Origin of the sequence: Paenibacillus sp., from assembly GCF_031177825.1 — a bacterium.
In the GTDB taxonomy this organism is placed as follows: Bacteria; Bacillota; Bacilli; order Paenibacillales; family YIM-B00363; genus Paenibacillus_AE.
In genome coordinates this window covers 115,343-230,685 of the sequence record NZ_JAPSKE010000004.1, presented here as the reverse complement: position 1 = coordinate 230,685, position 115,343 = coordinate 115,343, and the positions used below count along the sequence as shown (strand labels likewise).

The 115,343-nt window shown below is 55.1% G+C and carries 104 protein-coding genes, 2 pseudogenes and 1 riboswitch (2 of these 107 running past the window's edge); of the genes and pseudogenes, 93 read left to right on the top strand and 13 right to left on the bottom strand.

Annotation, left to right across the window (positions count from 1 at the left end; all coding sequences use genetic code 11):
- Both RIN49_RS06805 and RIN49_RS06800 read right to left on the bottom strand, forming a co-directional pair.
- Positions 1-503: the start of a hypothetical protein gene (locus tag RIN49_RS06805; protein ID WP_309119405.1), read on the bottom strand. It extends 640 nt beyond the left edge of the window; only the first 503 of its 1,143 coding nucleotides appear in the window; its start codon is at positions 501-503; the stop codon falls past the left edge of the window.
- Positions 460-1,029 (bottom strand): sigma-70 family RNA polymerase sigma factor, encoded by a 570-nt coding sequence (locus tag RIN49_RS06800; RefSeq protein ID WP_309119404.1) that lies wholly within the window; start codon positions 1,027-1,029, stop codon positions 460-462. Before RIN49_RS06800 ends, RIN49_RS06805 begins: the two co-directional genes overlap by 44 nt.
- Positions 1,030-1,556: 527 nt before the next feature.
- Here RIN49_RS06800 and RIN49_RS06795 point away from each other — a divergent pair.
- A complete protein-coding gene (locus RIN49_RS06795) occupies positions 1,557-3,002 on the top strand; it encodes a MutS-related protein (protein ID WP_309119403.1) in 1,446 nt (481 codons plus the stop codon).
- 152 nt (positions 3,003-3,154) lie between these two features.
- Positions 3,155-4,492 (top strand): MutS-related protein, encoded by a 1,338-nt coding sequence (locus RIN49_RS06790; protein ID WP_309119402.1) that lies wholly within the window; start codon positions 3,155-3,157, stop codon positions 4,490-4,492.
- Positions 4,493-4,549: 57 nt separating this feature from the next.
- On the opposite strand, the gene RIN49_RS06785 is transcribed toward RIN49_RS06790, so the two are convergent.
- Positions 4,550-5,473 (bottom strand): TauD/TfdA dioxygenase family protein, encoded by a 924-nt coding sequence (locus RIN49_RS06785; RefSeq protein ID WP_309119401.1) that lies wholly within the window; start codon positions 5,471-5,473, stop codon positions 4,550-4,552.
- 377 nt (positions 5,474-5,850) lie between these two features.
- Here RIN49_RS06785 and RIN49_RS06780 point away from each other — a divergent pair, with 377 nt between their 5' ends.
- From RIN49_RS06780 to RIN49_RS06640, 29 genes are all read left to right on the top strand, one after another.
- A complete protein-coding gene (locus RIN49_RS06780; protein WP_309119400.1) occupies positions 5,851-7,452 on the top strand; it encodes an arylsulfatase in 1,602 nt (533 codons plus the stop codon).
- Between the two features lie 24 nt (positions 7,453-7,476).
- Positions 7,477-8,772, top strand: a complete 1,296-nt coding sequence (locus tag RIN49_RS06775; RefSeq protein ID WP_309119399.1) for an ABC transporter substrate-binding protein — start codon at positions 7,477-7,479, stop codon at positions 8,770-8,772.
- Positions 8,773-8,806: 34 nt separating this feature from the next.
- Entirely contained in the window at positions 8,807-9,733 is a 927-nt protein-coding gene (locus tag RIN49_RS06770) for a carbohydrate ABC transporter permease (RefSeq protein WP_309119398.1), read from the top strand.
- On the top strand, positions 9,726-10,589 hold the full coding sequence (locus RIN49_RS06765; protein ID WP_309119397.1) for a carbohydrate ABC transporter permease: 864 nt from the start codon (positions 9,726-9,728) through the stop codon (positions 10,587-10,589). The genes RIN49_RS06770 and RIN49_RS06765 overlap by 8 nt, the downstream gene beginning before the upstream one ends.
- 361 nt (positions 10,590-10,950) lie before the next feature.
- A complete protein-coding gene (locus RIN49_RS06760) occupies positions 10,951-11,799 on the top strand; it encodes an MBL fold metallo-hydrolase (protein WP_309119396.1) in 849 nt (282 codons plus the stop codon).
- Positions 11,796-12,419 (top strand): bis(5'-nucleosyl)-tetraphosphatase (symmetrical) YqeK, encoded by a 624-nt coding sequence (gene yqeK / locus RIN49_RS06755; protein ID WP_309119395.1) that lies wholly within the window; start codon positions 11,796-11,798, stop codon positions 12,417-12,419. The genes RIN49_RS06760 and yqeK overlap by 4 nt, the downstream gene beginning before the upstream one ends.
- A 157-nt stretch (positions 12,420-12,576) precedes the next feature.
- Positions 12,577-13,806 (top strand): N-acetylglucosamine-6-phosphate deacetylase, encoded by a 1,230-nt coding sequence (nagA, locus tag RIN49_RS06750; RefSeq protein WP_309119394.1) that lies wholly within the window; start codon positions 12,577-12,579, stop codon positions 13,804-13,806.
- A 122-nt stretch (positions 13,807-13,928) separates the two neighbouring features.
- Positions 13,929-14,762 carry a sugar phosphate isomerase/epimerase family protein gene (locus RIN49_RS06745; RefSeq protein ID WP_309119393.1) on the top strand — a complete coding sequence of 278 codons (834 nt, stop codon included), beginning with the start codon at positions 13,929-13,931 and terminating at the stop codon, positions 14,760-14,762.
- 39 nt (positions 14,763-14,801) lie between these two features.
- A complete protein-coding gene (locus RIN49_RS06740) occupies positions 14,802-15,773 on the top strand; it encodes a Gfo/Idh/MocA family protein (RefSeq protein WP_309119392.1) in 972 nt (323 codons plus the stop codon).
- Positions 15,774-15,792: 19 nt separating this feature from the next.
- The gene (locus tag RIN49_RS06735) at positions 15,793-16,644 is read left to right on the top strand and encodes a sugar phosphate isomerase/epimerase family protein (RefSeq protein ID WP_309119391.1); all 852 of its coding nucleotides are present in this window, start codon (positions 15,793-15,795) and stop codon (positions 16,642-16,644) included.
- A 15-nt stretch (positions 16,645-16,659) separates the two neighbouring features.
- The gene (locus RIN49_RS06730; RefSeq protein ID WP_309119390.1) at positions 16,660-17,664 is read left to right on the top strand and encodes a Gfo/Idh/MocA family protein; all 1,005 of its coding nucleotides are present in this window, start codon (positions 16,660-16,662) and stop codon (positions 17,662-17,664) included.
- Positions 17,661-18,644 carry a Gfo/Idh/MocA family protein gene (locus tag RIN49_RS06725; protein ID WP_309119389.1) on the top strand — a complete coding sequence of 328 codons (984 nt, stop codon included), beginning with the start codon at positions 17,661-17,663 and terminating at the stop codon, positions 18,642-18,644. Before RIN49_RS06730 ends, RIN49_RS06725 begins: the two co-directional genes overlap by 4 nt.
- A 40-nt stretch (positions 18,645-18,684) precedes the next feature.
- Positions 18,685-19,956, top strand: a complete 1,272-nt coding sequence (locus tag RIN49_RS06720) for an ABC transporter substrate-binding protein (protein ID WP_309119388.1) — start codon at positions 18,685-18,687, stop codon at positions 19,954-19,956.
- 71 nt (positions 19,957-20,027) lie between these two features.
- Entirely contained in the window at positions 20,028-20,927 is a 900-nt protein-coding gene (locus tag RIN49_RS06715; protein ID WP_309119387.1) for a carbohydrate ABC transporter permease, read from the top strand.
- Positions 20,928-20,944: 17 nt separating this feature from the next.
- Positions 20,945-21,772, top strand: coding sequence for a carbohydrate ABC transporter permease (locus RIN49_RS06710; protein WP_309119386.1), 828 nt, complete (start codon positions 20,945-20,947; stop codon positions 21,770-21,772).
- A gap of 84 nt (positions 21,773-21,856) precedes the next feature.
- Complete coding sequence (locus RIN49_RS06705) at positions 21,857-22,708, top strand: MurR/RpiR family transcriptional regulator (protein ID WP_309119385.1); 852 nt, start codon at positions 21,857-21,859, stop codon at positions 22,706-22,708.
- Positions 22,709-22,762: 54 nt separating this feature from the next.
- Positions 22,763-24,004 (top strand): Gfo/Idh/MocA family protein, encoded by a 1,242-nt coding sequence (locus RIN49_RS06700; protein WP_309119384.1) that lies wholly within the window; start codon positions 22,763-22,765, stop codon positions 24,002-24,004.
- A gap of 51 nt (positions 24,005-24,055) precedes the next feature.
- Positions 24,056-25,918, top strand: coding sequence for a sensor histidine kinase (locus tag RIN49_RS06695; protein ID WP_309119383.1), 1,863 nt, complete (start codon positions 24,056-24,058; stop codon positions 25,916-25,918).
- The gene (locus tag RIN49_RS06690; RefSeq protein WP_309119382.1) at positions 25,915-27,516 is read left to right on the top strand and encodes a response regulator transcription factor; all 1,602 of its coding nucleotides are present in this window, start codon (positions 25,915-25,917) and stop codon (positions 27,514-27,516) included. Before RIN49_RS06695 ends, RIN49_RS06690 begins: the two co-directional genes overlap by 4 nt.
- Before the next feature lie 152 nt (positions 27,517-27,668).
- A complete protein-coding gene (locus RIN49_RS06685; RefSeq protein ID WP_309119381.1) occupies positions 27,669-30,617 on the top strand; it encodes a DUF5107 domain-containing protein in 2,949 nt (982 codons plus the stop codon).
- Positions 30,618-30,829: 212 nt separating this feature from the next.
- The gene (locus RIN49_RS06680) at positions 30,830-31,780 is read left to right on the top strand and encodes an ABC transporter permease (RefSeq protein WP_309119380.1); all 951 of its coding nucleotides are present in this window, start codon (positions 30,830-30,832) and stop codon (positions 31,778-31,780) included.
- A gap of 21 nt (positions 31,781-31,801) precedes the next feature.
- Positions 31,802-32,689: a carbohydrate ABC transporter permease gene (locus tag RIN49_RS06675; protein ID WP_309119379.1), complete on the top strand. Its 888-nt coding sequence runs from the start codon at positions 31,802-31,804 to the stop codon at positions 32,687-32,689.
- A gap of 63 nt (positions 32,690-32,752) precedes the next feature.
- A complete protein-coding gene (locus tag RIN49_RS06670; RefSeq protein ID WP_309119378.1) occupies positions 32,753-34,369 on the top strand; it encodes an extracellular solute-binding protein in 1,617 nt (538 codons plus the stop codon).
- A 99-nt stretch (positions 34,370-34,468) separates the two neighbouring features.
- Positions 34,469-34,921 (top strand): hypothetical protein, encoded by a 453-nt coding sequence (locus RIN49_RS06665; RefSeq protein ID WP_309119377.1) that lies wholly within the window; start codon positions 34,469-34,471, stop codon positions 34,919-34,921.
- Positions 34,922-34,934: 13 nt separating this feature from the next.
- Entirely contained in the window at positions 34,935-36,752 is a 1,818-nt protein-coding gene (locus RIN49_RS06660) for a hypothetical protein (RefSeq protein WP_309119376.1), read from the top strand.
- Positions 36,753-36,846: 94 nt separating this feature from the next.
- The gene (locus tag RIN49_RS06655; RefSeq protein WP_309119375.1) at positions 36,847-38,274 is read left to right on the top strand and encodes an MFS transporter; all 1,428 of its coding nucleotides are present in this window, start codon (positions 36,847-36,849) and stop codon (positions 38,272-38,274) included.
- Between the two features lie 24 nt (positions 38,275-38,298).
- Complete coding sequence (locus RIN49_RS06650; protein ID WP_309119374.1) at positions 38,299-39,324, top strand: alpha/beta hydrolase family protein; 1,026 nt, start codon at positions 38,299-38,301, stop codon at positions 39,322-39,324.
- Positions 39,325-39,355: 31 nt separating this feature from the next.
- The gene (locus RIN49_RS06645; RefSeq protein ID WP_309119373.1) at positions 39,356-39,517 is read left to right on the top strand and encodes a hypothetical protein; all 162 of its coding nucleotides are present in this window, start codon (positions 39,356-39,358) and stop codon (positions 39,515-39,517) included.
- A 116-nt stretch (positions 39,518-39,633) separates the two neighbouring features.
- Positions 39,634-40,281: a metal-dependent hydrolase gene (locus RIN49_RS06640; RefSeq protein ID WP_309119372.1), complete on the top strand. Its 648-nt coding sequence runs from the start codon at positions 39,634-39,636 to the stop codon at positions 40,279-40,281.
- A gap of 69 nt (positions 40,282-40,350) precedes the next feature.
- Here the strand turns inward: RIN49_RS06640 and pyk are convergent, their stop codons facing one another.
- Positions 40,351-41,496, bottom strand: a complete 1,146-nt coding sequence (gene pyk / locus RIN49_RS06635; RefSeq protein ID WP_375295220.1) for a pyruvate kinase — start codon at positions 41,494-41,496, stop codon at positions 40,351-40,353.
- 38 nt (positions 41,497-41,534) lie between these two features.
- Here pyk and RIN49_RS06630 point away from each other — a divergent pair, with 38 nt between their 5' ends.
- From RIN49_RS06630 to RIN49_RS06620, 3 genes are all read left to right on the top strand, one after another.
- Entirely contained in the window at positions 41,535-41,675 is a 141-nt protein-coding gene (locus RIN49_RS06630) for a helix-turn-helix domain-containing protein (RefSeq protein ID WP_375295215.1), read from the top strand.
- Positions 41,676-41,756: 81 nt separating this feature from the next.
- The gene (locus tag RIN49_RS06625) at positions 41,757-42,044 is read left to right on the top strand and encodes a hypothetical protein (protein WP_309119371.1); all 288 of its coding nucleotides are present in this window, start codon (positions 41,757-41,759) and stop codon (positions 42,042-42,044) included.
- An 88-nt stretch (positions 42,045-42,132) separates the two neighbouring features.
- Positions 42,133-42,244: riboswitch (purine riboswitch) on the top strand.
- A 131-nt stretch (positions 42,245-42,375) separates the two neighbouring features.
- Entirely contained in the window at positions 42,376-43,329 is a 954-nt protein-coding gene (locus RIN49_RS06620) for an EamA family transporter (protein WP_309119370.1), read from the top strand.
- Here RIN49_RS06620 and RIN49_RS06615 read toward each other — a convergent pair.
- The gene (locus RIN49_RS06615) at positions 43,309-44,175 is read right to left on the bottom strand and encodes a DUF2935 domain-containing protein (RefSeq protein WP_309119369.1); all 867 of its coding nucleotides are present in this window, start codon (positions 44,173-44,175) and stop codon (positions 43,309-43,311) included. The two genes, RIN49_RS06620 and RIN49_RS06615, sit on opposite strands and share 21 nt — an antisense overlap.
- A 134-nt stretch (positions 44,176-44,309) precedes the next feature.
- On the opposite strand from RIN49_RS06615, the gene RIN49_RS06610 reads away from it, so the two are divergent.
- On the top strand, positions 44,310-44,522 hold the full coding sequence (locus RIN49_RS06610; RefSeq protein ID WP_309119368.1) for a YdcF family protein: 213 nt from the start codon (positions 44,310-44,312) through the stop codon (positions 44,520-44,522).
- Between the two features lie 205 nt (positions 44,523-44,727).
- Positions 44,728-45,258, top strand: a complete 531-nt coding sequence (locus RIN49_RS06605) for a P-loop nucleotide/nucleoside kinase family protein (RefSeq protein WP_309119367.1) — start codon at positions 44,728-44,730, stop codon at positions 45,256-45,258.
- Positions 45,259-45,296: 38 nt separating this feature from the next.
- Here the strand turns inward: RIN49_RS06605 and RIN49_RS06600 are convergent, their stop codons facing one another.
- Positions 45,297-45,944, bottom strand: a complete 648-nt coding sequence (locus RIN49_RS06600) for a TetR/AcrR family transcriptional regulator (protein WP_309119366.1) — start codon at positions 45,942-45,944, stop codon at positions 45,297-45,299.
- Positions 45,945-46,143: 199 nt separating this feature from the next.
- Between RIN49_RS06600 and cntA the strand changes: the two genes are divergently transcribed.
- The 14 genes from cntA to RIN49_RS06530 all read left to right on the top strand — a co-directional run bounded on the left by cntA (position 46,144) and on the right by RIN49_RS06530 (position 58,649).
- Positions 46,144-47,751 carry a staphylopine-dependent metal ABC transporter substrate-binding lipoprotein gene (gene cntA / locus RIN49_RS06595; protein ID WP_309119365.1) on the top strand — a complete coding sequence of 536 codons (1,608 nt, stop codon included), beginning with the start codon at positions 46,144-46,146 and terminating at the stop codon, positions 47,749-47,751.
- A 57-nt stretch (positions 47,752-47,808) separates the two neighbouring features.
- A complete protein-coding gene (opp1B, locus tag RIN49_RS06590) occupies positions 47,809-48,741 on the top strand; it encodes a nickel/cobalt ABC transporter permease (protein WP_309119364.1) in 933 nt (310 codons plus the stop codon).
- Positions 48,742-49,635 (top strand): staphylopine uptake ABC transporter permease subunit CntC, encoded by an 894-nt coding sequence (gene cntC / locus RIN49_RS06585; RefSeq protein WP_309119363.1) that lies wholly within the window; start codon positions 48,742-48,744, stop codon positions 49,633-49,635.
- Positions 49,636-49,642: 7 nt separating this feature from the next.
- Positions 49,643-50,446, top strand: coding sequence for a staphylopine uptake ABC transporter ATP-binding protein CntD (gene cntD, locus RIN49_RS06580; protein WP_309119362.1), 804 nt, complete (start codon positions 49,643-49,645; stop codon positions 50,444-50,446).
- A gap of 3 nt (positions 50,447-50,449) precedes the next feature.
- Positions 50,450-51,199 (top strand): ABC transporter ATP-binding protein, encoded by a 750-nt coding sequence (locus RIN49_RS06575; RefSeq protein ID WP_309119361.1) that lies wholly within the window; start codon positions 50,450-50,452, stop codon positions 51,197-51,199.
- 17 nt (positions 51,200-51,216) lie between these two features.
- Positions 51,217-52,380 (top strand): staphylopine family metallophore export MFS transporter CntE, encoded by a 1,164-nt coding sequence (gene cntE / locus RIN49_RS06570; RefSeq protein WP_309119360.1) that lies wholly within the window; start codon positions 51,217-51,219, stop codon positions 52,378-52,380.
- A 159-nt stretch (positions 52,381-52,539) separates the two neighbouring features.
- Positions 52,540-53,613: a phosphotransferase gene (locus tag RIN49_RS06565; RefSeq protein ID WP_309119359.1), complete on the top strand. Its 1,074-nt coding sequence runs from the start codon at positions 52,540-52,542 to the stop codon at positions 53,611-53,613.
- A gap of 66 nt (positions 53,614-53,679) precedes the next feature.
- Positions 53,680-53,958, top strand: a complete 279-nt coding sequence (locus RIN49_RS06560) for an ArsR/SmtB family transcription factor (RefSeq protein ID WP_309119358.1) — start codon at positions 53,680-53,682, stop codon at positions 53,956-53,958.
- A 74-nt stretch (positions 53,959-54,032) separates the two neighbouring features.
- The gene (locus RIN49_RS06555; protein ID WP_309119357.1) at positions 54,033-54,416 is read left to right on the top strand and encodes a VOC family protein; all 384 of its coding nucleotides are present in this window, start codon (positions 54,033-54,035) and stop codon (positions 54,414-54,416) included.
- A gap of 50 nt (positions 54,417-54,466) precedes the next feature.
- Positions 54,467-54,715, top strand: a complete 249-nt coding sequence (locus RIN49_RS06550) for an HIT family protein (protein ID WP_309119356.1) — start codon at positions 54,467-54,469, stop codon at positions 54,713-54,715.
- 546 nt (positions 54,716-55,261) lie between these two features.
- Positions 55,262-55,642 (top strand): BlaI/MecI/CopY family transcriptional regulator, encoded by a 381-nt coding sequence (locus tag RIN49_RS06545; protein WP_375295219.1) that lies wholly within the window; start codon positions 55,262-55,264, stop codon positions 55,640-55,642.
- Complete coding sequence (locus RIN49_RS06540; RefSeq protein ID WP_309119354.1) at positions 55,639-57,012, top strand: M56 family metallopeptidase; 1,374 nt, start codon at positions 55,639-55,641, stop codon at positions 57,010-57,012. Before RIN49_RS06545 ends, RIN49_RS06540 begins: the two co-directional genes overlap by 4 nt.
- 60 nt (positions 57,013-57,072) lie before the next feature.
- Complete coding sequence (locus tag RIN49_RS06535) at positions 57,073-58,068, top strand: hypothetical protein (protein WP_309119353.1); 996 nt, start codon at positions 57,073-57,075, stop codon at positions 58,066-58,068.
- Positions 58,069-58,145: 77 nt separating this feature from the next.
- A complete protein-coding gene (locus RIN49_RS06530) occupies positions 58,146-58,649 on the top strand; it encodes a DinB family protein (protein ID WP_309119352.1) in 504 nt (167 codons plus the stop codon).
- 58 nt (positions 58,650-58,707) lie between these two features.
- Here the strand turns inward: RIN49_RS06530 and RIN49_RS06525 are convergent, their stop codons facing one another.
- From RIN49_RS06525 to RIN49_RS06515, 3 genes are all read right to left on the bottom strand, one after another.
- Positions 58,708-59,517 carry an alpha/beta fold hydrolase gene (locus RIN49_RS06525; RefSeq protein WP_309119351.1) on the bottom strand — a complete coding sequence of 270 codons (810 nt, stop codon included), beginning with the start codon at positions 59,515-59,517 and terminating at the stop codon, positions 58,708-58,710.
- Between the two features lie 142 nt (positions 59,518-59,659).
- Positions 59,660-60,367, bottom strand: a complete 708-nt coding sequence (locus RIN49_RS06520) for a hypothetical protein (protein ID WP_309119350.1) — start codon at positions 60,365-60,367, stop codon at positions 59,660-59,662.
- 96 nt (positions 60,368-60,463) lie between these two features.
- Complete coding sequence (locus RIN49_RS06515) at positions 60,464-60,811, bottom strand: hypothetical protein (protein WP_309119349.1); 348 nt, start codon at positions 60,809-60,811, stop codon at positions 60,464-60,466.
- A 380-nt stretch (positions 60,812-61,191) separates the two neighbouring features.
- On the opposite strand from RIN49_RS06515, the gene RIN49_RS06510 reads away from it, so the two are divergent.
- The 9 genes from RIN49_RS06510 to RIN49_RS06470 all read left to right on the top strand — a co-directional run bounded on the left by RIN49_RS06510 (position 61,192) and on the right by RIN49_RS06470 (position 74,941).
- Complete coding sequence (locus RIN49_RS06510) at positions 61,192-62,367, top strand: ABC transporter substrate-binding protein (RefSeq protein ID WP_309119348.1); 1,176 nt, start codon at positions 61,192-61,194, stop codon at positions 62,365-62,367.
- Between the two features lie 84 nt (positions 62,368-62,451).
- The gene (locus RIN49_RS06505) at positions 62,452-63,072 is read left to right on the top strand and encodes a helix-turn-helix transcriptional regulator (protein WP_309119533.1); all 621 of its coding nucleotides are present in this window, start codon (positions 62,452-62,454) and stop codon (positions 63,070-63,072) included.
- 77 nt (positions 63,073-63,149) lie between these two features.
- On the top strand, positions 63,150-63,422 hold the full coding sequence (locus tag RIN49_RS06500; protein WP_309119532.1) for a YolD-like family protein: 273 nt from the start codon (positions 63,150-63,152) through the stop codon (positions 63,420-63,422).
- Positions 63,423-63,650: 228 nt separating this feature from the next.
- Complete coding sequence (locus RIN49_RS06495) at positions 63,651-65,831, top strand: helix-turn-helix domain-containing protein (protein WP_309119347.1); 2,181 nt, start codon at positions 63,651-63,653, stop codon at positions 65,829-65,831.
- 212 nt (positions 65,832-66,043) lie between these two features.
- Complete coding sequence (locus RIN49_RS06490) at positions 66,044-66,949, top strand: ABC transporter permease (RefSeq protein ID WP_309119346.1); 906 nt, start codon at positions 66,044-66,046, stop codon at positions 66,947-66,949.
- Between the two features lie 10 nt (positions 66,950-66,959).
- On the top strand, positions 66,960-67,841 hold the full coding sequence (locus RIN49_RS06485) for a carbohydrate ABC transporter permease (RefSeq protein WP_309119345.1): 882 nt from the start codon (positions 66,960-66,962) through the stop codon (positions 67,839-67,841).
- Between the two features lie 21 nt (positions 67,842-67,862).
- Positions 67,863-69,470 (top strand): extracellular solute-binding protein, encoded by a 1,608-nt coding sequence (locus RIN49_RS06480; RefSeq protein WP_309119344.1) that lies wholly within the window; start codon positions 67,863-67,865, stop codon positions 69,468-69,470.
- A gap of 49 nt (positions 69,471-69,519) precedes the next feature.
- Complete coding sequence (locus RIN49_RS06475; RefSeq protein ID WP_309119343.1) at positions 69,520-74,211, top strand: CBM96 family carbohydrate-binding protein; 4,692 nt, start codon at positions 69,520-69,522, stop codon at positions 74,209-74,211.
- Between the two features lie 268 nt (positions 74,212-74,479).
- The gene (locus RIN49_RS06470; protein WP_309119342.1) at positions 74,480-74,941 is read left to right on the top strand and encodes a hypothetical protein; all 462 of its coding nucleotides are present in this window, start codon (positions 74,480-74,482) and stop codon (positions 74,939-74,941) included.
- Positions 74,942-75,199: 258 nt separating this feature from the next.
- On the opposite strand, the gene RIN49_RS06465 is transcribed toward RIN49_RS06470, so the two are convergent.
- Positions 75,200-76,180 carry an SLAC1 family transporter gene (locus RIN49_RS06465; RefSeq protein WP_309119341.1) on the bottom strand — a complete coding sequence of 327 codons (981 nt, stop codon included), beginning with the start codon at positions 76,178-76,180 and terminating at the stop codon, positions 75,200-75,202.
- Between the two features lie 139 nt (positions 76,181-76,319).
- On the opposite strand from RIN49_RS06465, the gene RIN49_RS06460 reads away from it, so the two are divergent.
- The 11 genes from RIN49_RS06460 to RIN49_RS06410 all read left to right on the top strand — a co-directional run bounded on the left by RIN49_RS06460 (position 76,320) and on the right by RIN49_RS06410 (position 87,151).
- Positions 76,320-77,231: a LysR family transcriptional regulator gene (locus tag RIN49_RS06460; RefSeq protein ID WP_309119340.1), complete on the top strand. Its 912-nt coding sequence runs from the start codon at positions 76,320-76,322 to the stop codon at positions 77,229-77,231.
- Between the two features lie 106 nt (positions 77,232-77,337).
- On the top strand, positions 77,338-78,147 hold the full coding sequence (locus RIN49_RS06455) for a class I SAM-dependent methyltransferase (protein ID WP_309119339.1): 810 nt from the start codon (positions 77,338-77,340) through the stop codon (positions 78,145-78,147).
- Between the two features lie 582 nt (positions 78,148-78,729).
- On the top strand, positions 78,730-78,879 hold the full coding sequence (rpmG, locus tag RIN49_RS06450) for a 50S ribosomal protein L33 (protein WP_309119338.1): 150 nt from the start codon (positions 78,730-78,732) through the stop codon (positions 78,877-78,879).
- Between the two features lie 85 nt (positions 78,880-78,964).
- Positions 78,965-79,438 (top strand): hypothetical protein, encoded by a 474-nt coding sequence (locus tag RIN49_RS06445; protein ID WP_309119337.1) that lies wholly within the window; start codon positions 78,965-78,967, stop codon positions 79,436-79,438.
- Positions 79,439-79,855: 417 nt separating this feature from the next.
- On the top strand, positions 79,856-81,007 hold the full coding sequence (locus RIN49_RS06440) for an enolase C-terminal domain-like protein (protein WP_309119336.1): 1,152 nt from the start codon (positions 79,856-79,858) through the stop codon (positions 81,005-81,007).
- Positions 81,008-81,180: 173 nt separating this feature from the next.
- Complete coding sequence (locus RIN49_RS06435) at positions 81,181-81,765, top strand: TetR/AcrR family transcriptional regulator (RefSeq protein WP_309119335.1); 585 nt, start codon at positions 81,181-81,183, stop codon at positions 81,763-81,765.
- A gap of 63 nt (positions 81,766-81,828) precedes the next feature.
- Positions 81,829-83,217: an MFS transporter gene (locus RIN49_RS06430; RefSeq protein WP_309119334.1), complete on the top strand. Its 1,389-nt coding sequence runs from the start codon at positions 81,829-81,831 to the stop codon at positions 83,215-83,217.
- 7 nt (positions 83,218-83,224) lie between these two features.
- A complete protein-coding gene (locus tag RIN49_RS06425) occupies positions 83,225-83,545 on the top strand; it encodes a luciferase domain-containing protein (protein WP_309119333.1) in 321 nt (106 codons plus the stop codon).
- Between the two features lie 219 nt (positions 83,546-83,764).
- Positions 83,765-85,525, top strand: coding sequence for a DUF5050 domain-containing protein (locus RIN49_RS06420; protein WP_309119332.1), 1,761 nt, complete (start codon positions 83,765-83,767; stop codon positions 85,523-85,525).
- 300 nt (positions 85,526-85,825) lie between these two features.
- Positions 85,826-86,335, top strand: coding sequence for a CBO0543 family protein (locus RIN49_RS06415; RefSeq protein ID WP_309119331.1), 510 nt, complete (start codon positions 85,826-85,828; stop codon positions 86,333-86,335).
- Positions 86,336-86,929: 594 nt separating this feature from the next.
- Positions 86,930-87,151 (top strand): hypothetical protein, encoded by a 222-nt coding sequence (locus tag RIN49_RS06410; RefSeq protein ID WP_309119330.1) that lies wholly within the window; start codon positions 86,930-86,932, stop codon positions 87,149-87,151.
- Positions 87,152-87,557: 406 nt separating this feature from the next.
- On the opposite strand, the gene RIN49_RS06405 is transcribed toward RIN49_RS06410, so the two are convergent.
- Together RIN49_RS06405 and RIN49_RS06400 are read right to left on the bottom strand one after the other, a co-directional pair.
- Positions 87,558-88,982: an MBOAT family O-acyltransferase gene (locus RIN49_RS06405; protein WP_309119329.1), complete on the bottom strand. Its 1,425-nt coding sequence runs from the start codon at positions 88,980-88,982 to the stop codon at positions 87,558-87,560.
- A gap of 2 nt (positions 88,983-88,984) precedes the next feature.
- Positions 88,985-90,061 (bottom strand): SGNH/GDSL hydrolase family protein, encoded by a 1,077-nt coding sequence (locus RIN49_RS06400; RefSeq protein ID WP_309119328.1) that lies wholly within the window; start codon positions 90,059-90,061, stop codon positions 88,985-88,987.
- A 237-nt stretch (positions 90,062-90,298) separates the two neighbouring features.
- Between RIN49_RS06400 and RIN49_RS06395 the strand changes: the two genes are divergently transcribed.
- From RIN49_RS06395 to RIN49_RS06340, 12 genes and pseudogenes are all read left to right on the top strand, one after another.
- Complete coding sequence (locus RIN49_RS06395) at positions 90,299-91,177, top strand: YwqG family protein (RefSeq protein WP_309119327.1); 879 nt, start codon at positions 90,299-90,301, stop codon at positions 91,175-91,177.
- Positions 91,178-91,305: 128 nt separating this feature from the next.
- Positions 91,306-91,737, top strand: a complete 432-nt coding sequence (locus tag RIN49_RS06390) for an SRPBCC family protein (protein ID WP_309119326.1) — start codon at positions 91,306-91,308, stop codon at positions 91,735-91,737.
- 304 nt (positions 91,738-92,041) lie between these two features.
- A pseudogene (locus RIN49_RS06385) lies at positions 92,042-92,578 on the top strand (RCC1 domain-containing protein); the annotation flags it as partial.
- A 132-nt stretch (positions 92,579-92,710) separates the two neighbouring features.
- A complete protein-coding gene (locus tag RIN49_RS06380) occupies positions 92,711-94,294 on the top strand; it encodes a leucine-rich repeat domain-containing protein (protein WP_309119324.1) in 1,584 nt (527 codons plus the stop codon).
- A 154-nt stretch (positions 94,295-94,448) separates the two neighbouring features.
- Positions 94,449-96,089 carry an RNA polymerase sigma factor gene (locus RIN49_RS06375; RefSeq protein ID WP_309119323.1) on the top strand — a complete coding sequence of 547 codons (1,641 nt, stop codon included), beginning with the start codon at positions 94,449-94,451 and terminating at the stop codon, positions 96,087-96,089.
- A gap of 19 nt (positions 96,090-96,108) precedes the next feature.
- A complete protein-coding gene (locus tag RIN49_RS06370; RefSeq protein ID WP_309119322.1) occupies positions 96,109-97,119 on the top strand; it encodes a hypothetical protein in 1,011 nt (336 codons plus the stop codon).
- Complete coding sequence (locus RIN49_RS06365) at positions 97,116-98,204, top strand: hypothetical protein (protein ID WP_309119321.1); 1,089 nt, start codon at positions 97,116-97,118, stop codon at positions 98,202-98,204. The genes RIN49_RS06370 and RIN49_RS06365 overlap by 4 nt, the downstream gene beginning before the upstream one ends.
- Complete coding sequence (locus RIN49_RS06360) at positions 98,194-98,712, top strand: GrpB family protein (RefSeq protein WP_309119320.1); 519 nt, start codon at positions 98,194-98,196, stop codon at positions 98,710-98,712. The genes RIN49_RS06365 and RIN49_RS06360 overlap by 11 nt, the downstream gene beginning before the upstream one ends.
- Positions 98,713-98,849: 137 nt before the next feature.
- Positions 98,850-99,395 (top strand): GNAT family N-acetyltransferase, encoded by a 546-nt coding sequence (locus tag RIN49_RS06355; protein WP_309119319.1) that lies wholly within the window; start codon positions 98,850-98,852, stop codon positions 99,393-99,395.
- Positions 99,396-99,519: 124 nt separating this feature from the next.
- A complete protein-coding gene (locus RIN49_RS06350) occupies positions 99,520-100,302 on the top strand; it encodes an excinuclease ABC subunit UvrA (protein ID WP_309119318.1) in 783 nt (260 codons plus the stop codon).
- Positions 100,303-100,378: 76 nt separating this feature from the next.
- Complete coding sequence (locus RIN49_RS06345) at positions 100,379-100,921, top strand: GNAT family N-acetyltransferase (protein ID WP_309119317.1); 543 nt, start codon at positions 100,379-100,381, stop codon at positions 100,919-100,921.
- Between the two features lie 115 nt (positions 100,922-101,036).
- A complete protein-coding gene (locus RIN49_RS06340) occupies positions 101,037-101,495 on the top strand; it encodes an arsenate reductase/protein-tyrosine-phosphatase family protein (RefSeq protein ID WP_309119316.1) in 459 nt (152 codons plus the stop codon).
- A 195-nt stretch (positions 101,496-101,690) separates the two neighbouring features.
- On the opposite strand, the gene RIN49_RS06335 is transcribed toward RIN49_RS06340, so the two are convergent.
- Positions 101,691-103,136, bottom strand: a complete 1,446-nt coding sequence (locus RIN49_RS06335; protein WP_309119315.1) for an MDR family MFS transporter — start codon at positions 103,134-103,136, stop codon at positions 101,691-101,693.
- Between the two features lie 429 nt (positions 103,137-103,565).
- On the opposite strand from RIN49_RS06335, the gene RIN49_RS06330 reads away from it, so the two are divergent.
- From RIN49_RS06330 to RIN49_RS06280, 11 genes and pseudogenes are all read left to right on the top strand, one after another.
- A complete protein-coding gene (locus RIN49_RS06330) occupies positions 103,566-104,081 on the top strand; it encodes a GNAT family N-acetyltransferase (protein WP_309119314.1) in 516 nt (171 codons plus the stop codon).
- 138 nt (positions 104,082-104,219) lie between these two features.
- Positions 104,220-104,753 (top strand): P-loop nucleotide/nucleoside kinase family protein, encoded by a 534-nt coding sequence (locus RIN49_RS06325; protein ID WP_309119313.1) that lies wholly within the window; start codon positions 104,220-104,222, stop codon positions 104,751-104,753.
- Positions 104,754-104,886: 133 nt separating this feature from the next.
- Positions 104,887-105,624: pseudogene (locus RIN49_RS06320) on the top strand (helix-turn-helix transcriptional regulator); the annotation flags it as partial.
- A 75-nt stretch (positions 105,625-105,699) separates the two neighbouring features.
- The gene (locus RIN49_RS06315) at positions 105,700-106,494 is read left to right on the top strand and encodes an SDR family NAD(P)-dependent oxidoreductase (RefSeq protein ID WP_309119312.1); all 795 of its coding nucleotides are present in this window, start codon (positions 105,700-105,702) and stop codon (positions 106,492-106,494) included.
- Between the two features lie 196 nt (positions 106,495-106,690).
- A complete protein-coding gene (locus tag RIN49_RS06310; protein WP_309119311.1) occupies positions 106,691-108,181 on the top strand; it encodes an amidase family protein in 1,491 nt (496 codons plus the stop codon).
- Between the two features lie 283 nt (positions 108,182-108,464).
- Positions 108,465-108,620: a hypothetical protein gene (locus RIN49_RS06305; RefSeq protein ID WP_309119310.1), complete on the top strand. Its 156-nt coding sequence runs from the start codon at positions 108,465-108,467 to the stop codon at positions 108,618-108,620.
- Between the two features lie 330 nt (positions 108,621-108,950).
- The gene (locus RIN49_RS06300) at positions 108,951-109,880 is read left to right on the top strand and encodes an ABC transporter permease (protein ID WP_309119531.1); all 930 of its coding nucleotides are present in this window, start codon (positions 108,951-108,953) and stop codon (positions 109,878-109,880) included.
- Positions 109,881-110,750 (top strand): carbohydrate ABC transporter permease, encoded by an 870-nt coding sequence (locus tag RIN49_RS06295; RefSeq protein ID WP_309119309.1) that lies wholly within the window; start codon positions 109,881-109,883, stop codon positions 110,748-110,750.
- A gap of 65 nt (positions 110,751-110,815) precedes the next feature.
- The gene (locus tag RIN49_RS06290; RefSeq protein WP_309119530.1) at positions 110,816-112,396 is read left to right on the top strand and encodes an extracellular solute-binding protein; all 1,581 of its coding nucleotides are present in this window, start codon (positions 110,816-110,818) and stop codon (positions 112,394-112,396) included.
- Between the two features lie 102 nt (positions 112,397-112,498).
- On the top strand, positions 112,499-113,827 hold the full coding sequence (locus tag RIN49_RS06285; RefSeq protein WP_309119308.1) for a Gfo/Idh/MocA family protein: 1,329 nt from the start codon (positions 112,499-112,501) through the stop codon (positions 113,825-113,827).
- A gap of 2 nt (positions 113,828-113,829) precedes the next feature.
- Positions 113,830-115,343, top strand: partial view of a glycoside hydrolase family 88/105 protein gene (locus RIN49_RS06280; protein WP_309119307.1) — the 5' portion only. 715 nt of this gene lie beyond the right edge of the window; only the first 1,514 of its 2,229 coding nucleotides appear in the window; it begins with the start codon at positions 113,830-113,832; its stop codon lies beyond the right edge, outside the window.

The window sequence follows — 115,343 nt, the reverse complement described above, 5'->3', positions numbered from 1 at the left end:
AAGCTCCGGTCTCCCTCGGGCGAGCCGCTCTCCAGAATGCCCGAGATGGTCGCCATGTCGTCCGCCGAAACCTCGACTCCGACCATGTGCTGAATGCGGAAGGTTTGCATCATGACGGCCAACGCCCGATCCCCCATGGGGGTGGCGAACAAGCCGATCGCCATGACGGCGGCGGCGACTCCGGCGGTCCATCTCCGAAGCCTGCATTTGGCAGGTCTTTCCGTCCGCCAGACGCCGGGCATCCCGTTACCCCATGCCGCGTTGGGAGTCTTCGTCGCCCCGAATGATCCTTTCATCTTCATCTCGTTCGCACCATCCTTCTCGTTATGATCTTGATTCCCATCCAATAGCAACCGTATTGTTTCGTCCGGCTGCAGGCTTGCCTCCGCCTGTTTCCAAAACGCCGGAACCGGCTCCCGGGCCGCCCGCTTCTCGAACCGACGCCAAGCCCGATCCGGATCAAATGCCGGTTCCCCGCCGGTCCGCTTCGTTCCGTCCGCCATCGTGTCGCCTCTCCTCCTGTTCGTATTTCTTCTTCATCCGTTCTTCCGCCCGGGCCAGCAGCGTACCGACAATCTTCGGATCGACCTCCAGCCGGAGGGCGATCTCTTCATAGCTGTACCCTTCCTCCCGGAGCAGGAGGGCTGCCCGATCCCGGTCCGAGAGCTTCCTCAGCACCTTGCGGACGACGTCCTTTTCCCATTCGCGGATGACCTGCGTCTCACCCGAAGGGGCGGCGCCTTCCGACCAGGCGGCCACGCGTGCGCTTTCTTTTTCCAATAACGCCTTGCCCGACGACCGATGTCTCAAATAATCGTACCCTACCCGGGTCAGCACCCGGTGCAGCCAGGCGCCGACGACCTCCAGCCGGTCCGGAGGGCTCCGATAGAGCCGCAGAAATACTTCTTGAGCCAGATCCTCCGCCGCCGCGTAATCGCCGGTCAACGCATGAAGCTTCCGCGCCACCCCGGAGTAATGCTCCCGGAATAATTGTTGGAATAACTCTGGTACCTGTGCGCCTTCCGCCATGTTGCCGCCGCGCCTCCTTTCGCTTATAAGACGGATGCCGAGTCGGTTTTGTAGCAGGCTTATAAATGAAAAACAATTAAAATACATTCCATAGCAATTAAAATATATTGTAAAACAATAAATATTGCTGTAAATCACTTCATTATCCGGAAGGGACCCGACCGGATTGAAAAAGGTAGCAAAAATTGACGACGCACCCTATAGGTGTAAAATACAGATAGGTGATGCCGATGAGCGAGAAACGGAAAAAGACGCCGAACGGAAGCGGTCAAAGTCAAACAACCGCCTCGGGGGGGCCGCGGACGGGGGCTGGCCGGAAGAGGATCGGAGCGACGCGGAAACTATCGTTGACTTTGCCGGCGGCCTGTTGGCAGGAAATCGATCGGCGCTGCGGCGGCGGCGATTATTCCGTATCGGAAATAGTGCGTTCGATCATCGAGGACTCCATGAGGGATGTCGATATTTTATAGGTTTGCCGCAAGGATGATATCGAGGTTGAATCTCTCTGAAGTGGGGCTGTTTGTTATATGGAATACCGGAGTATCCTATTTGCGAACGGGCGGAACACATCCGAAGCCGACGAGCCGTTCATGTCCGACGAAGCGATGTCCGACCTCGGGTTGGATACGATCCTGGATGAAATGCTGCGCGGGCGAGCGGCGGATGCCGAGCTGCGGCGATGGTTCCGCAGCCCGCTGCCGGACAGCGACGCCGTGCGCTACCGAAGCTCGGTCATGGAGGATATCGACGAACGGTTGACCCTGGAGACAGCCGAGAAGTTTGCGCTGCGGTCGAGGCGGATCACGGATTGTCTGACATCCAGCGAAGCAAGCCCAGGGACGGTTCAAAGCTGTAAATGGCGTTTAGACGCCGCGGTCGAGTATTGCAAGGCCGTGTCGGAAATGAAGGAAGCGCTGAGTCGTGCCGGCTTGCGCTCCGACGGTTTAACGCGGTGCTCCGATTGGATTTCGGCTTACGCGACGTCTAAGTCATTCGTCAGGCTGCGCGACGATGCCTTCGGACTTGACCGTACGTTCCGCGACATGAGATACAATTTCATTGCGACGGATGGACTGTTCTACATTTACGCCGGCGACGAAGAGGCGGATTATTGCGCGGAGCTGCGCAACACGTTCGACCGGGACGGGGACTCGGAGGCGTGCCTTCAGGCGATCTCCGGGCTGCAAACGCCGGGGTTGGAAGAGGAAACCCTCCGGCTGTTACGCAGACGATATCCGGCGGCATTCGCAGCGTTAGAGTCGTTCTCTCATACCCATCCGTCGTTCGTCGATCCGACGGCGATGACCTTCGCCAAGGAATTAACATTTTATATCGCATGCCTGCGATATTTCCGCGCGTTCCGGAAGCGCGGTCTATATTATTGCTACCCCGTTATAACGCAAAAGAAGGAATTACGGATCGAAGCGGGCTATGATCTTATGGCCGGGACAGCGAATCGGATGATCGCTAACGGCGTAGATTTGCATGCGGAAGCGGCTGTCGTCGTACCGGCATTTCCGGACGGACCGGACTCCTTCGCCAGAACGGTAGGACAAATTATCGCTTTAAGCGCACTGGGTTGTCCTGTTCCGGCAAGATCGGCCGTCGTTCCGCATATCGATCGGCTGTACACGCATTTCCCCAAAGCCGACCGTCCGGAGATGAACGAGGGGAAGCTGAAGGAGGAACTAACGAGGCTCCATCCCATCGTGGCCGAAGCGGGTCATGGCAGCATGGTCGTCTTGAACGAAACCTTCTCCACGACGTCAACCTACGATGCGACTTCGATGGGAAGGAAGTTGTTGGATCTGTTGACGATCCGAGGCGCGATGTGCTTGTTCGTCACGCATCTGCCCGGTTTCGCCCCGGAAGATCGCGGTGCCGATATCAAGCGGGTAGAAGAGGAAGTCGAGCGGTACGGACTCACGAAGGAACGGCTGATAAGTCGACTAAAGGAGCGCGCGCACGGATGAGGCCATCGCTGCTTTATAGGAATATGAATGCATACCACGAGGCTGGAACGATACCGGGCGATGCGGCCCTTGAGCGAGATTTGCATCTAGAACCTCTACTTCTGGCGATGTCGGATCAAGACAATTTTCTACGGGACGCATGTAAGCGGGTCATGCTTCGAACCGAAGCGGATCTTGAGACGATCCGCTATAGACAACATGTGTTGACGGACGCGCTGCGGCATCCGGAGTTCGTCGAGCGGTTATACAAGGTTTCTTCCGAGGCGTCGGAGAAATCCGCGGAGTACAGAGCCAAGATGAAACCGAATTTCGCCCGGACGATCCCGGTACGCGAGAAGCTCCGAATTGCGGTCGAGTTGTTGCCGACCTTGCTGGACTCGCTTGAGGAGCTGAGGGACGCAGGAGCTCGTCACGCGGAATCGCTTTGTTCGGAAGGTTTTCTCGATTCCTTCGCACGGCTTCGAAGCAGGTATCCCGACGCGTTCTTTCGGGAGGCGAGGGCTCATCTCGCCCGGCTGCGTCAAGCCGGGAGCAGGGGCGGCGTAAGAATCGGAGTGTCGGTCGGAGACGGCTTCCATGGAACCAACGCTGTGCTTAGGAGCTTGGATGCACGGCCGACAACCGTTTTAAGCAATCGGTTGTTCAAGGGCTATGGCCTGTTTAAGCCGGAGAATAGCCTCCGGGATGTGGAGGAGAGCGCTCTCGGCAACGTACTGTTCCTCCTGAAACGGTTCATCGACGACGCGTTAAGCGACTTCGACAGCTTGCGATCCGAGATCGGTTTTTACGTCGGATGCGTACGGCTGCATCGGGCGCTGACTCTTCGGGGATGTCCTATTTCGTTCCCTACAGCCTACAGCGCCGGGGAACGAATGCTTGATTTCCAAGATCTCTATGACCCCGGACTGGCGCTCGGACTCCCGCGACGGCCGATCGGCAATGACGTAACGGGGGGGAGCGCGTGCCTGCTGATCGTGACCGGAGCCAATCAAGGAGGGAAGTCGACGTTCCTAAGGAGTATCGGATTGGCGCAGCTCATGATGCAATGCGGCATGTTCGTTCCGGCATCTCGCTTCGAAGCGAACGTCTGCGACCGCATCGTAACGTACTTCGCCGGATCGGAGTCGCAGTTCGCCGGGGGGACATTAGAGGATGAGCTTCGCGGGTTAAATCGGCTCGTCGAACATTCGACCCCTCATTCGCTCCTCCTGATGAACGAGCCGTTCGCCGCGATCGCGGAACGAGACGGAGCGGCGGTCGGAAGGCATTGGCTTGCCGCGTGCTGCGAGTTGCAATTGAAGGTCGTTCTCGTCAGCCACAATTTCGAGCTGGCGAATTGGGCATTCGAGGAACGATCGCCCCGAGCTCTCTTCTTATCGCCTGAACGGAACGAGGACGGAAGACGAACGTACCGCATGAATTGCTGTCGGCCCGTTCGAAGCAGCTTCGGAGAAGACTTGTTCCGGCGCCTGATCGAGAACGCTTACTAAAGCAGTACGACCAAGGAGGCTGCGCGCAAGCAGCCTCCTTGGTCGTAGGAAGAGACATTACTCGGCTTCGCGTCTCTTATCGAATGTTTTGGTCATGCTCCGGCGTCCGTCCAAGCCGGTTGGGATGTCTCCGTCGATGGTGATCCTGCGGACGACTCGCGATGCGTTGCCGTAGTCGTTGACCGCGTAATGCTGCGTGGCGCGATTATCCCAGATCGCGACGTCCCCGGCTTTCCATCTCCACCGGACGGTGTTTTCGATTTGCGTTACATGCCTCTGCAGGATCGAGAAAATTTGCTGAGAATCGGCGGTGCTGAGACCGACAAAGTGTTTCACGAAATGCCCGAGCAATAAATGTCGTTCCCCCGTTTCGGGATGGATATGGACGACAGGGTGCTCGGTCTCGTATAAAGTCGAAGAAAATACCTCGTTGTGGTGTTTCAGCGCTTCATCTGTGAAATCGCTGCGCTCCGCCGCATAATCATAGGCGTTCGTATGAACGGCCCATAATTGATCCGCAAGTTTCTTCAAGCTCGCCGGAAGGCCTTCGTATGCGGCGGCCGTATTGGCCCAGACGGTATCGCCGCCGGCTTCCGGGAGGACCACTCCGCGTAACACCGAGTATTTCGGGTATGCGGCTAGGAAGGTGACGTCGGTATGCCAGGAGTTCGCCCGGCCGTTCCCATGATCGGAGTTCAGCTCCAAAATATAATCCGAACCATCCCGGACCGGAACGGTCGGATGAGCGGCCGGACGGCCGAGCAGCTTCGCGAAAGCTTCTTGTTCTCGGTCGTCCAGATGATTCTGGTTGCGGAAGAAGACGACCTTGTGCTGTAAGAGCGCTTCATGGATGAGAGACACGGCGTTCGAATCAAGACTTCCCGATAGGGAAATGCCCGATATTTCCGCACCGATCCGGCCGGCGACCGGTTTGACTGCGATCTCGTCGCCGTGCAGCACTTCTTCTCTTGCGATACTCATTTCATTTCCTCCTTGTTCTCATCGATCCTAAGATTTCCGAGCGGGAAACGAACAAAAGCCAGGGCATATCGCCCTGGCTTCCAGATGACTGGTCAGCTTTTTTGCTTTTATTCTTAAATTCCCATCGGTTTAGTCAACATAGTAATTCAATCCGGGAAATGCGTCAAGAAAGAAATAGGCCGGAAATAAAATGCAGAAAATGGATTGACACCAGGGCACGGGGGGGATATATTATAACCTATAAAACCGATTAAAATACTTGTATATAAACCGACTAGAAATCTAGAGGTTTCCCGTTTCCAGGGAAACCTCTATTTTTTTGGTCGCTATTATAAGTACGGTTTTGAAAAAAGTCGACGGTGGAGGATGGATTCAGGATGAGGAAAAGGCCGAACGTTGTACTGATCTTGAACGATGACATGGGTTTCTCGGATATCGGTTGTTACGGCGGAGAAGTCGATACGCCGAACTTGAATAAGCTGGCCGAGAACGGAGTGCGCTTTACCCAATTCTATAATACGGCGCGATGCAGTCCGACGCGAGCCTCCTTGTTGACCGGCTTGCACCCGCATCAAACCGGGATCGGCATTCTGGTGGACGACGACGGACCGGAAGGATACGCCGGCAATTTGAACGAACAATGCGTGACGATCGCGGAGGTGCTGAAGGAACACGATTATCGAACTTATATGAGCGGGAAGTGGCATGTCGCTACGGACATATTTCATGCGAGCGATACATGGCCCAAGCAGCGCGGATTCGACCGCTTCTACGGAATCATTAACGGGGCCGCGGACTATTTCGCTCCGGTAACGCTAACCCGAGACAACGAAAATATTGAACACGAAGCGCTGCAGAACAATGATTTCTATCTAACGGACGCGATCAGCGACGAAGCGGTAACGTTCATTAAGGAGCATGTGCAAGAGCATCCGGATCGGCCCTTTTTCCAATATGTCGCTTATACTGCTCCTCACTGGCCGCTTCACGCCCCGGTAGAGGATATCGCCAAGTACAAAGGACGGTTCGATAAAGGGTGGGATGTCCTCCGAGAGGAACGGCTGCAGCGAATGATCGACTTGGGGATCGTTCGCGAATCTTGGAAGCTGACGGAGCGCGATCCCGGGCAGCCGTCCTGGGAGGAAGCGGAAGAGAAGGAATGGCTGCTGCGCCGGATGGAGGTGTATGCCGCGCAGATCGACCGGATGGATCAAGGCATCGGCCGTATCGTTCGCGCGTTGGAAGAAACGGGCCAACTGGAGGATACCCTGATTCTGTTTCTTGCCGACAACGGCGGATGCGCGGAAGAGCTGGATGCGAAACTCGGGGAACACTTATTCCGCAAGAGAATCGTTAGGGAGAAGACGAAGCATGGCGAGCCTGTGATTTACGGCAATCTGAGCGCCCATGCTCCAGGTTCGGAAAGCACCTACCAGAGTTACGGCGTGGCTTGGGCCAATTTGTCCAACACTCCTTTCCGACTCTATAAGCATTGGGTTCATGAGGGAGGCATCTCCACGCCGCTCATCGCGCATTGGCCGAAGGTCATCCGAGACAAGGGGGGGATCCGACATACGCCGGGCCAATTAACGGACGTTATGGCGACCGTGTTGGAAGCGACGGGAGCCGTTTACCCGGAAACGTACCGCGGCCGAGCCGTTCTTCCGCTCGAAGGATCCAGCTTGGTTCCCGTATTCGGCCAAGACACGTTAGAGGGACCTCCTCTGTTCTGGGAGCATGAAGGCAACGGCGCCGTTCGGATCGGGAAGTGGAAGCTGGTCCGGAATTATCCCGGTCCTTGGGAGCTGTACGACATCGAATCGGATCGAACCGAAACCGAGGATGTGGCCGACCGGCATCCGGACATCGCGAAAGAATTAAGTCAACAATACGAAGCGTGGGCTCGACGCTGCGGCGTCATCCCGAGAGAGAACATCCTTGCGTTATACGAGGCCGCGGCCGATAGAAAAGAGGATTGAATAACGGCATAGGGAGGAAAAGACATGAAGATGAAGAGAACACGGATGTTTCTTATTTTGCTTTCCGCGATGCTTGGAGCCGTCTTATCCGCTTGCTCGGGGAGCGCCGGCTCCGGAGCCGGCTCGAATGCGAGCGAGTCCGTGACTTTGAATTTTTGGTTTCCGGGGGAGGGGAGCGCGAACGAGCAGTATTTCACGGATGCGGCCAAAGCGTTCGAAGCGGAGCACCCCAACATTAAAATCCGAACGACGATCTTGCCGCCGGGCGCGGGAGATATCGATACGAAACTCAATGCCGCCAAGCTCAGCGGGACGTACCCGGACGTATTTTCGGCTTATCTTATTTTCATGGGAACCCGAGGCGCGCTGGACGAATTTCTTCCGTTGGACGATCGGATCGGCGCGTGGGAGGATAAGGACGATATCAGCGAAAGCGCATTGGCGATGGGAAAATACAAAGGAAAAACCGTCGGTCTCGGCTATTTCGCCGCCCCTGAAATCCTGACGTACCGTAAAGACTATTTCCAAGAAGCGGGACTGGATCCCGAGAAGCCGCCGACCGACTGGGAGGAGCTGGCCGCCTATGCGGAACGGTTGACCGTCAGGGACGCGAGCGGCAAGATCGTGCGTGCGGGGCTCGACGTCCCGTTGAACAATGCGAGTTCTTTCTTCGAGCCGTTCATGCGTCAGAACCGGTCGCCGATTATCGACGAGGCGAAGGAGATTCCGGTTTTCGCGGATCAGCCGTCCGTCGAGGCGTTTCGATACTTGGCTGATTTATACAACAAAGTGGCGATTCCTTACAACTATGAAAAGAAGGACACCGCGCCATTCGTCAGCGGGAACGCGGCCATGTCGTTCCTGACGAACTCGGCCATCAGCAACTTGATCAAAAATCACCCGGAGCTGAAGGATCAACTCGGGTACGCCCCCGTCTTGAAACAGAAAGAGAAATACGCTTTTACCGGATACCGGTTGTTTACGATCGGCAAAACAAGCAAGCATCCGGAGGAGGCTTGGAAGTTTATCGAGTTCATGATGTCTAAGGAACAAATGTGGAAGCGATACGAGGCGCTGCAAATTCCGGTCGTCCGCAAGTCGTTGGAGCAGCAATTTATCGAAGATCATCCGGAAATCAATGCCGTCTTGGTGGAATATGTGGAATACGGCAAAGGAAAGCCGATCACGCCGTTCACCTCCACGTATAACAAGTACATTCACCAGGCCTATGAAGAAACGCTTACCGGCGCCAAGCGACCGGAACAAGCGTTGAAGGACGCTCAAGACGGACTCGTCAAAGAGCTGGAAACGATCAAATAAGAGGCAGAAGTTATCAGACGATGGGGGTGGCGTCATGGGGAATATCGCATTGGATCGCACAATAAATCTGAAAGCAGCCGTGAAGAAGCGAAGACGGAAGCTGAACTCGGAACCGGTCGGTTACGCGCTGATCCTGCCGTTTTACTTGTTTTTGGCCGTGTTCGTGCTGTTCCCGATCGCTTACAATCTCTATTTAAGCTTCACCAATTACAACTTGTCCGCAATCGAGTGGGTCGGTTGGAGCAATTACGCGGCGCTGCTACATGATCAGTTCTTCTTCATCTCTATGAAAAACACGCTTGTTTACACGGCGGTTACCTTAACGCTTACCGTCGCGTTGGGGTTGATCTTTGCCGTTCTTCTGAACTACAGACTGTATGGAACCAAGTGGATTCGGCTAAGCTTCTTCTCCCCCCATGTAACCTCCATGGTTGCGGTTTCCATGATATGGATGTGGATTTACGAACCTTCCCATGGGATCGCCAATTCGCTGCTGGAGGCGCTGGGGATCGCTGGGAAGCAGTGGTTATACGACGCGAAGTGGGCGTTGTCCGCCGTTATTTTCACAAGCGTCTGGAAATCCTTAGGGTACAACATTGTCATCTATGTAGCCGGGCTGCAGAGCATTCCGAGGCATCTTTACGAAGCGGCGGCAGTGGACGGTGCAGGCGGGCTCAGACAATTTTTCCATATTACGATCCCCCAGATCAAGCCCATTACTTTCTTCCTGATCGTTACCGGGTTAATCCATAACTTTAATGTTTTCGAACAGATCATGATTATGACCGACGGCGGACCGCTGAATTCGACGACGACCTTGGTGCATCAAATCTATATTCGCGCCTTCCAGCAGTTTCAAATCGGATACGCCGCTTCCTTATCCATGGTGATGCTGCTCGCGATCGGCCTCGTCACGGCAGCGAATTTCCGATTCGGAGGAAGGGGGAGTACGAATGCCTAGGAAACAGTTCATCGTCCCGGTTTCGTTGGCTATGCTGGCGTTATCCGTCGCGATGCTTCTCCCTTTTTTTCTGATGATCCTCACTTCATTGAAAACGATGGATGAAATCTTTTCGCCTCGATTCGTTTGGGTGCCGGAGCGGCTCGATTGGGCCAATTATGCAGAAGCGCTTCAACGCGGGGACTGGGGAACCTATGTATCCAATACGTTATACGTCACGATCGTCACGGTTTTCGTCAGCTTGCTCATTAATTCTTTCGCCGGTTATGCGTTCGCCAAATTGAATTTCAAGGGCAGGGACATCTTATTTCTTCTCTCTCTCATCGGTCTCATGATCCCGCCTCAAGTGACCATGATTCCCGTGTTTTTGGTTCTCAAGCATATCCCGTTGGCCGGGGGGAACGATCTGTGGGGGCAAGGAGGGCTAGGATGGATCGACTCTTACAATGGATTGATCGCCCCTTATGTCGCCGGTTCCTTCGGAGTATTTCTGTTCCGGCAGTTTTTCTTGCAAATTCCGCAAGAGTTGGACGATGCGGCAAAGCTCGACGGTATGGGCAGAGTCAAGGCGTTCTTTCACCTTTATGTTCCCTTGAGCAAACCCGTCTTCGCCACGCTGGTCGCCTTGAAAGCTACGGCTTCCTGGAACGAATATACATGGCCGCTCATTATCACCAATTCGGACGAGATGAAGACCGTGCAGCTTGCGCTCAGCATGTTCCGGGACGAAAATCAAGTGCAATGGGATTTATTGATGGCGAGCACGACGATGCTCGTCATCCCGCTTTTGATTCTTTTCGCGTTTACGCAGAAATATTTTATCGAAGGAATCGTCGCTTCGGGGGTCAAGGGATGAGCGACGCATGGAGTGTGGAGAAGGGGACGAAGCGCGGCTGTTCTTGTTCCGCTTCCAGGTCGTTATTCGCGGCGGCCGGTTGTCCGCGCTGTCCGAGGAGATGTAAACAGGAAGAAGACCGGCCGCGGGCCGGTCTTTTTTCAGTGCGATGTGGTAAAATTACCCTTGTCGGGATCGTGTTAACGCCTAGGGGCCATACATCCCCCGAATCAATGGATGGACGTACTTATCGAATTGGGATAAGTTCTTAAAGGAGTACGAAGATCGCGGTGTAACGGTAGTAATGGAAGCGGTTAATAGGCAATCGTAAGGAAGAGGGAACAAGGTTTAGAAGAATCTCTTGATACAGGGGTGTGCAACGATGATCCAATATACCGACGAGCAGATTACGATATTTCAAAGCGCCTTGTTTCAGACAACCTCTACGGTTATCCATGTAGGCGGAGTCGTCATCATCGTAGATCCGACATGGCTGCCCGGTGAAATCCGAGAGATCCAGGCTCATGTCGAGGCGATTCGGGGAGAGAAAGAATGTTATCTATTGTTCACGCACGGCGATTTCGATCACATTCTCGGTTACAACGCTTTCCCCGGGGCAACGACGATTGGAAGCTTGGAAATGAGAAACCATCCCAAAAAGGAGCATAAGGTCAACCTCATCCATGAATTCGACGCTACCTATTACATTGCTCGGAACTATGAAGTCGAGTTTCCCGATATCGATATTGTCATTGAGCAGGACGCCCAACGGCTTGCGATCGGATCTACGACTTTAACATTTTATAAAGCCCCGGGGCATACATTCGACGGGTTATTCACGGTTGTCGATTCGCTGGGTTTGTTTTTGGCAGGGGATTATTTATCCGACTTCGAACTCCCGTTTATTCATGACAGCGCGTTCGCGTATGAACGAACATTGAACAAAGCAGCGACGATCATGAACGATCATGACGTTAAGATGCTAGTCCCTGGACATGGCCGGTATACCGTTAATCGTTCAGAGATGGCCGGCAGAATAACGATGGCTTCCGATTATTTAACGCGGTTAAGAACAGCGATCATCGATAAAGATGAACCTGCGATTCAACGATTAGAACAGGAATTTGCATTTCTGTCGCCGTCGACTGTAGAAAGTCACAAGGAAAACGTAAGGATGATGCGGAGCGAGCTGGACGCAGTGCAAGATGCCTCGTCGGGTGCTAGAGCATGAGCGGAACTAATGCTTATCAACGGTTTATTGGCGGGATCGAGTTTTCAGGGGATGTAAGAGAAGACGTCCAGGCGCTTTTCGAAGCTCATCATGACCAAGAAACCCTTGATCATACATTACACGTCGCGAACGAAGCCGTTCGAATCGCTCGGCGGTTCGGCGTCGATGAGACGCTCGCTTCGGAAGCGGCGCTACTTCATGACGTTAGCAATGTCGTTCCGATCCAGTGGATGTTGAGTGTCGTCGAAACTCGATCCATCGATATTTTAGAAGAAGAAATCCGTTTCCCGAGAATTATCCATCAGAAGCTTTCGAAGGATATGGCGAAGGAAATCTTTGGGTGTACGAATCTGTCCATACTAAACGCCATTGAGTGCCATACGACCCTAAAGGCAGGGGCAAGTCAATTGGATAAAGTGTTATTTGCCGCCGATAAAGTTTCATGGAATCTACCGGGCGCACATCCATATCAGCAAACGATGAGAAATAAACTAGAGGCTTTCGATCTGGATGGGGCGGTATTGGTTTACTTAAACCATGTCTGGGAACAAAGGGACAAGCTTAAGGTAGTGCACTCATGGCTTATGGAAGCGAGACAGGAATTGCTTAGCGCATTATAAAAGCCCGCTTATGGGCTTTTTTTTATGCCATCGTCGCAGCGGAAAAGGAAAAAAATATCCAAAAATCAATATAAAATATAGAAATAAACATGACATCGTGGTATGATCTACCATAATCTTATTGTCTTCAAACTGTGAGGCCGAGAGGAGAAGTCATATGGCAGACCATTCCGCGTTATGGGTCAACGCCGAAATTTACACGCCGAGTACCCGAATCGTCAACGGAAGAATGCTTGTCGGCCCCGGCGGCCGCATCGAGGCCGTCGGCGGAGCGGAGATTGATGGAAGAGAAGGGACCGAGATTAAGGATGCAGGCGGAAAACGGATCGTGCCGGGATTCGTGGACGTCCATGTACACGGAGGCGGCGGCTTCAACGGGATGGATGGAAAAGCTTCGCTGGCGGGAATGAGCAAGTATCACGCAAGCCGCGGAACGACCTCATTTTTGGCGACGACCGTCGCCGCCGACTGCATGACGACTGTCAGTACGCTGGACCAATGGCGGGAATCCGCCGAGGAGGGCGCTCTCGGCCGAGAGGGCGCGAATATGATCGGGATTCATCTCGAGGGGCCGTTTTTGAATCCGGTGCGGGGCGGCGCACAGAATCCTACATCCTTGCGGAAACCCGACCTGGAAGAGATGGATCGCTACCTGGAGGCCGCGGGCCGTTGGATTCGGATGGTCACGATTGCGCCGGAGCTGGAGGGGGCGGAACGGGTGATCCGCCGTCTGGCGCAGCGAAATGTAACCGTATCCGCGGGACATACCGATGCGACGTACGAACAGATGCAGGAAGCGGCGAGACTCGGAGTCACGCACGTCACGCATCATTTCAACGGTATGAGTCCCTTGAAATCAAGAGAGCCCGGCGTCACCGGAGCCGGGCTGCGGATGCCCGAGCTGACGATCGAGCTGATCGCGGACGGATATCACATTCATCCGGAGATGATCGCGTTGGCGTTCGACGCCAAGCCGACCGATCGCATCGTACTTGTTACGGACGCCATGCTTTGCGCGGGCTGTCCCGACGGCTTGTACGAGACGGAGGGGATCCGGATCCGTATGAGCGGAGGCAAGGTCACGCTGTCCGACGGCTCTTCGCTGGCCGGCAGCGGCCTGGATATGCTGCAGGCGTTCCGCAATGCGATCGCCTTCACCGGCCTCCCGATCGAACGAATTCTACCGACGCTCACCAGCGTGCCGGCTAGGCAAGCCGGCGTCGCCGATCGCAAAGGCCGGTTGGCGGCCGGTATGGATGCCGACTTTCTACTGCTCGACGCCGGATGGAAACTGCTTAGCACCTATGTCGGGGGACGCGAAGTTTTTCGTAGGATAGGATCCATAGAGGAGGCATCCGGGAGGAAAAATGGGCGATTCACGCCTTAAATAGTCGGAATATTCGACAAAAAGGAAAAAATGTTCAGAATGTAAAAATAAGTATGGAATAATACCTGACACGATGTTAAGATTTGGTTAACGCAAAACAAATGCGCGGGAGGCTGAGAAACGTGTTGAAAGGGATTAATCAATGGTGTTTTCCCGACGGAACGCCGATCGAGACGGTGTTGGAGCACAGCGGCAAAGCGGGATACGACGCGATCGAGTTGAATTTGCAGCAGCCGGGAAATCCGGGCATTACGATGGAATCCACGACGCAGGAGCTGGAAGCGCTCGGCCGTCTCGCCCGTTCCCATGGGCTAGCGTTAAAGAGCATCTCTTGCGGCTTAATGGGGGGGAGCTCCTTATCTTCGCCGGACGAGGAAACGCGGGAACGGGGGCGTCGCATCGTAACGAGACAGCTAGAGGTCGCCGGACTGCTCGGAATGGAAACCGCCTTGCTCGTCCCCGCGTTCGTCAACGACAAGGGCGAACCGTACGACGAAGCGTACAAGCGCAGTCAGGACGAGATCTCAAAGCTCATCCCCGTCGCGGAACGGAACGGCGTCGACATCGGCGTCGAGAACGTATGGAACAAATTTCTGTACTCGCCGCTCGAGATGGCAAGGTACATCGACGAACTCGGCTCGCCGGTCGTCGGCGCGTACTTCGACGTAGGAAATATTATAAATTTCGGCTACCCGGAGCAATCGATCCGGATTCTCGGCTCCCGAATTAAAAAAATTCATGTAAAAGACTTCCGACGCTCGGTTGGAACGGCCTACGGCGTAGTCACGCTATTGTCCGGCGACGTCAACTGGATCGCGGTTCGCGAAGCGCTGCAGGCGATCGGCTACGACGGTCCGTTGACGGCGGAGCTGTCCGCTTACCCTTATGCGCCTTACCAGCTCGTCTACGATACGGCTCGGCACCTGGATGTTATCATTCACGGCGGAGTGCGGTAGGCCGATACGCCGTCTACACACATAAGGAGGTTTGCGCGTATGACACTGCGAATCGGATTCGTCGGGGTCGGCGGCATGGCCGAAACCCATCTGAAGCATATGAGAGATAACGCGAATACCCGGATCGTCTCCGTCTGCGACGTCGTGGAGGAGCGCGCCGCGAAAGCCGCCGGCGCGTATGACGCGAAGCCGTACGTGGATTACAAGAAGATGCTGGAAGCGGAGCCGCTTGACGCGCTGTTCATCTGCGTGCCCCCCTTCGCTCATGCGGACATCGAGGAGAACGCGGCTTCCCGCGGAATCCATTTATTCGTAGAGAAGCCCGTCGGGCTCGACGTGCGCGAGGCGCGCGCGAAGGCGGAAGCGATCCGCCGCGCAGGCGTCGTCACCTCTTCGGGGTATGCGCTTCGTTACATCGGCACGGTGGAGAAGGCGAAGGCGTATTTGGAAGGCAAGACGATCGGCATGGTCCGGGCGCATTACATGTCCGGCTTCGTAGAAACGCCGTGGTGGCGAGTCATGGCGAAGTCCGGCGGCCAGCTCGTGGAGCAGGCGACGCACGTCGCCGATTTCATGCGTTATTTCGCGGGGGACGCATCCGCGGTATACGCCAACATGGCGACCCGCCACCTCGGGGTGAAGCCGGACTTGGACATCCCCGACGTGACGACGGTCGCGCTGCGGTTTGAGTCCGGAGCGATCGGACATCTGGACACGTGCTGCATTCAGCCGGACCACCGTTTCGGGATTGAAATCCAAGGACATGATTTCCGCGTCGTGTACGAAGGGACAAAGCTGACGATCGTAGAGCGGGGCAATACGGAGACGTTCGAGAACGATGTCGCCGACATCTTTAAGGCGCAGGACGATGCGTTCATTCAAGCGATCTTGGCGAACGACCCGGGATTGGTCCGGTCGAGTTACGCGGACGCGTTGAAATCGCTAGAGTTGACCGTCGCGGCCAATGCGTCGGCTTCGACGGGCCGGGCCGTTTCGCCGGCGGAATTGTAGAACGGGAGGGATGGCGGCCGTGACGAAAATCGTAGGATTGACGCTGCCCTATCACGACCAACCCTTCGAGCGCGCGCTCGAAGGGTTGGTCGCGGCCGGATACCGTTACGTCGCATTCGGCACCGCGCACGCGGGAGATCCCGTGCCGACCGAGGAAGACCCGGCGGAATCGGCAAGAGTGCGGGCGCTGTTCCGGAGCTTCGGACTCAAGCCCGAAGTGCTGTTCGCTCACTCTCAGTTCCACCCGGACTTGCCTTCCGGACGCGCGGTGCGCATGCTAGAGCTCGCGAGCGAGCTGGAAATCCCCGAGGTGAATACGTTGGGGTTTTGGGGCTACCGCACTTTTCCTGACATCCCCTTGCCGCCGGACGAATACGAAGCGTTGAACGACCGGTTCGTCGCGCGTTACCAAGCGCTTGCGCGCGATGCGGAGCGTCTGGGCGTCCGCATCACCCTGAAGCCGCATACCGGGAATACCGCCACGGGGCCGATCCTGCTCGATACGCTGAAGCGCATCGGGTCGCCGTTCGTCAAAGCGTGTTACGATCCGGGCAACGTGGGGTACTACGCAGGCGTCGACCCCGAGACGGATTTGCCATCCGTCGCGGATGAAGTCGTTTCCTTCGTCGCCAAGGAGCAGGGCCGCCGCGGGCTTCGCAGCTATGATTTCTCCGTTCCCGGAGAGGGAGACTACGACTTCCCCGGCATGTTCGGGCTGTTGCGAGCGCGCGGCTTCGACGGGCCGGTCATCGTCGAGAAGCTGGACCGCGACGGCAAGCCGATCCCGCCGGAAGAAACCGATCGTCGGGCCGAACGGGCAAGGCATAATTTGGAACGGCTGCTGATCGAAGCGGGCTTTACCGTGGAATAGCCGGGAGGTGCGAGCATGCTGAAGGTGGCCGTTATCGGAACGGGCACGATGGGAGCCGAACACGCGACCGCATGGCGGAACGTCAAGCGGGCGAAGGTTACGGCCGTTCTAGGAAGAAGCAAGGTCAAAGCCGTAGCGTTGGCGAACGCATGCGGCGCGGCGGCCTACGATTCATTCGAAACGATGGTCGAGTCTTCCGAGTTCGACGCGGTGGACGTCTGCCTGCCTACGCATCTGCATCGCGAGTTCGCGGAGAAAGCCGCCGACGCCGGGAAGCATGTCCTCTGCGAGAAACCGATCGCCCTCGATCCGGAGGAGGCGAGCGCGATGATCGCGCGCTGCCGGGAGCGCGGCGTTCGTTTGCTGATCGGCCACGATCTCAGGTTTTGTCCGGAGTACGTGCAGGCGAGGGAGCTCGTTTTATCGGGAAAGCTGGGCAAGGTCGGGACGATTCGGATGTCGCGCCGGTCCCGGTTTCCCGAAGGCGCGGACGGTTGGTACCTCGACCCCGCGAAGAGCGGCGGCGTCATTACGGATCTGCTGATTCACGACATCGACTGGCTTCGGTGGACGTTCGGCGAAGCGGAGCGGGTAACCGCGCTGCGCGCCGGCGGTTCGGGGGACGCGCCGCTCGATTACGCCCTGATCGCGGTTCGCATGCGCAGCGGCGCGATCGCCCACCTCGAGGGATCTTGGGCGCACACGGAATTCGCCAGCTCGTTCGAGCTGTCCGGCACCGGAGGGATGCTGGTCGAGCATATGGCGGATAGCGCGCCGCTTCGGGTATATGCACGTTCGGGCCCCGGCGTGCCGCAGCCCGTCGCCGTTCCGGACATGTGCCTTAGCCGGAACAGCTATGAGCTGGAACTCGCGCATATGACGGATTGTCTGCTTGACGGAACGGAACCGATCGTGTCGGCGCGCGATGCTGCGAAGGCGCTCGAGATCGCCCGGGCGGCCGTCGAATCGGCCCGGACGGGCCGTCCGGTTACGCTCGCTCTAGAGGGGGACCATCGATGAGGGCGGGAATTCTGAGCTTCGCGCACATGCATGCGCACTCCTATGCGGCGCAGCTTCGGCGGCATCCGGACGCGGAGCTCGCCGCCGTCTGGGACGCGGACGAGACGCGAGGGCGCGAGGCGGCTGCGACGTACGGCGCCGAATACGTCGCCGACTTGTCCGCGTTTCTATCGCTGCCGATCGAAGCGGTAATCGTCTGCTCCGAGACCGCGAAGCACAAAGAGCACGTCGTGGCCGTCGCGCGGGCCAAAAAACATGTCTTGTGCGAGAAGCCGATCGCGACGACGACCGCCGACGCCGAAGAGATGATTCGCGCGTGTCGGGAGGAGGGCGTTACTCTCCGAATCGCTTTCCCCGTCCGGCATGCGACGGCGGCGCGCATCGCGAGGGAACGGATCCAAGCCGGGGAACTCGGACGCGTGCTCGCCGTTCGTTCGTCGAATCGGGGCAAGCGGCCCGGGGGATGGTTCGAGGATCCGGCGTTGTCGGGGGGCGGCGCGGCCGCGGACCACACCGTGCACCTGACCGACGCGATCCGGTGGATGCTTGGGGATGAAGTCCGCCGGGTATTCGCCGAGCTCGAGACGAGCTTTCGCGACCAAGGGGCGGTCGAGGATTGCGGGGTCGCGCTGCTGGAGATGCGATCGGGGACGATCGTTTCGATCGATCCGAGCTGGTCGATGCCCGACGCGTATCCGATCTGGGGCGACTTGACGATGGAGATCGTCGGAGAACGGGGGACGATCACGCTGGACCTGTTCAGACAGTCGTCCCGCTGGTATGCCGCGGGAAGCGCGAATACGACGCTTCTCCCTTGGATGGACGATCTGAACGAGGGGCTGATCCGCGAGTTCGTGGAAGGCGTAAGAGACGGCCGTCCTCCGGAGATCGCCGGGGAAGACGGCCTCCGCACGCTGGAAGTCGTCGAAGCGTGTTACCTATCGCGGAAGGCCGGACACTTCATTGAACTGACAAAATAGATTCGCGAAGCATCGACCAATTTCGAAAGGTGGGTTTCAGATGAATCAACGGTATCGGTTTCGAGGGGTAACGGCGGCGATGGCGGTATTCGCGATCGGACTTGCGGCATGCGGCGGGAACGGAGGCTCCGGGACCGATGGGGAGAAGGTGGAACTGAGCTGGTGGGTGGCGGACCCGAATCAAGTGGACGTCATGAAGCAAGCGGCGGAGGCGTTCACGGCCAAGCATCCGAACATTACGGTCGACGTACAGACGCAGGAAGGCGATTATTACGCCAAGCTGCAGACGACATTCACAGCGGGGAACGGACCCGATCTCACCTGGATCGATGGACCTAGCTTCCAGAAGTTCCAAAGCAAGGGCTTCCTGCTGGACGTTACGGAGCTTGCGGAGCGCGACGGCTTCAGCTTCGACCCATTCGTTCAACCGATTGTAGAATTATATAAAGCTGGCGATAAGCACTACGGCATTCCGAAGGACATGGACAGCATCGGTTTGTTCTATAACAAAGCCATGTTCGACGCCGCCGGACTCGAATATCCTACGGGCGATTGGACGTGGGACGATCTCCGCGACGCCGCGAAGAAGCTGACGATCGTCGAAGGCGGCGAGACGAAGCAGTGGGGCATCGCGCTGCCGGACAACGCGTACACCGTCCACTTTCCGTTCATGGTGCAGAACGGCGCCACGATCATGAACGAAGACAAGAAGTCGGTAAACCTCGGCTCGCCGGAAGCGGTCGAAGCGATCGAGTTCATTCAAAGCATGATTCACGACGATAAGGTGTCGCCGGACGGCAAGTATTTGTTGGAAAACGATCCGGCCCAACTGTTCCAATCGGGCAAGGTCGCCATGATTTACGACGGCTCGTGGATGGTGCGCGGTTATTACGACGCCCTGAAGGAGAACGTCGACGTGTCCCCGCTGCCTCAAGGCAAGCGGAAGGCGTTCACGATCCATGGCGTCGGCTGGGTGGCGAATGCGAAGACGAAGCATCCCGACGAGGTATGGGAGCTGATGAAGTTCCTGGGCTCCGAACAATTCGGCAACATGCAAGCGGAAACCGGGCTCGTCATTCCCGCTTACGCCGCCGCCCAAGCGAAATGGACGGAAGCGGCGCCGATGCGCCTCAAGGAATATGCGGAATTCACCCAATACGGCATCCCGTATCCGACCTCGTTCTCGACGGAATGGGAGCAGCCGATGTACAACCACTTCGCGGACATCTGGATCGGCGAAGAGTCGGTGGCGGAAGGCTTGGCGGCCATGGAGGAGGAAGCGAACGAAATCTTGGCGACGCTCGGTCAATAAACCGTCGGCGCAACGAAGCGCCTTCCCGCTCGGATCGGGCGGGACGTATTTGCCGGAGGGGGGCTCGAATCATGCGGCGTTGGCTTCGCAGTCAGGCGTTATGGGGATATGTATTTATCGGGCCGGCGGTACTGGGGTTGCTGGCGTTCGTCGTCCTGCCGGTGCTGTTCTCGCTCGTACTGAGCTTCACGAATTGGGACGGCTCCGCTTCGATTTCCTTCGTCGGTCTCGATAACTTCGCGAGATTGTTCCAAGACGAAGTCTATTTGAAGGCGATGCGAACGACGGGCATCTACGCGCTCATCGCGGTGCCGCTGACCGTCGCGGCGTCGATCCTCGTCGCCGCGCTGCTCGACCGACGCATGGCGGGCCGCAACGCGTACCGGACGATCTTCTTTATTCCTTCGATCACGATGCCGATCGCGATCGCGGTCGTCTGGAAGTGGCTTTATAATTCTTCCACCGGCCTGATTAACTTCATGCTCGGGCTCGTCGGCATCGACGGCCCGTCCTGGCTGACCGATCCGAACGTCATCCTATGGAGCGTCATCATTATCTCCGTCTGGGCGGGCATCGGCTCCAATATGGTCATTCTGCTCGCAGGGCTGCAAGGGATCCCGGAATCGTATTACGAGGCCGCGCGGATCGACGGGGCGTCGTCGGTCGGACGGTTTTTGAATATCACGGTTCCGATGCTGACGCCGACGATCTTCTTCGTGACCGTCACGAGCTTCATCTCTTCCTTCCAGGTGTTCGACCTCGTGTACATTTTCGCTTCGAGCTCCAGCAGCGGCGGAGGCGGCGTGCTGCTCGAGGCGACGAGAACGGCGGTCTATTCCATCTACCAGAACGGATTCCAATTCTTCAAGATCGGGTACGCGTCGGCGCAAGCATGGGTGCTCTTCCTCGTCATCCTGCTCATTACGCTCGTTCAGCTCCGTCTGCAGAAACGATGGGTGCACTACGAATGAGAAGGGAGAATTCAAGCATGCGGTCGATCGCCTCCAAGACGGTCCTACATACGGTCTTGCTGCTCTGCGCGGCGTTCATGTTCTTGCCCTTCTTCTGGATGATCACGACGTCCGTGAAGACGTACGCGGATTCGGTGCAAATTCCGCCCGTCTGGTTTCCGACGCAGTTCGACTTCGGTTGGTACGTCGAAGTGTTCGAACGCGTGCAATTCGGGACGTATTTGAAAAATACGGTCATCATGACGCTCGGGCGCGTCTTGCCGCAGGTGCTTGTGTGCGCCATGGCGGGCTACGGCTTCGCGAGGCTGAAATTTCCCGGTCGCGACGTTCTCTTCGTCATCGTGCTTGCGCTCCTGATGGTCCCGGGACAGGTCGTGTTGATTCCGCAATATTTCGAGGTCGTGAAGCTGGGATGGATCGACACGTTCGCGGGACTGATCGTACCGCAAATTTTTTCCGCGTACGGGGTGTTTTTGTTGCGGCAGTTTTTCCTGACGCTGCCCGCGGAGCTGGAGGAGGCCGCCAAGATCGACGGCGCGCACTACGGCACGATTTTCTTCCGCGTTCTGCTGCCGCTCACGACGCCGGCGATCGCTACGATGGCGTTCTTCGGAATCTTGTGGAGCTGGAACGACTTTCTGTGGCCGCTCGTCGTCGTGAACAGCGAGAGCATGAAGGTGTTGTCCGTCGGCATGAGCGCGCTGCAAGGCAATACGCGGGGCGGTCTCGAGTATCCGCTCATCATGGCGGGCGCGGTGCTGTGTACAGTCCCGTTGATCGTGTTCTTCGTCGCCTTGCAGAACTATATCGTCAAGGGTATCGCGTTCAGCGGAATCAAGGGATAAGATAAAGGGAAACCCGAGGGTCATTACGAAACGCTTCGTGCAAGCGTTGAAAGAGAAGGTCGATGCATGAGAAAGAATGGAAAAATGCCTAACCAAACAGATACGTTATTGATGATCAAGGTCATCTATCCGTCGCTTACGAAAACCGAGAAGAAGGTCGCCGACCTCATTCTTCAACATTCGGATTCGGCCATGATGGCGACGATCACGAATTTGGCGGAGCAAGCCGGCGTCGGCGAGACGACGATTCTGCGTTTCTGCCGTAAGTTGGGGTTTAAGGGGTATCAGGATTTCAAACTGTCGATCGCGATCGATTTAGTAAATCTGCCGACGCATATTAACGACGAAATCGACGAGGACGACGATTACCAGATGGTCGCCCGCAAGACGACGGCGAACAACGAACGGATGGTGCAGGACACGCTGGGCACGATCAACATGATCGAATTGAAGAAGGCGGTCAAGACGTTGATCGGCGCGAGGAAAATATACGTGTACGGCCTTGTTTCTTCGGGTACGACGGCGCAAGACGTCTATTACCGCCTGATGCGCATCGGGATGAACGCGGAAGCGCAGCGCGACGCCCATATTATCGCGATGACGGCGGCGCTCGCCGGCGAGCAGGACGTCGTGTTCGGCATCTCGACGTCCGGCGGCACGGTCGATATGGTCGAGGCGTTCCGCCGGGCGAAGAAGAACGGCGCGACGACGATCGCGCTGACCGGTAACGGGGAATCCGCGCTCGCGGCCGTCTCGGACATTACGCTGCTCGTCCCATCGAAGGAGATGCCGCTGCAGGGCGGATCGTTCAGCACGAAGATCGCGCAGATGAATTTGTTGGACGTCTTGCTGACGCTAGTAACTATGGAATTGAAAGACACTGCGTACGACTCTATCAAGCTTACTGCGAAAGCCGTCGTCGACCGCATGGTATGAATGTTAATCCATAACGTGAGCGGAACGGGATGATGCGGGAGGGAGTGGAAACGAATGATTGAAGCGGCATTGCTTGGCGCCGGCGGGAGAGGCATGTTCGCGTACGGGGAATATGCGCGGATGCGGCCGAACGAAATCCGGTTCGTCGCGGTGGCGGAGCCGGACGAGGAGCGAAGAACGCGCTTCGCGGAGCTCCACGGCATTCCCGAGGAACGCCGGTTCGAAACTTGGGAGCGGCTGTTGGCTCGGCCGAAGCTGTGTCGGGCGCTGCTCGTATGCACGCAGGACAACGATCATTACGAGCCCACGATGAGGGCGCTCGAACGAGGGTACGACATTTTGCTCGAGAAGCCGATGTCGACGGACCCTTCTGAATCGCTAGCCATCGCGCGCCGCGCGGAGGAGCTTGGGCGGGTCTTGACCGTATGTCACCCGATGCGGTATTCGCCCTATTTCAAGGAAGTGAAACGGGTCGTCGACAGCGGCGCGATCGGCCGCGTCATGACCGTGCAGTGGACGGAGAACGTCGGCTACTGGCATCAAGCGCACAGCTTCGTCCGCGGGAACTGGCGCAACGCGGGGCTGTCGAGCCCCATGATATTGCAGAAGAGCTGCCATGATATGGATATGCTGCAGTGGCTGGTCGGCGCCGAGTGCGTGGCCGTCTCCTCGTTCGGAAGCCTCTCGTATTTTCACGAGGGCAACGCGCCGGAAGGCTCCGCGGCGCGCTGCACGGACGGCTGCGCGGTCGAGAGATCCTGCCCTTTCTCGGCGATCAAGTGGTATTGCAACGAGAAGACGGATTTCGTTCAGCGCGCCGCCTCGATCTCGAACAAACTCGAGGACCGGTGGGAAGCGATACGGACCGGCCCCTACGGTCGATGCGTCTATCGGTGCGATAACGACGTTGTCGATCATCAGGTCGTGAACCTGCGCTTCGAAGGGGACGTAACGGTCTCGTTCACCATGACCGGCTTTACGGAAGAAAACGCGCGCACGTTCAAAATCATGGGAACCGAAGGCCAAATCCGCGGCAACGAAGACCTCAACGAAATCGAAGTCAAACGGTTCGGCGGCGCGAAACGGATGTATTATCCGGAACAGGTGGAAGGCGGTCACAACGGGGCGGACACGATGCTGATGAGCGAATTCGTGTCGCAGTTGGAAAGAGGCGCTCCGGCATCGCTCACGTCGGGGATCGTCTCCGCGAAGAGCCATCTGATCGCCTTCGCCGCGGAAGCTTCGCGACGCTCCGGACGAACGATCGACATGAAGGAATATATCGAATCGCTGTAACGTTTCCGTTTCGCTAAGGAAGCGGGCGTCGGGCCGAAGGGTGGGAGCGCGTTGACGCCGTTGGTGACGCTGGTAGACCTAATGAAAAGATCGATTCAATGGAGGTTGACGTTCTATTTCCTGCTCATCTTGACGCCGATTATCGCGGTAAGCCTCTACGCCCTCGATCGATCGGAGCAGATCGTGCGGGATCAAGTCGATGTCCGGACGAGGGAAGCCATGCTGTCTTCGCTGGATCAGATCGACATGTTCATGAATAACGTCGACCAATTAACCGTTCATATTTCAGGCAATCAGGAGATGAACAGGCTGCTGGCGGACCAAAACAGTCCGACGAAGACGATCTTGAACGCCGTAACGCTGAAACGGCAAATCGTGAACATCGCGTTCATGAGCAAGCAGGTGGAGGACGTCTGGATGATCGTGGATCCGCTCGGGACGTTGATCTCTCCGACGACGGGAGGACGCCCGTTCCATTACGCGGATCTGGATTGGTACCAAGCGACGATCGCCGCGCAAGGCGGCGTCGTCCTCACTTTACCGTCCCAGGACGCGCCCCAGACTCATCCCCAGCAGTCGTATATGTACGGGGATCCTACCTTCGACCCCGCGCACAACTCAGGGCTGTTGACGATGACCCGGAAGATGGGGCTCGGCATCCATGGGACCGCCGAATCGCGCAGCGTCGTCGGGGTGTCCGTCTCCAAGAAGACGCTGCTCGAATTCGGCAATCGATTGTTGTTTACCGACGATTCTCACATCTTTCTCGTATCCCCGCTAGGTGAACTCATCGCTTCCACATTATCCGAACCGGCATCCGTCCCTTGGAGGGAGTGGGTCGGACGGAACGTATCCGGCAGGAGGGTGCCGTATTCCTCCGATCCGATGTATGTGACGAGCGTCTCGTCCCAGTCGTCCGGCTGGTCCATGATCCTCATCCAGCCGGAGCGTCTCATTAAACACGAGCCGGCCCAGCTCCAGCGATTCACCGTCGTCATGATCGCGATTAGTCTTCTACTTGCCTGCGGCGTCTCGCTGATCGTCTACTCCGGCATCGCGTCTCCGATGCGCAGCCTGTTGAACGGCATGCGGCAATGGAAGTCCGGCAAACGGCAGGTACAACTGCCGAACCGTCGGACGGACGAGTTCGGACTATTGACCGAAGAATTCAACCGAATGGTCGAGCTGGAAGAGCGGTACATTCGGGAAAGCTACGAGCACTTGTTGCAGAAGACGGAGACGGAACTGAAATTTTTGCAATCGCAAATCAACCCCCATTTTCTATACAATACGCTGGATTCGATTTACTGGGAGACGAAAAATTACGAAGCGGGAGCCAGCAGCGAGATGGTGTTGTGTCTAAGCAAGTTTTTCCGCCTTAGCCTCATGAAGGGCAGACAAGCGTTCACGATGCAGGAGACGTTGGAGCACTTGAAGTATTACATCCGAATCCAGCAGCTTCGTTTCGGCGATTCGATCTCGTTCGAGCAACGGATTTCTCCGGAGAGCGCCGGGTTATTCGTATTAAAGCTCATTCTTCAGCCCCTCGTCGAGAACGCGATCGTCCACGGTCTCGAGAAGAAGCCTGGAGGCGGGACGCTAACGATCTCGTCCGACGTCGAAGAGGACGCTCTCGTCATTCGCGTGGAAGATACCGGGAACGGAATCCCGGAGGAACGGCTTCGCTACATAAGGGAGGAGTTGGACAAGGTGACGGGGCAGTCTTTGCGCTCGTTCAACCAGCCGAGGGGCGAATTGTTCGGACTCGTGAACGTCCAGACGCGATTGAAGCTGTATTACGGCGAAGGGAGCGGCGTCGTCGTCGAAAGCGAGGAAGGGCGGGGTACGCGCAGCGTCGTTCGTATTCCGGTCGAGCTGTGCAGGATGGAAGGCCGAGGAGGGGGAGTCGCTTGAACCTGTTTCTTGCCGAGGACGAACCGAGACTTCTTTACAGCACTGCCTATTCCATTCCATGGGAGGAGTACGGAATCGACGTCGTCGGGACCGCGACGAACGGAATCGACGCGTTAGCGATGATCGAGCGGTTGGAGCCGGACATTCTCCTGCTCGATATCCAGATGCCCGGCATGAACGGTTTGTCCGTCGCGCGGGAGGCGCTGTCGCGAGGGTCGCGAATGAAAGTGATCATCTTGAGCGGTCACGACGATTTCGCGTATGCGAAGGGGGCGCTGGAGCTGGGCGCCGTCCGGTATTTATTGAAGCCAGCGGGCGAAGACGAAATCGTCGAGGCGGTTCGGGAAACGGCGGAGCGGATCCGCAAGGAGCGGGAGGCGGAAGTCGATTTTTTGGCGTTGCGGCGGAGGTGGGAGGAGCATCTGCCGCTGCTTCGGACGATGTTCTTCAGCCGATGGATCCATGGGGATTATTCGGAGGAAGAACTCGATCGGCAGGCGGGGCGGTTGGTATTGAACCTGCCGACGGATCGGCTGTATGCGTTGGCGGCGTTCGAGTTGGATCCGACCGACGAGCCGGCGACGGAGGACGCTTCGTTCGAATCGTTCGCGCTGCAGAGCATCGCGGAGGACTTCTTCAGTACAAAGGGGGTCCTTGTCTTTCAGGATGCGGAGCAGCGCGTCGCCGCTTTGTATATAGGCAAGGAGGACGAGACTGCGGACGAGTTCGCGTTCCGCGCGAACGACGGCGCGTCGAAGCTGCTCGCGCTGGCCGAAGACGCGCTCAAGCGAACCGCCAGCGCCGGCGTCTCTTCGCTCGGCGGTCGAGGAGACGCTCCGACGCTGTACCGCCAGGCGATCCGCGCGCTGCTCGAGCGGACCTGGTTGGGCAGCAACCTGGTGATCCCGTTCGCGGATCGAGGGGAAGACGGCTTGCCGGCGCCAGCGACCCCCGAATTCGAACGCGAGCTCGAGACGGCGCTTGGCATGGGGGCCGCGGACCGTGCCGCGGAGTTGATCGCCGAACGATTCGACCCTCGCGGCGAAGGGGTTCGGTCTCTCGAATATTTTCAGGAACAGGCGATCTATCTCTACAGCTTGTTGATCCGCGCGATTCACAAGAACGGTTGGTCGGTGAGAGAGACGGCGGGCGAAGAATTCGGCGAATTCATGGTGCCGGAGGCATTGAAAAATCCTGTTCTTGCGGTGCATTGGCTGCAGCGGGCGGCCCGGCGCATCGTACATTACGGTGGACTGCAGCGCAGCACGATGATGCATCGGCTCATCAGCCGACTGCTGGCGATGATCGAAGAAGACTTAAGTCTCGACATTACGCTGCACACCGCCGCGGAAAGACTGTACTTGGCCCCGGCCTATTTAAGCCGTCTGTTCAAGAAAGAAACCGGCGTCGCATTCTCCGCATACTTAATCGATCGGAAGATGACCAAAGCTCGCGATCTCCTGATGGACGGCGCCAAAGTATACGAAGCCGCCGCAGCAGTCGGCTATCGCGACGTCAGCCATTTCACGAAGATGTTCCGCAGGTTCTGGGGCACGACGCCGGGCGAGCTCGGACGAACGGGGAAGGGCGCGTCGTAAGAAGTACGGGAGGCGCAGACAGGTAATGAAACCCTATAGCAAAGTCATCGGACTCCGGTACTTCCGGAGTCGTCTTCTTTTTATACTGAGAAATAAGCGATCGAACATCGTTTCGGCGCATTTCGATAATTTCGGGGGGGGGGGGGAAGCGGATGACGACGGAACACGGCGATCGAACGGCGGCCTATCGGGACAGTATCACCCTACCAACGTACCCGGTGCGATCCGCGAACATCAACCCTATCATCCGGGAATACCGGCGCGAGAAGCCATATCCGTACAAGCTGTACGACGATTTGGACGACAGTCCGACGTCCGCGGCGTACGAAGCGCTCGCGATCGAGAACGAGTACCTGAAGGTCATGGCGCTTCCGGCGTTGGGAGGCAAGCTATATTCCGCCTTCGACAAGAGGAACGGGCAAGAGGTGTTTTACCGCAACAACGTCGTGAAGCCGCAGTTGGTCGGCTTGACGGGGGCATGGACGTCCGGAGGCGTCGAATTCAACTTCCCGACGGGGCATCGCCCGACCGCGATGGAGGTCATCGACACGGAGCTCAGAACCAACGACGACGGCTCCGCTTCGATCATTCTCGGGGAAATCGACAAAGTCAGCGAGCTGCGGTTTTCGGTTGAGCTTCGGTTATACCCGGGAAAGGCGTATATCGAACAGACGGTCCGCATCCATAACCCGACGCCGCTGCCGCAACGGTTTTTCTTCTGGAACACGGCTTCGTATCCGGAGACGGACGAACTCGAGTGCCGTTATCCGTCCAAGTGGAAGATCGACGAGGGGAGCCGGGAACGCACCCCCTGGCCGATGGACGGGAACGTCGACGTGCGTTGGGCGAGCCAAATCCGGAAGTTTTCCTCCATATTCGCATCGCTGACGGACGAGGATTTCTTCGGCGTATACGACAGTCTCCGAAAGCGCGGTACGGTTCATGTGGCGGACCACCGCGAGGTTCCCGGCAAAAAATATTGGGCGTGGGGGCGAGCGGGGCTCGGCATGCGCTGGCAGCGGCTGTTGACGGACGAGGACGGCCCATACATTGAACATCAGGCGGGGGACGTAGAGACGCAAAACGAATACCGGTTCCTGCGGCCGTACCAGACGAACGAATGGAAGGAATATTGGTTCCAAGCGGTGGAGACCGGGCCGTTCACGTATGCTTCCAAGGAACTCGTGGCAGCGACCCGATTTCGACGCGGAGCGGGCGACGCGCTGCATCTGGATTTGACGTTGTCCGCGAACGAGCCGATGGCGGGAGCGGCCGTCGCGATCGTGCACGACGGGACGGAAGTATTCCGCGCCGAAGGGGATTGGACGCCCGCGAACAATGTGTACGCCGAGGCGGAGCTGCATTATCGCTGTTTGTCGGAAGGCGCCCTGCGTTTGGTCGTGACGGTCGGCGGCGAAACCGTCGTCGATCATCTCGTGAATCGATCGTTGTCGGCGATGGACCATGCCGAAGCGCCCGCGGCGGTGCCGTGGAAGGACGTCGTCGCAACGCCGGCGTTCCGGATCGCCGAGGCGGAGCAGCGAAACCACTTTATGGAAGCGCTTCGATTGTATGACGAGCTGCTGCGCGACAACCCGGCATATGTGGAGGCATACGTAGGCAAGGCGGTCGTTCAACTAAAGATGCTGCTTCCGGACGATGCCGAAACCACCTTGGCCGAAGCGCTCCGGTTGACGCCTTTCTCTCAAGAAATCCCATATTATTTCGGACTCGTGCGAATGCTGCAAGGGAGGAAGAAAGAGGCGAGGACGTTCCTGCTGCGGGTGAACGACACGTCGGCGTTGGCGGCCGCTTCGAATATTCTTCTAGGCAAGTTGGCGATGCAAGACGGGGAGTATGCCAAAGCGCTTCAGTATTTAGAGAAAGCGACCAAACGACCGGCCGACGCCGACACGGCGGACGTCCTGTCGGCGGTGTGCCTGCGCAAGCTGGGAAGAATGGAGCGAGCCGGCGAGCTTCTCGGCTCGATCTTGTCGAAGGACCCGCTCAACCATGCGGCGGCGGTGGAATTGGACATAACGTCAGGAACGCTCCGCGCGAAGTCGCTGGTTCGCGGGGACGAGTTTTTCGCGCTCTCGCTTGCGGCTTTCTACGACCAGATCGGGGACAGGGAAGCGCAGCTCGCCGTACTGGCGAACTATACGGATCGCCGAAATCCGCTCGTGCTGTACCAGCTCGGTTGGCTGCACGCGGAGGCGGGGGATCTCGAGGAAGCGGAGCGGTCGTTCCGCGAAGCTGAGGAGGCGCCGCTGAATTGGGTGTTCCCGAGCCTGCCGTCGACGCTCCGCGCGTTGGAGCGCGCCATCGAACATAGCGGCGGCCATGCGGTACGAGCGCGGTATTACCGCGGATTAATCTTGAACGCGAAGGATCGCTTCGGGGAAGCGGAGGCCGAGTGGACCCGATGCGTGCGCGAAGGGATGGACTATTCGGTCGTATACTTGAACCTCGGCACGCTGCTGCTTCGCCGTGGCGATGCCGAAGGGGCGACGGCCGTGCTGGAGGACGGACTTCGCCGCCCGCCGGCCAATCAAGAGATCGCCGTCACGCTGAACTCGATTTATAAACGGGAGGGTCGGATCGACAAGCGGCTCGCTTTACTCGGCGATACCGTCGATGCGAGCCGTCTCAGCCAGTTGTTCGCGCGCATGACGATCGGCATCTGGAACGATGCCGGCAAGTATCGGGAAGCGATGCAGCTGCTCGCGAGCTACCGATTTCGCAGCTGGGAGAACGAATATTTTCCGGACTTGTCGCTTGCGAAGCTGTACCGAACGACGCGCATGGGGCTTGCCCGCGAAGCGATGCGGGAGGAGCGCTGGGACGACGCCGTCCGCGAATTAAGTCAGGTGTCCGTGTACCCGGACAATACGGGGCTCGGCGTCGTATGGAATCAGACGTTCGCGGAAGAGCGATTTATGATCGGCGTCTGTCTCGAGAAGAAAGGCGATTTCGCCGGCGCGCTGCGACGGTACGACGAGGTCGCCGGCGAAGCGCTCGACGCTGCGTCGCCGGAATACGAGTATTACGTGAAATCAATGCATCGGAAGGTCGAGCTGGAGTGGCTCGGATTCCAGTAAGACATGCAATCGCTTCCATTACATAGGGTAAGATTTGTGGTATATATCATTACATATAATTGGGTGTGAAAACCTTTTCAAATCCGAGATGTCATCGAAGTCGTATGTGTAGTCATCAAAACCTACTACTACCGTCATATACTCTGTCCTATAATTTACATTAAAGAGGTTTAATCGCTCCGATCTATAAGAGAAGGTGGGGATGCCGTGTCATGATCGCGACCCGAGTGGATGGACGGGCGATGCGCAGAAGAGAAGCGGGCAAGACGCTGCTCGCTCGGATCTGGAGATTTCGGTTCATGTATTTATTGCTGCTGCCCGGATTCGTGTACTTCATCGTCTACAAATACCTACCGATGTTTGGATTGGTCGTCGCGTTCCAGGATTATAGCGCGTTCCGCGGATTTTTCCGGAGCGAATGGGTCGGACTCGCTAACTTCAAGCTCATCTTCGAGGGCTCCGACCTTGGCAGGGTGCTGTTCAACACGCTGTATCTAAACTTCATGCAGCTGGGCCTCGCGTTCCCGGCCGGCATCGTGCTAGCGCTGCTGCTGAACGAGGTGCGGCACGAATTTTTCAAGAAAACGGTCCAAACGGTGGTCTACCTGCCGCATTTCGTCTCTTGGATCGTCGTCGTCGGTCTCGTGTTCACGCTGCTGAGCAGCGACGGCATCGTGAATTCGTTCCTGGCGCTTGTCGGGTTACCGAAGATCAACTTCTTGACGTCGGACGCGTGGTTCATGCCGCTCATCGTACTCGAGAATATATGGAAGGAATCCGGGTGGAGCTCGATTCTGTTCCTGGCTGCCATCGCGGGAATCAATCCGAACTTGTACGAAGCGGCGGCGATGGACGGCGCCAAGCGATGGCAGAAAATATGGTACATTACGTTGCCCGGCATTCGGGGCACGATCGTCATTTTGCTTATTTTGCAGCTCGGCAACATTTTGAATACCGGCATCGAGCAAATTTTCCTCATGGTCAGCGCATTGACGCGGGACGTCGGCACGACGCTGGATCTGTATGTGTTTCAGAAAGGGATCGAGAAAGCGGACTACAGCTTCGCCACCGCCTTCGGTTTATTCAAGAGCCTCGTCGGTCTCGTTCTGATTTTGGCGGCGAATCGTCTCGCCAAACGGTTCGGAGAAGACGGAGTGTTCTAAATTGGAGAGGAGGCGCCAGCCATGAGAGATACGTCGTTCGGGGACCGGTTAAGCTATTGGTTGATCATCGCGGCGCTGTTCGCAATCGCCTTGACGATGGTGTTCCCGTTTTATTACATGTTCGTCACCTCGTTCGTCTCCTTCGGCGAATACATGCGCTCGGATATCATTTTGTGGCCGAAGGTGTGGGTGACCGACGCCTATTATTATATTTTCAATTTCAAACCGTTCCTTCGTTCGCTCGGCGTGACGGCCGGCGTCACGGTCGTCGGCGTATTCATGAATTTGGCGTTCACGTCGACGATGGCCTATTCGTTGTCGCGGGCGATCCCGGGGCGGAGATTTTTCAGCTTTATCGTGCTGTTTACGTTCTTGTTCGGCGGGGGCTTGATCCCGACGTACCTAGTCGTGAAAGAAACCGGGTTGATCGATACGTACTGGGCGCTTATCATTCCGGGCTTGATCAGCGCGTACAACCTTATCGTGATGCGGCAGTTTTTCCGGAACATCCCCGGCGAGCTCGTGGAGGCGGCCTTGATCGACGGCGCGAGCGAGATGCGCATTTACTTCACGATCATGCTGCCGCTCTCCAAGCCGGCCCTCGCCGCCTTCGGATTGTTTTTCGCGGTGGATCACTGGAATCACTTCTTCGACGCGATTTTGTATTTGAACGATTCCCACAAGTGGACGATTCAGGTCATTCTGCGTCAGATCGTCATCGCCGGAGAGGCGATGGGGACGATTCGGGCGTCCGCGGAAAGCGCCGCCTTCCGTTCCGAGAATCCGCCGCCGCCGGAGACGATCGGCATGGCCGCCGTGCTCGTCGCGACGCTTCCGATCATGCTGATTTACCCGTTCCTGCAAAAGCACTTCGCCAAAGGGGTGATGCTCGGTTCGCTGAAGGATTGATGCGAAGCTCCGATGGGCGGCAGGTAGAAGGCTACGTACGAATCGAATCGAGGAGGGGTACGCATGGTTAACGGCAACAAAAAGAAAGGGATGTTCGTCGGGTTGTCCATGGTCTTGCTGCTGAGCGCTTGTACGGGGGGAGGAGGCGCGACGGAAACGGAGGCGCCGAAGGACGAAGGCGAAACGAAAGCGCCCGTCGCGGAGGAGCCCGCCGCGGAGCCGGCCCCCGAAAAGTTCGAAATTTCCATGTTCAAAGGCGTGTGGGCCGCCATTCCGCCCAATGACGGCGAAGGACTGAAGGCGATCAACGAACGGTTTAACGTCGATTTCAAACCGCAGCTCGTGCCGATGGGCGAAGCGGAGCAGAAGCTGTCCGTCCTGATGGCGTCCGGCGACATTCCGGATATCGTCGGGTTCGAATCGCCTTCGTCCAACTTCTACCAATGGGCGGGGCAGGGCGCGTTCTTGCCGCTCAACGAATATTTCGAATCCGGCGAATACGAGACGCTGAACCTGATTCCCGACAACGTGCTGACGAAGCTGACCGTGGACGGCAAGATTTATGCGATCCCGCAATATTTCCGCGTGAAGTACCGGAATTCGCCGCTCATCCGCAAGGACTGGCTCGACAAGCTGGGCCTCTCGATGCCGACGAATTACAGCGAGCTGCTGGCCGTATCCAAAGCGTTCACCGAGCAGGATCCGGACGGCAACGGACAGAACGACACGTACGGCTTCGCGATGAGCAGCGGCATCGACAACGAAATGCAGATGGGCGCGTATTACGACAGCGGCACATGGCTGCATAAGAACGATAAGGGCCAGCTGATCCCCGGCATCATCTCCAACGGTTCCAAGGAACGGATTCAATTCCTGCGCGATGTCTACGCCGGCGGATACGTTCACAAGGATTGGCCGATCATGACGTACCAAGACGCGCGCAACTTGTTCTGGACGGGGAAAGCCGGCATCTACTACGAAGGTACGCCGGGCGGCAAAGGGCTGTTCGAGCAGCTGGCGGCGGCCGTTCCGAACGCCGTCATCGAGCCGCTTCCGCCGTTCGTCGCGCCGGACGGTTCGCAAGGCTACCAAGGCTTGTCGGGCTTCTACCTGCTGCATACGCTCAACGCCGAGCTCGCCGATCAACCGGAGAAGGTGAAGCGGATACTCGAGATGACCGATTTCTTCGCCACCTTCATCCCGAAGGAGCAAGCGAACCCGGACAATCCGGATTACGACTGGAAATGGGGCGGCCTCGGCAAGGGGTACGAATTCACGGACGGCAAACGCGTGCTTACCGAAGAAGGAGCGACTAAACGCCCGCAAACGTATTTCATGACCGCCGAATGGGCGCCGAACGACGAAGCGGTCGACATGAGCAGCAGCATCACGACGCCGCTGCAGCAGGCGTACGTCGACAAATCGGTAGAGATGTGGTCGAAGCCGAACTTCGTGTATATCGATCCTACGATGAGCGTCAATTCGGAAATCTATAACACGAAATATTGGGAGCTCCACACGACGCTGATCGACGAGCAGACGAAGATGATTATCGGCGATCAGCCGATGGACGCCTGGGAACCGATGGTGGAGAGCTTCTTGAGCAACGGCGGGCAAGACGTCATCGACGACGTGAACGCGAAGATCGCGGAGGCGGGCGTGGAAGGGCGCTGGCAATAAGCGACGGTCGCAGCGGCGGCCGCATAGAGGAGAGGGAGAGGGGGCGCGCCCTCTCTTTTTCCACTGACGAACGGACTTGGAAAATGAGGAGGCGCAGCCATGACGCACGAGGCGTTGCGGGAACAAGCGGATCGCGCGGCGAAAATCGGCTTGATGTACTTGGACGGGGACGCGTTCGAGGGAATGTTGCTCGATCGCGCCGGGGATACGGACTATGACTTCGACGCGTTCATCCAGGTGAAGCGCTCTCTGGCGTTCCTTGAGCGAATCGAGGAGGGGGCGAAGCTGTGCGCCGTGCTCTGGCAGGCGTATCCCGATAATCCGGGCTTGTCCGTGCCGGTCGCGGCCGGGTCGTCCCTCCCGCTCGAGGGATGGACGCGGACGCGCACGAGCGCGGAGCTCGCAGCGGTGTATTCGCGCGGCGAACGGCCGATCCGCAAAGACCCCGCCGCGGGGACGACGCATTATTACTATCCGGTGCGGAACAGCGACGCCGAGATCGTGGGCGCTTTGGAGCTGATCGCCGGACTCGCGGTCGCCGCGGATCTATAAAAGGAGGCTCGTCATGCGAATTTTCGCGATAAAGGACTATGCGCGGATAGACGGCTTGACCGGCACGTTCGTCGAACGGGAGCATGCTTCGGATTTGGAAATTTGCAAGGCAATCGTCGAATTGCATGCGGGCTCGAATCAATACGTCTCGTTCCAGATCGTCGTGCAGACGTCCGGCGCGCCCGTCACGTCGTTCGCCCTCGAACTCCGCGACTTGCGCGGCGAGGACGGCGCCTTGCTGTCCGCCGGAGAGACTGACGTCTACGTCCAGTGGTTCCATCGGACGAACGGAATGCTGGTGCCCGATATGCTCGTGCCGATGTCCGAAGCGTTCCCGTTCCGCCTTCCTCTGGACGAACGGTATATGCCGGATCAACGGGCGGGGGCGCTGTGGGTCGATTGGTTCGTTCCGCCGGGTCTGCCGTCCGGCGAGTACCGCGGCACCTTCGCGGTCCGCGCGAACGATGAGGAGCGGGAGTTCGAGCTGCAGTTGCGCGTATACGCGGTGACCGTACCGAACCGGAGCCGGATGACGGCGGATTTGAACGCGTACGCCGATTCGATCTCTCCGGAATTTCCGGAACTGCGGGACAATCCCGCTCGATACGAGGACGGCTCCTTCTTCGAGATGGAAGCGAAGGTTGTCCGCATGGCCCGCGAGCATCGAGCGGTATACCATAATCTCGGATACCGCCATTCCGGCAAGGTGACGCCTTCCTTCGCGCCCGAGCTCGAAGGGGAAGGCAAGAACATCCGAGTCAAGTCTTGGGAGCTGTTCGACCGTCACTTCGGCCCGTATTTGGACGGCACGGCGTTCGCGGGATCGAAGCGCGGAGCGTATCCTCTGGAGTATATGTACTTGCCGTTCAACCTGGAGTGGCCGGCACGCTTCGTGAAATGGGGTAAGAAGGGATATCGGACGGAAACGAGGCGCATCTTGTCGGAGTTCGTGCGTCATTTCGAAGAGAAGGGTTGGACGGAGACGACGTTCGAGATTTTCCTGAATCATAAGAAACAGTACCGATTCTATCCGTTTACGATCGACGAAATTTGGTACGAACACGACGAGGAGCCGATGGAGGCGTATTACGAGCTTATCGAAGGCGTCTTCGACGCGACGCCGGTCTCCTTCGTCTATCGGATGGATTCCAGCAATCACTACGGAACCCACTCGCGGAACCGGTTCGCCGACATATGTAAGCTGTGGGTCGTCGGCGAGGGGATGTTCAGCTGGTTTCCCGATAGCGTGCCGAGCATGAAGGCGAAGGGCAACACGATTTGGATTTACGGCGGGAACGTCATCAGCGATCTATCGAGAGACTTGCTGACGTTGTTCACTTGGCCGATGGAGGCGTTCATGACGGGCATTCACGGCTTCACGGTGTGGAATTCGTTCGGACATAGAGGCGCCGACTATTTAGCCGAACCGATCGCAGGAGAGATTATCCTGTACCCCGGCGCTCGGCTCGGCATGAAGGAACCGCTTCCGTCGATCCGTCTGAAGGCGCTCCGCAACTTCATGCAATTGGCCGACGTGCTGATGGGCACGCGCGGCACCGACATCGAATACGGCGGCGCGGACGTGAACGGCGGCGTCAAGCGCATCGTCAACCGGCATTACGGGTTCGAAGACGGCCGGGAATGGTGGAGAGCGACGCCGGATTTCGTCGATACGCCGCCGAGAATATGGGATTTCTCGCCGGGCGGCGCGGTTGATCGGGCGTGCTCCCCTGCCTTCGGCGAGGGAAGGTCGCCGAGAACGATCGAGCGCATCGGCAAAGATGTATTGGCTTACCTGGGCGGCCAAGGTTGGTATGACGGGGAGAGGTGAGCGGACTGTCGATCCCCGTATGCATGGAAGATCATACCCGCGACATACGATTGGAAGATAACGTATTCGAGGGATGCGCGAAGGAGCGAATCCGATGGGGAATATGGGGAGTCGAACGATTTCGGCGCTCGTCCGCAACCGTCCCGGCGTACTGGCCGGCATCTCCGCTCAATTCGGGCTCGCGGACTGCAACATCGATCGGCTGACGGTCAGCGCGGACCGGGATCCTGCGCTCGCTTGGATGAAAATATCCGCGAAGACCGACGACCGAACGCTTTCCACGCTGTTGACCCGGCTGGAAGCGATGCAGGAGGTGCTGTCCGTCCGGGCGCGCGACGCCAGGAAAGAGACGATGGCTTACGGCACCGTCGCTTATTGCTTGTTCGTCGTCATCTTCGGCATTAATCTGGCTTCGCCGATTTATTCGATATATAAGGAAACATGGGATCTGACCCCGTCTATGGTGACAGCGCTTTTCGCGGCGTATGCATTCCCGGTGATCCCGTCGATCGTCCTGTTCGGGCAGATGGCGCATCGTCTCGGCCCGCGTCGTATCTTAGGCGCCGGCCTTGTCTTCGCCGCGAGCGGATCGCTTGGGCTGGCCGTCGCGGACGGTTACGGGTGGATGCTGGCCGCCAGAACGATGCAGGGGGTAGCGGTGGGCATGTTCAACGGCGTCGCGGTCGGCGCGATGACGGACCTGCATGCGACCCGAGATCGCCGAACGGCGGCGTTCGCCGCCGCGGCGATGGTTACCGCGGGCAACGCCCTCGGTCCCGTCGCGTCCGGAGCGCTGGCGGAGTTCGCGCCGATGCCGACGGTGCTCCCGTACGCCGTGCATTTGCTGATGCTCGTCGCCGCGATGGCGGGATTGGCATTCGTCGACATGAGAACGGAGCGGGTGCCCCGAAGCCGGCTGCACTTGCCGTTCGTACCGGCAGGGTTGCGCTTGGCTTTCGCGACCGCCGCGACATCCTCGTTCATCGCCTGGTCGGCGGTCAGTCTCTTCCTGAGCGTTGTTCCGTCTTACTTGGACGAATGGGTCGGCCGTTCCGGCTATCTCCTCTCGGGATGCACGGCCGCGTTCGTTCTCGGGCTGTCGGTCCTCGGTCAGCGTGCAATGGAGAAGATGCCGGCTACCGTCGCTGCGTCGTTCGGCTGCGCGTTCATGGCGTTCGGTCTCGCGAGTTTGTTCCTCTCGAACGCGTCGTCATCGGCTGCCTGGCTCGTCGCGAGCGCGACATGCGTCGGCCTCGGCCACGGGCCGCTGTACGCCGTCGGTCTCGGCGCGGTGAATCGCATCTCGCCGGATGCGGCAAGGGCGGACCTGATCTCGCTGTATTACGCGATAACATATGTAGGCGTGAGTCTCCCGGTCATGGGACTCGGCTTTGCCGCGCAGCTTCTGGATTGGACCGAGGCGATCGGCTGGTGGACCGCCGCGATGCTCGCCCTGCTGGCACTCGTCTGGCGGGGATGGATGCGCGAGGCTCGATTCCGGCCGAAGGAATGTTCAGAGTGATAATCTTTCTAGGAGGGCGTTGACATGTGGCATCCGGATGAATATATGGAATCCCTGTACGCGAGCATAACCCCAGAGCTGCAATTCGCCGCTGCGAACGCGGAGGAATGGAAGGCGTGGCGAGATCGGCTGCGCCGACGGTTCGCGGAACGACTGGGAGGATTCCCGGATCGGTCCGCGGCGTTGGAACCGAAGCTGCTTGAACGCGTCGAATGCGACGGGTACGTTCGAGAGCGCGTCGAGTTTACGACGTTCTTCGGATTGCGATGTCCGGCATACGTGCTCGTTCCGACCGTAAGCGCGGCCCTTGGCGCGCGGCTTCCGGCCGTCGCCGCGTTCCACGGGCACGGGTACGGGAGCAGGGAGGTCGTGGGGTTGTCGCCCGCGGGCGAGTCGATCATCGGTCGGCCGACGTATCAGAAAAACTTCGGCGTCCAGCTGGCGAAGCGGGGTTTCCTCGTCGTCGCGCCCGAAATTTTCGGGTTCGGCGATCGGCGATTGCGGGACGAATACGGGCGGGACAAGTATTCCTCTTGCGACAAGCTGAGCAAGTTATTGCTTCACATGGGCCGTACGATGGCGGGTCACCGAGTCTACGAAGCGATGAGAGCCGTCGATTACTTGTGCATGCGCGAAGATGTCGACGCGGAACGGATCGGCTGCATGGGCATTTCCGGCGGAGGACTCGTAGCTTCCTTCACGGCGGCCTTGGACGAACGAATCAAGTCGACGGTGGTCAGCGGGTACGTCAATACGTTCAAGGCCAGTATCCTGGACATCGAACATTGTATCGACAACTACGTTCCCGGTTTGGGCGAATACGCGGAAATGCCGGATATCGTCAGTTTGATCGCGCCGAGGGCGCTGTTGATGGAGGCGGGGACGAAAGACGAGATCTTCCCGCTTTCCGCATCGCTCGAGGCGCTCGAACGCATTCGCAACGTCTATACACTGCTGGAGGTTCCGTCGAAGTTGGCATGCGACGTCTTCGAAGGGGAGCATGAAATCAGCGGCGCGCAAGCGTACGACTGGCTGCAGCGAACCGTCTGATTCGACGAAACGGCTTGCGAAGGCGATCGATATGGCGACCGCGAACCCGATGAAGCTGTTCCCGAGGGGCCGGCGGGATCGAGGGCGCCTGAAGGCGGGCTTCCTTGCGGACTTTCTCCTTTTCGACACCGGTGAAGCGCACCGGCGGTTGGAGCTGCGGGAGGTTTGGCGGCGCGGCGAACGAATCAAGTAAAGAGTTAACGAGGCTGCCGCCGATCGGCAGCCTTGTATGCATTTGCAGAACTTCAATTTTCGGTTATAATAGGACCTCCAAACATATGTTTGCATCAATTATCGTTGGAGGTAATCATGAAAGGAACGACGCATCTCGCCATCGGCGCCGCGATCGGAGCGGCCTCGACTTTGTATTACCCGTTCCAGCCTAGTCACGGAGCCGTCTATTTGATCGTGGCGTCATTTTCGGCCATGGCCGCCGATTTGGACGGCCCCAGCCTGTTAAGCGGAAAACTGGGCAAGCTGTCCCGTTGGCTGCGCCGGTTCACCCTCAGCTCCGGGATTCTCCTCGTCCTTGCGAATGCCTACTGGTACGTTTCCGAGGGATGGTTCTCGTTTCCGTATTCGTCCATTGCCGTCGTCGTACTGCTGCTCGGCCTTGTCACGTCGCAGGGCACGATCCGTAACGCGCTCGTCAGTATCGTCGGGCTCGGTCTGCTGTACGGCGGCCTACGATCAGGTCAAGCGTGGCTGATGGAACTTGGCGTTTTCGTGGCGTGGGTTCCTTGGCTGAAGCATCGCGGGATGACGCATACGGCTTGGGCTCTTCTGATATGGGGAACGATCGGGTGGGGGCTGGAAAACCATATCGGGATACCAGGAGTGACGGCGACCGCCGTTGCCGGATATGCATCTCACTTGCTCGCGGACACGCTGACCCCGAACGGGGTGAAATGGCTGTTTCCGCTGTACAAGAAATCATTTAAGTTTATTCCTTGGTAAACAGCTGAAAAACGAGCCCGCAAGCGCGGGGTTACCGCGTACGGGCTCGTTTTCACTTCTTGACTTCCTCTATTCCTCCACTTGATGGATCCGAATCAAATTCGTCGAACCGGACTTCCCGGCCGGTACACCGGCGGTGATGACCACGATATCGCCTGATCGCCAGGGAATGATTTGACCCCCGGCGCGCAGTGCGGAAGCAGCCGCATGATCCGTCGTCTCCACGGTTACGCCGCGTACTGGAATGACGCCCCATAGAAATTGCAATCCGCTCAACACACGATCGTCCGGCGTGACGGCGAGGATCGGCGCGGATGGCCGATATTTCGAAACCATTCTCGCGGTAAATCCGCTGCTGGTCGGCGTAACGATCGCCCTTGCTCCAAGCTCGATCGATGCGTTTACGACGGCGCGACTAACGACTTCGGTGATGCCCTCGCTTTGGTGCGGCTTTAGCAGAAACCGCTCTCCATAATCGATCGTCGCCTCCGTCTTCGTCGCTATGCTCGCCATCATCCGCACCGATTCGAGCGGGTATTTGCCGGCTGCCGTTTCTCCCGACAGCATAACGGCATCCGCTCCTTGCAGCACGGCGTTCGCCACGTCGCTTACCTCGGCCCGAGTCGGCCGTGGATTCACTTGCATCGAATCGAGCATTTGCGTTGCGATAATGACGGGCTTTCCCGCGGCGTTACACCGTTCGATCATCCGCCTTTGCAAAATCGGAACGTCCTCTGTCGGAATTTCGACGCCCAGGTCGCCGCGCGCTACCATGATACCGTCGGATACGGCGACGATCGCATCCAGTTCGTCGACGCCTTCTTCATTTTCGATTTTAGAGATGATTTGGATGTGCGGCGCCCCTTTTTCCTCTAAGATGCCTCGTATTTTCATTATGTCCTTCGCATTCCGGACGAACGATACGGCGAGCGTATCAATTCCTTCCGCAATCCCGAATTCGATATGGGAGATGTCTCGCTCCGTTACGCCTGGCAACGTGGTTTTCACGCCGGGCAGGTTGACGCCTTTCCGCGGCTTTAGAAGCGCGTGATTTGTAACCGTACAGAGGACCTCCGTGCCTTCGACGCTGTCCACGGACAACTCCAACAAGCCGTCGTCGATCAATACTTTCCCGCCGGGTCGGATCACTTGAGGCAGCTCCGAGTAGGTCACGGAAACGCGTTCCGCCGTTCCCTCGATCGTCTCCGTTGTCAGCGTCAGCTTGTCGCTTCCGAATCCGCACCGCGAAATATATGCTGAACGAATCGCTGCTGACCATAAGCGAGATTTCCGACTTCGTAGGGTATTCGGATCTCTCCTACTTCCAAAGAATGTTTAAGCGAATCGCCGGGCATCCGCCTTCTTTCTTCAGGAGCGTGCGCAGGGTGGTTTAAACGCACCTACCCGTACGGTTACGATCAAGACTAAGCCATAGTCAAAGACTGCTTGTCAGCGCGTAGGAGGTTTAACGTCCAATGGACGACCGGAAGATTCATATCCTTCAACGATCCGACGAGATCCATCGGATCCTTCGCAACATGGTTAAACAGCCAGGCGACGTGCTAGGCGTGGCATTCGGTATCGTTACGGAAGTTAGCGGAAAGTCGAAAGGGCTGCCTTCATGGACGATTCGCATCGATGACGCCAGGGCAGTGCTCACCTCGGACATCTTGCTTCGTTATATGAACGAGCATACAGATCTTAAGGTTGCAATCGCTTGCTTTATGCGTGAACGCTTTCCAACCTTTGCCTCCTTCTTCTGAAAATTTTTTATGCCGGCTTGGGTTGACAGCACCTTACCTGCCATGTAATATATGAAACGTTGTCGCATGAGCACCACGTTGCGGGAACGCACGAATTTCATATTCCATTCGTATAACCTCGCAGGCCGATCCGTGCACACAGGGCGAGGGTTTCTACAGGGAGCCTTAACTTCCTAACTACGTAGCTAAGAAAATGAGCTTTACGCTCGTTTCAGGCGACGGGGTTAGGATTTTTTTGCGTTCGAGCCGACATGCGACGCTGGGCATAAACGACATGCATGCAAAGCATGACATGGCAAAGCATTTCTAGACAGCAGGGGGTACTGGAGCAATGAAATATTATGCAGCCGTTCTCGCAGGCGCTATGAGTTATGGCATATTATCGACGATCGTGGTTCTGGCTTACGGGAAGGGTTATCAGCTGGGCGAGGTGGTTGGAAGCCAGCTGTTGACGGGATTCATCCTGTCGTGGGTGCTCGCTCTGTACACCAAATACAAACAGGTCAGGAAGGAGCGCGAAGCTGGCCAGGGCAAAGGCGGGGCTTCCCAGATCCAGGCCTACGGGCGACTGACGTGGAAGCACCGCCTGACGCTGATGGCCGCGGGCACGCCAAACGTCATCACCGGGCTCGTGTATTATCAATCGCTGCGATACATTCCTGCATCGCTGGCCATCGTCTTGTTATTCCAGTTCACCTGGATCAGCGTGCTGATCCAAGCGGCGGCCAAGCGCCGGCGTCCCGATAAAGTAACGCTGCTGACGCTGCTGGTCCTATTCGGCGGAACGCTACTTGCCGCGGGTTTCCTAGAGCAGGGGCTAACCGAATTCAACGTATGGGGGACCGCGCTAGGCATGATGTCGGCGGTAAGCTACTCGCTGTTCGTCCTGTTTAGCGGCAAGGCCGTGCCGGCCGCTCATCCGGTATACCGGAGCGCTTGGATGGTAACCGGCGCCCTGCTCCTGCTGTGCATCTTGTTTCCGCCGACGTTCCTCTTCAACGGATTGATCTGGAGTCAGCTTCTAGCGTTCGGCTTGCTGCTCGGCTTCTTCGGAGCATTCATACCGCCCGTGTTGTTCGCGTTCGGCGTACCGCACATCGGCGGCGGGATGGCGGGCATCATCGGCGCGGCCGAACTTCCGGTGGCGGTTCTCATGTCTTCGTTCGTGCTTCGCGAGCAAGTAAGCGGACTGCAGTGGATCGGCGTGATCGTCGTGCTCATCGGCGTGGCGCTGCCCGAGCTGCATAAACTCCGGCTCTCGCGGTCAAGCGCGATGTATTCTTGAAGTTCTCTGCGATTCATGATTCGGAACGTTCGGCTTCCACAAATAACAGGTTTCAGGCGGAATGATGCGCGGATCGAAGCGGGAGAGTTGGTAAAGGAAATAACATGTTTCGGGCAGATGATGTTCGAGGAAACGTAAAGTGAGTCTGCCGAGGAGCTCATCGTGACGAAACCGCTCGATCGTTCGTTCCACGAATGAATAGAACGCTAATGAAGCGACCGACACGTCGACCGCAAACTTGCGTTGCACGGGGAAGCCAGGCGGGGTAAATCGCAAGAAGCCGCCGATCGCGCGGTTTTTTGCCATATGCGCTTGGAACGCATCGATAAAGGTGCGCGTTTGCTGTAACGTAGGCAGCTCCGTGGGATCAATATGATCGTACAACAATATCGCATGCCCGAGCTGATCCTCCAACCACATATCGAGCAAGGCGTGAAGCGGCTTCGGCGGATAAGGTTTGCCATTAACGTAATAACCGAGGATACGAAGGTACTCCTCATTTTCAAGCAGGGTTCCGTTGAAATAGACCGGCATCAGCTGGAGATCAATGGCATTGCGAATCCGTAGACGCTGCAACTCTCCCTCGAATCGGTAGTAGCCATGAGCTACGCGCTGTGCATTGCGAGCGAAGTCGATCAACCCTTCGTCGTCGACAGGGAGTGTAGGATTCAATGTCTGGAGCTGCGTGCGCAGCTGTCCGAAAGCCTGAACGTACCCTTGGGCCGCTTCCGCCCAGCGGGTTTCCCTTGCCGATAGATGGTCGATGACGAACACCGCATGATCCTCTAGGATCCCAATCCAAAACAAGTGCTCGTTCCACGGGGACAAAGGCGCTTTGGCGGACACTACGCTCACGCTCCGTTCGGATTAGTTTTGTGTAAGTTTATTGCAGATTGTTATGGTTTATGATTCATGCTCAATAGCATCTTACTGCAGACATGGATTATAATGGGATCTGTTGTAACAGAGGAGGTCTTCGGATGTCTTTCCCGTTTGATTGCATCAGTGACTTTATGTTTTTTGAAACGGAGATCAAGAAGTCGGATGTCATTTTAATACCCGGCGCGAGTCATCCGCAACTCATGGAAAGAGCTGCAATGTTATATCGCCAGGGGATTGCTCCGTATCTTTTGCCTTCGGGAGGTTCGACACCGAATGTAGAAACAACAGAGTGGGAGTTCCTACGGAATTAACCTACCAATTTGTTTTTCCGAGGGAGACGGTTTTTTACGTAAGTCCAGTCATTGATAAAACAGGGACATCTAAAGACAACTGGTTTCTTGATGAAACGAAAATAAGCTACGTCATGAACGAGCTTGAGAAGGTCGGTAAATATTTCAGACCTGCGATTTACCGTCTTGGGTCAGGCGGTAATGGAAGGCAGAGGAGTTGATCCCCTTGTCGAATAATAAAAAACCAGCAGCTGTCTATCTCATTTCCGGTCCGCTCGGCGTTGGGAAATCGACCGTGTCCAAGTCGCTGGCTAACGCGATGAAGCAATGCGCACTTATAGAGGGCGATCTCTTGCTACATATCTACCGAGGGGAGACCGAACCGCCCTGGGAGGAACGGCTTCGGCTGGCATGGTTGAATATCGTCGCGGTGACGCGCAATTTGCTCGGTCATGGGCTCGACGTGGTCATCGACTTCGTCGTCGAGGAGGAGCTTGAGTGGTTCCGCGGCCAACTGTCTGATGTCGACGTTACGCTTCGCTATGCCGTGTTGCACGCGGAACCGGACACTCTGATGGGACGACTCCGCCAACGAGGCGACGAGCAATATATCAACCGTTCGCTCTTCCTGCTGAATAAGCTGAAGACGTCGCGGGGCAACGGGCCGTTCTTGCTGGACGCCGACCGCAAGCGGGCAGAAGAACTCGCCGAGGAAATGGCAACGGACCCAAGGTTTATATATACGGGGATTAAGTAAGTTGCCGAAGCCAAGGAGAGGACGAGTCCTCTCCTTTTCTATATTTTTCGATAATTCGATAGGACAAGCTTTATCTGATGAATGACAAAATCAACGTGCTTGTTGTCCCGGGTTAATCGGCTTGCCATGACGCCGCCTTCCAACGAAGAGACCACGAATGATGCGAAAGCTTCCGTATTAAAATCCGAGGATAGCTCTCCAGCGGCTACCCCCTTGTCCAATATGCTTTGGATAAACGCTGTGAAGAGTCCATGCGCAGCGGCCGCTTTCTCTCGGAGCGGGAGATATCCGTCATCCGCTTCCACCGCCGTGTTGAGCAAGGGACACCCTCCTTCGAGCGGAGGATGGTTCACAGGATCTTCGTACACCGCGCACACCGCCATGATCTTGTCGAACGCCTTCTCCGCCTTTTCGGCAGCATTCAAGATTTGCTCCATTACAATCCTCGAGGCGTAATCGAAGGCTTCGAGCGCAATTTCGTCTTTCCCGGAAAATGTCCGATAGACGCCGCCTTTCGTCAATCCGGTGACTTGCATGATGTCTTGTATCGAGGAGCCGGCATACCCCTTTTGATTAAACAGTTCGGCTGATTTCTCGTCTAACGAAAACGGCGGGGGCGAGCTTCGGCAATTCTTGGAGCGCGACCAACCATCGGGCAGATTTCGGAAGGAGTCGAATTCGTGCATGGGCGGTTCCGTCCGTGGATCTTAGACCTGAAATTCAAACCAGCATAGCTGGTTTTTTTTTGTTCATTCGGGAATCCTCGGCCCGGACAAGCTATTAATCGTAATTATTACGAATAGTATTGACTATTCACCGGATAGTGGATATTATCGTATTTGAATCTAAATCGTAATTATTACTATTTACAATTAGGGGGATCTCATGAGAAGAAAGACGGTTATAGTCATCGCATCGATGATGATTGCATGCCTGCTGCTAGCGGGTTGCAGCGGCGGAAAGGCAGGAACCGCGGGAGGCGCCGACCACGGCCAAGAGTTGATTTACGCTACCGCGAAGGATATTAACGATATGAATCCCCATTTATATACGGGCTCCATGCCGGCGCAGGGGATGGTCTACGAGTCGCTAGTGGAAAATACGAAGGAAGGTATTCAGCCTTTGCTTGCCGAATCGTGGGACATCTCCGAAGACGGCAAAGTGTATAGGTTTCATCTGAGAAAAGGCGTGACGTTTCACGACGGAGAGCCTTTCAACGCGGAAGCCGTCAAGCTGAACATAGAAGCCGTCCAAAGAAATCGGGAGAAGCATTCTTGGATCAAGCTGTCGACCATGATTACGAGCTGCAACGTGATCGACGAGCATACGGTCGAATTGGTCTTATCGGAACCGTATTATCCGACTTTGGTAGAGTTATCGATGACGCGGCCGTATGTATTTCTTTCGCCGAAAGACTTCGTCGGCGGGGAAACGAAGAACGGCGTGAACGGATATCACGGAACAGGTCCTTACCTGCTGAAGGAACATAAAGCGGAGCAGTACGCCGCGTTCGAGGCCAATGCAAACTACTGGAACGGTGCGCCGCGCGTGAAGAAGATTACGGCGAAAGTTCTTCCGGCGGGCGAGACGACGTATTTGGCGCTGCTGAAAGGCGAAGTGAACTTCATATTTACGGACGATCGAGGGGCGGACAGCGTCGACGTAGAAGCGATGGACAGCTTGGCAAGCTCCGGGGACTTCCAGTTCGTGCGAAGCGAGCCGATGAATACGAAGATGATCGTGGCGAACAGCAGCAAAGCCGGCAGTCCGGCGAAGGACACGGCCGTTCGCGAAGCGCTCTGGTATGTAGTCGACCGGGACACGATCAGCAAACAAATTTTCAGCGGAACGGAAACGGCGGCCGATAGTTTATTCGCGTCTAACGTCCAATACGCGGACGTCGAGCTTACGAAGCGCGACTTCGATCCGGCGAAGGCGGAAAGCATCCTTGAGCGTTCCGGTTGGTTGTCGGGAAGCGCCGGAGAGGTACGAGTCAAGGACGGAACCCCGTTGTCCATGAAGCTATACTATGACGTCAATTCTTCGTCCCAGAAGTCGCAAGCGGAATTTATTCAAAGCACGGCGAAGCAGATCGGAATGCAGCTGGAGCTCATCGGCGAAGAATCTTCTTCGATCGCGAGCCGGAGATCGACCGGCGACTACGACTTGCTGTTCAACCAAACCTGGGGGCTGGCTTACGACCCGCAAAGCACGATCGCGGCGTTTACTTCCGAAGCTTCTTATTTACATACGACGAGCGGCATTGCGAGAGCGGAGGAGTTGTATGAAAAAATCGGTCAAGTGACGGTATCTAGGGAGGAGACCGCTCGGAAATCGTTGTATGCGGACATCTTAACGCTCGTCCACGACGAAGCGGCATTCATCCCGATTACGAACGGCAGCGTCACGGTCGTGGCACCGAAACATCTGCATGGCATTTCATTTAAACAAACGCAATTCGAACTTCCGTTCGAAAACATGTATTTCGAATAGATCGACAAATAAAGAGGGGATTCAACCCCTTTTTATTTTTGCAAATGGAGGATGGCGATGAGCTTTTATATGGTCAAAAGGGTACTTCTTTCGATTCCATTGCTCTTGGCGGTTTCGTTCTTCACGTTTATTCTCATCCACTTATCCCCCATGGACCCGGCCGAAGTCGTGTTGCATGCGCAAGGCGTACCGAAGATTACGGAAGAATTGGTCGCGCAAACCGAAGCGGAACTCGGGATGGATCGTCCCTTTCTCGTTCGGTACGTTAGCTGGATCGTCTCCTGCCTGCAGCTCGATTTCGGAAATTCTTACGTGACGGGAAAGCCGGTATGGTCGTTATTGGGACCTGCCTTTCTGAACACGTTGAAGCTGACGCTCGTTTCGCTCGTTGCGATTATTGCTTTGTCCATCGGACTTGGAGTCGCTTGCGCCTGGAGGGAAGGGAAGTTCGTCGACCGATCGGTGAGAAGCGTGTCTTTCGTGCTGACCTCTATGCCGACCTACTGGCTAGGAGCGCTAATGATTTGGTTTTTCTCCGTGAAGCTTGATCTTCTGCCGACGAGTGGGATGGATTCGTACAACAGCTATCTGTTGCCCGTCGTCTTGATCACGGTCAACTATGCAGGCATCTACTTCCGCATCGTTCGAAGTTCCGTACTGGGCAACGCTAACGAGGACTATGTCCTGTACGGCAGGGCCTGCGGATTGCCGGAGAAAATCGTCATGTTGCATATCGTAAGGAATTCGTTGCAAGTAGCCGTGTCGGTATTCTGCATGGCGGTTCCGATTATTCTCGGAAGTACGGTCGTCGTCGAAAACTTGTTTGCGTGGCCGGGGTTAGGAACGCTAAGCGTGAACTCGATTCTTAGCAGAGATTTCCCGATCATCCAAGCGTATGTACTCATTTTGGCGGCAGCCTTCGTCCTGTTCAACACAGTTTCCGACATCTTGAACGCGGCTCTCGATCCTAAATTAAGGAATGATCTGTAGATGGCACTCTTAAGAAACGTACTAAGAGATCGTCTAGCTTCGATGTCCTTCGGCATTCTTGCGGCGGTCATGATCGTTGGGATCTTAGCTCCGGTTTTCGCGCCGCATGATCCCTATGAAGTGCATATGGAGCTGCGTTATGCATCGGCTTCATGGGAGTATTGGCTAGGGAACGATCATTTGGGGCGGTGCATCTTATCCCGGTTGATCTACGGCATTCGCCCCAGCGTGTTATGGGTATTCGCTGCACTCGTCCTATCCGTCGGGCTTGGGGCCGTCTTGGGTTTTCTTGCAGGTTATTTCAAAGGAACGACGGATGCCGTTTTGATGCGGATCTGCGATGTGATGCTTTCGTTTCCCGGCTATGTTATGACCCTTGCGCTAATCGGCATATTGGGCGTAGGTCTCGAAAATATTTTGCTTGCGTTTCTATTGCTCAAGTGGGCTTGGTTTACTCGGATCATCCGCACCTCCGTCATGCAACATGCCGAAGCCGACTACGTTACGTTCGCCAAAGTTACGGGGGTTAGCGATGCCAAAATCATGCTGAGGCATCTCGTTCCGGTTACGCTTCCCGACATAGCGGTCATCGCAAGCAGTTCTTTCGGCACGATGGTACTTCAAATATCGGGATTCTCCTTCCTAGGCTTAGGCATCCAAGCCCCGAACGCGGAGTGGGGGATGATGTTAAACGAGGCTAGGGCGGTTATGTTCTCCAAACCTGAATTTATGCTGGCGCCCGGGTTCGCGATCATCGTTGTCGTGTGCAGCATCAACTTCTTATCCGATGCGCTTCAAGTAGCGTTAGATCCCAAGTTATCGACCGCGAAACGGCAACGCCGAAGGAGGTTCGCAGCACAAGTCGGGAAGTTGGGAAGGAAAGAGGTGGCGTAGGTTGACAATGAATATTTTGGAAATCGAAAATCTTAGGATATGGGAACGAAGCACCGGGAAGGTGATCATTCCGGGAAACTCCTTTGCTGTAAAACAAGGAAGTTGTTTAGCGATCGTCGGGGAAAGCGGGAGCGGGAAATCCGTAACCTGCAGGGCGATTATGAGACTAAACAAACCCGGAATCATGCAAGCCGGGGACATCTATTTCAAAGGTGAAAATCTAACCGCGCTCTCGGAGAAAGAGATGAGGAAGAAGAGAGGGAAACAGCTTTGCATGATTTTACAACAGGGAATGCGCGCCTTCGATCCCTCGTGCGTCGTGGGCGTCCATCTTAAGGAAACGCTCGACGAGCATTTCGGCTGGAGCCGCAGCGAAGCCGTGGAAAACATGAAGCGTGCGATGGAAAGCGTCAAGCTGAAAAAACCGCTAGACATCATGAATTCCTATCCGCATCAACTGTCGGGCGGCATGCTTCAACGGGTCATGATCGCCCTGGCCCTCGTCTTGGAGCCAGACGTCGTGATCGCCGATGAACCGACGACGGCCCTCGACACGGTATCGCAGTTCGAAGTCGTGGAACAATTTATCCGGCTGCGGGAACGGCTCGGGAACGCGATGATTTTCATCTCGCACGATTTAGGCGTCGTTCGGAAGCTCGCCGACGAAGTGTTGGTGATGAAGGATGGCGCCATCGTCGAGCAGGGGACGAGCGAGGCAATCTTCACGAAGGCAACTCAAGAATACACCCGTTACTTGGTGTCCGCAAAGCTGGCGTTGCAGCAACATTTCCAGCGAATTATGGGGGTGTAGTCGGTGTTGAACGTTGATGGCGTAAGTAAATGGTATCGCATAGGAGGGTTATTTTCACAAGAACGAAAGCAGGTGCTTCACAATATCAGTTTCGAGTGGAAGTCTGGGGAATGTTTAGCCGTCATCGGCGAGAGCGGAAGCGGGAAATCCACGTTAGGGCGGTTGCTCTTGGGAGTCGAGAAACCGGATCGAGGAACGATTCGATTCAATGGGAAAAGCGTGGATGAACGGAAGACGAGAATCGGGAACATCAGCGCCGTATTTCAAGATTACACTTCTTCCATGAATCCATATTACACGGTAGAGAAAGCGCTCCTCGAGCCATTGTCGTTGCAAGACAAGGAACGATCGGACGTCCAACGGAAAATTGATCTTCTTTTAGTCCAAGTCGGGTTGAATTCTTCTTATCGGGACAAGTATCCGCATGAGCTGTCGGGAGGGGAGGCGCAACGGGTGTGTATCGCGAAAGCCGTTGCCGCCGAACCAAGTTGCATCGTATTGGATGAAGCCATTAGTTCGTTGGATGGATCCGTACAAATTCAGGTACTAGATCTGCTATGCGAATTAAAGGAAAGCTATGGGATGGGGTATATCTTTATTACTCACGATATCGAGGCGGCTGCTTATTTGTGCGACCGGGCGATGTTCCTTCGCAGCGGGCATGTGGAAGAGATCGTAAGCGTGAATCAGCTGAAAGATGTCCAGTCCTCGTATGCAAGAACCTTGTTGCAGATGATGATTACGCAGCGATGACGGAAGGAGCCAGAAGCGTGAAAGGAGCTCTATCTTGGCCTTTTCTGCGGTTATACGTATTAACTCTATTGTATTTCAGCGCAAATGCGATCCTGAATGTCATGATCCCGTTAAAGGGGGAATCCCTGGGCGCTAACAATACTGCGATCGGTATCATTATGGGCGCGTATTTATTTACGACGATGTTTTTTCGGCCGTGGGCAGGGCGCTTGATCCAAAAATACGGACCGATAAAAGTACTTCGTACGATTTTGCTTGTTAACGCTTTCGCCCTAATGTTGTACAGCTTTTCCGGATTAGAGGGGTACTTCGCAGCCCGGGTACTCCAAGGGGTTTGCACGGCTTTCTTCTCGATGGCGCTGCAATTGGGCATCATCGACGCTTTGCCGGATAAAGATCGTTCTCAAGGGATATCTATGTATTCCCTATGTTCGTACCTGCCGGGAATTATCGGTCCGTTGTTGGCGCTTGGCATGTGGCAGCAAGGGAGCGCAGATGTATTTACACTTGTGATGATCGCGATCGCGGTCGGAACCGGTGTGGTGGGGTTCAGCGCAAAAATAGACGGGGCGGCTTCGATTCCGTCGAATCAAGAAACCGTATCGGTAGCGAAGTCTTTCGGCGAAATGTTCAAAAACCCGCATTTGTTCCGATGCAGCATCTTAATGGTAACGGCCTCTGTCGTATTCGGCGCGGTGACTACCTTCGTGCCTTTGTATGCGGAGCAGGTGAAGCACGGAAATGCAGGTATCTATTTAATGATCCAAGCGGGAGTTATCGTTCTGTCCCGGTTTATTTTAAGAAAGAAGATCCCTTCCGACGGGAAGTGGCATTCCCTCTACATCATGGGGGTGATGCTTGCATTGACCCTCGCGGCGCAAAGCATAAGCTATTCGGCCATAGCGGGCGCCGTCTTCTTCTATGCGGGGGCTACGCTCATGGGGGTTGCCCAAGCGCTACTCTATCCGACGCTGACTACGTACTTAACCTTCGTTTTGCCGCAAGCCAGCCGCAACGTCTTACTCGGTTTATTCATCGCTACGGCGGATTTGGGCGTTTCGTTGGGGGCGATTCTCATGGGTCCGATCGCCGACGTCAGTTCGTATTCGTTGATGTACACCGTTTGCGCGATACTCGGCGTGTCAATGATCGGATTCGCATACAAGCGTACCGACGCATAATTTTATGCAACTATCATGCTAGTAGGTTCGTTCTGATGATAGGGGGATTAAACTCTCAACATTTAATCTAGCGATCAGTTTGAATCGAAGGCGTGACATTACATTTTAATCATTAAATGAGAACGGAAGGATAAGGTATAAAGAGAGGGGATAGAACCGATGGAACGACGTGTGATAACGGATCCTACCGATCCCACGCAATTCAACCTTGACTATATCGCAACTTGTTTGCACCGGGAGGGATGTCTCGAGCCCGGAGCGCGCCCCGTCGATTTCCATTTGGAACGAATCGGCGCGGACAATTCGACGGGGTACCGCGTCCGTTTGATTTACGAAGGGACCGGCGCCGGAGCTCCGGATAGTTTGTTTTTGAAACTGTGCGGGGGAGGGGCGTTCGGGCGTTCGGAAGTCGATTATTACACGAAGGATTATGCAGGGAAACGCGGGGTCCCGATTCCGAAATGTTACGACGCCTGTTACAAAGATATGTCCTATCACCTCTTGTTGGAAGATTTAACGAACACGCATCGCAATCATTGGGACGTAGAGCCCACATTGGCTTTCGGCAAGGCGGCGGCAAGAGCGTTAGCGAGACTTCATAGTTATGGCTGGGGGGCGGATCGGCTCGCGGCCTTGGGCTATAGAGTCGTCGACGAATGGCAGTTAGGCCGCTATTTGGCGCAGGTTCGCACGGGTTTCGAGCCGCTGCTTGAGGCTCTCCGAGGCGGGAGCGATTTCTCTAGCAGCGCTGTCGCTGCGGACGTCTTCGAACGGCATCCGGATGCGATGGCGAGACGACTGTCGTCGGGCGGGCCATTCGCCTTAATCCATGGGGACGTGAACCCCGGCAACATCTTAACGCGTCATGACGGCCGCACCGACGATATTTATTTTATCGACCGGCAGCCGTTCGATTGGTCGTTGCAAAGCTGGATCGGACCCAGCGATTTATCGTATATGATGGTTTTATGGTGGAAACCGGAACGACGTCGGGCGCTCGAAATCGACGTCCTGCGCGAGTATTACGATTCGCTCCTCGCGTTCGGCGTCTCGGACTACTCATGGGAACGAACGCTGTCGGATTACCGTTTGTCCGCCTTGCAATGCTTCTACGTCGCGGCTTCTTGGTGCGTAGACCCAGAAGAACGCATAAAGATGCGTTGGTTATGGAGCTCGCAGTTGGAGCGCGCCGGTGCGTTTTACCGGGATTGGGGATGCGAGGGACCGCTGTAATGATTCACGCAACCCCATGGTTTCTTATTCTTGACAAGCAACCGTAGGGTTGCTTATACTCGGGATATGAATTGGGACAAAGACGCTATATTCAAAGTACTTGCCGACTCGACTCGGCGGCTTATGTTGGACGAACTATCCGAACGCAACGAGATGACGTTGTATGAACTTTCGGTACGTCTCATTATGAAGCACGACCTATCCATTTCGCGGCAGGCTATAGCTAAACATCTATCTGCATTGGAGGATGCAGGGCTCGTAACATCAGCAAAAAAGGGAAAATACCGAGTAATTATATTTAACAACGAACCGCTTAAACATTTGCTGAAAGGATGGATAGAGTAATTTTCGAATATACCAATTGAAGCCGGAATGTTGCAGGATACCGTCATCGCAAATATCAAAGGAGGAATACATTTTTGAAAATCATTGTTACCAGTATATTCGTTCAAGATCAAGACAAGGCGTTGGAGTTTTATACAGAAACGCTGGGCTTTGTAAAGAAACATGACGTTCCCGTGGGGAAATTTAGGTGGATAGCGCTTGTTTCCCCCGACGAGCTAGAAGGTACCGAGCTTTTGCTCGAACCGAATGACCATCCGGCCGCCAAGGAATATCAAAAGAAGATATTTGCCGAAGGCATCCCGGCAACGATGTTTGGCGTTGCGGATATTCATAAAGAGTACAAACGATTATTGGAGAGCGGCGTAAAGTTTACCATAGAGCCGACAAAAATGGGCGAAGTTACAATCGCTGTTTTCGACGATACATGCGGCAACCTGATTCAGATGATGCAGAACTGACCTATGATGAAATTGGATCAGCCTCACCTTTTCCTACAGGGAGGTAAAAGATGTCCATCGAAAATTGGAAACAGGATAGAATTAGCTCGGCGGTACGCGGGGAACATCCGCTTGTGATCGCGGAGTTGAAGAGCGGGTTTGCGGTAATTGGCGATACGCAGTTCTTACCTGGGTATTGCGTGCTACTGCCATCGCGGAATATTGGCTCGTTAAATGATCTTTCTTACAAGCAAAAAAGCGAATTAGATATGAGCATTAACGGAGGCGAGAATGTGGCGGTGGATCCGATCCATCGCTAATTTGCATTTCGGCAGGGGACAATTTTGAAAAAAGAAATTTTCTGTGATGAATGTAGTGGTGAGATTGAAACAAGAGATGACTTAGCCATAGCTTACTCGATGTTTTGGGTAATTCCGTACCATCACTCTTGCTATTCCAAGGTTTTAAAAGGCTGCCAAGCTCTATTCGTGGGCAACGAACCGATAAATGGGGCAATGGGGACATTTAAAGTTATATTTTCATTATTCTCCTTAGTGTTCTTATTCTTCATGCCAAGAGGCTTTATGAGTTCAGGCGGCTACTTGTTGATTCCCTTATTATTGATTTTGCCGTCTATTAGGCTGTATTCATGGTTCCGTTATGAAAGACATTTGCCTTAAGCCAAGCTGGTAGGTTAAAGAGTAAGAGGGCGATGGAGCCGGTCCATCGCCTTTTTTGCATTTCCCCGCCGCCCACTTGCCATGACCGATCAGAGCAATTTGAGTTATTTGGAGATAATTGACATAAACCGACTACATGTGTAGACTGTATTTCAACGATAGACTACATATGTAGACGGAGGTGCGATCATGACGAAAGTGCCCCGCATTTCCGAAGCGGAGTGGGAAGTCATGAAGATCGTTTGGGCGCAGTCGCCGAAAACATCGATGCAAATCATGGAGCAGCTTGAGGAACGCATGTCATGGAAACCGACGACCGTAAAGACGTTAGTTTCCAGATTAGTGAAGAAGGGAGTGCTCGGCTTCCATAAGGAAGGTAAGAATTATAGCTATTTCCCCTTACTTCTGGAAGAGGAGTGCTTGCAGGCGGAGAGTCGCTCCTTCTTAAATCGTTTATACGGGGGTTCGTTACAGCCTTTGCTGGTGAGTTTCTTGAAAGAGGAACGGCTCTCGAAAGAAGACATCAAAGAACTGCGGCGTTTACTTGACGAAAAGAGCGGTGAATGATGAGGGATCTATTTGTCTTGATTTTAGAAGCTTCAATCGCGGCAGCTGCTGTCTCAGCGCTTCTGCTCGCTTGTAGGTCGGTCCTCCGCCGCAAAGTAAGCCCACGGTGGAGCTATGCCTTGTGGTTGATCCTTCTCCTTCGGCTGCTCTGGCCTCTTCAACTCGAGACGCCACTCCCGATTGGCGTCTTGCCGGCCACGGTTGAGTCGGTGCAAGCGCCTCCCTTGGAAGCTGAAATCCACGCAAAGCCCGGCAAGGACGGCCCAGTGATAATAGCGGACAGGGAGCAGCGTTGGCTGAAAGTTGCCACCTATGTCTGGATCGTAGGAATTGCTTTCCTCTTCCTCTATTATGGCGGCTCGCATCTTAACTTCGCGCTTGAGGTCCGGCGTTCTAGTAAGGCACCGTCAGAAGATTTGATCAACGCGTTTGAAGCAGCCAAGGCCAAGACGGAAGTTGGAGGCGACGTTCGGCTTACCGTATCCGACGCCGTGTCCAGTCCCGTTTTAGTGGGACTTTGGCGTTCTTGTATTATTGTCCCCGCTCGGGAAGCGGACAAGCGGTCGACGACGGAATGGATGCATGTATTTGTTCATGAGCTCGTTCATCATCGGCGGAAAGATGTCATTGTCAATGCGTTCGCGTTTACGATTTTGGCGCTGCATTGGTTTAACCCGTTCCTCTGGTTCTCTTATCGATCGATGCGCGAGGACCAGGAAATGTCGTGCGACATGCGAGCTGTCGCCTTACTGGGGCCATCCGAGCGCTATTCATATGGATTGACGCTGTTAGCGAGTGCGGAACAAAAACTTGCTTCGATGCGGGAAGGCTACCCTGCAGCGGTCCATTACTTGAGAAAAAGGGGCAGCCTTCTTTGGAAACGAATCGAGTTGCTAGGGGAAGATGCAGCGCCATCCCGTCTCATTCCAGTTGTCGTTTGTCTTCTGGCAATTACGACAGGCTGTGTGGTACAACCGGACGCCAACACCGATCCCAAATTGGTAACTGCTGCCTATTACCATGCAATCAGTCGGTTGGACTATGAAAAAGCATACGAGTTCGACTATCACCAAATCGACGACCAGGGCATTCCTAAGGAGGAGTGGTTGAAACGGATCGGAGCAATGTATCGCCTGATAGATCGCGCTCGTTCGATCCAGCTGAAATACAAGGTCGGAGAAAGCATTTCTACGGATGACGGAGCGGTTGCCGTCCCAGTGACCGTGGACTTCGTGCGATACCACGCCAAGGGTTCAAAATTAGTCGTTTCAGCCATGGATGAGGTACACTTGCGTGAACGAAAGGGCGAATGGTACGTATCTCAGATCGTGACGAAGGAATGGGATCATAAATTTTATCAGGAACCGTAACGCAGTAGTCTCTCAATATCGTTTAACAGTAACAAAAAAACGAGGAGGAAGGAACGACACATGATAGGATTAAGAGAGGATTCATCTTCGCGAATAACGAAGATGCGAACAATTTGGGGGTATGGTGCCGCCATATCCGTGTTTCCGTATTTGCTGATTAAGATTGCCTGGACTTTCGGGCTCTTTATGCCGACCGATCAAATGGGCGACCCCAGTTGGCGCATTGCCAACGCCGTCACCATGATTCTCGCTGCGTGCGGCATCCTCCTGGCGATGGCGTTCTGCAGGCCGTGGGGTGAGCGGTTGCCCTCATGGGTGGTGGCTTTTCCGGTGTGGGTGGGCACCGGACTTCTAGTACCCATGCTGTTTCTGGCGCCGGTACTCGGTCCAGCCGCCATTACTCGCGATATGGAGGCAGGCACAGCTAACTTTTGGGTTTATGAGCAGATCTTCGTCATGCTCTCGCTTGTTGGGGTAGGCATCTGCCTACCTCTTGCCTTGGCAGGATACGCCAAAGCACGATGGCCGGAGGCGTTGGGCGGCCCGATCGACTACAAGGATCCGCCGGGACATACCCGGCAACTACAAATTTCCCTGGCAAGGTTTATAGCTGGCGGTTGCATCTTGCTTGGCGTTACCAAGGTATTCTGGGCGTTGGGCGGAACTACGGGCATCGACCCAGTTATGCTGGATGACCGAGATATATGGTGGCGCCTGTTGTCGTTAAGTACTGGCGTGTGGGCACTCGCGGGAGCAGGCGGCTTGCTGGTGCTGACCACTCGACGTGGCTCGCGGAGGTTCTTGCCTCCCATGGCGGCAACCTGGATTTCGTCGGGAATGTTGTTCTCTTACAATCTTTTCAACCGATTATCCGCCACTCGCCCAGATGCCTCACCCGCCCCGGAGTACCCGCTGGCGCAGGTGCTGACCACGGAGGCCGGCTCCGTGCTTGGGGTGATGATGGGTATGACCCTCCTGCTGGTGTTGCATGATCGCCGACGCGCCTTGCATGGAGAATCAAATCGAGGCATAGGAGCTGAAACAATTCATGTATGATTTGTTATTGAACATGATCGCTATATTACGTTAGAAAGTTACTTACAGGAAACCTGTAACGGGAAGGGGCGATTGACTTGGAGGACTTAATTAAGGAGTATGCCTCAGGATACCAAATGCTTCGGGATGCCATCGAAGGATTGACAGAGGAGGAGCTTCGTTACAAGCCTGCGCCTGACAAATGGAGCATTCATCAAATCCTTATCCATGTGACAGATTCAGAGATCTCATCCACATCTCGACTAAAAAAAGTCTTGGCGGAAGATGAGCCGACTCTGATTTCATTTGACCAAGACGCATGGGCGAATAACTTGGGGTATGATGTATTGGATCGCGAGCAATATCTGCTTCTGTTTAAATTGCTGCGTTCCAGTATGCAGACAATTCTAGACAATTTAACTAGTGAGCAAAGCGAGCGAGTGGGGGTGTATGTTGATCAAGGGCGGTTCACATTTAAGCAACTGATGGAATACCGCGCCGAACATATCCGCAACCACGTTGCCCAAATTGAAAGGGTAAAGAAGGCATACTACGATAACCAAACTACCAAAATTAAGCGATCAGAGACGATAGCTGAGTAATGACACGAGCAGCCGGTCAGAACGACCGGCTGCTCTGTCATTGATCTCGTTTCATGGGTCAAGAATATGTCTCCGAGATGAATTCCTCCACGACGGCGTTAAACGCCTCCGGGGCGTCCGCGTTCGCACAGTGCCCGGCGCCCTGCAGGCTGACGAGCCGGGACTTCGGCTCCAGACGATGCCATTCCTTGCAGGTTTCAGTCACATACGGCAAGTCGTGTTCCCCGACGACGATCAGAAGCGGATATGGGACGGGGGACATTTTCCTAACGAAAAAAGTTCCTACCCCGGCCATCGCCCGAAAAGATGCGCGTCCGAAATGTCTCGCCCCTCGCGCGACGAGCTCGCGGCCTTCCTCCGACCGGCACGTCCCAGACACGATGTCGCTTCGGAACCGCGCAATCGAGAGCAGGCTGGTTACGATCCACTTCCATCGCAGCTTGTTTTGTCCCCTGATCGCCAGCTCGTTCGCTTTATGGACGGAGTAGCCTCCGACGACGGTCACCGACCGAACCTGTTCGGGATAGCGGTCGGCGAACGCTTGCGCCGCCAGCGAGCCCAACGAAACGCCGATGAGGTGGCACGCTTCGATACCGTTTTCCGACAAGATCAGGTCCATGACCTCCGGCAAGTCCCCCATTGAAACCTGTGCGACCTCCCGGTTGTGGAAGCCGTGTCCGGGTAGGTCGATCAGAATGAGCTGATACTTATGTTGAAAATGAGCGATTTGACGCTCGAACAGATGGTGGTCCGCGAAAGCCGCATGGAGCATTAGAATCGTTTCTTTGCCTTCGTTTTCGTATAGATGGTAGTGGAAGGGATGGTTTTTGAAAACGACGGTTTTCGTTCGCTTCATGTTGTCGCTCATCCGAGGGTTTCCTCCTTTCAGTTGCATCCCTATATCCATATTCGAGATGACAGACGACAGTTCCGAAGCTCCGCGGATTATCCCATGGGTAGGATACCGGTTGAACTCATAATGCGACGGAGTACGAGAGACCTAGCAAAAATTAACGATTCATTTTTTTCTGATTTTGACGCCATACACCCGCTCCGATCCAAACGCATCCAACCGCAAGAATTACGCCATGAGCGACTCGGATGGGCTGAGTTCCCATAAACTGCGGCAGGTACATTAGGATTCCGAAAGCGAAGGGAATACCGCTCCATGGAGACATTATCCGGGATTTCCAGATGGCAATTGCTGTGATGACTGATCCAGCACCTACAATAATTAGTCCTCCCAAGATCATGAAGAATCCGGGACCAAAGCGGATCACATTGGCGAGAGACACTAAGTCGATATTTTGCCGATTGAGCGCTTCCTGGCCAATGGCATTCAATCCAAAAACTTCAGCTCCATAAAACGGTAACGTCAAACCTGTCCCGAACACAATTAGGACAAGACCCTGAAGCGAAAGTTTTTCTACGATGGTGTCTTGTAGTGCGACGCAAAGGCCAAACAGCCCTATTGTCATCAGAACGAAGGCTAGTATGGCCACCGTGTGCGACACGATCCACTCCGTTGAAGCGAATGCTGCAGCCCCTGACAGAGAGGTTTCGTCAGAAAACGGGCGAAGAGAAGGGTAGACAACAAATAGGATCCCTGAGATGGCAAGAGCTATAGCGGCTTTTCTTGTAAAGTACGTTTTTGCAGTGCCCCTTGAGACGAGTGGATGGATGTCGGAACCTTTTTCGGAACCAATATGAATTTCCATAAAAATCCCTCCTTCAGATTATAAAACTAATATAATTAGTTATGAAACGAATTACAATAGTGTTGCAATAGACTTCCTATTATTTTTCTGTAAAGGCTACTGTAAGGGCGTACGGAGTTCCGGTTGCGTGCTCCCACCATTCCCCACAGGATTCAAGGCAGCCTCAGTTATCATTTTATGGTAAAGTTGAGAAGAAAGGATGGGGATGAGGGTGAACATAGGTAGAATCATCGGAGGGTTTGCTTCGACTGCAACAATCATCCTTTGGCTAAGCCTTACCTTCTTCAATCCGTATTCAGGAGAACGATTCGAATCCGACGTTTTCTTCCGAACGTTCTTATTTTTGTTTTTTCCTGCTTGCCTGGCGCTGTTGGCTGCCTTTTTCAACAAGTCGTCCCTCATGTGTATTGCATTCGTGTGGTCTTTGCCTATTAGCTTGTACATGATGATGACTCCAGGCATTTATAAATGGTTTGGCTTCTTTTCTTTCATGTACCTCTTTTCGGCCATTCTGTTCGTCGTAAAGGGCAGATCAAGAGGTGGCAGGTCAACGCCAACGTGACCACCCATAACGGGTACCATTGCTGTTGAATCGTGTACTCGAATTCCTTCGGCATTTGGATGACTGATCGGGAAAACATGTAATATTGAGGCGTTCGATCATAGATCGACGCCTATTGCTGTTGGGAACAAAGTTCATATTTTATACGTCCAAATTATTGTGAAGGACAAAGAAGAGTAAACCTATTAGTCGGACACGATATGTCCGACCGCCATCGGTATACTGAGACTGTAAGTCAATCATACAGAGGAGGCGTCACGACATGCAGCTTCGAATTGCGACGCATGACGATCAGCGGATGGCGGTAATTCAGGAGGCGGCGCGGCAGTTTCGCAAGGACCACCCGGGCGTCGCTATCGTGTTGGAGTTTGCGCCGGACAGAAAGACGATGCGGCGGCAGTTGTCGGAAGGAAACGGCCCGGACATTGTCGAGTGGGAAGGGGCAAATATGGGACAATGTTTGGATGGCGGTCTGTTGTCGGATTTGTCCGATTTGATCGCGCGCGACGGCATCGATATGGGCGACTACTATCCGAGCGTTAACGAGGCGGTGCACTCGGATAGACGGATCGGAGCGATTCCGGTGATGGCCGATACACTTGGGGTTTATTACAACCAGGACCATTTCGACCAGGCGGGGCTCTCCTATCCGCGGGAAAATTGGACGTGGGAGGAGTTTGTGGATGCAGCGGAACGGTTGACGCTTCGGGACGAGCGGGGCGACATTCGGCGCTATGGCGTGTTCGCCAGCTTCGGTTACATGATTTACGTCGAGCCGGTCGTCTGGAATTGCGGCGGGGCGTTTTTGTCGGAAGACGGGACGAAGTTGGACGGATACTTGAACAGCGAAGCTACGATCGAAGGGGTTCGTAGATATTTACGGTTGATTGACAAAGGGTTGTCCCCGCGCATGGAGGTCGGCCGCGATTCGTGGATCGACTGCTTTATTCACGGCAACATGTCGATGTATATCGATGCGAACTGGGCGATTCGTCCGATGAAGGCGGAGCAGCGGGAGAAATTCGGCGTTGCCGGGTTTCCGCGCGACCCGGGGAAGCCGAACTTGTTTGAAGTGTACGGCTACGGCATTTCGCCGACATGCCCGGATCGGGAGCTTGCGTGGGCGTTTTTGCGCAAACTGACATCGCCCGGCGGCGAAATCGGCAAGCTGTGGTCGGTACTCAAGTTGGCCGTCTCGCGAACGGCGGCGGAGCAAAGCGGGCAGGCGGCGGACGCGTTGTACGCTCCATTTTTGCGGGAGCTGCGCTCCGCTCGGCTGAGCGCATATCAATGGCCGAATATGATTCCGGCGTTCCATTTCCGCGACACGTTCCGCACGATGGTGCACGCCGAAGATGTCGAACAGGTGCTGCAAGCCGCGGCGCGCCGGACGCCGACACTGCCCGACTTCGATCCGGTCCGGTTCGAGTGGTGGTAGCGTACCGCGTTCTCGCGTTCGCACGGGATACCGGTGAAGGGCGCATAATCGGATGCGAAAGGAGGGTATACGGCTGTGAGCAATATGCACCGCATCCTGTGGTTCGATGAGCAAATTCGCGCGGGGCACTTCCCGAATGCGAAATCGATGGCGGAACATTTCGAAATATCCGTGCGGCAAGCGGGGCGGGATATCGAATATATGCAGGACTCGCTGCGCGCGCCGATGAGCTACAACGCCAGGCGTCGAGGCTATGAATACAACGATGCGGCATATATATTGCCCTCTGTTTTTTTAACGGAGACAGATATTCGCATCGTAAACTTCCTCATCTACAAATACGAGGAAGCGGTCAAATCGATAGGGTACGTGGAAGGGTTGGACCGGGTTGTGCAGACGCTTAAGCGATTCGTCCCGTACCAGCCGGAGGACAGCGAGCTGCCTGCGTTTATCGTGGACGCTAGAACGGCGCAGCATAAGCATGACATCGATCGGGCGATTGAACGCGGCCACAAGCTGAGCGTCGTATACGCCGACAACGCGGGAGAGCATGAAGTCGACATTCACCCGTACCGTACGTACTCCCAAGTGGCTCCGGCGCATGTGGCCGTAATCGCATGGTGCGAGCAATCCGGCGAGGTGGAGCATTTCCGCCTCGACCGGATTGAATCGATCCGATGCAGCGGACAGTCGTATTTGCGCTGAGCGGACCGTATCCGGCAGGAGAGTGGAATCACTTTGTAGAATTATTAAGGCTATGAGTTAAATAGAAAGTATTTTTCCTGCATCTAAGGGGGTACAACGTGGCTAAGGCAAAGGTATCAAAGAGACCTACTCGGGATGAATTTGTATTAGAGGAGATCGGGAATCAATTAAGTGAGGCGAAACAAGAAAATTCTGAAATCGTGCTTACGGTTTGGGGCTGGGAAGAACAAGTACGCGGTATGATTCATATGATGGATTCACGAACGGGAAGAGTGCATATCCAAAGGGACGGAGAAACTGTGAAGGTACCGTTCATGGATATCATGAAAGTAGATTATCCTAGGGATTAGATGTTTCATCACGAAATAATAGAAACCAACTTCTGCCCGCCGCCGTCTAACACGGATCGGCGGATTTTTATTTTTCAATCCGCCGAACGCGGCACCGTCGGCATCGGTCGGCGAACCGTTGCAAGGATTTCCCAGCGGCCGTATGATGAAAAGAGTTCCGAGCGTTAAAGGCGGTAAAGAAAACCGCATTTTGGTATGCGCTTACATGAAATCGGGAGGGCTTGGGCGATGGTAAAGAAACAGAAGTTTCTCATCATTCTGATTTCCGCATACGGCATCGTCGCGCTTCTGTACGCGATCGCGGCCGCGGTCGTGTACTTCCATAAATCCAACGAAATTCGGAACGATCGCCTGAACCAAAGTCATCGGGAATACGTCCTGCAAGTGCGGGATAAGATCGATACGCAGATGACGGTCGCCTTGAACGTTGTCCAGCAGCTGAAGGGGAACCCTCGCCTTATTCAGTTCAACCGCGAGACGGCAAGGGATTACTATAATATTACAAAGCTACATGAGGACTTGAAGCGGACGGTCAATTCGTTTTCGAATTACGGTCTGCTGCTAGGCGTACAGAAGGCGGGCGAGGATTTCATCATCTCCTCTCGAAGCACCAGCACGGCGTCCTTTTATTATGCAGATTTGACTTGGAACGAGGAGAGGCTGGAGGCGGTGAAGGCGTACGTCTCAGGCAGTGCGTCCCGGGATGCGGTCGTGATGCACAACGGCGATTCGGACGGCGAGCCCGAGCCCTTCTTCACGATGGTGAAGAAGGAAGCGATCGCCGGCGGCGACGACGTCATTTTCTACATCTCGTTCCCGACGCACGCGATTCTCCCCTCGTTAGACGAGCGGGACGGCTGGGGCTTCGCGATGTCGATCGGCAATCGGATCGTATCGATGTCGTCTTCCAGCGATGCGGCAGTGTCGGGCGCGATTCGCTCGTTCGACGGTCGGAAGGCGGACACCCCGTTCGGGTACTCGAGCTATGCGGCGGACGGCTATACGTTCCATTCGGTCGGGTCGATGGCGCTTCCGGAAGCGAAGTATGTGTACGCGACGCGAACCGATGAGGCGAGGGAGCCGCTGAACGAGCTGCTTCGGGATTCGCTGCGGATGTTTCTGGCGCTGCTCGGAGCGGGAGCTCTCGTCATCTGGGCGACGGTCGCGTACAGCTACCGCCCGTACTCCCGAGCGATGCAAGCGCATGAAGCGCTGCTTGAAATTACGGAGAAGGGCAAGCTGTCGATGAAGCAGGCGTTCCTTCGGGATGCGCTATTCGGCCGGCTGTCGGACGATCGGATTCGCGAGGGGCGCTCGATTGTCGACTTGGAGCATGCGCCGATGCCGGCGGTCGTCGTAATTCTAGAATTGGAAAATTTCAAGGAATGGGCGGAGGCGCTGTCGGCCGACGGCGTCCGGCAGGCGGCGGCGCAGATGCAAATCATCATCCAAGAACGATTCGAGGAAGCGATCCACGAAGTGCTGGAAGTCGACGTCATGCGATTCGCCGTCGTCGTTTTCGGCTGCGAGACGGACCGGCTGGAGCGATTGGTGTATCGGTTGACATCATCGATCCGGGAGGGAACGGGTCTCGAGTGGATCGCGGTCGTCGGCAAGCCGGTCCCGTCCTTCGGGCAGCTGCCCTTCTCCTACCAAGAGGCGTTGAACCTGCTCGAGGTTCGGTACGCCCATGCGAATAAACCTGTCATGACCATGGCCCAGCTGGAGAAGCTGGTGAACGCGGATTATTATTATCCGCTGGACGTCGAGAAGGAGCTGATCGCGTATATCGCGAGGGGGAAGCGCGAAGGGGCGGTCGAGACGATCAAGAAGGTCGTTCGGGAGAACCTGGAGAGACGCAAGCTGACCGACGAAGCGATGTCGCAGTTTCTGTTCTCGTTGACGGCGACGGCGAACCGGGCGATGCAGCAATTGAAGTGGAAATCGACAAGGGTCTTCGAGGAAGGCCCTCGATTGTATTCGAACCTGCTGAACGTCGAGTCGAAGGCGCAGCTACAGACGAAGATCGTCGACTTGTTCGCCCGGCTGGCGGAATATCAGCGATCCGCGGAGGCCGAGGAGGAGGTGCCGTTGGCGGACCGGTTGTTCGAGTACATTCATTCGCATTACCATTTGGACCTGAGCCTTCAACATATCGCGGATCACTTCAAGGTGTCTCAGGGATACGTGGGGCGCATGTTCAAGGAACGCACGGGGGAAAACTTCAAAGATTATCTTAATATGTACCGCGTGAAAATGGCGAAGTCGGTGCTGGACGAGCGCCCGGTCCGTATCGACGAGCTGTCCCGGATGGTCGGGTGCAACAATGCCGTTACGTTCACGCGCATGTTTAAGAAATACGAGGGCACTTCGCCGTCGCAATACGCGAGGCGGAGCGGCGGCGCGTAAATGGACCATCCTGCGGGGGAGGTCCTTTTTTGTTAAAAGGTACGAAATTGTAAAACGGCCGGAATCAGGTACGTTTTCGTAAAAAAACTCCAAAACCGACGATTTACGCCGCCGGAAGCGGCGTGGTAGCATCGCCTTGTCGAGCTCGATCGATCAAGGATTCACTACGCAGGGAAGGCCGGCGCGGGCCTTGCCGGGGAAGGAATGGGGATGTGCAATTCGTAAAGCGTTTCCAAAGAGACAAGGTGTTATACGTCCTGCTGATCCCGTTTTTGCTATGGTACGTCTTCTTCATCTTTAAGCCGATGTACGGCTTGCAAATCGCGTTCAAGGATTTTTCCGTGTTTCGCGGCATCGAGGCGAGCCGGTGGGTCGGGTTGGAGCATTTTCGGGTATTTTTTGAAAGCCCTTACTTCATTAGGGTGCTGAAAAATACGCTCATCTTAAGCCTCTACAGCTTGGCGTTCGCGTTTCCGATTCCGATCGTGCTCGCCATCCTGCTGAACGAGTTACGGCATACGTTTTACCGGCGCGCGGTGCAGACACTGACGTATTTGCCGCACTTCATCTCGGTCGTCATCGTCGCGGGGATCGTCACGAATTTCTTGGCGCCGACGTCCGGGCTCGTTAACCTACTGCTCGAGCGTATCGGCGGGGAGAAGATGTATTTCCTTACGATTCCGGACTACTTCCGCACGATCTTCGTCCTGACGTTCGACATTTGGAAGGAGGCCGGGTTTAGCTCCATCGTCTATTTGGCGGCGTTGGCGGGCATCAACCCCCAGCTGTACGAAGCCGCGGTCATGGACGGTGCCAACAAGTTCAGGCAAATATGGCACATTACGCTGCCTGGCCTGCTGCCGACGATCATGATTTTGCTCATTATGAAAATCGGCAGCATTATGGACGTCAGCTACGAGGCTATTATTTTGCTGTACCAGCCGGTGACGTACGAAACCGCGGACGTCATCAGCACCTATGTGTACCGCGCCGGCTTGCAAGAGGGCAGGTACGATCTGGCGACGGCCGTCGGCGTCTTCAACGCAGCGATCGCGTTCGCGCTCGTCATCGGCGCCAACAAGCTGAGCAAGCGGTTGACCGACACAGGATTATGGTAGGGGTGACGAGATGAAGCTTTCCCGCGGCGAAAGATGGTTTACCGGCGTCAATTACGCGCTGCTCGGTCTCGCCGCTCTGGCGACGTTGTATCCGTTCGTCTATGTATTCTCCGCTTCGATCAGCGATCCGCTACAGGTCGTCTCGGGGAATGTGCTGCTCCTCCCGAAACAGCTGACGTTCGCGGCGTACGAGAAAGTTTTGTCCGAACAAGGCATCTGGATCGCATACGCGAACACGCTGTATTACACCGTGACCGGCACGTTGGCCAGCCTGCTGCTGACGATCTGCGGCGCGTATCCGCTGTCCAAGAAACGGCTGGCCGGCGGTTCGATCATCAGCTTCGTCATCGCGTTCACGATGTGGGTCAATATGAGCGGGCCGGCGGGGATGATCCCCTTCTATTTGAACATGAGGGAACTGGGCCTGTTGAATACGCGAGAGGGGATCGTCATCGGCTTCGCCATTACGACGTTCTATGTGTTCTTGATGCGTACGTTTTTCGCGAACGTGCCCGAAGCGCTCGAAGAAGCGGCGAAGGTGGACGGCGCGAGCGACTTGGCGATTTTGTGGCGCATCTACCTGCCGCTGTCGGTTCCCGCCATGGCGACGCTCGGGCTGTTCTACGCCGTGTCGCGGTGGAACGGGTATTTCTGGTCCATGGTGCTGCTGACGGACGCGGATAAGGTTCCGTTGCAGGTGCTGCTCAAGAAGATGGTCGTCGAGATGAACGTGAACGAGATGATGGACACGGTCGATCAGGCGGCGAATTATGCGCAGGAGACGATCATCTATGCGACGATCGTCGTCTCGATCCTGCCGATGGTGGCGGTATATCCGTACATCCAGAAGTTTTTTGTCAAAGGCATTATCGTGGGTTCGATTAAAGAATAACGAAGAGGGGTTGGAATCGAGATGGGAAACAACGCTCGTACGCGCTTTGCGATCGGCGCGGCGCTCATCGCCGCGATGGTCGTCGCAGGCTGTAACGGAACGACGACCGCTCCGCCGGACGCATCGATGCCGGCAACGACGTCCGAAGGGGCGGGGGCGCAGCCGGAAGCGCCCGTCGAAGTCGGAGGATATGCGTCGGAGGAGCCATTGGAGCTGAAGATTCATCTGCATTACAACGATATGACCGTGTTCAAGGACGATTGGAGTACGTTCCGGCAAGCCGCCGAAATCACGAACGTCACCCTGAAGGGAACCGCCTCCGAGACGGCGACGAACAGCAACGAAGTGTTCAATCTGATGCTCGCCTCCGGCAGTCTGCCGGACATTATTCACGGCAACAAGGATCCGATGAACGAAGCGGGGATGGACGGCGCGCTGATTCCGCTCGACGAGCTGATCGAGGAGCATGCGCCGAACATCAAGAAATTTCTCGAAGAGCACGACTGGGCCAGGAAAGGCTCGCTGAACTCGGACGGCAAGCTGTATTACATTCCGTTCGTGATGGACGGGAAGGCGTCCACCGGCTTCTTTATCCGGCAGGATTGGCTCGACAAGCTCGGTTTGCCCGCGCCGACCACGGTTGACGCCTACTATGAGACGCTTGTCGCGATCCGAGACGGCGACCCGAACGGCAACGGGAAGAAGGACGAGGTGCCGTATTTCAACCGCAATACGGCAGGCGCGCTCGACCTCGTGCAGCTGTTCGGCGGCCATACGGGGTGGTACGAGGATGGCGGGACCGTACGGTACGGGAAGTACGAACCGGAGTATAAAACCGCCATGGTCGAGCTGGCGAAGTGGTACGCCGAAGGCTTGATCGACAAGGAGATTTTCACGCGCGGCGGCAAAGCTCGGGAGATGCTCCTTGGTAATAACACGGGCGGTTCGACGCATGATTGGTTCGGCAGCACGGCGTCTTACAACGACAGGCTTCAGAGCGAAGTCCCGGGCTTGAACTTCCTCCCGATCGCCCCTCCGGCCGACGTGAACGGCGTCGTGAAGGAGATGTACAGCCGCTCGCTGCTGCCGGGGAAAGGATGGGGCATCTCGTACAGCAACAAGCATCCGGTCGAGACGATCAAGTATTTCGATTTCTGGTTTACGGAAGAAGGGCGGCGTCTGAACAACTTCGGCGTCGAGGGCGTCCATTACGACATGGTCGACGGCAAGCCGATCTTCAAGGCGGAAGTGCTGAACGGCGAATTGCCCGTCAATACGTTCTTGTACGGCGAAGGGGCGCAGATCGAAATCGGCTTCCAGCAGGACTTCTCGTACGAAGAGCAATGGCTGAATCCGATCGCTCGGGACGGCATGCGGATGTACATCGACAACGACTTTTTTCTGCCGCAGTTCCCGCCGGTCTCCTTCAAGGAAGAGGAGCAAGCCGTCATTACGCAGAAGTGGACCGCGATCGATACGTTCATCCGGGAGACGGAGCAAAAGTGGATCATGGGCGCCGAACCGGTGGAGCCGAATTTCGACGCGTATCTTGGGGCGTTAAAGAACATGGGCATGGACGAAATCGTTGGCATCTATAACGCAGCGTACCAACGTTATAACGGGAAGTAATCGGAGAAGTGAGCGAGTCTGAACCTATACGGGCAGAGGAGGATATCCGATGAGAAAGAGAATCGCGCGGCGGTTCGTCGCGTCGATGGTTGCGCTGCTGCTGTTCGCTTGCACGGTTATACCGGCAGGGGCGGCGGAGGAGATGGGCGGCGCCGAAAGCGCGGTGCCGAATTTGCTCGCGAACGGCGGTTTCGAGGAGGCGGGCGCCGGCGGCATGCCCGCCGGGTGGTCGCTCTGGACGGCGAGCGGAACGCTGCAGACGGGGACGGCGGAGGGCGTCGCATACGAGGGAACGAAGTCGCTGCGCATCCATGCCGACGCGTTGTCCCGCGGCGCCGTCGGGCAGACGATTTCGACGGGCGTCGTGGGCGGCGCCTCCTATGAATTCGGCGTCGCGGTCAAGACGGAAGGGCTTCGGTCCGACGATCGCGGGGCGACCGTGCGGGTGCAGTTTTACGGCGAAGGCAACGTCAACACGGGCAATCACGTGATGATCGGCAGCGCGAAGGGCGACCAAGACTGGACGCCGCTGCGCCAGACGTTCCAGGCGCCGACCGGTACGGTTCGCATTCAGGTACAGCTGTTTTTATGGTCCGGGACGGGGACCGCGTGGTTTGACGAGGCGGTTCTGGCGCGGACGCAAGATCCCGGCCCGGGGCCGGAGGAGCCCGAAGAACCCGAGGATCCCGAGGCTCCCGGCTTGTTCGAAGTGCCGGCAGGGGAGGACATCGTCGCTTTGCTGAAGACGAGATACCCCGGCAAGGAGCATCCTCGCATTATCGCGACGGAAGACGACTTCGCCCGCTTGCGCGAACGCGTCGAATCCGACCCGCTGACGCGGATCTGGTACTTGCGGTTGAAAGAGGACGTGCTGGCGTCGTTCCGGCTGCCGCTGCCGACGTACGACATTCCGGACGGCTATCGGCTGCTGGAGACGAGCCGGCGCGTGCTGAACGATCTTCAACATCTCGGCATTATGTACCAGATCGAGAAGGATGAACGCTACTTGGAACGGGCGTGGGACATTTTGCATGCGGCGGGCAGCTTCCCGGACTGGAACCCGCAGCACTTCCTGGACGTCTCCGAGATGACCAACGCCTTCGCGATCGGCTACGACTGGTTTTACGACGGCTGGACGGAGGAGCGGAAGGCGTTCCTCGTGAACGCGATCGAGGAGATGGGGCTCATCCCGGCTGTTCAGGTATACCGCGGGGAAGTGCAAGGCGCGTTCGGCCGAAGCGGCTGGATCAACGCCGTCAACAACTGGAATACGGTCGTTAACGGCGGGATGGCGATGGGCGCGCTGGCGGTCGCCGACGAGAGCGAGCCGCTTGCGGCGATCGCCGCCGACGTGTTGGAAGGCGGACTGCGCTCGATTCAACGGGTGCTGCCGATGTTCGAGCCGGACGGCGCGGGCGAGGAGGGTGTCGGGTATTGGGCGTACAACGCGAATTATCTCGTGTATTATTTATCGACGCTCGATTCCGCTCTCGGCACCGACTACGGCATCTCCGAATTGCCGGGCATCGAGGAGACGTCCTACTTCCCGATCTTTATGGGCGGACCGCGAGGAACGTTCAACTACGGAAACAACGGTTCGAACTATACCCAGACGCCGAGCTTCTTCTGGTTCGCGAACCGGTTCGACGATCCGGATGTCGCTTGGTATCAGCGGTCTAGGGTGGGGGAACGAGGCGGTCCGCTGGATTTGCTCTGGTACGACCCGGAACTCGTCGGCGCCTCCGCGCAGTTCCCGTTGGACTTTCGGTTTCTGAAGGTGCATTCAGCCAGCATGCGCAACGCTTGGAACGACGATTACGCCGCCTTCGTCGGGTTCAAAGGCGGCAACAACGCATGGAACCATAATCACTTGGATTTGGGGACGTTCGTGCTGGATGCGCTCGGCGTACGCTGGGCAACGGAGCTCGGGTCCGACAATTACAATCTCCCGGATTATTTCGGCGCCGGGCGCACCGCGTACTATCGGATCCGTACAGAGGGTCAAAATACGCTTGTGCTGCAGCCCAACGCGGCTCCGGGGCAGCGCGTCGACGGCAAAGCGGCCATCGTGCGCGCGGAGTCGTCACCGTCGCATGCGTTCATGATCGCGGACTTGACCGACGGGTACGCCGATCAAGCGACGGAAGCGAAACGGGGGATCGCGCTTACGGACGAACGCCGCCACGTCTGGGTGCAGGACGAAGTCGCCCTGCGCACGCCCGGCGACGTCTACTGGTTCATGCACACGACAGCGGACATCGACGTGATCGAGAACGGTCGTGCCGCCGTCCTGCGCGACGGGGAGCAGCGGCTGTACGCGGAGCTCGTCGCGCCGACCGACGCGGCGTTCCACGTGCGGAAGGCGGAGCCGCTGCCGACGTCCCCGAACCCCGAGGGTCAGGCGACGAACGCGCTGAACAAGCTGACCGTGCGCGCGGAGAACGTCGGCGCGCTGCGGCTCGCGATCCGCTTCACGCCGCTCCTCCCGTGGGAGGAGGCGCCGACGGATCGGCCGACGGCCATCCCGCTGGCCGAATGGGCGGTCGATCCCGCGCCTAAGGCGGCGCTCGCCGGCCTGACGATCGACGGCGCCCCGCTGGCGTCGTTCCGGCCCGACACGTTCACGTACCATCTCCCTGCGCCGGAGGAAGGCGCCCCTGTACCGGTCGTCGGCGCGTGGGCTGCGGATGCGTCCGACGTTGTCGAGATCGTGCCTGTGCAGACGCTGCCGGGAACGGCGGTCGTCCGCGTCGAATCGGCGGTAGACCCTGCATCGGCCGTAGAATATCGCATCCATTTCGTCCGGCCGGCGTCCGCGACGAGCGACGTCGTAACGGCGAGCGCGCATGACGGCAACGTGCCGCTCAATACGATCGACGGCAATTGGAATACGCGATGGTCCGCCGAGGGCGCGGGGCAATGGATTCAATACGACCTCGGCCAGGCGCGGACGGTCGACTACGTCGATATCGCGTTCTACAGCGGGGACCGGCGTTCTACGCGATTCGACATTCTCGCGTCCGGCGATGCGCAGCAATGGACGACCGTCTACAGCGGGCAAAGCAGCGGGACGACGAGCGGCTTCGAACGGTTCGCCTTCGAGCCCGTAGACGCGCGGTTCGTCCGCATCGTAGGGTACGGCAATACGAGCAATCATTGGAACAGCATTACGGAGGTATATATGGAAGGTCTCCCCGACATCGTCAAGCCCGTGCGCTTGGCCGAGTTGTCGGTCGGCGCGCCTTCGGATTCGATTTCTGTGGGGCAATCGATCCGGCTCGCCGTACAGGCGTTTCGTTCCGACGGCTCCGCGGCGCCGATCGAGTCGCTGGCGCTCCGGTATGCGACATCGGATCCGGCAGTAGCGACCGTCGGGAGCGACGGACTCGTTGCCGGCGTCGGGCCCGGGTCGGCGATTGTCAGCGTCGAGGCGATCGAAGACGGCTACGCGGTCGTCGGCGCCTTCCGCTTGACGGTGACCGACGGATCGATCCGAGTGTCGCCGCAGGCGGACGCGTTCGTTCGCGGCGGGTCGTTCGCGGCGCAAAATTACGGCGGCGCGACGTCGCTCACAGTGAAGCGCGACGCGAATGCGGACTATCACCGCGAGGGGCTGATGCGGTTCGACTTGTCCGCGATCGCCGGGGATATCGAGTCCGCGAAGCTGTTCCTGTACGTCGGGGTCAACGATACGGCGGGCACGGAAACGGTGTTGTCCGCGTACGCCGGCGACGGCGAGTGGGAGGAACGCACGGTGACTTGGGCAACGAAGCCTGCGACCGGCGAACGGCTGGCGACGGCGCCCGTAAACAACACGGTGCAATGGGTCGAGATGGACGTGACGTCGTACGTCGCACAGCGGCGGGCGGCCGGGGAGACAGTGCAATTCGTGCTCACGCACGCGCCGGAGCATCGAGGACTGGCCACGAACATTCACAGCCGGGAGCGCAGCGGGACCGCGCCGTACTTGCGCATCGTCGAGGCGGAAGCTCCCCCGGAACCGCCGACGACCGTTGCGTCGTTGTCCCCTAGCGAGCCGACCGGTCTGAACGGGTGGTATACGGAGCCGGTGACGCTGACGCTGACCGTCGAAGACGCGTCGGCGGAGACCGTGACGGAGTACCGCTTGGAAGGCGAGGACGCATGGCGTCCGTACGTGCAGCCGACGACGTTCGCCGCGGACGGAGAGTATCGCGTGCAATACCGTTCCCGCAGCGATGCGGGAGGCGTCGAGGACGCCCGGGACCTCTCGTTCGCCCTGGACGCTAACGCGCCGACCGTTACGCTGAACGTGTACGGCGGTTACGCGTCTTCCGCCGTTGTTCTGCCGGCGGATTGGGTCGTCGGCATTGCGGATGCGGGATCGGGCGCGGCACCGGAGTCGTTGGCGATGACGCTGGACGGCAAGTCGCTGCAGACGGATCAACCGCTGTCGCTGTATACTCTGCCGCTCGGGACGCATCGGTTGGCGGTAAGCGTCGCCGATGCCGCAGGCAATGTCGCGATGGCCGAAGCGTCGTTCACGACGGAAGCAAGCTTAGAGACGCTGCAGGCGCTGACGGACGAATTTCTGGCGCAAGGCCGAATCGATAATGTGGGCGTCGCCAACTCGCTGCATGCGAAAATCGAGAGCGGCCAGCTGCACGCCTTGATTGCGGAGCTCCGCGCGCAATCGGGCAAGCACATCGCCGAGGATGCGGCCGCCATCCTTCTTCGCGACGCGGAGGCGCTGCTGAAATAATAGTTCCCATCGATCGACACAGATTGGAAGTGCCCGAGGTTCTCCCGGGCACTTCCTTTTTCATTCGTCCGCTGTGACGAAGGTTCGGTTTTGTTGACTTCTCCGGGTGTCTGAATCACGAGAACGGTAAGTGCCCGGTTGGGTAATAATGGTTGTCGGCATAGGATAGTTATTGTGGCACTGGCGCACTTGGGAAACAACGGGTATACCTTATTTGAGGTGAATTCGTCAGTACGAGCAATAGTATGATAGCGAGGGGGATCCGAAATTGAGGATTTTTATTTCTAGCCTTGTGATTGCTGCGATTTTGATGGTTCTGAGCGGCTGCAACGAATCGCAGGAGGCTGGCATCGAAGCCGACGCCAGCCCTTTCTTTACGACGGGCACAGGGGCGGTGATGCAGGGGATCGAGGGCAAGATGGGGCTTCTAGGACCCGAATTTGTCGCGGGAAAACCCAACAAGCACATGTGGCATTTCTGGGGTACGGAAGATGAGTTGGGCGGAAAGTTTAGTGCCGAAGCGGTGAACTTGGCGACAGGCGAAAAAATTAATCCGTTCCCGTTGGATTTCCCCGCCTCGATCGGCGGACCGAATAACGGAGCCGACGGACACGCTCCGTCTTCCATCGAACTTCCCGAGCCCGGAATGTGGCAGTTGGACGCTTATTTCGACGGCAAGCGCTTCGCGAGCGTCATCGTGGAAGCAAAGCTGCAGACGGGCGGGCAGTAACTGATCATGTCGCGAGCGTCTTTTTGACCTCAGGCGCATCGACATGCGAAAAAATGTCTATATCCTGATTGTCGTTTGCAGGGGCGGCACCTTCGATTTCATCCGTGGCAGTGTACACCTCTGTCCCATTCCTACGGAATCGGTAGGTGACCGCGATAAGGGTAGGAGATAGTTCTTGTCGTCCCGTCGGACGACAAGAACTTTTTTCGATTACACCCGCTAGGAATGCGGTACTAAAGAGCAGCGTCGACATGCGAATTACGCGGCTTTGTGAGGGGAAACAACTGGAAAGTAAGTTCCGGATCTCATAAGCGAAAATGTGCCGACCGTTACGAGAAGCGTTAGCACGACGGAAGCGGATAGAAGCGCCGCAGCGACATATCCGAGCGTCGTATGCGGTTGCGTCATGAGAAGGTACCCTTGCGCAACGGTGGCTACACCGAATGTGTAAGCCCAATAACCCGGTGCGAATGCTTGCTTTCGAAGCCATCGATAGGATAGCAGCAAAGCGACGATTTGAAACAAAGAATATCCGGCTAACGCAAGGGTGACAAGGTCGGACGAGCCGCCGCCGAGCACTTGGTACGCGACGAGGGCGATGGCCGCGGGAGCCATATATATGCCCATGACGTTTCTTACTTTCACCTCGAGCCCGCCGTTCATCAGTTGTTGAAGCAGAACGGAGTCTAAAATGAGCCAGGAGATGACCCCTACTCCGAATACCATCCGTCCGTAGGTTTCGTAACCGAGCAGTCCGGCTGCAAGAGCGTTAACCAACACGCTGGCGGAAAACGGAAGCAGCAAGGACGGGGTGATCTGCGACCCGGAGCGAGGTAAGGTCCAAGTGCTGGAAACCCGATAGGCGGCATATATAAGGTTTGCCGCGGATCCAACCCAAAATAACGCTCGGGCCGTCTCGGCATGGTAGGGGTCGCAGACCAATGCTATCAAAATCATCGACTCCGGGAGCAACGCAATAAATGAAGATTGAACGGGGTCCCTCCATTCCTGCAATGCGGTCTGACGATGGGAGATCCATTTATTGATATAGAGCAACAACCACCAACCCCAAGATAAAACCGCCGCCCCTTCGAATAGCTCTCCGCACCACAAGGGAAGTTCCCAGCTAGGACCTGCTAGCCGCAACGCGTTACCGGTTTCCGCCAAACCTAGCGTCATGGCGAAATAAGAGGCAGGAGCTGCCGGTACATTGCGAAGCTTTTGCTTGATAATATTCATAAAGATCCTCCGTTCTTGTATGTTGTTGCCTGTAATTATTTTACGTTCTATAATCGATTTATCAATACTATCGTTTCGATGATAATGATTTAAAAATTATATCGAATGATATGGCGGCATCGGATATGGAGGGATCAGAATGGAAATCAAGCAACTCGAAAGCTTTTTAACGGTGTGCGACACGCTTCATTTCACCCGCGCAGCAGAGCGTTTGAATACATCCCAGCCTACCTTGAGTTATCAGATCAGGCTTCTGGAGCAGGACTTGGGGGTGCCCCTGTTCGACCGGATCGGAAAGAGGGTCGTCCTCACCGAAGCCGGGCGGATTTTACGAAAGTACGGCGTCGACATGTTCAGCGCTTTACATGGCGCTAGGAATGCGATCAGGGATTTGGAGGAGGCCGAGAGCGGCACGCTCGCCATCGGGACGCTTTACGGCGAGATGAACGAATGGGTGTCGAGAATGCTGATTCCGTTTTGTCGCGAACACCCGGGGATCGATATAAGGTTGCACGCGTTCCAGGACGTTATGGAACCGTTGCTTCGGATGGACCTCGATTTTGCGGTTACGATCCTTCCGGCGGACGATGATAGAGTCGAGACGGTGCCCTTGTACAGCGAGGACTTCTATGCGGTGACGAAGAAAGACAGCCTCTTAGCAGCAGCGGGGAAAGTTACCTTTGAGGAATTGGGAAAGCAATCGCTCGTCCTCTTCCCGCAGACGCATCGTTGTCGCAAAATGATTGATAAGATCGGGGACGGGACAGGGGTGACGATCCGTCCGAAGATCGAAACGAGCGCGATCGAATCCGTCTTTCAGCTTGTCGAAGCAGGTGTCGGCGTGTCGATTCTTTCCAAGACGTTGCTAGACCTTTATTTGCGCGATCCTCTCGTCGCGATACCGATCTCTGAACCGTCGATGAGACGGCAGATCGGACTCGTGTACTGGAAGGAGCGATATCGAAGCAAGGTAGCCGAACGATTCATGACGTTGTTGGTCCGCGACGCGAATCGCGAGGCACGGGGAACGCTTACAAAAAGCAATCCGTAAGTTTGGGTGACACGTACTAGCCCCGTTAATTAATGGGCGACAAGAATTAGACCCTATTGTAGACTGTGGAGAAACCCATGGGTTTCCGAGGGGAGAATGTGGTACGATGCACGCGAAAAAAGATAACAAAAAGTTGCGCGAGTCATTTGAACAAGCCGCGAATATTTATCAGCAAGCGCGCCCGGATTACCCGGAACCGTTATTCGACGATGTCATCCATGTGACAAATTTGCAACCGGGCGATCGTTTGTTGGAAGTCGGTTGCGCTACAGGAAAGGCCACTCTTCCGTTAGCCAATCGGGGCTTTACAATGACTTGCATAGAACTTGGCGCCGAGCTCGCAAAAATCGCACGCCAAAACCTCGTCGGAATGGACGTTACCGTAATAAATGAGAGCTTCGAAGGGTGGCAACCGGAGGCAGAGAGTCGGTTTGATCTGGTATTCGCCGCAACCGCTTGGCGATGGGTCGATCCCCAAGTGAAGTACAATAAGGCATGGCAGATCCTTCGTCCCGGCGGACACTTGGCATTTTGGAACGCAGATCACGTTTTTCCGGATGATGGGGACCCGTTCTTCCGTGAAATTCAAACCGTTTACTATGAGATCGGCGAAGGTGAATTGGTGGACAATAACGATTGGCCGCGGCCCGGGGAACTTCTCGAGCAAAGGGATGAGATCGAGAGAAGCGGCCTGTTCGAGATGGTTCACGTCCGGCATTTCGATTGGGAGCGCATGTATCGTGCTGACGAGTACATTACACTCCTCGAAACCTTCTCCGGGCACATCCTTATGGAGGAATGGAAGCGCCATAAGCTTTTCAACGAAATCAAAGTTCGCTTGGAGAGTCGCCCGGAAAAGTCGGTTCGTCGCCACTGGGGCGCTGTTCTCCATGTCGCCCGTCGAAAAGATCGCTAAGCTTATCGGGGAGCTGCCATATCGTGCAAGTTTCTTGATAAGATAAAAATATTACGACAATGGAGGCGTTGTCTACCGGGTCTATGGAAAATCACATTCACTATGGTCGGGGTATTCAAAAATTGGGGAACGACGAAATCATACTTTCTTCCGAAAAGTCCGTCCGTCGCAATGGGAACAAGGTGTTTCGGCCATCGGGTCCGTGGACGCCCAGCGTTCACGCGTTATTACGGCAGTCGCGAGGTACTGAGCTTTATTGATGGGGAGTTAGTTCACCCAGGCCCTTGGAGCGACGACGCGTTGGCGGTAGTCGGAATGGGCAGCAGCATGGATTCTGCGAAATCGCATCGTTTTGCAAAATGCGCTTGTTTAGTTAGGCATGGACCCCGCCCAATACGCGATTAGCACGCTAAAACATCGAAGAATGCGTAGGAAGAGTGGTTCTCGCCCCGATCGGGCGTCCACTTGAGAAAAAAAGCAGCTCGCGATAGTCATTGACAATAAGGGATGCAGACACTACAATTAAATCGTAACAATTACGATTAAGTGAATGGATTATTTAGAAAAGCGGAGGGATTACCCGTGAGAGTTGTCGTTACTTTGGCATGCACAGAATGCGGCGATCGGAACTACACGACGTCGAAGAATAAGAGGACGCATCCGGGGCGATTAGAAATGAGAAAGTACAGTCCGCGTTTGAAAAAATATACGATCCATCGCGAAACGCGGTAATCGTAAAACGAATACCAGGAGCATTCGAACCCCGTTAAGGTCCGAATGCTTTTCATTTACGGCAGTACAACGGGAGGTAGTGTTTATGACTGCTCATCATCCGTTCTCCGGCGAAGAACTGACGATCAGCCGACATGCGCCTCAGCGCTGGCTTCGGAGGGAGGGGGAATTGGCCCGATGGGTCGATCTCCCCAAGTTGAAGAGGAGCCCGAAACAACTCGTCGATTTCGGTTGCACGCAAGTCGACGAAGAGCTGCTTCCGGCGCTGCAGCAGTTATGGGGCATGAACGTAAAAACCGAGTTTTCTTGCGCTGGGGTAAGCCTTAAGGACGAACCGGAGGATCACTCTTTGTACGCTTATGTTACAGTCCTCCACTCGAAAGAAACGCGACGATTTGTTGAGTTTCTTATGGATCGAATGCGACACCGCATTCTTATCACGTTTGAGCCCGAACGCAATCGGTACGATCTGTCTTCGTTTTTCATTGCGCACAACCGTTCCTTCTGCTTCTTGCTTGCACAGTACGCTCGACGGTACGCGCTTGGCTTGAATCAGTAATAAGCGATTGAAAATAATGTGTGGAATCTAAGCGTTTAGGAAGAGCCTCGGATCAGACTGATCCGAGGCTTTTTCATTTTTCTTTTCCAATCGTAAGGCGCGGCTTCCCCCTAATCTCGCAAAAGTCGGGGAGTTAGAACCTGTTGATGAAGATCGGGGATTTGGAAAGAGGCGAGCTTCAGCGCCATTATTTATTTGACCGCATAGACTTGCAGACGTAAAAGAAAGCGATCGTCCATGCGCAACATGTATGGAAGCATGGCCGAGGCGAACAAATCGACGGATGCTGGAAGAATTGGTATAATTCCAATAAAGAAACGGCCTATTTAATAAACTGGTGGGGAAGACGCCTGGGGAATCGGAGTATGAACGAGGAATCATCATTCATTAGTTTATTCATGAGGGAGCGGGGTCGAAATGAATCTGTCAGGGATCGATCAAGATTGGGTCGTCGAGAAGATCGAATTCGCAAAACTGCACGGGGAGCGGGCGCGCAGCGCCGGGGCGAACGCCAGACTAGGCGTTCACGGCAAAGCCTGCCAAGTGAGCCTTGTTCGAATCACGATCGACGGCAAGACGGCGTATGGTGCCTCGCACATTACGAAGGAGCAGGCGGACAAGTGCGTAGGGAGGAGCGTTCGAGACTTCTTCGACGAGAGCGGGAAAATTGTCGAGCCTTACCGGATCGGTCTCGAATACCCGCTATTGGATTGGTTAGGACGCAGGTGGAATCAACCGGTGTACGAACTGGTCCGGGGAAATCGCAATCCGTCCCCTAGCGGGTTGGCCGTTCCATGTTACGACACTTCCCTCTACTTCGACGATTTGCATCTTACCGACGACAAGGATGCGGTAAAGCTCATTCAGGAAGAAGCCAAACAAGGATACGCGAAGGGACATCGCAACTTCAAGATCAAGGTGGGCCGCGGCGGGATGCATATGCCGTTGATGGAAGGGACGAGACGGGATATCGCGATCGTGGAAGGCGTCAGGGAAGTCGCCGGCCCGAACGGGAAGCTGATGATCGACGCGAACAATGGGTACAATCTTAACCTGACGAAGCAAGTGCTGACCGCTTTATCGGACGTCGGGTTGTACTGGATCGAAGAAATGTTCCACGAGGACAATGAATTGTACAAAGACTTGAAGACGTGGCTGAAGGAACGGGATCAGAGGGTGCTGATCGCGGACGGAGAAGGGGATGCCTCCCCGCGCTTGATCGACTGGGCCACGCAGGGATACGTGGACGTGCTGCAATACGATATTATCCATCCCGGCTTTACCCATTGGCTGGAGCTTGGCGGGAAGCTGGATGAACATGGTTTGTTCACGGCGCCTCATTGCTATGGGAACGCCTACGGCATTTATGCAACGGGGCATCTATCGGCCGCCATCCAAGGGTTTCAGTTCGTGGAATGGGATGACATTACGATCCAAGGGATGGACGCAAGCGCTTATTCCGTGGAAGAGGGGAAGTTCTACGTTCCGCCGAAAGCGGGATTCGGGCTAGATTTCGACGACGATCTGTTCACCTATCAAGTCACTCAAGGCGGTTGGAAGAGTGAATAATGTATAGCCGTCTTGGTCCAGCATACTTACGAGGTAGCGACTTTTGCTACCTCTTTTTCGTGGTGCCGCATCTACGCGATAAACGTCGCAGTCGAGGACTTGACAGCGCGATTCGATTTGTGAATAATTGGATGTAAGTAAGTACTTACAAAATCGATGGGCAGGAACGATTCATGAAACAAGCGGAGAGCACCGGCGACAAGTTGATATTGGCGGCGATCGACCTGATCGCGGAACAAGGGTACGACGGGACGACGACGAAGGAGATCGCCGCGGCGGCTGGAGTCAGCGAAGTGACGCTGTTTCGGCATTTCGGCAGCAAACAGGCGCTGCTCGTCGCCGCGTTCGAACGCTACCATTACGCGGGAGAAATGACGAAGCTGTTCAGCGAGCGGCTGACGTGGGACGTGCGGACGGATTTGCTGTTGATCGGAAGGACGTACCATGCGATTATGAACCGGAACCGGAAGCTGATCGATATCGCGCATAAGGGCGGCAGCCGGCTGCCCGGGGAAGTGCGCAAGCACGCTTCGCAGCATCCGGTCCAATTGAAGAAGCTGCTGACGAACTATTTCTCGGCGCACCTTGAACAAGGGAACATCGCCCCGATCGATCCGGAAATTACGGCCATGTCGTTCATGTGGATGAATTTAGGGGCGTTCAGCAGCAACTTGGTGGAGTCGTCGAATTCGAACGTTACGCTCGACACGTTCATCGAGCGGAGCGTCGATCTTTTCGCTAGGGCGCTGGTTCCCTAGTTTTTTCTTGCGCAGTGTGTAAGTAAGTACTTGCAAACATTGAAATGGAAGGATGTTGTCCCCATGCAGATTTCATCCAAAGAACTGGCCGGTCGGCGCATCATGCGCGTTATGCTGTTCACCGCCGTCTTCAGCGCGATGAGCGTGTTCACGTTTAACATCGTGCTGCCGGAACTGAGAGCGGAATTTCAGATCGACTTGGCCCAAGCGAGCTGGCTTTCCTCCGGCTATCTTCTCGTTTATGCGATCGGAAGCGTCGTTTACGGTAAGCTGGCGAACCGATACCGCCTGAAAAATTTGCTGACGTTCGGGCTGATCGCGTTTGCCGCCGGCTCGCTGATCGGCTTCGCGTCGACGGCGTTCTGGGAAGCGTTAGCCGGCCGACTCCTGCAGGCTGCCGGCGCGGCGGTCGTTCCGGCGGCGGCGATGCTCATTCCGATCCGTTACTTTCCGCCGGAGCGGCGGGGCGGGGCGATGAGCATGACCGCCGCCGGCTTGGCGCTCGGCACCGCGCTCGGCCCCGTCGCGGCCGCGCTGCTGCTCGCCGCCCTGGATTGGCGGTGGCTGTTCGTGCCGCCCGTTCTCGTTGTGGCGTTGGTACCGTTTTTCCGAAAATACGTGAACGACGAACCCGCTTCGAATCCCGGGAAGCTCGATTGGCCCGGGGCCGCGTTGATTGCCGCGACGGTCGGGCTCGCGCTGCTCGGCGCGACGTATTTGTCGGGGTGGTTGTTCGCGGCGGCAGCCCTGACGCTGTCCCTGCTCGTTTGGCGGCTTGCGACCGCGTCCGAACCGTTCGTGCAGCCGGCGTTGTTCCGGAACCGGAGCTACTCGAGCGGTTTGGCGTTGGCGGCCCTGATTTCCTGCGTCGCGAGCGGCATGGCGTTATTGCCCCCGGTGCTTCTCGCCGACGTCTACGGACTCGACTCCGAATGGATCGGCTTTGCGCTCGTGCCGGCCGCCGTCGCTTCGTCCCTGCTGAGCCGCACGGGCGGGAAGCTGGCGGACCGGAGAGGGGACGCCAGCTTATATGCGCTTGCATCCGGGCTGCTAATCCTGTGTTTCGCGCTGCTTGCCGCGTTTTCCGGCGCAGCGCCCGTTTGGACGATTCCGTTGTTCCTGATCTTCGGCAACGTCGGCCAGACGTTCATCCAAGTCGCCGTCTCCAACTCGCTGTCCAAGACGTTGTCGAAAGAACAGGCCGGCGTCGGCATGGGGTTGTTCACGATGACGAATTTTATCGTCGGCGGCATGGCCGCGAGCGTCTACGGCTTGCTGCTCGAGATGGATGCGCCCGGCTGGAATCCGCTCGCCTCCGGCGCGAACGCCGGGATGTTCGCCAATGTGTTTTTGGTCTTCTTGATCCTTCATGCGGGATTGCTGGCATATTACCGGATGCGGTTCCGTCCGACTCGGTTGAACGAGGAGCGGTTGTCCGCCGAAGGGAGGTGAAGGCACAATGGCGAAAACGGACGGAACGGCGCTGATCGAAACGGTTCGTTCCTGGCCGGGCGTGTCGCTACGGCCGCATCGGTTCGGCGGGACGGAATTCGTCGCGAACGGGAAGGAAATCGGACATATTCACGGCGTATCCCTCGTCGATCTGATGCTGCCGAAGGCTGCGCGCGATGAAGCGATCGAGCTCGGCAAAGCGGTAGCGCACCACGTGCTGCCGGAATCGAACTGGGTTTCGGTTCATTTGCGCACGGAGACGGACGTCCGCAGCGCGCTCGAACTGCTTCGTTTCAAGTATAACCTGCTGATCACTTCGGAGCCGTAGGCGACGCGACTCGGATACGTTGGAAAATAAGACGGACCTCCTTTGGGCGGTCCGTCTTACGTTCCCGATAGCGAATAAGGCAAATACGGCGCTCCTCGGTAAGGACAGCGGATGGCGCCTGTCCCGTAAATCAGGGGAGGGATGAAACTTTTCGCATCGGCGAAGCGTCTCATTTTCGAGATGACCTGGTTGTATGCGAATGGGGAGGGTAATTTTCCTATGGGGAAAAGATGGCTGTTGCCGATAGTGGCGCTTTGCGTACTCGTCGGCGGTTCGTCGGCGTACGCCGACGAAGCGACGAAGCGTCCTTTGGACGACATATTCGACGAGCTTGTGATCGTACCGTACGATTATCAAGGGAAAGCGTTCGTTCGGGGGCAGAAGACCGACATCTACGGGGAGTATGAAATGGTTCAGCGCGATAACCGCGTCCTGGTACCGATCCGGCTCATGGGGGATTTGGCGAGCGCCGTCGCGCCTTGGAGTCCTGAGCGTGGGTCGTGGCAAGTGAACTGGGACGCCCAGCGTCCGAACGAAGTTCTCATTTTCAACGCCGCTCAGAGCAAGACGATTTTGTTAACAGTAAACAGCAAGACGATGTTGGTTAATAAGCAACCTGTCGCGCTCGACGTGCCGCCGCAGAAAATTAACGGGCGCATCATGCTGCCGCTCCGAAGCGCGGCGACGGCGCTCGGCACGAAGATCGACTGGCTGGACGGGTTGATACTGCTTGGCGACCGGTCGGCCGATCTGGCGCATCCGCGCACGTTGGCCGTCAAAGACGCGATCCGGAGACAGCTGTCCGATTCCCGCGAGCGGGTGGCTTACACCGAGAAGGCGCTCCGTCCGTTGGCGAAATCCGGGAACGCGGTCTATTATGTAAAGTCCGTATATGACGATAAAGGTGGAACGGAACTGCTCTACCGGAAAGTCGAGGGGCAGAAAGAGAGCAAGGTACAAGTGCCGGGCGTGCCGAGTTTTAGTACCGGTAAAATCATCGGAGATGATTATTATTTCTACACGAAAGTAGACGGCAGAGCGGAACTTCATGCCTACGACTTCGCGAAACAGGAGCACCGGAGGGTCGCTTCGCTGGCACCATGGGATCCTGGGGAAGGCTGGGGGTGGCTTGACGACGTGATGTTCATCGACGGCGAGCTGTACGTGAACCTGCATACCGGCGATTTGACGATGGGGTCCGAGATCCTGTATAAGGTCGAGAACGGCGTGATTAGAAAAGTGCTGTCCGCCAAGAGCCTAATTCAACTGGCCAAGGACGGGAACGAACTATATTATACGGACTCGAGCTTCATGGGTAACATGCAGAACAATTTGAGCCGGATCGATGCGACGACGGGGGAGGAGACGATCGTCGGGGAGTCCGGTTATACTTACGGGATTTACCGGAGCATCCGCGGGGACGGCGTTAGCTACGGAGGGAACGGATCTTTGTACGCGAAGGATGGATTTGTGTATTCGTTAGGATACAAGGAGAGCGACCCGAAGGACGTCAGCGCCGTGTACCGAATCGATGCCGCGGCCGGAACGCAAGCGAAGCTGACCGCGCCCGCGAAGCAGTTTTGGATGTTCGACGACCGCATCTACTATATCGACGAAGCGACGAGCGCGTTGCATCGCGTCGACGCGGACGGGAGCAACTTGACCGTCGTATCGGAGGAAGCGGCATCCGACGTCCGGTTCCATAACGGATCGGTGTATTTCGTGGCGGGTGGACTGCAAAGGTACGATCCGGCCACCGGAAAGCGTACGGAGCTGAGCGCGGGGCCTATCGCCTCCTACTGGACGGGGGAAGCCGGCGTTTACTTCACGTCTCAAGGGTACGAACCCGGATTGTTTACAATCGAAGCGGACGGAAGGCATACGTCACTGGTAAAGGATAACGTGGATCAGGCGGTGCTTACCGACGCGGGCATGGTTTATACGTTGGTTTATAAAGATGGGGTTTACTCGGGACAGTGATTCTATAGCTGGGGAAGACGAATCCGCGCGTATGGGCGTTCGTCTGGTGGGGCATGTGAAAAACAAATGACGGATGTCAAGAACGTAACCTATTGATGCCGGCCCGCTTCGTACGCGGGTCTTTTTTGTCGTGTCAGACAATTACTTGTCGCGGGCATACAACATAACGGAATTCGGTGGTAATGTCAGGCTGTCAGGGAATGTATCGATCTTGCGAAGGAAACGATCCTAATTCACCGAGTAAAAATGTAAGGAAGAGGTGAAAATACCCGAACTGGAATACACTGGGGTGAGGTTTCTTTGCTTCATATCGCGATCTATGTATGGATTTTATTCGCCGCTTGGAAATGGGCTGACTTCAAAAACTGGAAAAGTTACCATGCAACCATGCTTTTCATGTCTGTATCCGGGTTAACCTATGCCCTTCTGGCCAACGATCTAACATTTTATTTATGGCGTTATCCGACTACTGACATTCTGAGCGCGGAACTCACCGATTTTATTTATTGCGTCCTTATGTATCCGCTCATTGTATTGCTCTACTTGTCCCATTACCCCGAGACGAAGTTCAGGCGGATTCTCCGAATCCTCAAATATGTAGTTATCTTCGACGTCTTGGAGGTGATCGGGCTCGAGACGGGCTCGATCAGCCATAACCATGGGTGGGATATGGCTTGGTCCACCTGGTTCAACCTCGTGACCTTCTGTATGTTAAAGATCCACCACGAAACCCCGTTGATCGCTTACATCCTGTCCGCGCTCATTATTTCGTATTTGCTCAACCATTTTCAGGTGCCTGTTTGGGAGTGATCTGCAACGACGCGACGTCCGCGGCGGACGGCGAGACGGTAGGGCGCATGCTTCATTCTTCTACATCGAGGATTTCATATGTAGACTGTAAAGAATGGAGGGCAAACGCTCCTCTGATGTTGAGATGTGGAGGCAAACTTATGCTTCCAAAGCGAGAAATCCCTCGGGTATCAAGGGATTTTTCAATACGTTTAGTAAACATTTAACTATCTTGAATTTGCAGATCTGCGCTCCCCGTTTCACTTTGACCGATTAACGGCATACGTCTAAACGCGATCAAGGTAAAAAGAGCAATTCCCACAAAAACCGCGGATATCATAACCGCAACCGTATGCACACCATTGGCGAAAGCCACTCTTGCCGCTTGCAGGAGAGAATCGGCCAGCGAACCAGGTAGGCTTCCCGCTGCCGAGACCGCTCCGGATAAGCTTTCGCGGGAAGCTTTTGCCGCTTCCTCTCCTAGCCCGCTGCTATACACGATGACGTAACGTAAGGGTCAAGGTGTATGTCCAAAAAAAAGAAAATCCAGGAATCGATCTTCAACGCAGTTTTTTGGTAATACTATCCTTACCCATTGGATAAAGGAGGTTAATCGTGTTTCGTTCCGATGACGATGTGTACGGGGTAAACAAAAGGGAACTCGAGGTGGATTCGGACAGTAACGAGGATCCGAATCGGGAGAACCTGTTGGATGATTCTTTCGAGGCTTGGTACGATAATATCAAGGAGACGGCGGGGCGGAAGTTGGAGTTGACCAATGTCCCGAAAGAAAACGTTTTTGACGCAGCTGTTCGTTTGGATGAGGATCAGTCTTAAGAACTGAGTTCGATGTTTTATCTACGATAAGGCGAGGCTGCCTTCGGACCGAACGGCGGCCTCGTAAATGTGTGAACACTACGAGGAATGGCTGCGATGGACACGTACCATATGGTTCAGCAACTCGGATTGGATTCGGACGGGATCGGATTTCCCGAGACGGCAAAGTGCGGCTTGCCGACGAAGGTGTACCAGCGGCAGTTCGAGGCATTCCGGTCGGCGGTTTCATGCCGGCCATGCTCAAGCGGATTTAGGAGCGGCGTTCGTTCAATCCGAAATGGGACGTCGCGGTCCGATGACGCGTTCAAGAACCCCCGGAAAGCTCCGGTCCCCGCCCATAGCGGAACGCGCTGCCGCCGGAGGACCGGATTTGTTTTGCGTTGCGGGTTGGAGGAGGAGTATTCGTTTAAAATTGAAAGTATATAAAACTGCTTTCTTCTCCACGCAAGAAGAGAATTATGAGCCAAATGAGTCCGGCGTAGGCAAGACCGCGAAGCGGCGACGGCACTAGGCCGTGCCACAACGAGCCGATCCTGCCTGCGTGCTTACGAAACAAATATTCAGCGATATGAAGTATATATAAACCTGCAGCCACGGTAAAGAGCAAGGCAACGCTGCCATTCCACTGCGACGGGTGAATCTGAAGCATCCGTCCGACCATGCCCAACGCATTGCCGATCCCGTCGGCCCGGAAGAATACCCACCCGATACATGTGATGTGGAAAAACGCGATAATCGTCAATGCCCGATACAGCATATGTTCCCGTAACGCATCCAAGCGATTCGCGCCCAATGCGCCCGAGTATATTTTATGAGCGACCAGTAATAAGCCGTGAAACATTCCCCAGGCAAGGAAGGTCCAAGCCGCGCCATGCCATAATCCTGATACCGTCATTGCAATAAACAAATTCGTATACTGGCGGAACCGCCCTTGGCGGGAACCGCCTAAAGGAATGTAAATATAATCCTTAATAAAGCTGGAAAGCGTGATGTGCCACCTGCGCCAAAATTCCGTCCCGCTCCCGCTTATATAAGGGGTGCGGAAATTGATGTCCAACTTCATCCCGAAGAAATAGCCGATCCCGACGGCCATCTCGCTGTACGCAGAGAAATCAAAATAAATCTGAAACGCGAACAAATAAGCGGCCGCCCAACCTTCCATCCCGTTCAATTGTTCGCTTCGTTCGAACAGAACGTTAACTTCCTCTGCGATATCATCCGCAAAGACGATCTTTTTCACCAGTCCCAGACAAAAATACGCCGCTCCGATTCGCATGTTTGACCCGCTGAACCGAATGTTTGTTAGTCGTTCGATCTGGGGAAGAAAGTCCTTGCCGCGCATAATCGGCCCCGCCACCAACTGACCAAAGAAAGAAATAAATACCCAGAATTGGATCGGACTTCTAGTAGCTTCCAACTTCCCCTTGTATACATCCACCGCATAAGCGATCAACTGGAAAGTGTAGAACGAGATACCCACCGGCAAAATCATTTTCGAAAAAAAGGTCTCCATCTCCACCAGCTCGATCCCGGCAAGACGTTCGACGTTCGTCAACATGAACATAGCGTACTTAAAGCATACCAAATTCGCCACGTTAAGGACTATGGTAGCCGTAAGCAGCAAGATCCCATGTCTCCCGCGAATTCCAAGGGTGCAAACGAAGGTAATCGCGGCGACCGCGATGAATAGCGCGAGGTAACCGACCCCCGTCGCTCCATAAAACACCGCATTCCCCAAAGCGAGTACGTATAGCCTGGAACGAGGAAACATATAAAAGACTACCATGTTCAACAAGAGCAATACTAAAAATTCAGGCGTATGGAAAAACATGTTCAACGATTCCCGCCTTTACTCATAAGTTTCCACACTGCATCGGCGATTTGTCGGTAGCCTTCGCTGGTGAAGTGCGTATGATCCGTAAATAAGTCGTTAGGAATTCGGCCGTGAAGATTGACATACTGAACCGGCTTACCGGCAAAATACGCGTCGATCGACTTCAGGTTGGCCTGATAACCCGGCTTCGTCACGTATCGTTCCATGAGCTCCGTATTCACGCCAGTCAAGAAAAACAACGTTTGCTTTCCTCGCTGCAAATCTATAATTTTTTCTAAGAAATAGATCTGCAGGCTGGATTCCGTCATATCGAACGGCTCGTCCCGCATGGCATCGGTATATTGCCTCTGCTTTAGAAGTTCGGGCAGCTTCGGTTTTTCGTACCATGGCCTCGGGTCTCCAAGCGTATCGCTCTTCTCCGGATTCCCGGGGACGAAACGAAGGATATCCTGCTTGACGAACTCCTTGTATCGGTACATTGCAATTCTCGGATACACTCGATTTACGAAAAAATCCTGAATCTTCTCCAGCGCCGTCTCCGGCGGACGATACCCCGTCGCGACCAGCTGCGGGAGGGACCTCTCGAACGCTCTTGGGTCAAGGCGGCGCAGTTCATCCTTCAGCCAGAAAACGATCGCCGCCCCGGGGTCCCGCCTCGTAAAACCCGCATATCTGACATTGATAGCGACATGCTCGCGCGGAATCCCGTATTCCTCCAATTTCAGGAGCATGGTATAAATATCTCCCGCCTGAAACGAAGGAAGAGCTAAGTTATAGATGAGAGGCGGTTCCTCTTCGTTCTCGGTCATGCTCTTTAAGTAGTATCCGATGGACTCGTCGGAGGACACAGGACCGCTGTACGCTACGGAATCCCCCAGGAGGATGACGACCTCCTTCTCGGGGTGAGCACGGACTTCCTTGCGGATTTGTTCCAGTACAGCGTCGTACATATAGAGATTGTCCCTCACCGTCTGATAATCGACCCGGTAGCCGATGACGTGCGCCGAAGGGTAAATAAGGGGCAACCCAATTTGGAAGAGCACTAAGAAAATGATCATATAAATGAACGACTTCATTGCGGCCGATACTCCTATCTCTATAGTCTTCCTAGTTAAGTTGTGTAGGTTTTAAAAAAACATCAATTTCCTTAATTTAATGCATCGGCCACGTTTTGGAAAGTGTCAACATGAAGCTACCGTAGAAGAAAATGATTCAGGACCGATGGGAACGACCATACTTCCGTATCCGTTATTAATACAGGTGAGGAGGATTTGCGTCCTCGAATGGAAGAATAAAGGAGTGCTGATATTTTGATGAATCGAGAAGTGATCGTTACCCTACTTAAGGAAGCAGGACTCGAAAGCTACACGTCGGCACTTGACTCTTGGATTTACCCCATAGCACAGATGGTCTTAGAGCCTGAATCAGATCATCTCATTCCTATTGGAAGCAGTAAAGTTGGCGGTGATCCGGATCTTCCGCAACAACTCGAATGGCCGACATGGAAAAATTATTCGATGACATTTATAGCTCAGATAAATTTGGCCGACTGTCCTGCGGAGCTATCCCTTCCGAAGGTCGGTCTTTTGTCATTTTTTTATGCCGTTCAAGCTATGGATGAGGAAGAAGATTTCTACAGGAATCCAGAAACTTGCCGGGTTATCTATACTTGCGCTGACCAACTCAATCCTCTTTTAAGAAGAGAGGCTCCTCAAAATCTAAATGAGGAAGCGTTGATGCGGTCGAACCGGGTGTCGTTTGTACCAAGCCTGTCGGTTCCGCCTTCCGAGTCAGCTTACTTGGAAAGCTTAGGACTTGGGTGGCGCGGCGACCGAGAGGATTTTGATAAATACTGGGGGATATTTTTGCCAGCGTTAAGTAAGAACTGGAATCAAGAAGGCTTTATTCATCGGATTATGGGGCATCCTGACCAAATTCAGGGCGATATGCAGGTTGGTTGTGAAATGATCTACGGCGGATATACTTTGGACAATCTAGAGAAAAATACGGAGTTATATAAGCAAGTAGTTGCTTCAGCTCGAAAGTGGCGCCTATTGCTGCAAATCGATTCTGAGGAAGATAAAACAGGAATCATGTGGGGGGACGTGGGGCGTCTTTATTTCTGGATCCACGAAGATGATCTAAAAGTTTTACGCTTTCATCGAGTGTTCTGCGAAATGCAATGTACATAAGACAGACGTTGTAAAGTTATGGACAGATCGCAGAAATGCATAGGTAAAAATTGACATCGTGCAGACGGATGAATATAATCGGATTGGAACTAGTGTTCGCAATACTCCTTTAGGAGGAACTACCATCAATGGATTTGATTATTGAAAAAACCAGGGATATTCAAGCAAGTAAGCAAGTTGTTTGGAATGTATTAACTGATCCTAATTACGTTAGGGATTGGTTAGGCGTGGATATGGAGACGGATTGGAGAGAAGGGAGTCCTATCCTTTTTTCATTTTCATGGGATGGAAAACGCCTTACGGATAAGGGACATGTACTGAAATACACGGAACTGGACACTTTCTCTTATGATTATTGGAGCGAGCTTTCAGGAACCCCGGACTCTCCGGAAAATTACTCCATCATTGAGTTTCAATTACTTAAAAGTCACGATAGTACAACGCTTATTTTATCGCACCGCAATTTTCCGACATCAACGATGTATGAGCACTCGGATAATAACTGGGAAGAGACTTTGGACAGCATAAAGCGATTAGCGGAAAAATACGGCGTTCGGTAAAACCTCGGAACATAGCGATGTCGTCAATGGAAGTTTTTTAGAGCTCTCCCCGGATGAGCGAATTGTACAGGCAGTGAAATTCCAGTCGGACAACTCCGCATTTTTCAGAAGAGATGTTCATGACATGGACATTAACAGTCGTTCTGGCGGGAACCGAAGTTACCATCGTCTGCGAGAACGTTCCCGAGGCTATACGGAAGGAAGATCATGATGTCGGTTTGAGGAGTAGCCTGGAGAACCTTGCCGAATATACCGAATTAGGTATTATATGATTGCGCTACTCTAGTTTTCAAGGAGGTCAAACATGGATTGCTTCTCGCCGGAACATGCGGCGTTAAAGGTGAAACGGCGCCCTAAAAATACCATAGCTGCGGGTCGTCGTCATACCGTTGGTCTTACTTCTGACGGAACGGTTATGGCTGTGGGCGATAATAAATATGGCCAATGCAATGTAAACGACTGGCGCGGTATTGCGGCGGTCGCAGCTGGCAATGTTCATATGGCGACGAACACGGGTAATGCTCATACCATCGGGCTTAAATCCGACGGCACGGTGACGGCTGTAGGTTGGAATATGCATGACCAATGCGATGTAAACGGCTGGAGCGGAATTGTGGCGGTAGCGGCGGGTAGTTATCATACCGTCGGTCTTGCATCGGACGGCACGGTGGCGGCTGTGGGTTGGAATGAGTTTGGCCAATGCAATGTAAGCGGCTGGCGCGATATTGTGGCGATTGCGGCGGGTTGCGCTCATACCCTCGGTCTTAAAGCGGACGGCACGGTGGTTGCTGTGGGCGATAACGAATACGGCCAATGCGATGTAAGCGGCTGGCGCTGCATTCAATTGCCAGGCTAATTCATGTCCGGTTTAGACTCGACTCGTTGATGAAACTGGGTAACTCGCGTCTAACATGAAGGCACGAAATGCGATGCTTAGGAGCGATGGAGGATGAGGTTGCGAAGGTCTTTATGGATGGTGGCATTCGCCATTGCAGTAGGGAATGTATTTCCAATCCATTGCAATGTTACTGTGGTTAAAGCTGCGGTGCAAGACGAAGAAATTCACTTTCCCGATGCATCGCTTGCGTGGCTCATTCGTCAGGAGATCGGCAAGCCCGCTGGCCCGATTCTGGCAAGCGACGTAGAGCGGTTGGAAACGTTGGCCGTCGACTACGATAAGTTTGAGGAAATCCGGGAGGTCGAGGGATTCGAGACCATCCGTGATCTTACAGGTATCGAGCGTCTTACGAATCTTCATACGTTGGAGCTGAGGGACGGTTATTCGGTGCAAGATCTTTCCCCGATTCAACGATTGAAGTCACTAAGAAAGTTGTCGTTGTGGCAAACCACGATCGGGGATCTCATGCCGTTCGCAGAGCTGACGGAACTCAGGGAACTCGAGATACAAGATATGGTGGCTGCGGACTTGGAACCGCTCCGAAGCCTGACGAACCTGGAATCTCTCTGGTTGGGTTCCAACCGGTTGAAGGATATCAGCGCCTTGGAAGCGATGCCGAATTTGCGCGAGTTGACATTGTATGCGTGGGAGGAACGGAAGCTTGACGCCGCCCCGCTTCACGGCTTACAAAGACTGGAGCTGCTGCATATCCCGAATGCGGGGATCGAGAACATCGAATTTGTAAGCGCGATGCCCAAATTACAAAGTCTAGATGTGCGCGGCAACCCGATCGGGGATTTGACTCCGATCGGCGGATTGACTAACCTTACCGTCTTATCCCTCGCCGGAGAGTCAGTGGGGGATTTGTCTTTCATCCAGACGCTTTCGAATCTCAAACATTTAGAAGCAGAGAGAACCCGAATTCGGGATTTGTCGCCACTAGCAAAACTGGTGAAGCTTGAGACGTTGAATCTTAGCGGAAACCCGATCGAAAATATCGCCCCGCTCGCGTCGTTGACGAATCTGAGAACCCTCTCGCTCATGAATACTTCCGTACGGGAGCTCCAGAGTCTTGAGGGGATGGAGCAATTGGAGACGCTGTATCTGTATGAAACCCATATTGTCTCTCTGAACGGTATCGAATCGCTGCCGCGTCTGAAGCAAGTAAACATTCGGCGCAATGTCGTACCTGTGGATGGAGCGCCCGGCGCCGAAGCGCTGCGAGATCGTATCGTAGCCGGAGGAGGTACGTTCGAATATGACGTCTATCCTTCCATTCCGGATATCGTATTATTCCTTTATGGCGAGCGGGTGTATGCAGGAGGCAAGTATCAGGAACTCCCGGCACCCGCTTATGTGGAAGCATCGCGAACGATGGTGCCGCTCCGGTTCATTACGGAGCATCTCGGAGCGACGGTGGATTGGAACGGAAATGAACAATCCATAGACGTCACGCAAGCTGGCAAGTCGGTACGGCTGACGGTCGATTCCGACAAGGCATACATAAGTGGGGAGGAGCTCACACTTGATGCTCCGCCGCGCATCGTGAACGGAACGACGTTCGTTCCGCTGCGCATCCTCTCCGAGCAGTTCGGCTTGCGAGTCGATCACTACCCATCGTTGGGTGTTGTAGGGCTCATTAGCAATCCGCAATTGTAACGTAAATAAGCAGCGTCCGGCGATGGGTTCGCCGGACGTTTTTTTTGAGAGGATACACCGATGGTTGCGACGAATTTATTTCTTAATTGTGGAAAATGGGGCTCAGAAATCAACCGGCAAGTGCATCTATCTCATCAAGAAGGGAGGGACTTGAGTGGCGGAAGCGTCGGCGGAAGACTTGGAGCTGATTGTGCGGGTGCGAGCGGGAGATCAAGCCGCGTTCGGGGAGCTGGTTCGCAAGCATCGGACGAAGGCGTTCGAATGGGCGCGGAGAATAACGCGGGACCCGCATATGGCCGAGGACATCGTGCAGGAGGCGCTGTTGCGGGCGTTCCTTCATCTAGGAGCGCTTACGGACATGGGGCGGTTCTTGCCATGGCTGCATCGCATTGTCCGCAATGAAGCGCTCATGAAGCTGCGGAAAGCAGAGCATGCGGGCAAGGAGCGCACGTTCACGGCGCTTGCGGCAACTGGAGATGCCGGACAAGTGGCATGGAACGACGTGGACAGTATCCTGCATTATATGGCGGGCCGGTGGGATGACGGCAATGAGCCGGAGCGGCGGCTTGCTCAGGAGGAGTTTCTCGCGACGCTCTGTCATCTGCTCCGATGCTTAACGCCGAAGGAGCGGGCAGTGTTCGAAGCGCACTTCTTCGAACAGCTATCCCCGGCCGAGATCGCACGCTTGTTCCACACGACGACCGACAATGTGTACCAAAGCTTAAGCCGTGCTCGCCACAAGGTGAAGGAGGAACGTACGCGCCTCCGCCTACAAGATTATGTGCGAGAGCAAAGGGATGAGGCGATGCTGGCGAAAGCGGTCGTTGCGTTGAAGAAGGGGCGTGGATCGGCAGAGTGGAAGCGGTGTAAGACATCGTTCGCAGGCGCGGTTCACGCGGTGCTCACCTATGCGGGAGAAGGGAATCGCTCGCTGACCGACGTGATGGGTCTCACCGCCCAAGCGTTCCGGCTGACGGTCGAGGAGGAGCGGATTGACGCCTCCGGACCGGCGATGTATTTCTGGGAAAGCAAGTTTCATGACGGACTGTCGAATTTAGGATTCGAGAGCGCGCATGCGGGAGATGGGGGCTCGCCGCCGACGCCGTTCCTTTTGAACGAGGCGATCTCGCACGCGCGACGTTCGATCGTGCGCGGCGTGCCGGCGATTGCGTGGGACGTCGGCGCGCCGGAGTTCGGCATTGTGTACGGCTACGATGACGAGGAGCAGCAACTTTATGCGGAAGACGCAAAGGGCAAGTACGTAATCCCGTATGATCGATTCGGGCGGGGCGAGTCCGGCGGCGTGTTCGTTCTGTCCGTTACGGAGCCGAAGCCGATCCTCGAACGGGAAGCGACGATGAATGCGCTCGAGATGGCTGTCCGTCATGCGTACGGGGAGATGACGTTCGTAGGTTACGTATGTGGGCTCCCGGCGTACGATTGCTGGATCGAGGCGTTTCGTAAGCGCCGGATCGACGGTATCGGCAACGCGTACACGCTTGGGATCGCCGTCGAAGCGCGTGGGTATGCGGCGAGGTTTCTGCAGGAATTGGGGGCGAAATACGAGGATGCGGCAGCGTTGGCATTGGAGGCTGCGGGGCATTACAAGAAGGTTGCCGATGTTTTGGGACGCATAGCGGAGAAGTTCCCGTTCCCCGCGGCCGGCCAACCGAACGAGCCGCTGGTTGCGGAAGAGGCGATCGTGCTGCTGAAGCAGGCGAGGGCAGCGGAGGAAGCGGGCGTTCGTGTGTTGCGGCAGGTGGCTGGAAAGCTCAGTGAAGAAGAACAATTTTGATGAGGGGATTTGAAATCAGATGGTTACACAAACGGAAAAGAGCATCGAGGGATATCGCTACTATGGGCGGAGCAACTTGGCGAACGTGAATGCTTACAGTGCCGCGCTTAAGCAGGTAGGCAGTGAGTACGGATATACACCTTGGCTGTATGGCGCGATCGGCTTACCGTTCCTTTTCCGCACGGTGGAGAACGTGAACACGGAGCCGGTCCTGCACGAGTTGCCGCACGAACGGATCATCGGATTGCTGAACAATTTAGGTGTTCGCGTGGAGGGGATGAGCGAGGTTGCTTCGGGGGAACGACTGGCGGAGCTTCGGGACGAGGCTTGGGATACGTTGCGAGCAAAGGTCGACGGGGGCGTTCCTTGCTTCGGAAGGGGGTTTTACTTTAGTCATGGCGAGACGAGCGTAGTGCAGGGATACGATGCCGCCGAGGAGACATATATCATCAGCTGTTGGCACGACATCAAGTCTGTGTCTCGGCATACGCTTGGAGAGCGGGACGGATTGGTGGACTTGCATTGGATGGGGCCCGGCGGACGCGCGGAGGACGTCCGACGAACAGTACGGGATGCGCTCGCGCTTGCGGTGGAATTTGCCGAAGGACGGCTAACGTCGGCGGATACGTACGTAGGCGCGGCGGCGTATGCCCAATGGGTCGGGCAGTTGCGCAAGGGAGCTGTCGATGGATGGTTCTTTGCTTATGCAGCGCACGAATGGGATACGGTAAAGACCCACGGATATAAGTTCTTGGTGGAAGCGAAAGAGCGGTTGGGCGAAGAGGCGCCGGCAGCGTTGGACCGTGGGATTCGGGAGTTCGGGGCGGTTCACGATCGAATTCATCGGGTGTACGAATTGTTTCCGTGGAGCCAGCCCCGCGGGCTGATCGCCGATACGGAGCGGCGTCTGGAGGCGGCTCGACTTCTGGAAGAGGCGGCGCCGCACGACTTAGCGGCAATCGAGGCATTTCGGAGCGTTGTCGCCGAGCTTAGCGAAAGCGCGGACGGCAGCGGAGGGATGTCGGCATGATGAAGAGGTCGACTTTGGAAGGGTATCGTTTTGCAGGGATGCATCGGTCGTGCGTAGGCGCGGTAAAGTCGTGCCTCGGTTATTATGGATCTAGTGAGACGGCGGCGTGGATTTATGGGGTAACGGGAGGGGCATTCCTGATAATCGTCGATGAGGCGTTGTCGGCCCCGCTTATCGGGGAACCCGAGGGATCGATGTATGCGCTGTCGAAACATCTAGGCTTGGACATTCAAGGGATCTGCGCGACCGCAGCGGATGGGTCGGCGTTCGAGGCGCTTCAGCGTGAAGCGTGGGGAATGGCGCGGAATGCACTCGACCGGGGCGTGCCGGCGTTCGCGAAGGAACTTGACCTCGGGAACGAGACGTCGCTGATTTACAGCTATGACGAGACAGGATACTACACGCACTCCTGGCACAGCGGGCCCGGATTGCACGAAGGCGCCGACGGCGTCGTTCCATGGACGATGCTCGGACGGAGTTACTGCCCGTGCGCCGCTTGCCGGAGGGAGGCGGACAGCGGCGGGGAGCGCAAGCGAGTGTTTCGCGGGCTGCCGGAAAACGGCGGGTTTGTTTCGCTGCACGTCGCGGAAGAGGGTGATCGATCGGATGATCGAACGGCGCTGGCAGCGGCGCTGAGATTCGCGACGGAGTGGTCGAGTAGGAGTGCCTATGAATGGGGCGGGCGTACGTTCTACAGCGGTGGCGCGGCGTATGATCGATGGATTGGCGCGGTTCGGAGCGGCTCAATCGAGGCGTTCTATATGGGGTATTTCGTCGATATTATGCACGAGAGCCGCCGGTACGCGCAGCAGTTCCTGGCGGAAGCCGCCGAGCGGCTGGAGGGAGACGACGCTATGGCGAAGCGGTTGGCTGTCGCAGCTGAACATTATAAGAAAGTGAGCGGACTTTATCGAACTCTCGAGCAGATGTTTCCCTGGATGCAGCCGCATGCACCTATTGCCGATGCGGAGCGGCGTCAGCATGCGATTGAGTTGCTGGAGCGGATCAAGCGGCTCGACGAAGAAGGCTGGGCGATGTTGGAGGAGATGAGATTGCCGAAGAAGGTGGATTGTTATGAAGGTTAGACTAAGTGAATTCAGTGAGGATTGGATTAGGCTTTTTCATGAAGAAGCTAATTTCCTGAAGTCCGTATTCAACGACGAGATCGTGCGATTTGAGCATTTTGGAAGCACATCGGTTCCGGGAATGAAAGCAAAACCTGTTATTGACATGATGTGTATTGTAAAAAACATTAATAATATTGATCAATATAACGAAATAATGCACTCGCTTCATTACGATGTAGCTGGTGAATGGGGCATCCAAGGAAGAAGATTATTCCGTAAAGGCGGAGAAAACAGGACTCATCATATTCATTTTTATGAAACTAACAATCCGCAAATAGAACGGCATCTCGTATTCAGAGATTATTTGAGAGCCCATCCCGAGGAAGTTGCAAGGTATAGCAATTTTAAGGAAGAATTAGCCCGAAGTTTTGAAAACACGATTGAATATAGCCCAGCCAAGAAGACATTTGTGATGGAAATGGAGAAACTTGCTCTTGCCTGGTTTGCGGACACTCAACAAAAATGATTAGCCTTTCTTCATATTACAAGAATTAAGCGATGGAACCGACTCATCGCTTATTTTACATTCACATCAAAGGAGTTTGGAAGGTGATGGAAGAATAATGTAAAGAGATAAGTTTATTGGAGGGATGTGAGCGTTATATGCAACCTACCTTTGAGACTCGAAGGCTGGTCCTCAGACCATTTGAATTAGCGGATGCAAAAAAAGTACAGGAGTTAGCTGGAGATATAGAAGTAGCGAAAACAACTTTGTCTATCCCACATCCATACCCAGATGGGGCAGCCGAAACATGGATTGAACGTACTCATCAGGTTGTTGGAAATGGCGGTGGCTATGCTTTTGCAATGATAAGAAAAGATGATGGAACGTTGATCGGAAATATGAGCATGGGAGTTGCCCACAAACATAAACGTGCCGAACTTGCTTACTGGGTAGGTCGTATGTTTTGGGGACAGGGATTTGCAACAGAAGCGGCCCAAAGGATCGTTCAATTTGGATTTGAGAATTTAGAAGTAAACCGTATTTTTGCCGCAGCAATGACGAAAAACCCAGGCTCTTATAAGGTCATGAGTAATATTGGGATGAAACAGGAAGGAGTATTCAAACAACATATCCTGAAATGGGGCGTATACGAAGATTTAGTTTTTTACGGTATGACAAAATCTGACTACGATGCAAGAAAATAAATTATTAATAGGGTGCCAGTTTTGTTCCGTTACAACTGGAGCTCGAAAATGGAATCGAATGCGCTTGAAGAAGAACCCAAACCTGTGCAGCGAAAATCGGATGAAATTGAAGGAGCAAGAGCCTATGGATCACACTCGGATTCAAGTAAGACCGTTTAACCCTAAACGCCCGGGCGCCCTCGTCGGCGTCATGATGACCGTATCAGAGTACCTTCGCGCGCTTTACGGAAGCATTGCTGAAACGAGAAGTAACGGTTCATACGGTCCATGTGCCGAGTGCGTTGCAACCATTGAGCCGGCCGTGATTGATCCTAATCGAATGATTGCTCCCGAACTGTCGCTCAAGAACGGCGCAGTCCTCCTATGGGCCGGAACGGATTGTGCCCCAGTACCAAAAATCAGGCGATTGGCCGCGATGCTTGGAATCGATTATCAGGGACCTCTCGAGGAGCAGGATCAACGGTTTATTTCTGTTCTGCTCTATGGGTACGACAAGGAACCCGTTTCGTTTGTACACAACAATAGGCTGCGTAACGACTACTATCGCGGCTGCGTATCAGACCTTCAATCCATGATCGACGCACGCACGACCAGCAAAGGCAATCAGAAGATGATTTCGTATTTCTCAAAACGAACGGAGTGTCCGGCGTGTCGTGGAACCGGGTTAAGCAAAGGGGTGACGGATATTCACATCGCAGGCCTTACGTTGGCTGAGTCCAACAAGCTGCCAATAACAGAGATGCTTGCCTTCATCAAGAGCCTGAGGCATTCGATGATCCCGCGTGAGTTCGAAATCGCCCTGCCCATTGTCAGTCATCTTGAGCCGATGCTCCTCTACTTGAACAAAATTGGACTACGGACGCTGCATCCTGTCATCGGGTGGGGAGGTCCTGCCATATCTTCTTGAGCCACCGGTTAAAGAATCCGCACTAAAACCGACAGTCGGACGGCATTTATTGGATCTTCGAGGGGGAGGCATGGAAATGAAATTGCAAACTGAACGACTAATGATTAGGGATATAGTTTTCGATGACTGGAAGGATGTTCATGCCTATGCCTCTAGCCCATTGGTCACGACCCATATGATTTGGGGGCCGAATACGGAAGTTGAAACGCAGGCGTTCATTGAACGGACGATCGACATGCAGAATCAATCCCCGCGTAAAGACTACGAGTTTGCCGTTACGCTTTCCTCCAACGGAGAACTGATCGGCGGAGTGGGTATTCATGTGGGGCCCATTGGGGTAGGAGAGATAGGGTATTGTTTGAATCCACAATACTGGCGTAAGGGGTTTGCGAGCGAAGCAGCGCGTGAAATACTGCGCTTTGGCTTTTCCGAATTGGGTTTGCATCGAATTTATGCGACCTGTAGACCAGAAAATGTAGGATCCGCAAGCGTTATGAAAAAAATCGGTATGACATATGAAGGGCATTTGCGTGAGCATCTATTTGCAAAAGGGAAGTGGCATGATTCTTATCAATATTCCATTCTAGACAAGGATTGGTTCGCGTCAGAGAAGAGATAATTCACCTCGTTCCACTAACTGGAAGCAATCCTATTATGAAGAAACTCCAAGGATCATAGGCATGTCTATTTAACGTAATGGTATCATTAACCCAAATGGATGAGGGGGTGTTAGAATGAACATCTTATTTGTTTGTACGGATAACTATACCCGTAGCGTTATTGCAGAATTATGCATGAGGCATTATTTAAAAGAGACAAGGAATGCGTCAATAAATGTAGAATCTGCTGGGATAAGAGCTACCAGTGATATTAGCAAATATTCTAATGTACATTTTGACATTATGAATGAGATGGGGATTGATACATCTTGTTTTAAAAGAACACAATTTAACGTGTCCTGCTTCGACCATTACGAAGTGATTATTGGGATGAGCGAACTTCACAGGGATCATATTAAACAGACTTATAATCGCGACATTCTTCTATTCAACGAAGTGCTTCACGGACAAACCGTTCCAGTCAACGTTGGCCATCCTGATAGCCCGAATTTCCTTGAGGATATGAAACAACTAGTTACTTATTTCCGCGAGGCTACACCCATTGTGTTGCAAAAACTGGCTTTACATTCCTGAAAGAAAGAGTATTCATCTTACGAAGACGACAGCACCACAAGACACAACGGTATATCGATAAGGAAAAATTTTCGCAAGTTTGACTTGAATGAAGACCCAAAAAAACAGCGGCATCCTTAGAAAAAATTCGTCCGCCGCTGTTTCATTGATTGGGTCAGTCTAACCTGGATAGGAGACAATGTATTTTCAAGCCCTCTACTTTCCTTTGTTAGCTTTCGGAACTAATCTCGCATTTCCCATCAAGAAGCAGGCAATCAGAGCGATAATAACAAAGCCGAGCCCAACCAGGAAGACACTATTCAAGGAATGGCTCAGCACCACTCTAGAATCTGTTTCACTTCCGCCTGCAACCATTCGCTCCGTCAGCAAATTGCCAAGCACGCTGACTCCAATCGTTCCCCCGATAGACCGGAAAAATTGAGAGGAAGAGGTAGCGACACCCCGGATTCCAGGCTCCACTGCACTCTGTGCAGCAGTGCCGACTACCGGATACAGCGCACCCATGCCCAAACCCGTAATGATCATGTACAAGACCAGCTGCAGCGAAGTCGTATCAACCGTCATCCCACCAAGCAGTCCCAAACCTATTGCCATTAGAGCCATGCTAGGAACGAGAATGGTCCGGTATGAGACTTTGCTCATCAACCTTCCGCCTATTGTCGTAGTAACGACTACGGACAACATAAGCGGTATTAGGATGTAACCGGCATAGGTAGGGCTCACTCCCATCACGTCTTGGGCAAAAAGAGGAATAAACGCTATCGCACCAAACATTCCGGCGCTCATAAAAAATCCGGCAATGTTTCCGAAAGCAATGACGCGGATCTTGAATAGGTGTAGCGGTAGCATCGGTTCTTTCGCCTTCGTTTCGATCCGTATAAACAAAGCAAGAAAGAGGGCACTTAGACTGAATAGGGCGACAATAAATGGTGAAACAAAATCTCCATGTGCTGCGCTCTGCGTGGAGTCCCCGCTTAGGGCAAGCGCCAATAAAAGAGAGACGATAGAGATGCTGAACGTGACAACACCGGCCCAATCGATGGATCGTCTCGCATAGCGCTTGCTCTCCTTCCAAGCAGCAACCATAAGGAAGATGGCCGGTATACCGATAGGCAGGTTGATGAAAAATATCCAAGTCCAGCCTAAGTGTTCGGAGATCATTCCGCCGAGTGCCGGTCCGAGAATGCTTGAGATAGAGAACACGGCGCCGAACAAGCCCATGAACTTCCCTCTTGACTCCGGAGGGTATAGATCCCCGACTATGGTAAAAGCAATTGGCATCAATGCCCCGGCTCCCAACCCCTGAATTCCTCTAAAGACAATCAATTGCGACATGCTTCCTGCAAATCCACACAGGAAGGAACCTAGCAGGAAGAGGGATAGGCCGAATAAGTAGACGTTCCTACGTCCGAATAAATCCGCCAGTTTCCCGTACACCGGGATCGTGGTCGTCGAAGCTAACATATAGACGGTAAATACCCAGCTGTATAAGGACATTCCATCCAATTGTTTGACGATAGTGGGCATAGCGGTGGATACGATAGTCTGGTCTATCGAGGCTAAAATCAATCCCATTAATAGGCTGATGGTGATGGATTTTACATTTGGTTGTTGGTTTGGGGCAGTAAGTTCTTTTGACATATAGTTGACGCTTCCCTTCCTTTAATTGCTGGCCCGCGGAAGCAGCAACAACAATATACCTAGAATCTGAAGAAAAGAATAGACTTATCCTTCCCGATGAATTATTCTATAGCTAGAGAGCGCCCCAAGAGAGGGCGCTTTTTTGATTTCATCGGAAAGTCTTATTAACGCTTAGTTCCATAAACTACTTTGGCCGCTTATATGATTGGCTGCCGTTGTCCGTTAAAGTCACTGGCAGAGTAGCTCAATTGGATACACTTAATAAGATTAAATGTTGTGGGAGGCGGAAACGCCAAGAGGTGATCGGCAGGAAAGTTCAATGTCAACGTGGAAATTAGTGGATAAGGTTGATGTAGAAAGGTGTAATGCTGACCATGGAATGCTTAGGATGTAGGATTGCTTGCGGCCTGGAATCGGGGTGTAATAAAAATGCAAATAAGAAAGCTAAATACCAATGAAGAACCGCCATTGGAACTTCTATTATTAGCGGATCCATCGCGGAGACTTGTTGAAGAATATCTCCGAAGAGGAAATTGTTTTGTCGGCTCGCTAGATGATCAAATAATAGGTGTCTATGTCCTATTACCGACAAGACCCGATACAGTTGAATTAGTAAATGTAGCAGTCGAGGAAAAGCACCAAGGAAAAGGGATCGGAAAACTGTTAGTGAAGCATGCAGTACAAGTTTCCATGGACCTAGGATTTAAAACAATTGAAGTCGGCACTGGGAATTCCGGTGTCGGCCAACTTGCTCTTTATCAGAAATGCGGTTTTCGAATCACTGGGGTGGACAAAGACTTTTTTGTTAGACATTACGATGAAGAAATATACGAAAATGGTATTCAAGTTGTAGATATGATACGACTATCTCAAGATTTAGGTTTAACTACCCGCCATCGTCGGACAGACGGTTCGGAAGAAGCATCCCCAACGAGTCGAGTCTGATATTCAAAGATCTCGCGATTTAGGTTTAACTACCCGCCATCGTCGGACAGACGGTTCGGAAGAAGCATCCCCAACGAGTCGAGTCTGATATTCAAAGATCTCGCGGTACAATTTACTCTTGAAGGGAGATGGTTCAGAATGGCGAAAGTGATCTTATTTCGCGGTAAATCTGGAACTGGTAAGACAACCTTGTCCAGCGAGCTCGGTAGGAAGCTCAACTTGCCTGTTTTACGTAAGGACGATATCTACGATTCCATTGCTGATTTTGTCCATGCACATGATTCGAGAAACAAAATATGCTTTGATTTCCTCTATCGATTCTTACAAAACATAATCGATGCCAATGCAACGATCATTCTTGATTTTGGGTTAAACAATAGCAATGACGTCTACAGGTTAAAGAATTGGATTGAGGACAGAGGCGGAGAACTAATAACGCTGGTATGTACGTGTAGCGATGACTCTATTTGGGCAGAGAGACTTTCCGAACGTGGCGTAAATCCACTACCTAATCAATTAATTACCAATTTATCTGAACTAAAAGATCATTATAAAAGCTTTAATTCTCAGCACCTTGACGGTGAATTAATTCTAGACACGGTTGACGATCTAGATGTACTCATCGAACAGGTCGAGTCGTTTTTAGAACACAAAAAAGGATTACGATCATGAGCATAAGAACTACCTACAGAAAATGAAAGCGCGGCGACGGAACCGTCCAACGCTAATTTGTATTTTTTGGCATGCCTGTAACTGACGGGATCGATCCGGTAGGATAACAATGGTCCACAGTCTCCGTGGACCATACGCTCGCGACTATCGGGACGCGCTGAATCGAATGCGGAGCTACAAGCAAATGTGCCCTCCCGAAAACTTGTACATTCGTGAAGAGGGTGAACGATGCTCGATTGAAGTAGAGTGGCAATATGCGGAGCGACCCGGACCGCCAGTGCTTATCGGCATCACATTCGCCTACCTGCTTGAGCTTGGACGCCGGGGAACCGGACGTCACCTGACGGCTCATTCCGTCGAATTCATCCATCCCGCGGGCGACGTTAAAGTTCTTGAAGGATATTTCGGTTGCAGCGTTCGGACGGGGACGGACCACAATCGGCTAACGTTACATCGAGATGATCTGAACCGTCCCTTCGCGTCGTACAACGAAGAACTACTCGATATTCTAACTCCCGCCCTAGATCGAACGTTGGATGAACATCAGAGCAAGCGCACAATTCGCGATAAAGTCAAATGGATACTTTCGCGATGCCTGACGCGAGGGCGAATCGACATTCAAACCGTAGCCAACGAACTAGTGAGCGATCGTACGTTGCAGCGCCGACTGACGGAAGAGGGGATAAGCTTTAAGAAGCTGCTATCGCAGACCAGACATGAACAGGCACTCTTATACCTGGCAGACTCGTCGCTGGAGATTAAAGAGGTAGCCTTTCTTGTAGGCTACGAGGACCAAAATTCGTTCTATCGTGCGTTTCGATCATGGGAAGGGGAGACTCCCGCTAATTGGCGCGTCGCGCAAGAGAGTTGACGTCTCACGCTAGTTACCGTTTAAGCGAAACGAGATAACATTATCCCTATCCAAAACATAAGGAGTGCCAGACTGATGGATATGGGATTGAAAAGTAAGATTGCTTTAGTAACGGGATCTACCAAGGGAATCGGTAAAGCGATTGCCCTTGAACTTGCGAGAGAAGGCGTTCATGTACTCATAAATGGTCGGAACAACGATGACGTTGAGCGCACGGTTGCGGAAATCCAATTGGAGTTCCCGGGGACGCGTCCTCAGAATGCTGCGGCCGATCTCACAGATGAGCAGCAAAGAGAAGCTATATTCGCGAAATTCCCTCACGTCGATATTCTCGTTAACAGCATGGGCATCTATGAGATCATGTCCTATGACGACGCGGACGATACGGTATGGGAAAAGTACATCCGCACGAATGTACTCGCCGCCAACAACCTTATCAAGTTCTATATGCCCTCTATGTTGAGAAGTGAATATGGCCGTATTATTTTTATTGCGAGCGAGGAGGCCGTCATGCCTTCCGGCCAAATGCCTCAATATTGCGTGACCAAATCCATGCTGTTGTCGTTGTCCAAGAGCATGTCCAAGCTAACGCGGGGGACCGAGGTTACCGTGAATACGATCCTTCCGGGTCCGACCCTCTCCGAGAAGGTGCAGCAGATCATCGAAAGCATTGATCCAAACGAAGGAGAGACGTTCGAAGATAAAGAAAAAGACTTTATGACGAAGAACCTGCCTCAATCCGAGATCCAAAGGTTTATCAGACCTGCAGAGATCGGCCGCTTGGCCGCTTTCATCTGCAGCCCGATGGCTTCGGCTTTCAAAGGATCTCCGATTCGCATGGACGGAGGAATGGTACCGACAATATTTTAATTGCTGTGTAATCGTCAATGGTCACATCGATCCAGTGGCAGCCGACCTCAAAGATCGGCTGCCGTTTACTGTCCAACAAATGCAACGGAAGCAGGAATCTTGGTACTACTTCATTGACATTGGTATGAGCTTAAAGGACTTCAGGTCCATTCGTCGAACGCATCTATAGCAGACATTAAAAAGGAGAGTCTCAATAATGGACAAAATTGAAAATGATTGTTTGATAGAAGCAGACATCGTTTCGTTGCAGTTGGCGATGGAATCAGGCTCGCTAACGTCGGTGGCTTGCGTGCGTTGGTATTTGAACCGTATCGAACGGCTTAACCCTAAGCTGAAAGCAGTGCTAGAGATCAACCCGGATGCGATCGCGGTCGCGGAGGCGCTTGACGCGGAGCGGCGGGAGCGTGGAGTTCGCGGACCGCTTCACGGCATCCCTATCTTGCTCAAGGACAATATCGACACAGGTGACAACATGCATACTAGCGCCGGTTCGGTCGCGCTTGCGGAACATTTCGCTCCGACGGATTCGGCCGTGGCCGCGCAATTAAGAGCTGCGGGAACTGTTTTCCTTGGCAAGGCAAACATGACAGAATGGGCGAATTTCATGTCGGGCACGATGTGGGCGGGGTATAGCTCCAGGGGAGGTCAGACACTAAATCCCTACGGTCCCGGCGAGTTGTTCGTGGGCGGTTCGAGTTCAGGCTCCGGCGCGGCAGTTGCCGCGAATCTGTGTACCGCCGCAATTGGTACAGAAACGTCGGGTTCGATCATCAGCCCGTCCTCGCAAAATTGCCTTGTCGGCCTAAAGCCGACTGTCGGGCTTGTAAGTCGTACAGGTATTATCCCGATCACGCATAGCCAAGATACGGCCGGTCCGATGACGCGTACGGTCAGGGACGCGGCGATTTTGCTTGGCGCCATGACGGCGGCGGATCCAGAAGATGCAGCCATGAATGGGAATAGGCGAATAGCGTATACGGATTATACTTCATTCTTAGACCCGAACGGTTTGCAAGGCGCGAGAATTGGCGTTCCGCGGCATTATTATCAAGGACTGGATAAAGCTCGTGCCGTGATTATAGAGCGGGCGATCACTCTGTGCAGAGAACTCGGAGCGACCGTCGTCGACCCGGTATCATTGCCTTGTGAGAGTGCGAAGTGGAATTGGGAAGTGATGCATTTCGAATTCAAAAAAGGGCTGAACGATTATCTCGCCAAGGCTGGACCCGGCGCTTCCGTTCGGACGTTAGATGAACTTATCGCTTATAACGAAGCAAATCGCGACGTAGCGCTTAAATATGGACAAAACACGCTGATCTGGTCGAATGGAACAAGCGGCACATTGTCCGAACCGGAGTATGCCGAGAGTTTGCGCCTTAACCGCGAGGTTTCCCGGGATCAGGGCATCGACCACGCGATCCGCGAATATCGGCTAGACGCTTTGTTGTTCCTGGGCAACGAAGAAGGGCTCGATTTGTCTGCGCGCGCAGGTTATCCAGCGATTACCGTGCCAGGAGGGTATGCGGAGACAGGAATCATCGCCGAAGGCGGCTACACGACCAAAGGTCCGCAGGGAATTACTTTCGTTGGAGCCGCCTACAGCGAGCCCATACTTTTCCGACTTGCCTACGCCTACGAACAAGCCAGCAAACACCGTTTCGCGCCGACCGATCCAGTTCAAGTGTAATAAAAGCTACCGGTAAAAAAGAGATTTATACAACAACGTAACGAGGCTGTCGGGCTCTGACCGGCGGCCTCCTTTCGTAAGTACCAATGGCGTTCAAATGGGAAAAGGCTCCTCTTCCAGTACATAATTTGAAGGATTTTTGCGTGAAACTAAACGCATATTCGACTGGGAAGGGATGAGAATATGAGAAAAAATGATCCTGCACCTGGGAATCAAGCCGAGAACCAAGCCGATAAGGATACGATGTGTGCTTGCCTATTTTCCTACTTGGGAGGAGAAGCGGATGAACATCATTATCAAGATTCGAATGGTTTGGAACAGTTGGTGTTACGGGTACAACACAGCCTTGATCGTGAGTTGTTATGACAAGGAGATCCAGTGGAAGTTGGAACAATCTGCTGAATATCATATCAAGGAACTGGGACGCCTTGCTGGATAGGCGTCTTTTTTCTTGACTGAATGCCGTTCGTTGGATGCAGATCGCGCAAATCATCACTGGATCCGATCGCGATAAACCCGTCGCAGGCTGGTTAGTTCTTTGCCATACCCGAATGAACCGATCTTCCACGGAGCAAACCGTCTCTCCAGCATGGGCCGATAAACCCGCGTACCTACGCGGTACGACGAGGTTTCACAGATTTGCGCATTCGGTGGAAGATGTAACGATTGTACATACCGGCCGCCGCCGTTACGATGTCCATGAGAACATCAGGAGGGAGGTCGGGGAAAGATGGCAACGACGCCGGCAAGCGCGGATCGCGGCATTCCGATGCAAATCGATGCGCAGCGGAAGCGGTCGGAGAATCGGTACCTGCGCAATATGAAGAAGCATTGGATGCTGTACTTGATGATCCTTCCCGGGATCGCGTACTACGTGATATTCAAATATGTACCGCTAGCGGGGAGCGTCATCGCGTTCCAGGACTACCAAATTTTTAACGGCATCTTAGGAAGTCCATGGGTATGGTTCGAAAATTTCGTCTTTTTGTTTACGTACCAAGATTTTTATCAGGTGCTGCGAAACACCGCGGTCATCGCATTATACCAATTAATCTTCGGGTTCCCTGCGCCGATCATCCTTGCGCTGCTCTTCAACGAAGTCAGGTGGATGCTCGCCAAACGTACGCTGCAAAGCTTGTTTTACTTGCCGCACTTCTTGTCTTGGGTCGTCGTCGGCGGCATCGTCTTCGAGCTGCTGGCTACGCAAGGCGTCATGAATCAAATCCGCGGATGGCTAGGCTTCGAGCCGATCTTGTACATGCAAGAGGAGCGTTATTTCCGATCGATCGTCGTGCTGTCGGGCATATGGAAGGAGGTCGGCTGGGGAACGATCGTCTACCTTGCCGCGATTACCGGCATCAATCCGAATTTGTACGAAGCGGCGGTCATGGACGGCGCGAACCGGTGGAAGCAGACGATCTACATCACGCTTCCTTCCATGGCGCCGACGATCTTGGTGCTCTTCCTGCTGAACATCGGCAACTTCTTGGAGCTCGGCTTCGATCAGATCTTTAACCTGCTGACGCCGATGACGTATTCGGTAGGCGACATTATTGAGACCTACGTTTACCGGGCGGGCGTGCTTCAAGGGCAGTACAGCGTAACGACGGCGATCGGGCTGTTCCAATCCGTGATCGGATTCATTCTGCTTTGGGTCTTTAACCGTCTCGCCCGAAAATCGGAACAGGGGTTGTGGTAAATGAGACTATCGTTCGGTGGAAAGTCGTTCAACGCTTTGAATTATGCGTTCTTAACCGCGGCCGCGGCGACGATGATTATGCCGCTCCTGCATCTGCTCGCCATGTCGTTCAGCTCGCCGATCGCGGCCGACTCGAAGAAGGTGTTCCTGCTTCCCGTGGAGTTTACGACGGGCTCTTGGGCGCACATTCTTCAGACCGAGGAGCTATGGAGATCGTTCGGCATTACGGTGTATATTACGGTGGTCGGTACGCTGATCAGCATGTTCTTCTCCTTGCTGACCGCGTTCCCGCTGTCGAGAAGAGAGTTTCTGCTTCGCAAGCCGGTCATGCTCGGCATCGTCATTACGATGATCTTCAACGCGCCGATGATTCCGTTTTTCCTGACGGTGCGGGAGCTGGGGCTGATGAATTCGCTTTGGGCTCTCATTATTCCGGGCGTGATCGGGACCTTCAATATGATCATCATCCGGACGTTTTTTATGGGCATTCCCGGGGAGCTGGACGATTCGGCGCGAATCGACGGCTGCTCCGACTTCCGAATTTTGTTTCAAATTTACTTGCCGTTGTCGAAGCCGGTGCTCGCTACCGTCGGTCTGTTTTACGCGGTAGGGTATTGGAACACGTTCCAACGGGCGGTGCTCTTCCTTCGCGATCCGTCGATGTGGCCGCTGCAGATGAAGCTGCGCTCGTACTTGACATCGCCGGAGGAGCTGGCCGCCGTCAATCTGTTCCTCGGAGATTACGACTTTAATACGACGACGCTGAAGGCGGCGACGATCATTTTCGCAACGATTCCGATCATCTTGGTGTATCCATACCTGCAAAAGTATTTCGTGAAGGGCGCCATGCTGGGGTCTTTGAAGGAGTAAGGTATTAAGCCGAGTCGCTCGGTTTGGTATAGATTACTGAGCATATATTAGGAGGGTTCGCAATGATGTCGAAATGGTTGAAAAGACCGTACGCGACGGTCGCGCTGATCGTAACGTTCGCGTTCACCGCGATCGCCGGCTGCGGCGCGGGCGGGACGTCCGGCGGCGAAACGAAAACGGAAGCTCCTGCGCAGACGGGAACGGGAGCGGAAGCCGAAGGCGCGGAAGCGCCTGTGAAAATCAAAGTGTTCAAGAGCCACATGGGCGTCGGAACGATTCCCGGCAGCGACGACCCGCACGTTCAGTATGTCGCGGAGCAAACGGGGGTCGAATACGAGCTTGTTACGACGCCTCCGGGCTCGGAGCCGAACGAATACGTCAACCTGATGATCGCTTCGGACGATTTGCCGGACATCTTGCGTCCGATCGGCGGCGTCGAGCAGACGCTGATTCAGCAGGGCGGCGCGCTGCCGCTTGACGACCTGCTGCCGGAGTATGCGCCGAACGTATGGAAGAGCATTCCGCAGGAAGCCTGGGACGTCGTTCGTTCCGCATCCGAGGACGGTAAAATTTATTACGTGCCGAAGGTGTTCCTCGTCCCCGAACGGGCGCCTCTCATCCGTCAAGACTGGCTCGACAAGCTCGGCTTGGAGATGCCAAAGACGGTGGAAGAGTATAAGGAGATGCTTCGCGCCTTCCGCGACAACGATCCGAACGGGAACGGCAAGGCGGACGAGCTGCCGACGACGGGCCGCGAACTGGGACGCTGGATGGATCACTTGTTCGCGATTTACGGCGTAGCGATGTGGGAAGGGTACCCGGAATGGGATATGTACGACGGCGAGATTCAATATGCCGGCGTCACCGAAAACATGAAGGCCGCGATCGCGTTCGCCCGCGATCTGTACGCGGAGAAGCTGCTGGATAACGAGACGTTCCTGAATAAAGGCGACGTATGGACCGCGAAAATCAATAACAATCTCGTCGGCAGCTGGTACCATCTGCCGGCCAACCTGAGAGACCGCCTGACGGCGATGCGGCAGGGAGCGCCCGAAGCCTATGTATCCGGCATGCCGCTGCCGAAGGTCGAAGGCTTCGAAGGCTTCGTCACGCAGAAGAGCATGGGCGAGCCGGAGTGGATCATTCCGAAAGCTTCCGAAGAGAAAGCGCCTCACGCGCTCAAGCTGTTGGACTTCTTCTACAATCCGGAATATGAAGAATTCGTACGCTTCGGAATTGAGGGCGTGCAGCACGAGGTCGTCGACGGGAAGAAACTTCTCCTGCCGCCGTCCGAAGACAAGCCGATCGCGCTCGGCATGCGGAATTTGACGACGAAAGAAGATATGGACGTCCGGATCGATCAGACGATTCCGGAGGATATGCAGCAGATGGTGCGGGACATCTTCGAAGTCAGCACCGCGGACGCGAGAAGAATCGCGGGCGACGGCCTGCCGAGCACCGTCTACGAAGGCTTCCCGGACATTCAGTCCCACAAGCTGTTCCAAGAATATTTGACGAAGATCGTCATCGGGGAATGGCCGATCGAGAAGTTCGACGAGTTCGTCGAGCGCTGGCGTCAAGCCGGCGGCGATAAAGTGACGGAGCGCGTGCAGCAATGGTACGCCAAGACGCAGGCGACGCAATAACGCGAACGCCCGGCGTGAAGCAGGAGACGGTTGCCCGGAACGTGGGTTCCGGGCGACGTCTTATGTACGCGGTTCATCATCGACAGCGAGAGGGGAGTTTCCGTGAACAGAAGAAGATTTGCGATTTGCGGCGTAAGCGGCCGGGCGCTCGGTCAGTTCGCGAAGCCGATTGCGACGACGTTCGCCGGCGGCTGCGAGCTGGTCGGCTTGCTCGATCCCGACCCCGCCCGGTTCGACCTGTTCCGCAGCCGGTTTCCGGAGCATGCCGATATCCGAACGTACAGGCCGGAGGAATTCGACCGGATGGTCGACGAGACGAAGCCGGATTGCATCATCGTGGCGGGCCGCGACCATACGCACGCCGAATACATTATTCAGGCGCTGAACCGGGATCTGGACGCCATTACCGAGAAGCCGATGGCGACGACGGGCCAAGACAGCCGCCGCATCGTCGAGGCAGAGCGGCGGAGCAAGGGTTCGGTCACGGTAACGTTCAATTACCGGTACGCGCCGATTCACACGAAGATCAAAGAGATGGTGTCGGAGGGCAAGCTCGGCCGCATCACCTCCATCGACCTGAACTGGTATTTGGATACGTACCACGGCTCCAGCTACTTTAAGCGTTGGAATCGCGTCCGGGAATTTTCGGGCGGGTTATCCGTTCATAAGTGTACGCATCACTTCGATTTGGTCAACTGGTGGATCAACCAGAAGCCGGTCGAGGTTTTCGCCTACGGAGCCCTGAACTATTATGGTGCGGACAGCGAGCTGAATCCGCGGCGCGAGGACGGACGCCACTGCGCCACCTGCGACGTAGCGGACGATTGCGCGTACTACGCGCGATGGAATGCGAGAAGCAAGCGAGCCCCCGTCCCGGACGATCATCTGGAGTCGCTGGGCGGACAGCGGTCCCCCGCGTTCCCTTATACAGGATACAGGGCGGACCAGTGCATTTTCGACTCCAGCATCGAGATCGAAGACACGTATACGGCGGTCGTTCGTTATAACCAAGGCGCGTTGCTCAGCTATTCGGTCAATTTCTCCCTTCCGTATGAGGGCTATCGGCTTGCGATCAACGGCACGAAGGGGCGCCTCGAGACGCTGGAATATCATATGCCCGCCCGTACGCCGTTCCCGACGCCGGTGCAGACGATCGACTACTTCCCGCTTTTCGGCTCGAAGGAGACGATCCATGTCGTGCACAAGGAGGGCAGCCACGGAGGCGGCGATCCGCTGCTGCTGGAGGATTTGTTCATGGGCGAGGACGCGAGAAGGCCGTTCCGGATCCTGTCGGGGGCGGTGGACGGCGCGTATTCGGTCGCGACCGGGGAAGCGGTCTGGCGCTCGGCGAAGGAGCATCGGCCGATCGCCATCGAAGAGGTGCTCGGCGGCTTTCGGACGGAAGAGCTGAGCCTAGCGAGGGGAGGATGAGCATGACGACGCGGAACCCGTATTTCGATCCGGAAGAAAGCATGGCGCGGCAGACGGACGGGACGTCCGTCGAGCATGTGCTGACGACGATGGCGCAGAAGTATATCGGCGACCATCCGATGCACGCACCCGTTTACCGGGTGTCGCGGAAGCAGCCGATTCGGAAAGCCGAGGATCACCGATACGTCTTTCCGGGGGACGTCTTATTCCCGCCAGGGACGTCCGGGAGGAAGGCATACGCTTGGGCGAAGCTATGGATCCCCGAAGCGCAAACCTTCGCGTTCTCCATCACCTGCCTCGGCCCGGTGAAGCTGTACCATAACGGCGCGAAGCGGTTCGGCTCGTCGAAGGACGAGGAAGGCGCCGCGGCGCCGCCGCTGCGGCTGCCCGTTCCGCTGACGAAGGGGTGGAATCACTTCGTGCTGGAGCTGGAGCGGGGCGCGGGGGCGGTCTTCGGGACGAGCAACCGGAAAAACTTTCCGTACCATTTCTTGGTTCCGTCCGTCGACCGGGACGGGGAAGAGGGCTGGCTGTATACGAGACCGACGGACGATCCGCTTCCCGGCATTCCAGCCATGACCGTCTTGGAAGCGGCGACGGGCGTCGAGTGGCTTCCGGAACATGACCCTTCCGAGGAGGCAGCCGAGGCTGAGGCGTTCGGGGCGGATACCTTCGAAGCGCGGCCGGAGCGCTTATACGGATGGCGGGACGGATACGCGGCGTACGCTTGGACCGAAATCGACGGCCGGCTCGTCGACGGCGAACCGCTCGCGCTGCAGGGCACGGCGTACGGACCGATCCGAGTGCAGCTGAACGGCGTCGAGGTGCTTCGACAGGACCGCCCAGGGGATTTCAACGTTCCGATCCGGGTCCCTGCGGCGATCGTCGACCTGGTCGTCCGGAGCGAATGCGGCTCCGACGGCTGGGGCTGTCGGCTGACCGGGGCGTCGCTTGCCGGCAAGCTGCGGACGCCGCGCCGAGTGGCGGGGGCGAAGGAACCGTGGCTTTACCTCGGTCCTTTCCCCGCGGCGGACATCGTCGATATAACGGACTACCAAACGATGGACGCATTGGCGGCTCCGGAAGGGGAGGAGCCGTTCTATTGGCGGACGGCGTCGCCGGCCGGCTTCGTGCGTCCGTTCCTCGAGAACGAGCGGTTCGGGAAGTGGAACTACCCGCTCGGGGTGACGCTCTACGGATTGCTCGAGACGGGGAAGACGTTGGGCCGTCCCGATGTCCTCGACTACGTCGCTGAGCACGTCGAATTCGCGTCTTCCCGCTTCGCTTATTCGCTGTGGGATCGCGCGAAGTTCGGCGCCGCGGGCATCAACAACCAGCTGTCCCACGTCGACAGTCTGGACGATTGCGGCTCGTTCGGCGCGCTCTCGCTGCTGGCGGATCGCGGCATCCGCCCGCTGAAGGGCGTGCGGGAAACCGCGGCGCATATCGCGGAGTATGTGATGCATCGGCAGGACCGGCTCGAGGATGGCGCACTGTACCGGAAGGTCGGCGTGTC

Bases quoted from the DNA above. Each gene is read 5' to 3' on its own strand.
- RIN49_RS06565 (WP_309119359.1), top strand. From the start codon at position 52,540: ATGGAACGACGTGTGATAACGGATCCTACCGATCCCACGCAATTCAAC.
- yqeK (WP_309119395.1), top strand. From the start codon at position 11,796: ATGAGCGGAACTAATGCTTATCAACGGTTTATTGGCGGGATCGAGTTT.
- RIN49_RS06625 (WP_309119371.1), top strand. From the start codon at position 41,757: ATGGACGACCGGAAGATTCATATCCTTCAACGATCCGACGAGATCCAT.
- RIN49_RS06660 (WP_309119376.1), top strand. From the start codon at position 34,935: ATGCGAATTTTCGCGATAAAGGACTATGCGCGGATAGACGGCTTGACC.
- RIN49_RS06290 (WP_309119530.1), top strand. From the start codon at position 110,816: ATGTCGAAATGGTTGAAAAGACCGTACGCGACGGTCGCGCTGATCGTA.
- RIN49_RS06365 (WP_309119321.1), top strand. From the start codon at position 97,116: ATGATGAAGAGGTCGACTTTGGAAGGGTATCGTTTTGCAGGGATGCAT.
- RIN49_RS06315 (WP_309119312.1), top strand. From the start codon at position 105,700: ATGGATATGGGATTGAAAAGTAAGATTGCTTTAGTAACGGGATCTACC.
- RIN49_RS06775 (WP_309119399.1), top strand. From the start codon at position 7,477: ATGAAGATGAAGAGAACACGGATGTTTCTTATTTTGCTTTCCGCGATG.
- RIN49_RS06370 (WP_309119322.1), top strand. From the start codon at position 96,109: ATGGTTACACAAACGGAAAAGAGCATCGAGGGATATCGCTACTATGGG.
- opp1B (WP_309119364.1), top strand. From the start codon at position 47,809: ATGAGCTTTTATATGGTCAAAAGGGTACTTCTTTCGATTCCATTGCTC.
- RIN49_RS06785 (WP_309119401.1), bottom strand. From the start codon at position 5,473: ATGAGTATCGCAAGAGAAGAAGTGCTGCACGGCGACGAGATCGCAGTC.
- RIN49_RS06355 (WP_309119319.1), top strand. From the start codon at position 98,850: ATGCAACCTACCTTTGAGACTCGAAGGCTGGTCCTCAGACCATTTGAA.
- RIN49_RS06395 (WP_309119327.1), top strand. From the start codon at position 90,299: ATGAATCGAGAAGTGATCGTTACCCTACTTAAGGAAGCAGGACTCGAA.
- RIN49_RS06645 (WP_309119373.1), top strand. From the start codon at position 39,356: ATGGCGACCGCGAACCCGATGAAGCTGTTCCCGAGGGGCCGGCGGGAT.
- RIN49_RS06325 (WP_309119313.1), top strand. From the start codon at position 104,220: ATGGCGAAAGTGATCTTATTTCGCGGTAAATCTGGAACTGGTAAGACA.
- RIN49_RS06505 (WP_309119533.1), top strand. From the start codon at position 62,452: ATGCACCGCATCCTGTGGTTCGATGAGCAAATTCGCGCGGGGCACTTC.
- RIN49_RS06390 (WP_309119326.1), top strand. From the start codon at position 91,306: ATGGATTTGATTATTGAAAAAACCAGGGATATTCAAGCAAGTAAGCAA.
- RIN49_RS06650 (WP_309119374.1), top strand. From the start codon at position 38,299: ATGTGGCATCCGGATGAATATATGGAATCCCTGTACGCGAGCATAACC.
- RIN49_RS06670 (WP_309119378.1), top strand. From the start codon at position 32,753: ATGGTTAACGGCAACAAAAAGAAAGGGATGTTCGTCGGGTTGTCCATG.
- RIN49_RS06600 (WP_309119366.1), bottom strand. From the start codon at position 45,944: ATGCACGAATTCGACTCCTTCCGAAATCTGCCCGATGGTTGGTCGCGC.
- RIN49_RS06780 (WP_309119400.1), top strand. From the start codon at position 5,851: ATGAGGAAAAGGCCGAACGTTGTACTGATCTTGAACGATGACATGGGT.
- RIN49_RS06310 (WP_309119311.1), top strand. From the start codon at position 106,691: ATGGACAAAATTGAAAATGATTGTTTGATAGAAGCAGACATCGTTTCG.
- RIN49_RS06475 (WP_309119343.1), top strand. From the start codon at position 69,520: ATGAGAAAGAGAATCGCGCGGCGGTTCGTCGCGTCGATGGTTGCGCTG.
- RIN49_RS06725 (WP_309119389.1), top strand. From the start codon at position 17,661: ATGAGGGCGGGAATTCTGAGCTTCGCGCACATGCATGCGCACTCCTAT.
- RIN49_RS06360 (WP_309119320.1), top strand. From the start codon at position 98,194: ATGAAGGTTAGACTAAGTGAATTCAGTGAGGATTGGATTAGGCTTTTT.
- RIN49_RS06620 (WP_309119370.1), top strand. From the start codon at position 42,376: ATGAAATATTATGCAGCCGTTCTCGCAGGCGCTATGAGTTATGGCATA.
- RIN49_RS06445 (WP_309119337.1), top strand. From the start codon at position 78,965: ATGACTGCTCATCATCCGTTCTCCGGCGAAGAACTGACGATCAGCCGA.
- cntD (WP_309119362.1), top strand. From the start codon at position 49,643: ATGAATATTTTGGAAATCGAAAATCTTAGGATATGGGAACGAAGCACC.
- RIN49_RS06340 (WP_309119316.1), top strand. From the start codon at position 101,037: ATGAACATCTTATTTGTTTGTACGGATAACTATACCCGTAGCGTTATT.
- RIN49_RS06655 (WP_309119375.1), top strand. From the start codon at position 36,847: ATGGGGAATATGGGGAGTCGAACGATTTCGGCGCTCGTCCGCAACCGT.
- RIN49_RS06795 (WP_309119403.1), top strand. From the start codon at position 1,557: ATGGAATACCGGAGTATCCTATTTGCGAACGGGCGGAACACATCCGAA.
- RIN49_RS06640 (WP_309119372.1), top strand. From the start codon at position 39,634: ATGAAAGGAACGACGCATCTCGCCATCGGCGCCGCGATCGGAGCGGCC.
- nagA (WP_309119394.1), top strand. From the start codon at position 12,577: ATGGCAGACCATTCCGCGTTATGGGTCAACGCCGAAATTTACACGCCG.
- RIN49_RS06300 (WP_309119531.1), top strand. From the start codon at position 108,951: ATGCAAATCGATGCGCAGCGGAAGCGGTCGGAGAATCGGTACCTGCGC.
- RIN49_RS06550 (WP_309119356.1), top strand. From the start codon at position 54,467: ATGTCCATCGAAAATTGGAAACAGGATAGAATTAGCTCGGCGGTACGC.
- RIN49_RS06770 (WP_309119398.1), top strand. From the start codon at position 8,807: ATGGGGAATATCGCATTGGATCGCACAATAAATCTGAAAGCAGCCGTG.
- RIN49_RS06730 (WP_309119390.1), top strand. From the start codon at position 16,660: ATGCTGAAGGTGGCCGTTATCGGAACGGGCACGATGGGAGCCGAACAC.
- RIN49_RS06800 (WP_309119404.1), bottom strand. From the start codon at position 1,029: ATGGCGGAAGGCGCACAGGTACCAGAGTTATTCCAACAATTATTCCGG.
- RIN49_RS06460 (WP_309119340.1), top strand. From the start codon at position 76,320: ATGGAAATCAAGCAACTCGAAAGCTTTTTAACGGTGTGCGACACGCTT.
- RIN49_RS06405 (WP_309119329.1), bottom strand. From the start codon at position 88,982: ATGTTTTTCCATACGCCTGAATTTTTAGTATTGCTCTTGTTGAACATG.
- RIN49_RS06790 (WP_309119402.1), top strand. From the start codon at position 3,155: ATGCTTCGAACCGAAGCGGATCTTGAGACGATCCGCTATAGACAACAT.
- RIN49_RS06630 (WP_375295215.1), top strand. From the start codon at position 41,535: ATGCTGAACGAATCGCTGCTGACCATAAGCGAGATTTCCGACTTCGTA.
- RIN49_RS06700 (WP_309119384.1), top strand. From the start codon at position 22,763: ATGATTGAAGCGGCATTGCTTGGCGCCGGCGGGAGAGGCATGTTCGCG.
- RIN49_RS06680 (WP_309119380.1), top strand. From the start codon at position 30,830: ATGATCGCGACCCGAGTGGATGGACGGGCGATGCGCAGAAGAGAAGCG.
- RIN49_RS06465 (WP_309119341.1), bottom strand. From the start codon at position 76,180: ATGAATATTATCAAGCAAAAGCTTCGCAATGTACCGGCAGCTCCTGCC.
- RIN49_RS06480 (WP_309119344.1), top strand. From the start codon at position 67,863: ATGGGAAACAACGCTCGTACGCGCTTTGCGATCGGCGCGGCGCTCATC.
- RIN49_RS06760 (WP_309119396.1), top strand. From the start codon at position 10,951: ATGATCCAATATACCGACGAGCAGATTACGATATTTCAAAGCGCCTTG.
- RIN49_RS06525 (WP_309119351.1), bottom strand. From the start codon at position 59,517: ATGAGCGACAACATGAAGCGAACGAAAACCGTCGTTTTCAAAAACCAT.
- RIN49_RS06720 (WP_309119388.1), top strand. From the start codon at position 18,685: ATGAATCAACGGTATCGGTTTCGAGGGGTAACGGCGGCGATGGCGGTA.
- RIN49_RS06675 (WP_309119379.1), top strand. From the start codon at position 31,802: ATGAGAGATACGTCGTTCGGGGACCGGTTAAGCTATTGGTTGATCATC.
- RIN49_RS06295 (WP_309119309.1), top strand. From the start codon at position 109,881: ATGAGACTATCGTTCGGTGGAAAGTCGTTCAACGCTTTGAATTATGCG.
- RIN49_RS06715 (WP_309119387.1), top strand. From the start codon at position 20,028: ATGCGGCGTTGGCTTCGCAGTCAGGCGTTATGGGGATATGTATTTATC.
- RIN49_RS06515 (WP_309119349.1), bottom strand. From the start codon at position 60,811: ATGTACAAGCTAATAGGCAAAGACCACACGAATGCAATACACATGAGG.
- RIN49_RS06765 (WP_309119397.1), top strand. From the start codon at position 9,726: ATGCCTAGGAAACAGTTCATCGTCCCGGTTTCGTTGGCTATGCTGGCG.
- RIN49_RS06330 (WP_309119314.1), top strand. From the start codon at position 103,566: ATGCAAATAAGAAAGCTAAATACCAATGAAGAACCGCCATTGGAACTT.
- RIN49_RS06440 (WP_309119336.1), top strand. From the start codon at position 79,856: ATGAATCTGTCAGGGATCGATCAAGATTGGGTCGTCGAGAAGATCGAA.
- RIN49_RS06430 (WP_309119334.1), top strand. From the start codon at position 81,829: ATGCAGATTTCATCCAAAGAACTGGCCGGTCGGCGCATCATGCGCGTT.
- RIN49_RS06520 (WP_309119350.1), bottom strand. From the start codon at position 60,367: ATGGAAATTCATATTGGTTCCGAAAAAGGTTCCGACATCCATCCACTC.
- RIN49_RS06495 (WP_309119347.1), top strand. From the start codon at position 63,651: ATGGTAAAGAAACAGAAGTTTCTCATCATTCTGATTTCCGCATACGGC.
- RIN49_RS06535 (WP_309119353.1), top strand. From the start codon at position 57,073: ATGATAGGATTAAGAGAGGATTCATCTTCGCGAATAACGAAGATGCGA.
- RIN49_RS06435 (WP_309119335.1), top strand. From the start codon at position 81,181: ATGAAACAAGCGGAGAGCACCGGCGACAAGTTGATATTGGCGGCGATC.
- RIN49_RS06345 (WP_309119317.1), top strand. From the start codon at position 100,379: ATGAAATTGCAAACTGAACGACTAATGATTAGGGATATAGTTTTCGAT.
- RIN49_RS06380 (WP_309119324.1), top strand. From the start codon at position 92,711: ATGGTGGCATTCGCCATTGCAGTAGGGAATGTATTTCCAATCCATTGC.
- RIN49_RS06400 (WP_309119328.1), bottom strand. From the start codon at position 90,061: ATGAAGTCGTTCATTTATATGATCATTTTCTTAGTGCTCTTCCAAATT.
- RIN49_RS06305 (WP_309119310.1), top strand. From the start codon at position 108,465: ATGAACATCATTATCAAGATTCGAATGGTTTGGAACAGTTGGTGTTAC.
- RIN49_RS06610 (WP_309119368.1), top strand. From the start codon at position 44,310: ATGTCTTTCCCGTTTGATTGCATCAGTGACTTTATGTTTTTTGAAACG.
- RIN49_RS06350 (WP_309119318.1), top strand. From the start codon at position 99,520: ATGGATCACACTCGGATTCAAGTAAGACCGTTTAACCCTAAACGCCCG.
- RIN49_RS06560 (WP_309119358.1), top strand. From the start codon at position 53,680: ATGAATTGGGACAAAGACGCTATATTCAAAGTACTTGCCGACTCGACT.
- RIN49_RS06665 (WP_309119377.1), top strand. From the start codon at position 34,469: ATGACGCACGAGGCGTTGCGGGAACAAGCGGATCGCGCGGCGAAAATC.
- RIN49_RS06335 (WP_309119315.1), bottom strand. From the start codon at position 103,136: ATGTCAAAAGAACTTACTGCCCCAAACCAACAACCAAATGTAAAATCC.
- RIN49_RS06740 (WP_309119392.1), top strand. From the start codon at position 14,802: ATGACACTGCGAATCGGATTCGTCGGGGTCGGCGGCATGGCCGAAACC.
- RIN49_RS06540 (WP_309119354.1), top strand. From the start codon at position 55,639: ATGATGAGGGATCTATTTGTCTTGATTTTAGAAGCTTCAATCGCGGCA.
- RIN49_RS06455 (WP_309119339.1), top strand. From the start codon at position 77,338: ATGCACGCGAAAAAAGATAACAAAAAGTTGCGCGAGTCATTTGAACAA.
- cntA (WP_309119365.1), top strand. From the start codon at position 46,144: ATGAGAAGAAAGACGGTTATAGTCATCGCATCGATGATGATTGCATGC.
- RIN49_RS06685 (WP_309119381.1), top strand. From the start codon at position 27,669: ATGACGACGGAACACGGCGATCGAACGGCGGCCTATCGGGACAGTATC.
- cntC (WP_309119363.1), top strand. From the start codon at position 48,742: ATGGCACTCTTAAGAAACGTACTAAGAGATCGTCTAGCTTCGATGTCC.
- RIN49_RS06710 (WP_309119386.1), top strand. From the start codon at position 20,945: ATGCGGTCGATCGCCTCCAAGACGGTCCTACATACGGTCTTGCTGCTC.
- RIN49_RS06485 (WP_309119345.1), top strand. From the start codon at position 66,960: ATGAAGCTTTCCCGCGGCGAAAGATGGTTTACCGGCGTCAATTACGCG.
- RIN49_RS06420 (WP_309119332.1), top strand. From the start codon at position 83,765: ATGGGGAAAAGATGGCTGTTGCCGATAGTGGCGCTTTGCGTACTCGTC.
- RIN49_RS06705 (WP_309119385.1), top strand. From the start codon at position 21,857: ATGCCTAACCAAACAGATACGTTATTGATGATCAAGGTCATCTATCCG.
- RIN49_RS06425 (WP_309119333.1), top strand. From the start codon at position 83,225: ATGGCGAAAACGGACGGAACGGCGCTGATCGAAACGGTTCGTTCCTGG.
- RIN49_RS06510 (WP_309119348.1), top strand. From the start codon at position 61,192: ATGCAGCTTCGAATTGCGACGCATGACGATCAGCGGATGGCGGTAATT.